The sequence below is a fragment of the Blastopirellula marina DSM 3645 genome (genome assembly GCF_000153105.1).
GTDB lineage: Bacteria > Planctomycetota > Planctomycetia > Pirellulales > Pirellulaceae > Blastopirellula > Blastopirellula marina.
The window spans coordinates 3,507,800-3,604,024 of sequence record NZ_CH672376.1 but is presented as its reverse complement, the minus strand read 5'-3'; the positions used below and the strand labels follow the sequence as shown (position 1 = coordinate 3,604,024).

72 protein-coding genes are annotated in these 96,225 nt (G+C 57.7%); 49 read left to right on the top strand and 23 right to left on the bottom strand.

Annotation, left to right across the window (positions count from 1 at the left end; translation table 11 throughout):
- The first annotated feature begins 457 nt into the window (after positions 1-457).
- Positions 458-4,057, top strand: a complete 3,600-nt coding sequence (locus DSM3645_RS16410) for a secretin N-terminal domain-containing protein (protein WP_002653359.1) — start codon at positions 458-460, stop codon at positions 4,055-4,057.
- Positions 4,058-5,138: 1,081 nt separating this feature from the next.
- Here the strand turns inward: DSM3645_RS16410 and DSM3645_RS31830 are convergent.
- Entirely contained in the window at positions 5,139-5,282 is a 144-nt protein-coding gene (locus DSM3645_RS31830; RefSeq protein ID WP_390072412.1) for a BON domain-containing protein, read from the bottom strand.
- 902 nt (positions 5,283-6,184) lie between these two features.
- Here DSM3645_RS31830 and DSM3645_RS16395 point away from each other — a divergent pair.
- Positions 6,185-7,993, top strand: coding sequence for a DUF3352 domain-containing protein (locus DSM3645_RS16395; protein WP_002653355.1), 1,809 nt, complete (start codon positions 6,185-6,187; stop codon positions 7,991-7,993).
- 90 nt (positions 7,994-8,083) lie between these two features.
- On the opposite strand, the gene DSM3645_RS16390 is transcribed toward DSM3645_RS16395, so the two are convergent.
- Positions 8,084-9,202 carry a Gfo/Idh/MocA family protein gene (locus DSM3645_RS16390; RefSeq protein ID WP_002653354.1) on the bottom strand — a complete coding sequence of 373 codons (1,119 nt, stop codon included), beginning with the start codon at positions 9,200-9,202 and terminating at the stop codon, positions 8,084-8,086.
- A gap of 227 nt (positions 9,203-9,429) precedes the next feature.
- On the opposite strand from DSM3645_RS16390, the gene DSM3645_RS16385 reads away from it, so the two are divergent.
- The 8 genes from DSM3645_RS16385 to DSM3645_RS16350 all read left to right on the top strand — a co-directional run bounded on the left by DSM3645_RS16385 (position 9,430) and on the right by DSM3645_RS16350 (position 17,786).
- Entirely contained in the window at positions 9,430-9,819 is a 390-nt protein-coding gene (locus DSM3645_RS16385) for a response regulator transcription factor (RefSeq protein WP_002653353.1), read from the top strand.
- A 622-nt stretch (positions 9,820-10,441) separates the two neighbouring features.
- Positions 10,442-12,484 carry a PrkA family serine protein kinase gene (locus DSM3645_RS16380; RefSeq protein WP_040351899.1) on the top strand — a complete coding sequence of 681 codons (2,043 nt, stop codon included), beginning with the start codon at positions 10,442-10,444 and terminating at the stop codon, positions 12,482-12,484.
- Positions 12,485-12,806: 322 nt separating this feature from the next.
- Positions 12,807-13,910, top strand: coding sequence for a DUF444 family protein (locus tag DSM3645_RS16375; protein ID WP_040352703.1), 1,104 nt, complete (start codon positions 12,807-12,809; stop codon positions 13,908-13,910).
- Between the two features lie 26 nt (positions 13,911-13,936).
- Positions 13,937-14,134: a hypothetical protein gene (locus DSM3645_RS16370; RefSeq protein ID WP_002653349.1), complete on the top strand. Its 198-nt coding sequence runs from the start codon at positions 13,937-13,939 to the stop codon at positions 14,132-14,134.
- A 135-nt stretch (positions 14,135-14,269) separates the two neighbouring features.
- Positions 14,270-15,811 (top strand): SpoVR family protein, encoded by a 1,542-nt coding sequence (locus tag DSM3645_RS16365; protein WP_002653348.1) that lies wholly within the window; start codon positions 14,270-14,272, stop codon positions 15,809-15,811.
- A gap of 34 nt (positions 15,812-15,845) precedes the next feature.
- Positions 15,846-16,304 (top strand): hypothetical protein, encoded by a 459-nt coding sequence (locus DSM3645_RS16360; RefSeq protein WP_002653347.1) that lies wholly within the window; start codon positions 15,846-15,848, stop codon positions 16,302-16,304.
- A gap of 119 nt (positions 16,305-16,423) precedes the next feature.
- A complete protein-coding gene (gene hemQ, locus DSM3645_RS16355; protein ID WP_002653346.1) occupies positions 16,424-17,269 on the top strand; it encodes a hydrogen peroxide-dependent heme synthase in 846 nt (281 codons plus the stop codon).
- Between the two features lie 25 nt (positions 17,270-17,294).
- On the top strand, positions 17,295-17,786 hold the full coding sequence (locus tag DSM3645_RS16350) for a hypothetical protein (protein ID WP_002653345.1): 492 nt from the start codon (positions 17,295-17,297) through the stop codon (positions 17,784-17,786).
- A 223-nt stretch (positions 17,787-18,009) separates the two neighbouring features.
- On the opposite strand, the gene DSM3645_RS28495 is transcribed toward DSM3645_RS16350, so the two are convergent.
- Positions 18,010-18,909 (bottom strand): YdjY domain-containing protein, encoded by a 900-nt coding sequence (locus DSM3645_RS28495; RefSeq protein ID WP_002653344.1) that lies wholly within the window; start codon positions 18,907-18,909, stop codon positions 18,010-18,012.
- 130 nt (positions 18,910-19,039) lie between these two features.
- Here DSM3645_RS28495 and DSM3645_RS16340 point away from each other — a divergent pair, with 130 nt between their 5' ends.
- Genes DSM3645_RS16340 through DSM3645_RS16330 form a run of 3 tightly spaced genes read left to right on the top strand, consistent with a single transcriptional unit; the run spans position 19,040 to position 21,880 of the window.
- Positions 19,040-20,860, top strand: coding sequence for a hypothetical protein (locus DSM3645_RS16340; protein ID WP_002653343.1), 1,821 nt, complete (start codon positions 19,040-19,042; stop codon positions 20,858-20,860).
- A complete protein-coding gene (locus DSM3645_RS16335; RefSeq protein WP_237564833.1) occupies positions 20,838-21,581 on the top strand; it encodes a YggS family pyridoxal phosphate-dependent enzyme in 744 nt (247 codons plus the stop codon). Before DSM3645_RS16340 ends, DSM3645_RS16335 begins: the two co-directional genes overlap by 23 nt.
- Entirely contained in the window at positions 21,578-21,880 is a 303-nt protein-coding gene (locus DSM3645_RS16330) for a DUF167 domain-containing protein (RefSeq protein ID WP_002653341.1), read from the top strand. The genes DSM3645_RS16335 and DSM3645_RS16330 overlap by 4 nt, the downstream gene beginning before the upstream one ends.
- Before the next feature lie 70 nt (positions 21,881-21,950).
- Here DSM3645_RS16330 and DSM3645_RS16325 read toward each other — a convergent pair whose 3' ends face one another.
- The 5 genes from DSM3645_RS16325 to dnaG form a co-directional block, all read right to left on the bottom strand.
- The gene (locus tag DSM3645_RS16325; protein WP_002653340.1) at positions 21,951-22,610 is read right to left on the bottom strand and encodes a hypothetical protein; all 660 of its coding nucleotides are present in this window, start codon (positions 22,608-22,610) and stop codon (positions 21,951-21,953) included.
- 242 nt (positions 22,611-22,852) lie between these two features.
- A complete protein-coding gene (greA, locus tag DSM3645_RS16320; RefSeq protein ID WP_040352701.1) occupies positions 22,853-23,335 on the bottom strand; it encodes a transcription elongation factor GreA in 483 nt (160 codons plus the stop codon).
- A 215-nt stretch (positions 23,336-23,550) separates the two neighbouring features.
- Complete coding sequence (locus DSM3645_RS16315; protein WP_002653338.1) at positions 23,551-24,264, bottom strand: zinc ribbon domain-containing protein; 714 nt, start codon at positions 24,262-24,264, stop codon at positions 23,551-23,553.
- A gap of 149 nt (positions 24,265-24,413) precedes the next feature.
- Positions 24,414-26,087 (bottom strand): sigma-70 family RNA polymerase sigma factor, encoded by a 1,674-nt coding sequence (locus DSM3645_RS16310; protein ID WP_040352700.1) that lies wholly within the window; start codon positions 26,085-26,087, stop codon positions 24,414-24,416.
- Between the two features lie 93 nt (positions 26,088-26,180).
- Positions 26,181-28,016, bottom strand: coding sequence for a DNA primase (gene dnaG, locus DSM3645_RS16305; RefSeq protein ID WP_131282632.1), 1,836 nt, complete (start codon positions 28,014-28,016; stop codon positions 26,181-26,183).
- Between the two features lie 283 nt (positions 28,017-28,299).
- Between dnaG and aat the strand changes: the two genes are divergently transcribed.
- Complete coding sequence (gene aat / locus DSM3645_RS16300) at positions 28,300-29,007, top strand: leucyl/phenylalanyl-tRNA--protein transferase (protein ID WP_002653335.1); 708 nt, start codon at positions 28,300-28,302, stop codon at positions 29,005-29,007.
- Between the two features lie 588 nt (positions 29,008-29,595).
- On the opposite strand, the gene DSM3645_RS16295 is transcribed toward aat, so the two are convergent.
- Complete coding sequence (locus tag DSM3645_RS16295; protein WP_040351898.1) at positions 29,596-30,039, bottom strand: hypothetical protein; 444 nt, start codon at positions 30,037-30,039, stop codon at positions 29,596-29,598.
- Between the two features lie 313 nt (positions 30,040-30,352).
- Here DSM3645_RS16295 and DSM3645_RS16290 point away from each other — a divergent pair, with 313 nt between their 5' ends.
- Entirely contained in the window at positions 30,353-34,465 is a 4,113-nt protein-coding gene (locus tag DSM3645_RS16290; RefSeq protein ID WP_002653333.1) for a WD40 repeat domain-containing protein, read from the top strand.
- A 264-nt stretch (positions 34,466-34,729) separates the two neighbouring features.
- On the opposite strand, the gene DSM3645_RS16285 is transcribed toward DSM3645_RS16290, so the two are convergent.
- Positions 34,730-35,944, bottom strand: coding sequence for a CinA family nicotinamide mononucleotide deamidase-related protein (locus DSM3645_RS16285; RefSeq protein ID WP_002653332.1), 1,215 nt, complete (start codon positions 35,942-35,944; stop codon positions 34,730-34,732).
- Positions 35,945-36,192: 248 nt separating this feature from the next.
- Here DSM3645_RS16285 and DSM3645_RS16280 point away from each other — a divergent pair, with 248 nt between their 5' ends.
- Positions 36,193-37,023, top strand: coding sequence for a YkgJ family cysteine cluster protein (locus DSM3645_RS16280; protein WP_002653331.1), 831 nt, complete (start codon positions 36,193-36,195; stop codon positions 37,021-37,023).
- Positions 37,024-37,027: 4 nt separating this feature from the next.
- Here DSM3645_RS16280 and DSM3645_RS16275 read toward each other — a convergent pair whose 3' ends face one another.
- Positions 37,028-37,939, bottom strand: coding sequence for a hydroxypyruvate isomerase family protein (locus DSM3645_RS16275; protein WP_040351897.1), 912 nt, complete (start codon positions 37,937-37,939; stop codon positions 37,028-37,030).
- A gap of 169 nt (positions 37,940-38,108) precedes the next feature.
- Here DSM3645_RS16275 and murB point away from each other — a divergent pair, with 169 nt between their 5' ends.
- The 5 genes from murB to DSM3645_RS16250 all read left to right on the top strand — a co-directional run bounded on the left by murB (position 38,109) and on the right by DSM3645_RS16250 (position 43,395).
- Positions 38,109-38,987 (top strand): UDP-N-acetylmuramate dehydrogenase, encoded by an 879-nt coding sequence (gene murB / locus DSM3645_RS16270; protein ID WP_002653328.1) that lies wholly within the window; start codon positions 38,109-38,111, stop codon positions 38,985-38,987.
- 218 nt (positions 38,988-39,205) lie between these two features.
- Positions 39,206-40,102 carry a hypothetical protein gene (locus DSM3645_RS16265; RefSeq protein ID WP_002653327.1) on the top strand — a complete coding sequence of 299 codons (897 nt, stop codon included), beginning with the start codon at positions 39,206-39,208 and terminating at the stop codon, positions 40,100-40,102.
- A 592-nt stretch (positions 40,103-40,694) separates the two neighbouring features.
- Complete coding sequence (locus tag DSM3645_RS16260; protein WP_002653326.1) at positions 40,695-41,762, top strand: GntR family transcriptional regulator; 1,068 nt, start codon at positions 40,695-40,697, stop codon at positions 41,760-41,762.
- A gap of 70 nt (positions 41,763-41,832) precedes the next feature.
- Positions 41,833-42,840, top strand: coding sequence for a DUF1559 domain-containing protein (locus tag DSM3645_RS16255; RefSeq protein ID WP_002653325.1), 1,008 nt, complete (start codon positions 41,833-41,835; stop codon positions 42,838-42,840).
- 123 nt (positions 42,841-42,963) lie between these two features.
- Complete coding sequence (locus tag DSM3645_RS16250) at positions 42,964-43,395, top strand: hypothetical protein (protein WP_002653324.1); 432 nt, start codon at positions 42,964-42,966, stop codon at positions 43,393-43,395.
- Between the two features lie 58 nt (positions 43,396-43,453).
- Here DSM3645_RS16250 and DSM3645_RS16245 read toward each other — a convergent pair whose 3' ends face one another.
- The 5 genes from DSM3645_RS16245 to DSM3645_RS16225 form a co-directional block, all read right to left on the bottom strand.
- Entirely contained in the window at positions 43,454-44,917 is a 1,464-nt protein-coding gene (locus tag DSM3645_RS16245) for a DUF7133 domain-containing protein (RefSeq protein ID WP_040351895.1), read from the bottom strand.
- A 32-nt stretch (positions 44,918-44,949) separates the two neighbouring features.
- Entirely contained in the window at positions 44,950-47,673 is a 2,724-nt protein-coding gene (locus tag DSM3645_RS16240; RefSeq protein ID WP_040351894.1) for a c-type cytochrome, read from the bottom strand.
- Between the two features lie 117 nt (positions 47,674-47,790).
- A complete protein-coding gene (locus DSM3645_RS16235; protein WP_002653321.1) occupies positions 47,791-49,926 on the bottom strand; it encodes an ATP-binding protein in 2,136 nt (711 codons plus the stop codon).
- A gap of 21 nt (positions 49,927-49,947) precedes the next feature.
- Entirely contained in the window at positions 49,948-51,393 is a 1,446-nt protein-coding gene (locus DSM3645_RS16230) for a sigma-54-dependent transcriptional regulator (protein WP_131282630.1), read from the bottom strand.
- A 285-nt stretch (positions 51,394-51,678) separates the two neighbouring features.
- Positions 51,679-53,250, bottom strand: a complete 1,572-nt coding sequence (locus DSM3645_RS16225) for an alginate export family protein (protein WP_002653319.1) — start codon at positions 53,248-53,250, stop codon at positions 51,679-51,681.
- Positions 53,251-53,878: 628 nt separating this feature from the next.
- Here DSM3645_RS16225 and DSM3645_RS16215 point away from each other — a divergent pair.
- The 8 genes from DSM3645_RS16215 (at position 53,879) to DSM3645_RS16180 (ending at position 64,922) form a co-directional block, all read left to right on the top strand.
- The gene (locus DSM3645_RS16215) at positions 53,879-55,252 is read left to right on the top strand and encodes an IS4 family transposase (RefSeq protein WP_002651881.1); all 1,374 of its coding nucleotides are present in this window, start codon (positions 53,879-53,881) and stop codon (positions 55,250-55,252) included.
- 36 nt (positions 55,253-55,288) lie between these two features.
- Positions 55,289-56,782: a CmpA/NrtA family ABC transporter substrate-binding protein gene (locus tag DSM3645_RS16210; protein WP_237564832.1), complete on the top strand. Its 1,494-nt coding sequence runs from the start codon at positions 55,289-55,291 to the stop codon at positions 56,780-56,782.
- A gap of 63 nt (positions 56,783-56,845) precedes the next feature.
- On the top strand, positions 56,846-58,405 hold the full coding sequence (locus tag DSM3645_RS16205; protein WP_002653316.1) for an ABC transporter permease: 1,560 nt from the start codon (positions 56,846-56,848) through the stop codon (positions 58,403-58,405).
- Positions 58,402-59,286 carry an ABC transporter ATP-binding protein gene (locus tag DSM3645_RS29875; protein WP_002653315.1) on the top strand — a complete coding sequence of 295 codons (885 nt, stop codon included), beginning with the start codon at positions 58,402-58,404 and terminating at the stop codon, positions 59,284-59,286. Before DSM3645_RS16205 ends, DSM3645_RS29875 begins: the two co-directional genes overlap by 4 nt.
- A 21-nt stretch (positions 59,287-59,307) precedes the next feature.
- Positions 59,308-60,204, top strand: coding sequence for an ABC transporter ATP-binding protein (locus DSM3645_RS29870; RefSeq protein WP_002653314.1), 897 nt, complete (start codon positions 59,308-59,310; stop codon positions 60,202-60,204).
- Positions 60,205-60,236: 32 nt separating this feature from the next.
- Positions 60,237-61,061, top strand: a complete 825-nt coding sequence (locus DSM3645_RS16190) for a hypothetical protein (protein WP_002653313.1) — start codon at positions 60,237-60,239, stop codon at positions 61,059-61,061.
- Positions 61,062-61,071: 10 nt separating this feature from the next.
- Positions 61,072-62,682, top strand: a complete 1,611-nt coding sequence (locus tag DSM3645_RS16185) for a DmsC/YnfH family molybdoenzyme membrane anchor subunit (protein ID WP_002653312.1) — start codon at positions 61,072-61,074, stop codon at positions 62,680-62,682.
- A gap of 47 nt (positions 62,683-62,729) precedes the next feature.
- Positions 62,730-64,922: a molybdopterin oxidoreductase family protein gene (locus DSM3645_RS16180; RefSeq protein WP_002653311.1), complete on the top strand. Its 2,193-nt coding sequence runs from the start codon at positions 62,730-62,732 to the stop codon at positions 64,920-64,922.
- Positions 64,923-64,948: 26 nt separating this feature from the next.
- Here the strand turns inward: DSM3645_RS16180 and DSM3645_RS16175 are convergent, their stop codons facing one another.
- Positions 64,949-66,325 carry a hypothetical protein gene (locus DSM3645_RS16175; RefSeq protein ID WP_002653310.1) on the bottom strand — a complete coding sequence of 459 codons (1,377 nt, stop codon included), beginning with the start codon at positions 66,323-66,325 and terminating at the stop codon, positions 64,949-64,951.
- Between the two features lie 292 nt (positions 66,326-66,617).
- Entirely contained in the window at positions 66,618-67,841 is a 1,224-nt protein-coding gene (locus tag DSM3645_RS16170) for a DUF6666 family protein (RefSeq protein ID WP_131282628.1), read from the bottom strand.
- Positions 67,842-68,145: 304 nt separating this feature from the next.
- Between DSM3645_RS16170 and DSM3645_RS16165 the strand changes: the two genes are divergently transcribed.
- A complete protein-coding gene (locus tag DSM3645_RS16165; RefSeq protein WP_040351892.1) occupies positions 68,146-68,754 on the top strand; it encodes a hypothetical protein in 609 nt (202 codons plus the stop codon).
- A gap of 58 nt (positions 68,755-68,812) precedes the next feature.
- On the opposite strand, the gene DSM3645_RS16160 is transcribed toward DSM3645_RS16165, so the two are convergent.
- Positions 68,813-69,955: a trans-sulfuration enzyme family protein gene (locus DSM3645_RS16160; protein ID WP_002653307.1), complete on the bottom strand. Its 1,143-nt coding sequence runs from the start codon at positions 69,953-69,955 to the stop codon at positions 68,813-68,815.
- 242 nt (positions 69,956-70,197) lie between these two features.
- On the bottom strand, positions 70,198-71,406 hold the full coding sequence (locus tag DSM3645_RS16155; protein ID WP_002653306.1) for a trans-sulfuration enzyme family protein: 1,209 nt from the start codon (positions 71,404-71,406) through the stop codon (positions 70,198-70,200).
- 314 nt (positions 71,407-71,720) lie between these two features.
- Between DSM3645_RS16155 and DSM3645_RS30675 the strand changes: the two genes are divergently transcribed.
- The 4 genes from DSM3645_RS30675 (at position 71,721) to DSM3645_RS28480 (ending at position 78,745) form a co-directional block, all read left to right on the top strand.
- Positions 71,721-72,872, top strand: coding sequence for a hypothetical protein (locus DSM3645_RS30675; protein ID WP_002653305.1), 1,152 nt, complete (start codon positions 71,721-71,723; stop codon positions 72,870-72,872).
- A 154-nt stretch (positions 72,873-73,026) separates the two neighbouring features.
- Complete coding sequence (locus DSM3645_RS30670; protein WP_161603359.1) at positions 73,027-73,641, top strand: glycine zipper domain-containing protein; 615 nt, start codon at positions 73,027-73,029, stop codon at positions 73,639-73,641.
- A gap of 90 nt (positions 73,642-73,731) precedes the next feature.
- Complete coding sequence (locus DSM3645_RS28485) at positions 73,732-77,007, top strand: DUF7133 domain-containing protein (RefSeq protein ID WP_002653303.1); 3,276 nt, start codon at positions 73,732-73,734, stop codon at positions 77,005-77,007.
- Between the two features lie 16 nt (positions 77,008-77,023).
- Positions 77,024-78,745 (top strand): PQQ-binding-like beta-propeller repeat protein, encoded by a 1,722-nt coding sequence (locus DSM3645_RS28480; RefSeq protein WP_002653302.1) that lies wholly within the window; start codon positions 77,024-77,026, stop codon positions 78,743-78,745.
- A 238-nt stretch (positions 78,746-78,983) separates the two neighbouring features.
- Here the strand turns inward: DSM3645_RS28480 and DSM3645_RS16130 are convergent, their stop codons facing one another.
- Positions 78,984-80,120 carry a hypothetical protein gene (locus tag DSM3645_RS16130; protein WP_002653301.1) on the bottom strand — a complete coding sequence of 379 codons (1,137 nt, stop codon included), beginning with the start codon at positions 80,118-80,120 and terminating at the stop codon, positions 78,984-78,986.
- A gap of 165 nt (positions 80,121-80,285) precedes the next feature.
- Between DSM3645_RS16130 and DSM3645_RS16125 the strand changes: the two genes are divergently transcribed.
- The 10 genes from DSM3645_RS16125 (at position 80,286) to DSM3645_RS16080 (ending at position 90,004) form a co-directional block, all read left to right on the top strand.
- Positions 80,286-81,071 carry an SDR family NAD(P)-dependent oxidoreductase gene (locus tag DSM3645_RS16125; protein ID WP_002653300.1) on the top strand — a complete coding sequence of 262 codons (786 nt, stop codon included), beginning with the start codon at positions 80,286-80,288 and terminating at the stop codon, positions 81,069-81,071.
- The gene (locus tag DSM3645_RS16120) at positions 81,068-82,474 is read left to right on the top strand and encodes a DUF6513 domain-containing protein (protein ID WP_002653299.1); all 1,407 of its coding nucleotides are present in this window, start codon (positions 81,068-81,070) and stop codon (positions 82,472-82,474) included. Before DSM3645_RS16125 ends, DSM3645_RS16120 begins: the two co-directional genes overlap by 4 nt.
- Positions 82,471-83,880: an aminodeoxychorismate synthase component I gene (pabB, locus tag DSM3645_RS16115; protein WP_002653298.1), complete on the top strand. Its 1,410-nt coding sequence runs from the start codon at positions 82,471-82,473 to the stop codon at positions 83,878-83,880. Before DSM3645_RS16120 ends, pabB begins: the two co-directional genes overlap by 4 nt.
- The gene (locus DSM3645_RS16110; RefSeq protein ID WP_002653297.1) at positions 83,877-84,539 is read left to right on the top strand and encodes an anthranilate synthase component II; all 663 of its coding nucleotides are present in this window, start codon (positions 83,877-83,879) and stop codon (positions 84,537-84,539) included. The genes pabB and DSM3645_RS16110 overlap by 4 nt, the downstream gene beginning before the upstream one ends.
- A gap of 9 nt (positions 84,540-84,548) precedes the next feature.
- Complete coding sequence (locus tag DSM3645_RS16105) at positions 84,549-85,139, top strand: DUF447 domain-containing protein (RefSeq protein ID WP_002653296.1); 591 nt, start codon at positions 84,549-84,551, stop codon at positions 85,137-85,139.
- A gap of 76 nt (positions 85,140-85,215) precedes the next feature.
- Positions 85,216-86,214: a hypothetical protein gene (locus tag DSM3645_RS28475; RefSeq protein WP_002653295.1), complete on the top strand. Its 999-nt coding sequence runs from the start codon at positions 85,216-85,218 to the stop codon at positions 86,212-86,214.
- Between the two features lie 169 nt (positions 86,215-86,383).
- Complete coding sequence (locus tag DSM3645_RS16095) at positions 86,384-87,097, top strand: pyridoxine 5'-phosphate synthase (RefSeq protein ID WP_002653294.1); 714 nt, start codon at positions 86,384-86,386, stop codon at positions 87,095-87,097.
- A gap of 250 nt (positions 87,098-87,347) precedes the next feature.
- A complete protein-coding gene (gene dapA, locus DSM3645_RS16090; RefSeq protein ID WP_002653293.1) occupies positions 87,348-88,235 on the top strand; it encodes a 4-hydroxy-tetrahydrodipicolinate synthase in 888 nt (295 codons plus the stop codon).
- A gap of 183 nt (positions 88,236-88,418) precedes the next feature.
- Positions 88,419-89,537 carry a glycosyltransferase family 4 protein gene (locus DSM3645_RS16085; RefSeq protein WP_002653292.1) on the top strand — a complete coding sequence of 373 codons (1,119 nt, stop codon included), beginning with the start codon at positions 88,419-88,421 and terminating at the stop codon, positions 89,535-89,537.
- A gap of 125 nt (positions 89,538-89,662) precedes the next feature.
- Complete coding sequence (locus DSM3645_RS16080; RefSeq protein WP_002653291.1) at positions 89,663-90,004, top strand: hypothetical protein; 342 nt, start codon at positions 89,663-89,665, stop codon at positions 90,002-90,004.
- A 113-nt stretch (positions 90,005-90,117) separates the two neighbouring features.
- Here the strand turns inward: DSM3645_RS16080 and mgtE are convergent, their stop codons facing one another.
- A complete protein-coding gene (gene mgtE / locus DSM3645_RS16075) occupies positions 90,118-91,470 on the bottom strand; it encodes a magnesium transporter (protein ID WP_002653290.1) in 1,353 nt (450 codons plus the stop codon).
- Positions 91,471-91,740: 270 nt separating this feature from the next.
- Between mgtE and rnc the strand changes: the two genes are divergently transcribed.
- From rnc to DSM3645_RS16060, 3 genes are all read left to right on the top strand, one after another.
- On the top strand, positions 91,741-92,472 hold the full coding sequence (rnc, locus tag DSM3645_RS16070; RefSeq protein WP_002653289.1) for a ribonuclease III: 732 nt from the start codon (positions 91,741-91,743) through the stop codon (positions 92,470-92,472).
- A gap of 202 nt (positions 92,473-92,674) precedes the next feature.
- Positions 92,675-93,646 (top strand): hypothetical protein, encoded by a 972-nt coding sequence (locus tag DSM3645_RS28470; protein ID WP_131282626.1) that lies wholly within the window; start codon positions 92,675-92,677, stop codon positions 93,644-93,646.
- Positions 93,647-93,761: 115 nt separating this feature from the next.
- Positions 93,762-94,178, top strand: coding sequence for a response regulator (locus tag DSM3645_RS16060; RefSeq protein WP_002653287.1), 417 nt, complete (start codon positions 93,762-93,764; stop codon positions 94,176-94,178).
- Positions 94,179-94,181: 3 nt separating this feature from the next.
- Here DSM3645_RS16060 and DSM3645_RS16055 read toward each other — a convergent pair whose 3' ends face one another.
- Positions 94,182-94,925, bottom strand: coding sequence for a hypothetical protein (locus tag DSM3645_RS16055; protein WP_002653286.1), 744 nt, complete (start codon positions 94,923-94,925; stop codon positions 94,182-94,184).
- A 104-nt stretch (positions 94,926-95,029) separates the two neighbouring features.
- Between DSM3645_RS16055 and DSM3645_RS16050 the strand changes: the two genes are divergently transcribed.
- Entirely contained in the window at positions 95,030-95,554 is a 525-nt protein-coding gene (locus DSM3645_RS16050; RefSeq protein WP_002653285.1) for a methylated-DNA--[protein]-cysteine S-methyltransferase, read from the top strand.
- A gap of 253 nt (positions 95,555-95,807) precedes the next feature.
- A complete protein-coding gene (locus DSM3645_RS31385) occupies positions 95,808-95,984 on the top strand; it encodes a hypothetical protein (RefSeq protein WP_237564830.1) in 177 nt (58 codons plus the stop codon).
- Positions 95,985-96,225 lie beyond the last annotated feature (241 nt).

The window sequence follows — 96,225 nt, the reverse complement described above, 5'->3', positions numbered from 1 at the left end:
CACTTCAAACAGTATGGCAAACCGCCGATTTTAGGCGCATTGTGGAGTGATGCCTCTTACCGACTTCGTCGGCCCCGATAGCGGAGCTATCGCGGCCAACCGGACGTGGTTGGGCTAAATAGGACGCCTTCAAAAACGCCCGCCACGGAACTTCTCACTGCATTTCTCCTGCGAATCGAAGTCGTCAAACGCATTTCCCTCGCTTCTGCTAGCGGACTACGACGAACAATCGATCGCCTCGGCTGACAGGAAAGGCATGCTAGCTGTTGTCGCCTTGGCTAGCACTGCTGTACCGCGACTTACCGAAGCGTTACAGCTTCTCACGGGTGGCAAGCTGTGGCGCTTTTCCGGGCAGGAATGGTTGTAGGGCTTGGTCTTCATGTTCCGATGAATCCAAGAAGTCAACGTGCGCGGTCGATTCGTCCATTGGACGTAAAATCCGAAGAAGGGTTTGCTGATGCTTTATTGCATTTTGGGACAGAGACGATCTCTCATCATCGCGCTATTCTTTGCGGCCTGGTTCGCTGGAGCAGCCGATCCCGCGCTCGCTCAGGCTCCGGCGACCGCCGGAGCACGCGAAATTCGCAGCTATTCGGTCGATCCAGAGCGACTGCAGAACCTCTTAGAGGTCTTCCGTCAGCTTTATGCGGAAGAAAAAGGAGCGACCTTCACGTCGGACGCCAAAGGGGGAGCCCTGGTCGTCGCCGCTCCGGAAGAAGTGCAATCGCAAGTCGCGGCCTTTTTAAAGCGCTCCGGCTATCTTCGCGAGGGTAACACGAATGTAGCGCCGGTCCGCGTAGCGACGCCGGTCGAGAACGCTCGCCATCAACAGACTCGCTCGCTCGGCAATGGCCAGGTCGAAGTCGAAGTGAAACTGAGTCAAGCCGATTGGCGTCAGGTCGAAAACCGCACGACGCAGTTGCTGGGGCAACGCCCGCCGGTGGCGCTGACCGCCGAAGGCGCGATTGCGACGCTGACATTGCCGACCCGGACCGATAAAAAGATCGCGATGCAGATCTACCGCAAAGACAACGTGGTCTTGTTGCGCGGCGATGAAGAGGGAGTGAAAGCCTGGTCGCAAGTCGTGCGAGCGATTGACGCGCCGCCGCGCAGTGACGAGTTTCGTACCGATCTGGTGTCGCTCCGCAACGCGAAGCGAGAAGACGTCGCCGAGGCGCTCGCTCCGCTGACCGATACCGAAAACAGCATGGCCAAACGCGAGATCTTCGAGGCGCTGAAGAAAGTCGCCGGCAAGCAACAGCTGCGCTGGAGCGGCGATATGGCGGCGATGATTTTCCAGCCCGGCGAAGCGGCCGATGGCGCCGCCGCCGATGACGCGCAACCGGCGGCCGATCAACCGGCTCCGCAAATGCAGCCCGCCGTCGAAGATCAGGTGACGCTGGGGCCGGATGATGACGCCGGCTTGATTGGGCCGGTGCAAATTGAGTTTTTGGAAGGTCTAGACGTCATCGTGGTCCGTGGGCATCGTCGCGATGTCGAGCGAATCACCCGCATCATCAACGATATCGAACGTTTGAGCGCTGAAACGCAGCCGGTGATCGAAGTTCGTGAACTGCTGCACGCCAATAGCGAAGCGGTCGCCGCGACCATTCTGCAGCTGTACGAAGATCTGCTGCAGACGCGTTATGGTCAGGTAAGCATCACGCCGCTGGGTCGTCCGAACGCGATCTTGCTGATTGGTCGCCAACAGAGCGTGGACGGGATTTTAGATCTGATTGAAAAATTGGATCAACCGGTTGGTCCGGAACGGATGCTGCGTGTTTTCCAACTCAAATACCTCTCCTCCGCCGACGCACAAACGCGAGTGACGGAGTTTTACGCCGAGCCGGTCAATCTCAACCCTCGCGTTCGCTCGACCGCCGACTATCGCAGCAATGCGTTGATCGTGCAGGCAAGCCCGCGGGACATGGCCGAAGTCGAATACTTGATTCGTCAGATCGACGTGCCGGCCGCTGAGTCGACCTTGGAGCTAAAGGTCTTTGAATTGAGAAACTCGCTCGCCGAGGATCTCGCGACCGTGCTGCAAGCGGCGATCTCCGGTACGCCGGCTGCTGGAACCGGCGGACAACAACAGGGGGGCGCCGCCGCGGCTCAAGTTCGCGCAGCGATGCTCTCGTTTATGACGCTCGATTCACGCGAAGGGCAATTGCTGAAGTCCGGAATCTTGACCGACGCTCAGATTACGGCCGATACGCGATCTAACGCGTTGGTCGTCCGCGCTCCCAAGGATAGCATGGATCTGATCGGCGCGTTGATTCAGCGGCTTGACTCTCAACCTTCGGCCGAATCGCAGATCAAAGTTTTCACCATCGTCAACGGCGACGCAACGCAGTTGGCGACCATGTTGGAAACGCTGTTCGGTTTGGATGAAGGAACGACGCAAGGACAGCAGCCGTTTGCAATCGGCGCCGGCGGCGACAACACGCTCGTCCCGATTCGCTTTTCAGTCGACTCGCGCACGAACAGCATCATCGCCTCAGGCCCTGCGTCTAGCTTGGCGGTGGTCGAAGCGATCTTGCTCCGCTTGGATCAAGATGACGTCCAGCAACGACAAATGTTGGTCGTGAGGTTGAAGAACTCGAATGCACTGCTGGTCGCAGAGTCGCTTACCGAATTGTTGCAGACCGAGAGTCAGTTGCAACAGATCGATCCGACGCTGACAAGCTCGTTTCAACAAGTTGCTCGCGAAGTGATCGTGGTTCCGGAAACTTTCAGTAACAGTTTGATCATTACTGCGACTCCCCGTTATTTCAAACAGATCGTGAAGATCGTCGAAGAACTCGACGCTCGTCCTCCGATGGTGTCGATCCAGGTATTGATCGCCGATGTCCGCTTGGGCAAGATCGAAGAACTTGGTTTTGAATTCGGTTTACAAGACTCGCTGTTGTTTGATCGCAGCACCGTTTCAAGCGGGCAGTTGGATCCCGGCTATAACTTTAACAACGCCGCGTTAGGCAATTCTTCCAGCGCTGCGAGTCTGGCCACCGCTAGTGCGGTTGGATCGCAAGGGCTTTCGGACCTAGGTCTGGGGCGAACGAATCCTGCGTTGGGTTATGGGGGCTTTGTCTTCTCAGCCGCCAGTGAATCGGTCAACGTGTTAATCCGCGCCTTGCAGCAGGACAACCGGATGGAGGTGCTCGCCAGGCCGCATGTGATGACGATGGACAATCAACCGGCGTTCATTCAGGTTGGTCAACGCGTGCCGTACATTACGGACACGCAAGTGACTAACCAAGGTACGGTCAACTCGATTACGCTGGAAAATACCGGCGTTATTTTGAACGTGATTCCGCGTATTAGCCCGGACGGAATGGTCGTGATGTACGTACAGGCCGAACGCTCAGAAGTCGGTAACGAAGCGGATGGCATCCCGATCTCGATCAATCAAAACGGCGACGTGATTCGGGCGCCGCGGATTAACACGCAAACCGCGACGACGACGGTCAGCGCACGATCTGGCCAAACGATCGTGCTGGGTGGTTTGATTCAGAAGCGAACGACTGTCGTGTCGCGCCGCGTACCGCTCTTGGGCGATATTCCGGTTGTCGGCTCGCTCTTCCGCTACGATAGCTTTGACGGCGATCGTAGCGAATTGATGATCATTTTGACCCCTACCGTGGTCGACTCGGATCAAGATGTCGAACGCGTTCGCGAGCAGGAAATGAGCCGCATGAGCTGGTGCTTGGCCGACGTTGCCGAAATTTATGGGGCGGAGGCGCTGTATGGCGTCGATCATTCGATTCCGGAAGGAGAGATTCTGGAAATTCATCCCGATAGAGATCCGGCGGCGCCGCGACAAACGCATGAAAAATTGCCCGAAGGCATCCCGGCGCCGATGACGCAGCCAACCGGATCCGGCGTCGCTCCGCCGCTGCAACAGCAGAGTTTTGAGGAGCCTGGCAATGTGAATTTCAACCAGCCGCAGCTTGCTCCGGCCACATTACAGCCTGCCAGTTTTGGGGTGGCGCCGGCCGCCTACAACAGCGCGTCGCTTCCTCGAGAACCGCGGCCTGTTCGCTTGCCTGCGGTTCGCTAAGCAGAGGATTGCACGGAGTCGGATCATCTGCATACACAACGACAGAGTGAGAAAGGGACAAGGATGTTCCAAACTTCAATACGCGTAATGGTCATCGCAGCTTTGGTGATCGTGATCGGCGGCGGCTGCAATACCATCACACGGCGGACTCCACGCCTGCCTTGGCAGGACAAGGATGAGGAGGAATACGGTCCTCCGGCGAAACTCGTGGCGATCTGGAAGGATTCGGTCATGGTCCCGCCGGGACAACGTGCGACGCGTGGATTTGGCGGCCGCGTCTACTTTTATGACGCGACCAATAAGCCAGTTCGGGTCCGCGGCACGTTTACGGTTTACGCATTTGATGATGATGTGAAGGGGAATGGGAACAAGAGCAAGCCGGATCGCAAGTACGTCTTTGAAGAGTGTGATTTGCAGTCGCACTATAGCATGTCGAAAATCGGTCACTCGTATAGTTTTTGGATCCCGTGGGATGCAGTCGGCGGCGAGCAACGCTGCGTGACGCTGGCGCCTTATTTTCAGGCGGCCGAAGGCGCTTTGGTCTCAGGCGAGCAAAGCCGGACAATGCTGTTAGGGCATGTAAAGCCGGAAGATACGTTGCCGCCGGCGGAAGCGATTCCGCAAGGCCCCGTGGCGATATCGTATGACTCCCAGCCCGCTTCGTATGCACCGTTTTCACAGCAACCGCCGCAGCAAGCGACGCCGCAGCCGCAGCCGCAGCCGCAACAGCCGCCGTTGAACCGAGAGCACCTGCGTACGACGACGATTCCGGTGCCGACGACCCTCGAACAGCGACTATTGCTGCAAAACGAAAGCGGCATGGGGCGTCCCGCGGTCCAGCCGCAACAGCCGATCGCGCCGCCGGCGCAACAGCAGCGGAGAAATTTCTACCAGCAGGGAGCATCCCAATACGTCGATCCCCAGTCGGTTCAATCGCGTGCCCCGATCAACGGTCAGGCGTATCAACCGTGGCAACGACTGGGAGCAGGGGGAATGCACTCTGGCGTGAATATTCGAAACTTCCGTCCCGACTTCCACGACGCCAACGAGTTCAGTGAGTATATGGCGACAGGCCGAAAGCCTACTGAGGAAGTAGCTGCGGCGCAACCTGCAGCTCATTTTTCACCAGCGCAACCCCAGGCTCCATCTTCACAAAACGTTCGGCAACAGTTTTCAGGTCCTCAGAATCAACCGTCCCAGTCAACGTGGCCACAGAACCTTCCATCGCAACCTTCACGTTAGGCCAAGGAAGGTTCCGTCGGAGCGAGCGGCCCACGGTCGCGGAGGGGATGGTGGGGTGAGAAAACTTGACGATCAGTCGGGTCGGAATCTGTTTTTGATCGGACCCACCGCCAAAATTTTGGCCAAATCCTTGGTTGCCAAACATCGCGCCCATGCCGCGGGCGAACTGGTTCATCGCTGAATTACTACGAGTAGAATTTGCCGATTGACCCGTCGCCGAAGCGCCAAATGGATTGATCGCGTTGTTTTGCTGCATCTGCAGAGCGGCTGAATCGACAGCGCCGGTCGAGCTTCCAGCGCCAGTTCCTGAACCGCTTGCGGCTCCGCCTGTACCGGTTGAGCCTGACGTTGTGGATTGCGGCGAAATTTGCGTGGCGTTCGAAAAGGAAGACGCACTTTGCGTGATGCCGCTTCCGGCATTGCTGTTCGTGTTGCCAAAGTTGCTAGCGGCTTGTGACAACGTCTGGGCTTGGGTGTAACCGGCCAGTGTCAGTAAGGTCGCAATCGGCAGCGCTGCTGCTAGAATGTTCCGCCGCATATCCGCTAACTCCAAAGAAAGGCCCGCGCCCTGCTATTATCTCGTAATTCGGCGGGTCTGGCAATCGAATTTTGTCTGCGAAATCGGCGACAACCGGGCAAACAGCTCTAGGCACAATATTGTCAGGCATCTTTGTTCATCGACCGGTTGATCACCGGCGCCAGCGACAATTCGCTGGGCCCCTATTTTCTTCTTCGCCGCAAAAATCGGCAACTTCGGGATAGGTTACGAAATCTCAGCGGTGAAACTTTCCGCCGCCTAGTCAAGTAATTGCTTACATACCCCTTCTCAGTGGTCCTGTTTCGCTTGTAACCCCGTTTGCTTGTCTGCAGTAAGGCGTCCAAAAAATGCGTCCATATTTTGCCCGTTCGCTTGTCATCGTCGGATTGTTGCTCTCTGGCGGCGTCCAGTTACACGCAGCTCGTCCTGCCGCGTCCGATATTTTGCCTGACAATACGGTCGTTTACGCTCGATTGTCCAACATTCCGGAAGTGAAGGAAAAGTTTGGGCAGACTTCGATCGGCAGAATGCTGAACGATCCGCAAATGCAGCCGTTTGTCGCCGGCGTGTGGCAAGCGGTGACCGAATCGGTCGCCCAAGTCGAAGACCGGGTCGGCATCAGCCTGGACGAGGTTCTCTCGATCCCCCAAGGCGAGGTCGCTTTTGCCCTGGCGCCGCAAGAAAGCGGTCCGATGGCCTTTATGCTATTGATCGACTTGGGAGACAACCCAACTGCGGCTCGCCGAGCGATGGAGACCGTCGAAGAGCTGGCGACCGGGGACGGCGCGACCCTCGACACCGCGATGTACAAGGGGACGACCATCAACATCATCCGCGGCCGTCGCGGCCCGTTGGCCTACTGCGAACAAGACGAGACCCTGCTGATTTCCAACCGGACCGAGGCGCTGGAAGATCTGATGGAAAACTGGGACGGGCTGCGGGAAAACCCCCTCTCGCAAAGCCAAAAATTCATCACCATCATGTCCAACTCCCGCGGCACCAATGACGAGCCGCCGCAATTGGTTTGGTATGTCGATCCGATCGAAACGGTTCGCACCGTCTCTGCCGGCGGCTCCGGCTCTGGCTACTTGCTGGCGTTTTTGCCGGTGTTGGGGCTCGATGGCGTCAAAGCAATCGGCGGCAGTTTTATCATGGCGACCGAAGACTTCGATTCGATCTCGCACATGCACATCATGCTCGAGCGTCCCCGCACCGGCGTGTTGGCGATGATCGCCCCCGAAAATGCCGACACCCAGCCTGAGATGTGGGTTCCGGCCGATGTGACCAGCTATATGACGGTCAACTGGGACGTTGATAAAACGTACAACGCTCTGGAGAATCTCTACGACAGCATCACCGGCGAAGGGAAGTTGGCCGAAGACATCGATCGGCGTATCAACCAACGCTTGAAGATCGATTTTAAAACCGAGCTCCTCGACAATCTGGAAGGTCGATTCACGCTGGTGCAGTGGTACGAACCGCCGGCCCGCATCAACAGTCAGGGGACCATGCTGGCGGCCAAAGTGCGTGATTCGGCCGCTGCTCGCAAAACGTTGGAAACGATCGTCACTAACTTCTTTGAAGAAAATCTAGGGCTCGACGTCCAGCGGCATGACATCGGAACGGCGACCTATTGGACGTTCATTCCCCCCGATCGTCCGCTGCCGGAAGATATGGACGACGCTCGTCGTCGTCGCATCGAGCGGGCTCGCCAGATGCGTCCTGAACCGACGTTTGGCGTCATGGGCGAATATCTCTTTGTCGCCGATCGCCCCGGCTTGCTGGATCAGGCGATTCGGACGCAAGCGACCGGAGATCGTCGGTTGGCGGATGACCTGAGTTACAAGCTGATGCTCAGCAAATTACAGCGCCAAGCAGGCGAACGAGAAATCAGCATGATCAGCTTTTACAAACCAGAGCAAGCGCTGCGGATGTGGTACGAATTGGCGGAAGCCGATTCAACCAAAGAATTCCTCGGTAGTCGTGCCGAAAAGACCCCGTTTCTCGGCAATCTCAAGCAGCAGATGGAAGCGAATCCGCTTCCCCCGTTCAGCGTCATCTCGAAATACATGGCGCCCAGCGGCGGGATCTGGATCAACGATGAAACCGGAATCCACTACATCGCCTTCCAACTGAAACGAGAGGAAGGGATTTAGGCCGCCGCTACTCGCCTTTAGAGATCAGCCGGCAGACGCTGGGCGCCACGGCCACGGCCTTGCGTGGTGCTGACGCCCAGCTACGCACTATTAAATATCGGCCGGCAGCCGCCGAATTGTGCCGGGGATAACCACTTGATGCGTCTCGGCGCTATGAATTGCGGCGAAGCAAAGCGACAAACCGAACAGATTATCGGCGGCCGAGTGGATCGGCCGCCGATTTTCTTCGATTGCACATAACAATTCTCCCATCGCGCCATGAAACCCGTCGGGGAACCAGCTGCCGATCAACTGCGGCTGAGCGATTCCACCAGCGGTGTAAAGCGTCAGCTCTTGCTCTTTTTCATTAGGGCCGATGCTGAAGATGCTTCCCTGGTCGCCGGCGATATAGGTCCGATCTTGGCGGCCATACATGGTCGCGGCGTCAAACGAGAGCGAAGCCTGAGCATGCTCGTACTCGATGGCTACTTGCGCGCCCAGCGGCGGCATTAGCGTCTGCGTTTTGGTCCGCGTCATCGACGCGAAGACGCGCACCGGCGTCTGACCATTCAGCAAACAGTTGACCATGTCAAACCAATGAATCGCATAGTCGTAAAGCAGCAAGTGTTTGATCGCGGCGAACGGCGTTCCTTCGACCCAGCGATGGTCCCAATGAACCGACATATGGAGCCCATTGATATCTCCCAGCAGACCGCGCCGAACCGCTTCACGCGAATAGCTAAAATGGGGCGCCCAACGCGCGTTTTGATTGACGGCCAGTTTGCGATCGCAACTTTCGGCCAACGCAACCAGGCGTTCGCCAACATCCAGGTCCAGCACGAACGGCTTTTGGCTCAGGACATGCTTTCCCGCTAGGAGCGCCGCTTCGATCAAGCGAGGACGAACCGCCGGATGCGTCGCGATATCGACTACCTGGATGTCGCTGCGGGCCAACAGGTCGCCGGCGTCTTGGTAGACGTCGGCGTCGGGATAATATTCGGCGCGGCGGCGCTCGGCGTTTTCGAGATTGAGATCGCAGAGCGCCAGGACGCGGTAGCCGGCCGCTCGGTAAGCCCGCAGGTGGTCCTTGGTGATTCCGCCGCAGCCGATCAGTCCGATCCCGGGGTGATACGACTGCGGATCTTGCGGGCGATAGGGAAGATCGGGCGCTGCGACGATTTCTTGGGAGTCCGCAGAAACCACCGTTTTTCGTAGTTTTTCAGGAGACACAGGGAAGCTCAACCTTGTAGTTTTTGGATTCCGCAGGATGGATGGTCAGTGGACCGGCCATCACAGGGGCGCGGTTCGTGCATATAACGATAGGGAGCGAAGGCTCAGAAGCAATTGCAGCCGAGTCTTGGGGATGTTGCAAGTGGGACGTAAATCAGGTAGTACTGGAGAATTACGCACCAGCTGCTTGCACTCGGCAACCCACCGGACGTAGGGCGATATACCGCATGAGCGAAGACACGACCAAAGAAACGAACAGGAAGCGAATTCTGTTGGTCGACGATGATAACGAAATCGTCGAGACACTCCGTTATGCACTGGAGTCGCGCGGATACGAGATCATGATTGCCCGCGATGGCAATCAAGGGCTGGCGCTGGTCGAACGAGAGGATCCCGATCTGGTGATCCTCGACATGATGATGCCCAAGCGGAGCGGATTCCTCGTCTTGGAGAAGCTTCGCCAGACGCGTCCGGTCCCGATTCGGGTCATTATGGTGACGGCCAACGAGGGAAGCCGGCACAAAGCGTACGCCGAGATGCTCGGGGTCGACGACTACATTCGGAAGCCGTTCCCGATGGATCGTTTGTTGGATAGCGTCGATCGGCTGTTGAAGTAGTCTGGGCAGAGGAGATTTAGAGCGTTTTCTCGCGCGTCGCTGACTCGATAGGGTGTCTTAAAGAGAGTCTCGGGGCCAAACTGCTCCTCAATTCTTGAGATTTCAAAAAAAATGCGCAGGCGGTTTTCGGCCTCAGAAATGTACGAAAACCATTGTGATTCAACGGCTTTCCAATTCGTTCTATTTTTCACAAAGCCGCCGGTCGTCACAATCCGCAAAAACTTTCTATTGCTACGTATCGACCATCGACCGATACTTGCAAATGAGGGTTAAACGTTATCGGACTCGTGGTGGTAAATGCGTCCGTATAACGAGGTTGTTGTTCCTCAATAGCCCTCGCTCTCTTTCGTCGCGATCTTTTTAAATCTCTGCGCGCCGCTGGGTTCATGTTTTCCTTCAGGAACGTGCATGCGCGTGCGCAAGAGAGAAAAAAGGGATGGGGGTGAGAAAGCGAGACTTGAGTGACATCCGCCTCCCTGATTCATCGCATAGGCGTCAGCGCCTGTTGACGTCGCTTCAATAAATTCTCCGCCCCAGTCGGCTCATGCGCCGATCGACGCATCTTTCGTTTCGGCGAAAGGAAGCAGCTTGGCTGCCGTGGGAGAAGGAGGGTGATTTTCGGATGGCGAAAGGATCAGACATCGTCGCTCTGCTGACAGAGCGACAAAATCTAGAACAGTTCCGTAAGAAGAACTGGCAGGGAAGCTTTCTGGAATATCTCGACCTGGTCGCGGAAAATCCATCGATCGTCCGCAACGCGTTCCAGCGTTGTTACGACATGATCTTGGGGTACGGCGTCGAGCAGTATGAAGAATCTCGCGAGATGCGGACGCACTACCGCTTCTTCGACGATCCGCTCGAAGGAGGTCGTGACGCGATCTTTGGCTTGCGAGATGCGCAGACCTCCCTGGTCAACGCACTGAAGAGCGCCGCAAACGGCTACGGAATCGAGAAACGGGTTCTCTTGCTGCACGGACCTGTCGGCAGCAGCAAGAGCACGATGGCCCGCTTGTTAAAGCGCGGCGTCGAACGCTACTCGTTGCAAGACGAAGGAGCCCTCTATTCGCTCGGTTGGGTGCTTCCCGGTGATGACAACGTTCACTGGTGCCCCATGAACGAAGAGCCGCTCCATTTGATTCCAGACGCCCAGCGAGCCGAAGTCGCCGAGCGTTTCAACGCCGACGCGCCGGCGCTGCGTTACCCGGTCAAAATCACCGGTGATTTATGCCCTTACTGCCGCTTCATGTATAACGAAGCGCTGCAGCAAAAAGGGGGCGACTGGGGAAGCGTGATCAAAGACATCCGCGTCCGGCGGATCTTGCTCAGCGAACAAGATCGCGTCGGCATCGGCACGTTCCAGCCCAAGGACGAGAAGAACCAAGACTCGACCGAACTGACCGGCGATATCAACTATCGCAAGATCGCCGAGTTTGGCACCGACAGCGACCCTCGGGCGTTTAACTTCGACGGAGAGTTTAACGTCGCGAACCGCGGCATTGTCGAATTTATCGAAGTTCTGAAGCTTGACGTCGCGTTTTTGTATGACCTGTTGGGGGCCAGCCAAGAGCACAAGGTCAAACCGAAGAAATTCGCCCAGACCGATATCGACGAGGTGATTCTCGGCCATACGAATGAGCCTGAATATCGCCGGCTGCAAAACAATGAGTTCATGGAGGCGCTGCGCGATCGGACCGTCAAGATCGACGTGCCGTACGTCACGCGGCTGACCGACGAGATCAAGATTTACGAGAAGGACTACAACAGCGAACGCGTCAAAGGCAAACACATTGCTCCGCACACGATCGAAATGGCCGCGATGTGGGCGATTTTGACCCGTTTAGAAGAGCCGAAAAACGCCAACTTGACGCTGATGCAAAAGCTGAAACTGTACGACGGCAAAAGCTTGCCCGGCTTTACCGAAGAGAACGTCAAGGAATTGAAGTCCCAGACCAAGCGGGAGGGGATGCTCGGCATTTCGCCCCGCTATGTGCAGGACAAGATCTCCAACGCGCTGGTGGCGCATCCAGACGCGACGTCGATCAATCCCTTCATGGTGATGAACCAGCTTGAAGCGGGATTGAAAAACCACTCGCTGATTACCAGCGAAGAGCAGCGAGATCACTATCGCGAACTGCTGGAAGTGGTCAAAGAAGAGTACGAGAACATCGTCAAGAACGAAGTTCAACGCGCGATCGCGGCTGACGAAGAAGCGATGCAACGGCTCTGCTCGAACTACATTGACAACGTCAAAGCGTATACGCAGCGTGAAAAGGTCAAAAACAAGTTTACCGGTCAGTACGAAGAGCCGGACGAACGCTTGATGCGGTCGATCGAAGAGAAGATCGATATTCCGGACAGTCGCAAAGACGACTTCCGCCGCGAAATCATGAACTACATCGGCGCTCTTTCGATCGACGGCAAGAGGTTCGATTACAAAACGAATGAGCGTTTGTACAAGGCTTTGCAATTAAAGCTGTTCGAGGATCAGAAGGACTCGATCAAACTGACCAGTCTCGTCTCGAACGTCATCGATCAGGATACCCAAGAGAAAATCGACGTCGTGAAAGGTCGCTTGATTCGTGACTATGGTTACGACGATGAAAGTGCGACCGACGTGTTGAACTTTGTCGCCAGCATTTTTGCTCGCGGAGATGTGAAGAACTAGAGCGGATTCCTGCTAGTTGCCCCATTTTGATTTTACCATGATAGAAAGCGCGGAAGCGGAGACGGTGAGACATGGCGTCCCCGTATCGACATCAGCCGTACGGCGTTAGCCGCGGTTTCTGACAGGAAGTCAGCGAAGACGGAAAATTGAAGACAAGAAACCGCGGCTAACGCCGTGCGGCTGATTTTGTAAGAGATGCCGGAGCGAAACGCGACTATTTGTTCCGCTTGCTGAACAAGCGATCTAGCCGCAGATCCGTGCGAAAGAATCGATGTAGTTTTGCTTCGTCAGCCGAATGGACTGGCGAGAAGGAGCTCTTAGCGTGTCGTTAAAGATCGATCGTGATGCGTCTCGTTTCAAGGAGATTGTGCGGGGACGCATTCGCAGCAACCTCCGGAAATACGTCACGCATGGCGAGATGATCGGCCGTAAGGGGAAAGATCTCGTCAGCATTCCGGTTCCGCAGCTTGACACGCCTCACTTTCGATACGGCAAAAACGAAGGAGGCGTCGGCCAAGGAGAAGGCAAGGTCGGCGATCCAGTGGGACGCGGTTCAGAAGGGGATGGAACCGGCGAAGCGGGTTCCGAACCAGGTCGTCACATGCTGGAGGTCGAAGTCTCTCTCGACGAACTGGCGGCGATGCTCGGCGACGAGCTGGAACTGCCGAAGATTCAGCCCAAGGGAGACGCCAACATTCAGCAAGAGAAGCATCGCTACGACAGCATCAGCAACAATGGGCCCGAGTCGCTACGACATTTTCGCCGCACGTTTGTCAAAGCGCTGCGTCGGCAAATCGCCTCCGGCGGGTACTCGCCAGAGGACCCGATTATCATTCCGATTCGCGAAGATACGCGGTATCGGTCGTCGTCAGTGATCCAACAACCGGAAGCCAACGCTGCGATCATTTACATGATGGATGTGTCCGGCTCAATGACCGACGAGCAAAAGCAGATTGTGCGAACCGAAGCGTTTTGGATCGATACCTGGCTGAAAAGCCAATACAACGGCGTCGAGCGTCGCTACGTGATTCATGACGCCGCAGCCAAGGAAGTAGACGAAAATACCTTTTATCACACGCGGGAAAGCGGCGGCACGCGGATCAGCACCGCCTACAAAACCGCTACCGAGATTATCGACCGCGACTTCCCGTCAAGTCAGTGGAACATCTACTGCTTCCAGTTCTCCGACGGAGACAACTGGGGCGAAGATAACCAGCGTTGCATGCGAATGCTGGAAGAGAAGTTTTTACCCATCTGCAACCTGTTTTGTTATGGCCAAGTCGAAAGCCCTTACGGCAGCGGCGAATACATTCGCTCGCTCGCCGGTCACTTCGGCCGCGGTCACGAGAACTTGATCCTTTCCGAAATCGAAGATCGCGCCGCGATTTACGATTCGATCAAGTCCTTCTTGGGGAAAGGAAAATAGTTCGGTGTTTCAACAAGGAGAAAACGATGGATGACCACTCGCAGCAGCACAAATATCAGGTAAGCGTCGGCCATGCCAGCGTTGTCGTGCAGTCCGCGTCGGCCCACGAAGCGATTCGCGCCGCCCGAGAAAAGCTGTGTCGCGACTTTCCCCGCTTGTGGGACGTGATCGCCAAGCTGGCGGACAGCCGCTTTCAAGTACTCGACCTTTGGCCCGCAACCTAATGGCGATTTCAACCTACAAATCAGCCGCGCGGCGTTAGCCGCGGTTTCTGCGGAGAAAGACAAGACTTACGCCGCCGACGGAAACAAACATCCGGCCAATTAACTGCCAGGAAATTAGAGAAAGCAGACGCAATCATGCCGATTACCAGCCGGACCTTTGCGAATCTTCCCGCGGAGTTGGTCGATGTCCAACTTCAGATGGAAGATTATGCGGCCGGGTATGGGCTCGACTTCTTCCCGACTATTTTTGAGCTGGTCAACGTGGATCAGCTGAACGCGATCGCGGCGTACGGCGGCTTTCCGACGCGCTATCCGCACTGGCGTTTTGGGATGGAGTACGAGAAACTCGCGCGCGGTTATCACTATGGACTGCAGAAGATTTACGAGCTGGTGATCAACAATGATCCCTGCTACGCCTACTTGCTCGCGAGCAACGAATTCGCCGATCACAAGCTGGTCATGGCCCACGTCTATGGACACTGCGACTTTTTCAAATGCAATTATTGGTTCAGTCAAACCAATCGCAAGATGATCGACAACATGGCGAATCACGGCAATCGGATTCGCCGCTACATGGATCGATTTGGGGTCGAAGAGGTCGAAAACTTCATCGACAATTGCCTGAGCATTGAGGACTTGATCGATATTCACTCGCCGTTTATTCGGCGCTACGCTCCGGACGAGCAAAACCAATTCAAGTCGCCGACCGACTCGGCGGAAGCGGATCTTCCCCAGTCGCGGCGGCTCCCGGCCAAAGGGTACATGGATTCGTTTATCAATCCGACGTCGCGCGGCGGAGAAGATCCGCTGGCGACGAGCGAAGCGAAAGCGGTCCAAGCGCCCGCCGAGCCGATGAAAGACGTGATGCTGTTTTTGCTGCAGTTTGCGCCGCTCAAACAATGGCAACTGGACGTCCTCTCGATCATTCGTGATGAAGCGTATTACTTCGCGCCGCAAGGTCAGACGAAGATCATGAACGAAGGCTGGGCCACCTATTGGCACTCGACCATCATGACCCGGCATGGGCTCAACGCGTCGGAGGTGATCAGTTACGCCGACCATACCTCCGGCACTTTGGCGACCAGTCCCACGCGGTTGAATCCCTACAAACTGGGTTTAGAACTGCTGCGTGATGTCGAAGATCGTTGGAACCGCGGCTGTTTCGGCTCGGAGTACGATGACTGCGACGACATGCGTGCGCGAGCCGAATGGGACAAACAGCTGGGGCTGGGTCGCGAGAAGATTTTCGAGGTCCGCAAGGTACATAACGACTTAACGTTTATCGACGAGTTTTTGACGCTCGAGTTTTGTCAGCAGAACAAGCTGTTTCAGTTTGGCTACAACAAGCAAGCGGACTACTACGAGATCGAAAGCCGCGCGTTTCCGCAGGTCAAACAGCAATTGCTGCAGAGCCTGACGAATATGGGACGGCCTGAGATTTATGTCAAAGACGGCAACTACAAAAATCGAAACGAACTTTATCTGCAGCATCGGTTCCAAGGAGTGGAGCTGAAGTTAAATTACGCGCATGACACGCTCAAAAACTTGTACGCGCTCTGGCGTCGACCGGTCCATATTGAGACCGCCTTGGACGAACATGTCGCGATTATCTCGTTCGATGGAACGAACCACGAAATCAAAAAAACAGAAGAGAAAGCGATCGTTCCGGCCCAGTAGCGGGACCCGCGCGATCCGCAGGAAAGAAACCATCATGAACAAATCGATTCAACAACAACTTGACGGGCACGGAACCGCGCCCCACGATCTGGAGATCCAATTACCCAACGGTCAGCTCCGTCTGAAAGAAGCGTCGGTCGAAGCGGTCGGCGTATCGACAAGCGGCGCTGAATATACGCCGAACCAACAGTGGGACGTGCGAGGAGCAGCCGGGCAGAGCTTGGCCGGCAAGATCAAAGATCGCGTCACCTATCTGCTGGAACCGCTGGAAGTGATCGAAACGGAGGCGGAGTCGGTTTTGATCCGTTCTCGGCAGCCGCACCAAGTCGAAGGCCAACGATCCTACTACGAAGGGTGGGCCAAGCCGGCTGGATTCGATCTGAAGCGTTACGCCGCCGCTCCCAAAGAAGCGCGAAAGCCAGCGCCGCTGCGCTTGACGCGCGACATCGTCGAGCGCCTGGCCAGCGATCTCGACTCCATTTCGACCGATTAACTGGCGCGCCGATTAGTCTGGGATTATTCGATCTACTTCTGAAGCGTAGTCCCATTTGCTACGATTGTGGATGTCGTCTTTCTTGACCGCATCCATTTTCTTCGTAAAGCTGTTCTCGCATGAGTCACGGACGCCCCCAGCAAACGCCTCCTCCGCCTCCTTCGATTATCCCGACCGAAGGCTGGCATTGTGCCCATTACTACTATTCGTTTGATCGCGCGCTGCTAAATGCGTTTGACGCGGAAGAAATTGGTGCCGGACGCGCCGAACTGTCGCAGATACTCAGCGGCGAAGGCGAGGGCGCTCCCGAGCGGATTCAGGTTTCGATCGTCAGCGGACACAAAGCCGATTTTGGCGTCATGCTGATGGATCCCAATCCGCTGGTCGTCGATTCGGTCCATCAATCGATCATGGCTTCGACCCTCGGGCCGGCGATTCAGCCCACTTATTCGTTCGTCTCGCTCTCCGAAGTTTCGGAATACGTTCCGTCGGTCGAGCAATATGGCGAACGGCTGATCCGTGACGGCGAAGAGGCCGGCAGCGAAACCTTTGAAGCGAAGCTCAACGCTTATCGCCAGCGCGAGCCGATGATGCGCAAGCAGCGCTTGACGCCGGAGTTTCCCCAATGGCCGGCGACCTGTTTTTATCCGATGAATAAGAAACGGAAGGTCGGAGAGAACTGGTTCACCATGCCGTTCGCCGAGCGCAACAGTCTGATGGCCGAACATGCGCAAAGCGGCATGCAGTTCGCCGGACGCGTTTCGCAGTTGATCACGGTCAGCGTCGGGCTCGACGATTGGGAATGGGGCGTGACCCTCTGGGCGCGGAATCCCGAGTACCTGAAAGAGATCGTCTATAAAATGCGATTTGACGAAGCGAGCGCTCGTTACGCCGAGTTTGGTCCGTTCTATACCAGCTACATCAGCACGGCCGCCGAAATGCTGGATCACTGTCGAATCCAATAACGTTTCTCGGTTGCAGGCAAATGCCATGGCCAAAGACAATCGGCCTCTCCGACTAGGCGACATCGCCCGACCTGAATTGGGCGCCGGAGAGGCCAATCCGTTTGCGGAGAACACGGGCCCGCCGCCTGAGGACGAGCCCAAATTTGCCGAAGGCGAAACCTATCGCGTTGGCGACTATGAAACGACGGTAGGACATCGCGGCGGCTTTTTGCTGCTCATTGGATTAGCCGCGATTTGCTCGTCGCTGGGCCTGTTGACGATGGCCTATTTCTACGTGGACGACCGAGAACTGCTGCTGTTGATGCAGCCCTTTGTGGCGCTGTTGTTTGGTCTGCCGTCGTGGTTGTTGGGACGAAACGACTTGCGAGCGATGCAACTAGGAGCGATGGAGCAGGGGGGGCAAGTGAAAACCCGCATCGCGATGGTTTGCGGAATGATCGCCACCGCAAGCGTGGCGATCCTGTTCCTCTGGTTCATTTTTGCAATGTTCGCCAGCCGATTGGGGATCAAGATCTAGAAAACGCCATTGCTGTAGGGTGGGTGAAGCAAGCACGATCGACTTCCCTACACTTATTGCGCGTCAATCGCTTGCGCAACCCACCATGAAGTGACTTCGCAATCTGGTGGGTTACGTAAACGATTCTTGTGATTCGAGAATCGCGAATCAACTCCGTTTACTTCACCCACCCTGCTTCTAGGACGCGCCAACCTTCGGGCTACGAAGAGATGTCGCAGCCTCACTACTCGGCGGCGGTGTCCTCTTTGGGCGACTCTTCCGTTGTTTCCGATTGGTCCGCCGCCGGTTTTTCCGTTTCTTGCTTCTCCGTTGCAGCCGCTGGTTTCTCCATCGGCTTCTCTTCTTCGGCCTTGGGCATCGGCATCGGCTTTTCGATCGGCTGTGGATCGGCCTCATCGATCGGCGGCTTGGCGTCAGCCGGCTTTTTGAATTTGGGGACGAAGAAAACGCGCACTTTGGTTCCTTCGGCCGGAATTCGGTCGGTGAACGCTTCGAAGTTGAGGGTTGCGTTCTCTTGGCTGCTTTCGATCGGCAAATCGAGGGTGGCCGTCATAAAATTGCTGACGCAAATCAAATCGCCCCCTTCGGCCGTATAGACTTTTTCACCGGTCCGCTCGTCGGTCCACAAGTAGCTGCCGGCGAAAACCCAGTTGGTGTCGAGAGTATCATCGGTGCCTGACTTGCGGACCCAGTCTCGGGCGTTGGCGATTTGCGTCTTGCCCTGGTCATCTTTCCACTGGACGTAGATTGCGATTTCTTCGCCGGTCGCCGGCTTGAACTCGGGCGAGAACTTCACCGGCGTCCCCTGCTTGGCGCCGATCGCGATGAGACCGGCGTGCACCATCATCGCTTTGACCGGCAGCGAGACGATCGACTCATGCTCTTTGGTCCCTTGCAGACAAGCGAACATCTCCAGCGTCCCTTTGCGGAGACAGATTTCGCCGTCGGCAATCACCATTTTTCGGCCGCGATCGAACCAAATGGGATGCTGATCCGACAATTTACGGACCTGCGATTTCTCTGGCGTCTTCTTCTCGGCCGGGGGAGCGTCGGTTTGTGCGCCAGCGACGGAAACAATGCCGCTAAATACGAGACAAATTGCCGCGATTCGGAAGGTAGGCATCACAGGACCCCATTTTCTGACGTGAGGGGGAAGGCAATCAAATATCACACTGTTAAGATAGTGCCGTTCCGCGTTTCGGTCTACGTCGAGCTATATTTCGTTTCCCGGTTCAATAGACGCAGAGAAAAGAATGATTCAGTCAACCGCATCGACGCATTCGATGGGCGCCGCCTCGGAAGATTCTGGGGCGGAGAGCAAGAAATGGGCGATCTGCGCCCCGAAATTTCGCCGCCGATGCAAACTCGACGACTGGACGAGCTGGGCGACGTATCTGTCCGAGCGGAAGTTGCCGACTCCGTTGCAAGAGCTCGTTTCGGGCAAGAAAGAATCGCCGCTCAGCTGGGCCTTTCTGCCGGATGAATCAATCGATGGTCGCACGTTCGTTTGGATTGAGCAGCTGAGCAAAGTTGCGCGCGGCAAACAGGTCAAAATTGATTGGCAGGTGACCGCCGACCAGTGGCTCTCCTTGGCCGGAAAACGGGCCAACGAACGGAATCTCGCTTTGGAGATGATCGCGTGGACGCACGCTTTGCCGCAGTTGACCGCGGCGCTCAGCGAGTCGACCTGGTGGAGCATGCTCACCCAGCTTTATCAATCGGCGCAAGACGCGCTCGCGGCGAATTTTGACGATCATCTACCGGAGCAGTTTTTAGCAGGCGAACTGCCGCTGACGTTGGCGTATCAATTTCCGGAGATCCTACCGTGCGCCGAACTGGCCAAGCTAGGAGCCGCCGTGATCAGCGACGGGATCGATAACTTGCTTGACGGCGAAGGGATGCCGACAAGTCAAAACCTTCCCAGCTTTCGCGCTTTGCTCGCTTGTTGGACGAGATCGTTCGTGCTGGGCAAAGAGATCAAAGGCGCCAAATTCCACAAAGACGCCGCCGCTCAATATTCGTGGGCCGTTCGCCAAGGGATTCGAGTCACGCGCGGCGATGGCAGTCAGCTGTTCGCCGACGGCGTTGCGAGCCGATACTCCAAGCATCTGTTTCAAACGGCGCTGGAGCTGGATGGGGATGAGGAAGATGCTCGCATCGCCGAGTTCGCTTTGCCTGGCAAAGCGAACAAAGAGAATGTCGCCGAGTGGTCTCTGTCTGAGTCCGCTTATGAATCGGAGTGGAGCCAACTAGCGATCTTGCGGACCGATTGGTCGCGTCGCTGCCCACGCTTGGCGATCGATTACGCGGGCGACGACGTGAAGATCGAGCTGGAATCGGAAGGCGAGATTCTAGCCGCCGGCCTTTGGAAGCCGCAGATCTCGTTGGATGGCCAGCAACTCGATTGTCATGACAGCTGGACGCAAGTCGGCTGGCTGACCGATGACGACGGCGATTATCTCGAGCTGGAGGTTGAGCTGACCGGCGGCCATCGCTTGCAACGCATCTTCTTTCTCGCGCGCGAAGATCAGTATCTGCTGGTCGCTGATGCGATTGTCCTGAAAGATCATGCAGGCCGGATCGACTACGAGATCGCACCGCCGTTTGTCGCCGATATTGAATCGATCGCAGCCGGCGAAACGTGCGAAATGGAAATCAAAAAAGGACGCGGTTGGGCCCGCATCTTGCCGCTTGGATTGCCGGAATGGCGCATCGACAGCAGTCGTGGTCGGTTGGAGCGCGAAAGCGATCAGATCTCGCTGCAAATGCATACGCAAGGGAAGTCGCTCTACGCGCCGCTGCTGTTCGACCTGAAGCGAAGTCGCCGCTTGCGTCCGTTTACCTGGCGGCAGTTGACCATTGCCGAAAACTTGGAGATTCAGTCGCGGGAAGTCGCGGTTGGTTTCCGTTTTCAGCTGCACCACGAAAACTGGATGCTCTATCGCTCGTTTACCGACAAGGCGAATCGGACGATCATGGGGGTCAACCTGACTTCCGAATGCATGATCGCGCGGTTTGACGGCGATGAGGGAGTCAATCGAATCTTAGAAATTGAGCACTCCGATTCCGAGTGACGCGAGACCCGGCATGCAAACGGCCCAGCGAGAGCGTTTGGCGGAAAATCTTGCGGAGGTTCGCGGCAAAATCGCGGCCGCTGCGGATCGCGCCGGTCGATCCAGCGATGATGTGCGGCTGATCGCCGTCACCAAGTATGTCGACTTGGAGACGACCGAGGCGCTCTTCGAGTTAGGGTGCTGCGATCTCGGCGAGAGTCGTCCTCAGCAGTTATGGGCACGCGCCGAGCAATTCGCCGCGCGACCCGTTCGCTGGCACATGATCGGCCATCTGCAGACCAACAAAGCGAAACGGACCGCGCCGGTTCTCTCGTGGCTACATGCCGGCGACAGTTTGCGATTGCTGAAAGCGGTGGACGCCGCCGCGACGGCTGATCGCCGCGTTCAGGCGCTGCTGGAAATCAACATCTCAGGCGACGCGGCCAAACATGGAATCGCCCCCGACGATGCGCCCCGCGTTTTGGAGGAAGCGGCGAAACTTCCGCACCTAGAAATCCGGGGGCTGATGGGCATGGCGGCTCTCGCAGGCGGCGTCGACGTCGCCCGGGCCAATTTTGCGGCGCTGCGAGAGCTACGCGATCGCTTGGCGGCGGATGCTCCCGACAATATCGAGCTGACGGAACTCTCGATGGGCATGAGCGGCGACTACCAAGCGGCGATTGAAGAAGGCGCGACGATGGTTCGCGTCGGTTCTTCGCTCTTCGAGGGAATCGAGCGGTGATCGAATTGCAAGTGCACGACGGCGGCGTCATCTTGCCGGTCCGCGCTTTGCCGGGCTCGAAAAAGAACGAAATCCGGGGAGAGCAGCAGGGAGCGCTCAAAGTTTCGGTGACCGCCGCTCCCGAAGATGGCAAAGCGAACAAGGCGATCGTCGAGCTATTGGCCAAAAAACTTGTGCTGCGGAAGTCGCAGTTAGAAATCATTGCAGGCCATACGCATCGCCAGAAACGCGTGTTGGTCGGCGATATCGTACTGGCCCAGCTGCAAGCCAAGATCGACGCGGTTCTCGCGAGCGGTTAACAAAAACAGGGCGAGCCGACATGCGACTCGCCCCGTTGAATGGCTGCGGCGACGATTTGACGTCGGGCCCCTATTTTTCGAGGGCGTCGTCAATCGCTTTCTTGAATTCCGCGACGATATCAATGTTGAATTCTTCGTCGGGGATTTCATTCTCGTCCGCGATGGTTTTCATTTCACCGACAAAGCTTTTCAGCTCTTCGTCGGTCAGCGGGCTACGCATTTCCCATTTGCCGTTCGCGTCTTTGGTCGCGATCTTCTCCATCGCCGGATCGAGTTGTTCCGAGGTGATTTTGTCTTCAAACATGCCGTGGGCGACTCGGTTCAGTTGTTTTTTCGCGTCGGCTTTCTCTTCGTCCGACAGCCCCGACTTTTTGATGTAGAGCGTCTCGACCACGATGACCGGAATAGCCGAGATCACCGGCGATTTGCTGATGTTCGTCCCAATTTGCTCGAGTTGTTCTTGTGTGATTTCGCCGCTGGCGGCGCCGTTGGCCAAGCGGTCGATCTGCTCTTTCATGCCGACCTTCTGTTCTTCGGATAGATCGGTTTCGTCAATTAATTGATGCCCGACGCCTTTGGCGAAATAGGCGAGGATGGGGCCCCGATTCATAAACAGGTAAACCCCGCCGGCACAGAAGACGGCGAAGATCAGCAGCACGGCGATCAAGCACCCGAGCAGGATCTTCGATGCTCCGCCGCCGCTTTTTTTAGGTTCGTTTCCTGTCGCCACGTTGTGTCTCCCTGAAGTCTTGGTTGTGTTGGGGCAAGAGTGCTTTGCTGTTTAATTCGCCGTGAAGGACCGAATCTTTGTCGCAATTTTCAAATCATAGCACTTTATTGGGGGCAGATTGTAGCAGGATCTGACTTCATTTTGCAGAAATAGTCGGAGAAACGTACGCCGTCCGTCGCGCATGAAAAAAGCCGTGTTCTGATCAACACGGCTTCGTGGTTGCTTGCAGCTGGACGAAATCGCTAGTCGAGGTTGTACTCGATCTTCAGGATTTTCAGCTCGTAAGTCCCCTTAGGAGCTTCGATCGGGACGACGTCGCCGACCTTGTGACCGAGCAAGCTTTGGGCCATCGGGCTGTCGATGAGGATCTTGTTGTTCATGAAATCCTCTTCGCCGTTGCCGACCAGCGTGTAGGTGTCTTCTTCATCCATATCGAGATCTTCGACCGTGATCGTCGCGAAGAAGCCGACCACCGATTGATCGATCGAAGCCGGGTCGATGATGTAGGCGCGAGACAACTTCGACTTGATCGCGTGGATCTTCGCCTGGATCATGCCCTGCGTTTCGCGTGCGCCGTGATATTCGGCGTTTTCTTTGAGGTCGCCTTCTTCGCGCGCCGTGGCGATTTTCTCGGTGATGCGCGGCATTTCGACCGACTCAAGATGGTCGAGATCCGCCTTGAGCTTGTCAAAGCCTTTTCTCGACATCGGATTACGATCTGCCATGCTCGACATTGGAACTCTCCCGCGGTTCAAAAAAAATGCGACCCTCACAAAGGATGGTCGCCGCTCGATTCAAGTTGTTACTATTATCCGCCGTTCTGCGCGAAGTGTAAAGAGAGCTTCACCTAATCGACCGGCAGGCCTGTATTTTAGCAGCAACGGAGACGCTAGGCCCTATAAATTCCCTGAGTTCCGGCTCTTTCAGCCCCAGGGACGCTTTAATCCCCAGGAGGCAAGTAGAGCATTGCTCCACAAGACGAACAATAGACAATGCGGCCCATTTTCAGGTCTTGAAACGCTTGAGGACGCATCGAGACGTAGCACTGACCGCACTCTTCGCCGTCGACAGCCGCCAACGCGTCTTCGCCGCGGGCTTTGGTCAGTCGCTGATAGTCGGCTCTCAGTTCGGCCGGAAGTCGCGGTTCGACCTCGGCGAGCTCGGCTTGGGCTTTGGCTACTTGGCCTTCCAGATCTTCACGTTCCAGATCTGCAGCCGCTTGAACCTTCTTCAACTCTTCTTCGCTGGCGGCGACATTCAGCTTTTCGCTTTCGGCATGCGCCGTCAGCTGATCAATCTTATCCAGCGCTTCGAGGACTTCATCCGCCAGTACGCTGTTGGCCATCTCCGCCGCCGCGATCTGATCCTTCAGGATCTGATACTCTTCATTCCCCTTCGCGGCGTTCATTTTACCCTGCGTAACCTCGATCTTCGCTTCACCTTCTTTGAGCTGTAGCTGTTTGCGATCGGCGGTCATCTTGGTCTTTTGAATCGCCTCTTTCGTGGTCGCCAAATTGCTTTCGATGGCGGCCAGCTTTTGGCGCGCCATCGATACTCTGGCGGGGCCACGCTTCAGACGCGTTCTCAGTTCCGAGAGCTGCTGGTGGATGCGATGGAGTCGCGCCAGCGTTTCGCCATATTCATGAGCCGACATTGACGTAAACCTCGCCCGAGTAATGAAATCATACTCCTCAATGTTAGCACTCCCCCCAAAGTCCGAATACCGGAGCGCGCAAAAAAGCCGCCTGGCGAGCCAGGCGGCCTATCGACTTGGAGGCATCCTAGTGGGGGAGTCCGCAGGCGTTAGTCGGCGGCGGCGCCGGCCAGAAAGCCCTCGAGTTGCTGGCTACGAACCGGATGTTGCAGCTTGCGAACCGCTTTGGCTTCGATCTGACGAACGCGTTCGCGGGTCACTTTGAAAATCCGCCCCACTTCTTCCAGGGTGTAGGTATAGCCGTCCCCCAGACCGTAGCGGAGCTTGATAATCTCTCGTTCGCGATAGGTCAAAGTCTTGAGGAGACCTTGAATGCGATCGCGGAGGATCTGGTTGCTGGCGCTGCGAATCGGCGTCTCTTCATGGCTGTCCTCGATGAACTCGCCAAAGCTGCTGTCTTCGCTTTCGCCAATCGGACGATCCAGACTGACCGGCTGGCGGCCGATATCCATCACGCGGCGAACTTCTTCTAGGTCGATCTCGGCGCGACGCGCGATTTCGTCCATCGTCGGTTCGCGACGCAACTCTTGCAGCAAACGCTTCTGCACGTTCCGCAGTTTCGACAAGACGTCGATCATGTGGACCGGAATGCGAATGGTTCGCGCTTGATCGGCGATGGCGCGAGTGATCGCTTGGCGAATCCACCAGGTCGCGTACGTCGAAAACTTGAAACCGCGGCGGTATTCGTACTTGTCGACGGCTCGCATCAGGCCGGTGTTGCCTTCCTGGATCAGATCCAGAAAGCTGAGCCCGCGATTCCGATATTTCTTGGCGATCGAAACGACCAACCGCAGGTTGCCGCTCGACAGTTCGCGTTTTACTTTTTCGTACTCGTCAAATTGACGTCGATAACGTTCGCAACGCTGACGCAAGCCGCGGGGACTTTCCAGCGTCAGGATCATCAGATCACGCAGCTCTTGTCGCAGGTTCGCTCGCTCATCTTTGAACGACGATTGATCGCCGATCAAGTCCATGCGATTGCGAATCTGCTCCATGCGGCTCGCAAAATCTTCCAGCTGTTTCATCACCGGCAGAACCCGACGCGTACGCAGGCTCATTTCTTCGACCAGCTGCAGACATTTCTGACGGCGGCGAATAAAGCGACGCTTGGCGGCGAGTCGGTCTTCACGCGAAGTCGATTTGCGGAGCAGCACTTTGAAGTCGCGTTGGTTTTGATCCAGCAGATGGTTCAGCGTCCGCAGGTTGTGCGGCATGCGCGCCTGGATCTGCTCCTTCGTCAGTTGCTCGGTCAGCGAGACCTTGATCGTGCGGTCAAACGGCAACTCGCCGCGATGGACCTTGGTCAAGATTTCGACGGTTGTTCGCATCGCGAAATCGCAGGCCAAGACCGAACGGCGGAATTGCTTGCGGGTAATTTCGATCTTCTTGGCGAGCGCGATTTCTTGATCACGCGTCAGCAGCGGGATCGAAGCCATCTGCGACAGATACATCCGAATCGGATCATCGTTCGCCTTGGAGATTTCTTCCGGGACAAAGGTGTCGGTCCCTTCTTCGTCGTCGATCGCTTCCCGAAATTCTTGGGCCGAAGGAGCTCGCGACGTCGGTGCGTCGTCAAAGTCGTCCTCGGGGGCGCTGGTCACCAACTCGATCCCTTTTTGCTCCAGTTCGGTCAAAAGCTTATCCAGCTTCTCCGGACTGCTCGCTTCATCGGGCAGATAGTTGTTGACTTCGTCGTAGGTGAGATAACCCTGGGTCTTGCCGCGCTCCATCAGCGCGATCAAATCCTGATCACAAAGTTCCACGTGAAAAGCCTCCTTGCCTTTCAAGTTCATCAGGTTGTATGCCGTCTAATCTGCGTGCGGGCGCCGATTAAACTAAGCAATAGTTCGACAGTTCTACCCGTCCGTGGGAGAAACGATTCCCTGTCGACTTCGTTGTCGTTCGATCATTTGCTGCAGGACATCTAACTCTTCCTGCGGTTGCAAATTCTTCTGCTCCAGAGCGGTGACGCGGTCGCGTCCCTCTCGGTCTTCATAGCGGCGTTTAAAGTCCGCGATGATCGTTTTCAGCAGCGTTTCGGGATCGATGATTTTCTTCGCCGTCGCCAGCTCGTCGAGTTCCACCAACAAGCCTTTGAGCGATTCCGATTCGATCTGCGAAAGCAACTGAGTAAATTCGACCGGCGAGCCGTCATGGCAAGCCGAAATAAATGTTTGATAAAGCTGAACAGCAGCCGCGCTGCTCATCTCGTCGACGCCGATTTCGTCGGCCGCCAAAATGGTCAAGTCAGGCTGACAAGCAAGTACTTCGAGAAAATTTCGATCGTACGGATCCAAGTCAGCAGCACGTAATCTGGTCGATTCGTCGGCTTGCTCGGGCGGTCTGACCGATGCGCTGGTCGCGCGACGAAGCGAGGAAAGTCGTTTTCGCAATTCCAGCTCGTCAACTTCAAATTTTCGGGCCAAACGAGCCAGGAATTGATGCTCTCGCAAGCGAACGTCCGAGCCGGTGTCGTCTCGCAGTCGCGGTGCTCGAGCCAATGTCGAGAGCAAGCTTTCGAGCGCTTCATTCGCTTTGTGCAAATCGCGACGGACGTCGACGCCGGCCGTGGTGATTCGCAGCTTGTGTTCGAGTGCGTCGACCGAGGTCTCCAACGCCGCGGAAAACGCGTCGACTCCGCGTTGTTGCACAAAGTCGCACGGATCAAGTTGATCAGGCAGCGTGACAATTCGCAGGTCGGCTTGTTCTGATACGAACAGCTCCAGGATTTCGTTCGTTCGTCGTTGACCAGCTTCATCGCCGTCGAGCAGCAGATAAATCCGATCGGCGTAGCGGCGAAGCAGATGAATATGACGTTCGCCCAGCGCGGTTCCCAGCACGGCGACGACGTTGCGAATCCCGGCCTGCTGCAGTGCGATCACATCGGTATAGCCTTCGACCACAATGGCCGAACGGGTCTCGGAGATCGCGTCACGCGCCAAATCGAGGGCATAGAGATTGTCGCTCTTCGAGAAGAGCTTGGTTTCGGGCGAATTGACGTACTTAGCCGCTTTGACATCGGTGTTTTGCGGCAGAATGCGGCCGCCAAAACCGATCGTACGTCCTTGGACGTCATGAATCGGGAAGATCACGCGTCCCTTGAAGCGATCGTACGGCTTGCCCGACGTGCTGCTGCGGCCGATCAGGCCGACGTTTTCGAGAACGGCGGCCGAAAACTCGGTCGAGTAGGCTTGATCGACGAGCCATTGCCATTGATCGGGAGCATATCCTAGATGGAAGCGGTTAACCGAATCTTGGGAAACGCCGCGATCATGAAAATAACGTCGAGCGGCGTCCGCATCGGGGGAATGAGCGAGGTTTTTCTGGAAAAGTCGCTCGGCCCAAGCTGCGGCCGCAAAGAGCGTCTTTTTGTCGTTGGGCGATCCCGGCTGGGTCGGCGCCGATTTCGTCAAGGAAATATTAGCGCGATCGGCCAGGAGTTCTAATGCTTCACGGAAGTCGATTCCTTCGCGACGCATCACAAAGCTGAAAATGTCTCCCCCGATTCCGCAGACCCAACAGCGCCATGATTGGCGATCTGGGTTGACCTGCAAACTGGGGCGAGTGTCGTTGTGCCAAGGGCAGAGAGCGAGATAAATGCGACCCTGACGCGTCAGCGGCATGTAACCGCCCATCACATCCGCAATATCGGATGCTTGGCGTACTACTTCGCGTGAGTCGTCCAGTGTCACTTTGAAATCCTTTCAGGGATTTGTTTGGATAAATCCCCAGGCGTCGGCTGCTTGCGGCTCGTTTTTGGCTCAGCTCCGTGCTGACCAAAAGCGACGTAAGTCGGTCGCCGTCTTCGCCTTCCATGGCGAGTGGGGGCAATTTATGCTTTTTGGCGATTCCGAGTCAAGTTCATCCCGGCTGCTGCCGACAGCTTTTTTGATATCGACTGCCGATTGCTCTTAAGTCTATTGTCCAGCACAATTTGGAAAGAACAAGACCTTCGCGGAAACCACGGAACGGAAGATGCCGCCCAAGTTTTTTCCCCCAGCTGATTCGGCCGACGAGCAAGGGCTCGTCATGATCGGCGGAGATTTATCGGCCGAGCGCCTGTTAGACGCCTATCGCCACGGGATCTTCCCCTGGCCGATGTGGGATGATTGGCTGCCGATGACCTGGTTCTCCCTCGATCCCCGCGCGATCATCGAGTTGAACGACCTGCACGTTTCGCGACGTTTGGCCCGTACGCTGCGCAGCGGTCAATTTACGGCGACTTGCGATCAGGCGTTCCCGGACGTGATGCGGGGATGCGCGCGGCGCCGCAAAGGAGGGGACGGCACTTGGATTACTCCGCATTTGTTTAAGGCCTTCTGCAATCTGCATGAAGAGGGGCACGCCCATAGCGTCGAAGTCTGGCAAGGCGAAGAACTCGCCGGCGGCATCTACGGCGTCGCGGTCGGCGGCGCCTTCGCCGGCGAGTCGATGTTTCATAATGTCACCGACGCGTCGAAGGTAGCGCTAGCGACCCTGGTCGCTCATCTGAATGTACGCGGCTATCGCTTGTTTGATATTCAACAATGGACCCCGCACACCGGCAGCATGGGCGCTTGCGAGATCCCGCGTCACATCTACCTAAAACGACTCGCCGACGCCGTCCGCTACCCCGTCACCTTTGGCGCAGAACTAGCGGTCGAAGTGGCCGACGTACCGCAGCTGTTGGCTGATCTTGAATAACCTTCTCCGGTAGGGCGGACCCTACGGCGAGATCTGCATCTCGACCGGACCGCAACGCTACTTTTTTTTCGATGGACAGGACTGCAGCGGGTTTTTTTGAATCCCGCGAACACTAGCCAGAGGCGCGAGCCGATGGATTGCGTCTAGCTACTTCTATCCGCGTCGGAATCGCCGACCCCCACTCCATCCGCTCGCGCCTCTGGCTAATGTTTCATTCGACCTACGGACTGTGAGACTTCGTGAATAGTTTCTCAATGTGGACTGAGGCTGCAGTGCTTTTTTTTTCGGAGTGGACGACCGGACCGGACCGCATCCGATTTTTTTTGGAGTTGGACTGCGGGAATACCTAGCGCCACGAAATCGCTTCCTTTGCGCGCAATGTAAAGGTTAGGTCGCCGCGCGTCGGTGATTCGGATGCGGATCCCTCACCTGCAATCGACCCGAACTCCGTGCGCTTTGTCCAGCGACAATCTTTGAAGTGGACCCCAGGTGATTGAACAACGCGGCAAGGAAGATCCCGTCGAATTCTATCCGTGATAGGACGCGGACTTCCTTATCGATGCGACCCATGCGCTCCGGCTCTTGAGTTTAGCACATCAGCATGACGTAGAGAAAGCCTGTGATTCCGCTCAGTCGCTTCCCGACTTCCGGAAAGCTTCCGGCCGTCGCTCCGCAAAGTAAGCAAGAAGCGGCAATGATCGGAAATACGTGGTCAAGACTCAGTAGTCCGCCAAGCACGATCACGACGCATGCAATCGTAGCGAGCAACGAACCGAAAGCACAGCCGATCAACGTGCCCGCGATCCTGGCCAAGCTCCCATGCAGGATCGGCTCCGACCTGCATTCAATCCATCGATCCAAGCTGGACATGAAATCGATCGCCGCAAGGAAGGAGCCTACGAACGAGATCACTAGGATGAACACGATCCCAATGTGGGAGAAGAGTGCTAAGGCAATCGCGACGCTCGCGACAAATCGGAGCGTGTCAAACAGGGAGATTTGCCAAGGCTTGGAAGGTTCTGTGATATTCAAGTCGTTCTCAGCCGTGTGGCGCTGTCTTACTTGTCCCGTCGCGCTCTTGGTCCTACAGCATCGGCGTTATCTAATTTGGCGGATATGTCCGCTCATCCCAGCAATCCTGCGCCATGAATATTACGGGGAAAGATTGGTTTTCAACGTGGTGCAAATTTGTCAAGTTTCCGCAGAATCTTGATGATAAACTTGGATCATCGCTACCGGTTCGAGCGTCTATCTTTGCATCCGATCGTACCACGGCTGTGGATCGGTCCCAAGCGTTATTCCGATCTCGTATTCTCGTCCGCAATTTCGTAATGGTATTCTCGCGATGATCTTCTTTGTTTGCCGGCGCTCGACACGCTGGTTTGCCGTCGGATGTTTCCTGTTGGCCAGCAGCGCCTCCATCGCGCTTCGCGCCCAAGGGCAAGCGGAAGAGACGCCCCAGCCGGAGATCTTCACACGCGAATATCCTGACGTGAAGGAGTTTAATACTCCGAGCTATCGGCCCATTCGAGTTTATCCGATGGACGAGGTCGCCAAGCTGGCTCCTTGGAACCCGCTCACCACTGGCAAGTCGGATGAGCAACTAGTCGATGAGATCGAGCGTCTGCGTGCAAGCGATCTGCAACCGAAGTTCGTGCATGTTCGCACCGCTCCCTTGAATCGGGCGGCGATCGTCGCCGCCGACGTATCGGCCGATGGCAAGACGCTGCTCACCTACGATGCGGAGCAGCGCCTGACGACTTGGAGCCTTCCGGATGGCGAACAACTCGTCGAGTTCGCGCTCGACAAGGCCTCGGAGCAAGCGGCCATTGCGATTTCGTCGGACGGCTTGCAAGTCCTGTTTGGCGATGCGTCGTCCCAGCTCTTGTTGTTCGATGCGAAGACGGGCCGGCTTGAATTCACGCACGATCAGCTGGAGTTTCCGATTGCGGCGGCGGCGTTCTCACTGGGCGGGGCCCGCATTGCCGCAACCGATGTGAAAGGACATACCTACATCGCAGAGCCGAAGGCCGCAGGAGAGGTCCAAAAGGAAAAGAACATTGCGGATCTTCGTCCGCAGATTGATGTCGCGGTCGGCGACAGCGGCGCGTACGCGTCGGCCATCGCTAGCCCGACCAGCGTGCTGTTTTCAACCAAGATCGGTATCTCCGGCGGCAACATCTCGCATAGTCCCTATCCGATCGCAGGGACGGCCGCCAACAATCGGCAAGTGTTGTTGGTCGACAATCAGAAGATCACGTTGGCTTACAAACACCCCGAGAATTACAAGTTTACGGGTACCGATGAACCCAGCTTCTTGGCGTGCTACAGTGCGCGTTTCGATTTACAAAGCCAAACCGCGTGGATCACGACCGAAGGTGGAATCGACGTTCGCGTCGTGAACTACTTGCCGTTGTTCGACCTGGTTCGCTATCCCCAGATCGATCAGAAGATCGATCAAGTGCTGACCGCCCCGGACGATAACTTGCTCGTCCTGATCACGAAAGAAGGCCAGGCCGATCTATGGCGTCTCGAAGGCAATCAGGCGGCGATCGACGCCGAGTTGATCCGCAACCTTCACGCGCTGCTCGAAGAAAACCGCTTTGCGGCCCTCGAGCTGTTGGCCAAGCGTTGGTCGCAACTACCGTTCGATCTCTACGATAAAGAACAGCAGACGCTGTATTACTTTCTGCTGGATGTGGTTCGCAATTACAAAACGAATCACTGGCAGGATCGAACGAAAAGCAACACGTATAAAAAGTTTGTCGTTGCGAACCCCGACTGTGAGTTCTTTCGGATCGTCCTCACTATGGACGCGATCGAAATGGCTTGGGATTGCCGCGGTCGCGGCTTTGCTGCCGGCGTCGACGAGAAGGAATTGAAGTATTTCAAAATGAACCTGGAGCAAGCGGCCAATATGTTGATGCCGCTGTTCCAACGCGCCGAACCCCCTTGTCCCGAGGCCTACGCGCAGGCGATGGAGCTATCGAAGGTCGAACAGTGGAGCGACGACGCAACAGCTTACCTTTATTCCGAAGCTCAGCGAAACGCGCCGACTTACTCTCGGATTTGGGGAGAAGCGGCCGTTGGACTGATGCCGCGATGGGGCGGCGCTCCAGATTCGTCCGCCAAAATGGCGAAAGATATCGCCGACGTCGTCGGCGGGGACGACGGGGACATTCTGTATGCGAACATCGCGCGTTGCGTTCGCAACTATCACGGTTGGGAAGGAACCTTCGAGTCACTTCAGTTCTCGCAGCCGCGCGTCATGCAAGGCTACGCCAAAATGGCGCTGCGCGATTCGACCCGTCAGAACATGAATTTGAGTCAGGCGTTGATGCTGGCGCGCGAGCTGAACGACCGTCAAACGGCGAGACAGCTTGCGGAACATTTCGATTCGATCGGCGCCGTTCCCGCGCTTCATCTTTGGCCGGGGGGGCTGCCAGAGTTCGAAGAAGTCATGACGTGGACCTTGAAGCAACCCTACCAACTAGCGAGGATCGAACCGAAACTTCCCTCGGCGACGGCACAAGACTTGGCCCCGACTGACTGGGAACTGGCCAAGGTCGAAGAGCTGGACGCGATCGCTCGCGGAACCAATCACGCGACGTTTACCAAAGGGACCTCGTTTTCTGTCGGAAATCGACGTCCCTGGAAGATGGAGCTGGCGTCCGACGCGACGCGAGCCGTGACGATCGACCAGAGCGGCGACCTGCAAGTTTGGAACGTCGCGTCGGGCGAACAACTTTTGCAGCTTACCGGCGACGACGCGCCAGGCAAGGGAGCCGTCGCGCTCTCGCATGACGGCAAATCAATGGTGGTCGGCAGCGTCAAAGGAACCGTCGAACTGCGCGACGCCGATACCGGCAAAGTGCTCTATCAAGCGACCGGCTTCGAAGCGCCGATGGTCGATGCCGGCATGTCGACCGATGGCAAGCATTTTTATACCGTCGATGAAAAAGCTGGAGTGCACATCTTTTCTAAAGGGAACAAGAACTCTTGGGCGCCCCAGCTGCTCAATCCGAAAAACGAACGGCTGCTCGAACCGGTGGCGGTCGCGATCGATCTTCATGGCTCTTATCTGCAAGCGCGGCGGTATAAAGATCGGGTTGAAGTCATGGTGATTGTCCCCAATGCAAAAGGGGTTACCGCCAAGCCGGCGACGATCCGCACCAGCGGCCCCACGCAAGTCGTTTCTGGACGATATCGCTATGCCGTGGTCACGGGGGACAACATCGTCAAGATTGTCATCACCAGCTTTAAGGATGCAAGTTTTGAGGCCTTTTCGCAGCGAATGTTGCAGGACGTTCGCCGCGCCAAATTCTCGATCGACGGTCGTCAACTTTGGTGCAGCACCGACCGCTGTATCGATATTCGTGATTGGGATGGGGGCCAGCATGAAGGCCCGGTGAAACTGCCGGCCGAGATCAGCTCTGGAGAAGGGATTCGTCTGGCCCCGGATGCGGGCGCCTTTGTGAACTTCGATAGCAAGGGAACGGCGACCGTTTGGACGCTGGAAGGGAATCCTCTTTCGCGCGAATACCTGCTCGCGGCGGAGCTGATCAAGCTCATGAACGAAGGACGCTACGATACGCTCGAACTGTTGGCCGATCATTGGGCCGACGATAATACGCCGGCGTTGGATGCGATCGATGATAATCTTTACTCGTCGCTAATCATGCGTTTGAACCTGGTTGCCGTTCGTACCGGCGGCGCCGCCGGGCAAGAACAAAAGCTGCGTGAGTATCTGCAGGTTTATCCCGATTCGAAGCTGATGCGGCTGGCCTTGTTTGAGCTGAAGTACGACTTGGCCCGTCAGGCGCGCGGCGACAAGCCCAACGCCGCAACGCCGGGCGCTTTGCTGAGTGATTACCGAAAACGGCTGGAAGAATGCAAAGAGATTCTTACTCCTTTGATCCAACGCAAGGATACGCCGCCGGAAGCGTATGCTGCGGCGATTCGCCTGGGACGTGAGTCGGGCTGGGACCGCTCGAAGATGAAGTTCTTGCTTGATCGAGGGATGGAAGCGGCCCCTGCTTATGGGCGAATCTATGCCGAAACCACGATGGCGCTGCTTCCCGAATTTGGCGGCAGTGAGGGAGTCGCCCAGCAGTACGCCAAGTCGGTCGCCGATCGGATCGGCGGAAAACAAGGAGACGCCGCTTACTTCCAGATCGCGCTCTGCCTTTCCAAAACCGAAGGCTGGCCCGCGGTGTTGAAAGAGCTGAACTTCTCGCGCGAACGTCTCCTCAGCGGTCTGGTCGAGATCGCTCAGGAGCATCCCCGCCGACACCTGATTCGGACCGGAATGCAACTCGCTCAAGAAGGAGGCGACCAAGCAGCAGGCGCCGCCATCGCGAAAATTATTCAAGACCAAGCGTTTGTGCCTGACGACTTTCAATGGCCCAAAGGGGCGAATTCATTCGACAAGGCCATGCAGTGGGCGACGGGGCAATAGAGCGGCGAGGGCCGACCCTCCTGGTCAAAAAGTAGCCGTTGCAGTCGCTGGTTGCAAACGCAAACCGGCCAGTTTTGGACGGACAGGCCGGAGCGCTAATGAGGATTGGATCTCGATCGAGCAGGTCTTTTACGGACGCTGCCAAGAGAAGTCGAGCCGATTCCGCCGGGTATCGAAGAACGTGATCCTAGTGGCGGTCACGTTCACGAGAAAGGAAAGATCGATCAAACCCACTGGAAATTGCTAAGCCAATGTCCGGCTGCCCTAGATCGTTTTCGCCAACAACCGCAAACGCAATAGATCGAGCGCCTGTTTCGCCGCTCGGGGGCGATGGATCTCAGGGTGCCCTAAGGTTTGCGAGGACTCGCTGATCACGCCGGCCTGGTCAGCGACGGCGAAGCTATAGGCGCCGGCCTGGTTGATGGGGCCGATCGCCAGGCCGTAATCGGCATGAAATTCGGCGCGGATTTTTTCGGCGGCGCGTTCGATTAGCGTGACAGGATCGTCGGTCGCTTCACTCACGTATTGGGTAACGCCGGCGAACGTCGGCGCGATTCGTCCGCCGACAAAATATTCGTTGGCGGGCGAGGACTCAGAAAGAGAAAACGCGATCATGCCGGCGGTCGCCGACTCGAAGCACGCGACCGATTGATGCGCCTCGGCCAGCAAGCGACCGACCGCGTCTTGGAGCTCGTCGCCGGTTTCGCCAAAGACGAGCGGACCGAGGGTCGTGCGGATCTCGTCGAGCGTCGGTTGGGCTTTCGCCAAACATTCGGCGTCATCTTTGCCGTGAGTGGTCACCCGCAGCGTGATCGTCGCTTGGTGGACGGTGATGCCAACTTGCGGATCTCGTCCGCGGCGAATCATGTCAGGCAGCATCGCTTCTAAGCGACTTTCGCCGACGCCAAAGCATTTGAGTTCAAAATGGCGAATCAAGTTTTCCGGCAGACCCGACTCGCCGGCGATCGATGCTTTGACCGTCTGTAGCCACATCTCCTTTAGCTCGATCGGCACGCCGGGCAATGCGAACAGCTGCACGCTGCGTCCGTTGCGCTGGATCGTGAGGTAAATCCCCGGCGCGGTGCCGTTGGGATTGGGGATCACGATGCTGCCGGTGGGGAAGAGGGCCTGAACGCGGTTTTTTTCAGGCATGGGGAAACCGCGTGACGCGAATCGCTGCTCGATATGCGCAAGACTCTCGGGATCGAGCTGCAGCTCTAATCCAAACGCCGCCGCGATCGCTTCGCGCGTTAGATCGTCGGCCGTCGGGCCGAGTCCTCCGCTGACCAAAATGATCTCGGCTCGGTCAGCGGCAATTTGCAGGCAGCGGACCAGCGGCTCTAGATCGTCGGCGGCGGTCGTGTGAAAGCTGACCGGAATTCCCAGGTCCCCCAGTTCCTGGCTGAGCCACTGCGAATTGGTGTCCAGACGTTGGCCGCTGGTAAGTTCGTCGCCGATCGCCACGATTTCTGCATGCATGGGGAAGTTTCCGGAAGGTCCTGGAAGTTGGGGTAGTCAAAGTTTCCGCCAGCTCGCCATTCCTGACAAGCCGAAGGAACGGCCTGACCGGCAAACTTTTGCAAAGCGCTACTGCGTGCAGCGAGAATTGCAAATCAGACGCTTCGACCCTCTATTTTATTGCGCGCGATCACGCGACCGGCCGAAGTTTACCAGTAGCGATCATGAACGGCAGCTTCGTTTTTTCTCCCCCCGCCCAAGCGACTGGTATGAGTTCCCTGATTCAAGAGATTCAGTCTGGAGGCGACGCACGCCGCGCATTTGAAGCGGCGGTTGCGCGTGTCAAGGGCGAACTTCCTCAGCTGATCACTAGTCTAAAGCAGGGAGAATCGCTCGACGTCATTGATACGCTGCGCGGCGTGCAGCCCGATCCGCTGACCGAGAATCTGACGGCGCCGCTACGCGCCTGTCGTCAAGGTTGCTCGGCCTGCTGTTTTACGGTCGCGATCGACGTCACTGGGCTCGAAGCGATCGCGGCGGCGGAATATATTTTGCAGTGTCTGTCGCCAGAGCAAGTCGCCGCAATACGTGAGCGCCTGCAAAAGTTAACGCTGCGGCGTGCGATGATGACGCGCGAAGAAACGAAAACCAAGCGTCTAGGGTGCGGGCTCCTTGGCGCGGACGGCGCTTGTATGGTTTACCCGGCGCGACCGTTGGTTTGCGCTGGAGTTCATTCTTTCGATCAGGATGCCTGCGAAACGGCGGCGGAGTCGATCGCAGCCGAGCAAGTGGATGGACAGATCCCGATTGATCGAGCGGCGAAAGCGGCGACGATGGGAGTCTCCGGCGCATTGCAGCGCGCCTTGGTCGACCAAGGTCTCGACGGCAATCTGTACGAACTGAATTCGGCCGTGCTGTGCGCGCTTAACGAACCCAACGCGTGGAGTCGTTACCTGGCGAAAGAAGACATTTTTGCGTCGGCGATGTGCACCGAGGCGCACTCTTGGCCGCGAAACGCACGCACCGACGCGCCGCACGGCGGCGCTGTCGCGAAGCCGAATTTCTTAAAGCGAGCACGCCAGCGGTCCCGCCGGCGATAACGTCTTAGACATCGCAAAGTTGCACGGCCGCTTCCAGCGAAGCGATCATGTCTTTGTTTTTCGGAATGAATTCTTGGCCGACGTATCCGGTGTAACCGGTTGCGACGATCGCTTTCATGATGGCTGGATAATTCAGCTCTTGCTGGTCATCCAGCTCATTGCGGCCGGGGACGCCTGCGGTGTGGTAGTGGCCGATGTAATCTTGGTACTGGCCGATCCGCGTAATCACGTCCCCTTCCATGATCTGCGTATGGTAGATGTCGAACAAGATTTTCAGCCGCGGCGATCCGACGGCGTCGCACACGTCGACCGCCCATTCGATCGTATCGCACTGATAGCCGGGATGCCCTTTCATGTGGACATCCACGCGGGTGTTGAGCGGTTCGATGCAAATGTTGACTCCCCGCTTTTCGGCCAAGCCCATGATCGTCTTGAGCCCGGCGACCATGTTGCGTTTCCCTTCTTCATCGGTCAACTCGCCGCGCATCCCGCTAAAGGTGATGACGGCCGGAAACTGGGCGTCGGCGGTCGCGTTGATGGCCGAGGTCATTTTCTCGCGGCAGAAGTCATGGTTGGCGACATCGTTCCAACCTTTTACAAATCCGTGCGAGCTGGTTAATGCACAGACGAGACCATGCTTTTTCAAAATCGGAAAATCGGCCGGCTGCACCAATTCGATCGACTTCATCCCCAAGCGAACCGCGTGCGGCGCCAACTCTGCGAGCGTCATCGGGCTAAAGCACCACGGCACGATCGACTGATTGATTCGGCCATTTTTTACACCGACGGTCGATTTCTCCTCGTCGGCCCGGACCTTACCACCCACCGAAGATGCGGCGGCGCCGACGACGGCCGCGGCTAGCAAAGATCGGCGAGAATAGCGGGATTGCGGATCGTCACTGGAGGGGGAATTCATGGGCGATGTCCGTTGGTGGGTTTGGAATTGGTTCTAATTAGCGTAAACCGATGCTTCGCGCGGTGCAATTGCTGGGCGTCAGCGACATTGTCAACGACGCCGCGGACCGGTTTAATGGACCGCTGGAAAGATGATGGCGGAGCGCTAGCAAGCTAAGGAACGACTTCACATGGATTTTTGCCAAGGATTTGAGCATTTTGTACGCACGCAAGAGCCGCTGGCCTCGTATGCTTGGCTGCGAATCGGCGGAGCGGCGGAATACTTTGCCGAACCCAACAACGTTACGGAACTTGCCGCGCTGCTAAAGCGTTGCCGCGAGCAGGACAAGCCGGTCCGTTTGCTCGGCGGCGGATCGAACCTGTTGATCCGTGACGAGGCGATCTCAGGCGTCGTCGTCCGTTTGAGCCATCCTTCGTTTACCAACATCGAAGTCAACGGCGCCGTCGTGCAATGCGGCGGAGGCGCCCGACTGGCCAACGTGGTCTCGACGACGGTCGGTCTTGGCCTGGCCGGACTAGAATCGCTGGTCGGCATCCCCGGCACTATCGGCGGCGCATTGCGGGGAAATGCAGGCAACAACGGCGAAGACATCGGACGCTGGGCGACCAGCGTCGACGTCATGACCACGGAAGGGGAAGTTCGAAAATGCGGCGCCGGCGAGCTCCGGTTTTCGTATCGCGAGAGCAATTTAGACGAATTTGTGATCCTGGGCGCCGCGCTGAAGCTCGAAAATGGGGACGCCGCCGAGTTGACCCGGCGCATGCAAAAGCAGTGGATCGTCAAACGAGCCGCCGAGCCGCTGCCGGAGCAGAACATCTCCATCCTCTTTCGGAATCCGGCCGACGTCAGCGCTGCTAGCTTGATCGAACAGGCGGGACTTCGCGACGCTTCGGTCGGCGCGGTGCGGCTGTCAGATCGTAACGCCAACTTTGTGGTTGCGGCTGCTGGCGCCAAAGCGACGGATGTGCTGCAGCTGATGGAATTGGTCCGCAGCCGCGTGCATGAAGTCTTTGGAATTGAGCTGAAAAACGGCGTCACGATTTGGTAATGCCAGACTGCCGGTTGGCGATCGTATCCGAACGATCGCCAACTTGGCGCTGATCTGCTGTAAGGGGAACGCATCCTCCGTTAGATTCTCGTCTGGATGATCTAATGTTCGTGAGATCGGAAGGCCGATCACAAGACTAAGGTTCGATTGGTGGGCGCGTCTGCGCCGACGGGAACTGAAGGGCCAGTCTTTTCTCTACCAGCAGGGAGCAACGAGGGGTGAATCGTCCATCGCGAAACGCCGCGCCTACGCGACTGGGTCTTGCCGATCCGCTAGGGCGCCAGCTTTGGATTTGCGCCTTGATGGTGATCCTCTTCATTGGGGGCGCCTACGCGCTGTCTCGGTCGATTAAGTCGCAGACCGATGACAAGGTCTACTTGGTTACGAAAGAGCGGATTTCGTTTTCGGCGCCGCCAAAGTGGATCGCCGAAGGGGTGCTGCAGCAAATCGCTGACGTCCTGTTTGTGGATGACAAGCCGTTTGACGTCCGTGACCGCGATCTGACCCAACGAATCGCTGCAGCGGTGGAAGCGGCCGAAAACCCTTGGGTCCAATCGGTCGAGCGTGTCGTCAAGTATTACCCGACCAAAGTTCTGGTCGATATCCAATACCGGCGACCGGTGGCGATGGTCGAAGTCAAAATGAAAATCGATGACGCCGATTGGGGTTTAATCCCGGTTGACAGCCAAGGGGTGATTTTGCCTGGCCGCGGCAACGGATTTCTCGAAGCGAATCGCAAAAGCTTCCCGCGCATTAATCTCGGCGGCGTCGCTCCGGATGGAACCAAGAAGCCCGGCAACGAGTGGGGAGACGTTCGCATCACCGAAGCGGCCCGCATTGCTGACTCGCTGGGCAGCGTCTGGTCGCGGTTGAATTTTCATCGAATTGTCGCTGCTGCTTCCGAGGATGGTCACAATCTCTATGAGCTGCATACCACCGACGGTGCGCATCTGATGTGGGGCAGCGCCCCCGGCGTCGAACGAGCGCACGAGAACAGCGCCGCGCAAAAAATCGGGATGCTGTTGGCCCTGCAAGAATCGCAAATCGCGGCCGGTGTGGTCGATCTACGTACGCCGGCTGAGCTAACGTCAACCGCAGCGCCGGCAGCTCGCTAGTCGCCTCTTTGTCGCCGTCGGTTTAGGTTCGCGACTGAAACCTGAAAGCGGCCGGAGCGATCGTTCGGGGCATCGACGCAACTTCCGACTCAAGCAGCCAAGTCCAACGTCGGGCGCTTTCTCTCACGCGACACAAGAGCTGTTCCCCGCTGGGACCATCCGCTTATGGTCCCAAGTTCGGCTGCCATCGAATCCCAATTGACTGCCGGGGCCAAGCGAGATCGACGCCGACGTCTGATCTGAGCTCGATCCGAGGCAGCCGAACCGGGATCTCCACGTGCGTGCGCACCTCTCGTTCGCACGGTATCGAGCGTTTCGGCAAGCCGTGAGAGCGGCGAGGCCCGAGGCCATGGAGGACAATCCAAGAGCTGCGACAAGGAGCCCTGGAAGCCAGAATTTCTTATCGAAAAGCGCGTTCGATCTCATCATCTCGTTCGCATCCGATAAAGGCGAATTGAGGGCTAATGGAGCTTCATATGAAGTAAAGACCTCTCTAACGTGGTCGAAATGTAGTTTCGGTAACAACGGAAATAATTTCAGCGTCTTTAGAAATAAATATTGCAATTTCTAAAAATAGGATTAATTTACTCATATGGACGGTACGAAAATCCCCCGCGTAATTCAGTTGTCTGAGCAGATCCTGGCCGATATTTCCGGTCGAGGATTGGAGCCCGGCGACCCTTATTTGGGTACGGCCGACGCTGCTCGGATGCTAGGGGTGAGCGCCGCAGCGGCGACGCGGGCGATGCAGCTGTTAGTGCAACGGAATGTTCTCAATCGCCGTCAGAAACGGGGTACGTTTGTCGCGGAAGGTCTCCATGCCAAGACGAACCGAGCCATCGATCGGGTTCACTTGGTGGTAAATAAGTCATATCTCTCGACGGAAGGTCTGATGGCCGATGGGGTCATCGTTGGTATTCGCAGCGTGCTGCCGGACGCGGAAATTGAATTCAATCACCTTCCCAGCAGCGACGACTTGGACTGGGTGAATGAATTGATCGCGAAGTCGGCCGGTTCGCGGCAGGCGGAAGGTTTTATCCTGGCTCGGTCTTCATTGACCTCCCAGCGCTTGTTCGAAGCAAGCGGATTTCCCACAGTAATTTTCGGTTCCCGTTTTCCTTCCATTCATCTGTTGCCTTCGGTGGATCGTGACCACGTTCAGACCGGAAAGTTGCTCATCACTTCGTTGTACGAAGCAGGGGTGCGCAAAATGGGCGTCTTGATGCGGAGCCAAGTGTTGCCTGGGGATCATTCCTTTATGGATTCCATCTGGAACACGGCCTCCGAGTTGGGAATGCACCCTAACGATTTGACGATACGCTTCCTGCCGGCCGACGAACTGGCGATTCAGCATGCGACGCATGAGTTGGCTCACACGCATCAGGCGACTGGTTTAGTCTGCCGATCACAGCCCATCGCCGAAGCGGCTGCGAAATCGCTGCGGCAATCCAAAAGCGCCAGCATTCGAAATATTCCGATCGTGCTGTCCGACGTCTACAGTCGAAATCAGGCCAAGTTGCCTTGGGCGTCCATTCGGGCGGTCGATTCTTCGGAATCGATCGGCTCACAACTCGCTGAACTACTCGTGGAGCAAGCCCAAGGTCCTATTCCTGAAACGGTCATTCGTCTATCGGTCAAACTATGCGAGCCCACCGCCTAGCGGTCGCATGCAACTGCCTAATTTCCATTCCTATTCGATCATCAATCTAATCTGTTATTGAGGCGATGTTATGAAAAAGCCAAGTGGATTTACGCTGGTGGAACTCTTAGTGGTGATTGCGATTATCGGCGTCTTGATCGCGTTGCTCTTGCCAGCGGTGCAACAAGCGCGGGAAGCGGCGCGGCGGATGCAATGCACGAACAATCTGAAGCAAATTGGTCTCGGGTTGCACAACTATCACGATACATTTTTGGTTTTTCCCTATGGGGGAACGCTTCCTACCACGGTGAACTGGGGAGATGGCCCAAGTACCGGCGCGTCGGTCTACAACTGGCGCGGATTTCTGCTCCCCTTCATCGAACAGAGCGCGATCTACGATCAGATGAAGACGGAGATGGGAACGAGCGGCGTATTTATCGCTGGGTCAGGAAGTAGTGCGTGGGCGACGAAAGCGGAAGGTTTGTCGGCCGTTACGACAACCATCTCTGGTTTTCAGTGCCCTAGCGATCCAGGCGGATCTCTGACTTCGACAACTAGTCCCTGGACCAATACGCCCAAGTACACCGGTCCGATGTCCAGTTATTTTGGCTGTGCAGGGCCAGCGGCGACCGGCTCGACGACGACCGCCACGAGCCCCTGTGCTCTGACCACCGGTTGTACGATTGTGGGCGCTTCGAACGACCATAACGGCGCTAGTGGGAAAACATCCCCCGGAATGTTTGTGATGCGAGCCAGCGCCATCCGGTTTCGGGATGTAACGGACGGAACCTCTAATACTCTCGCCGTTGGGGAGCAACGCACCACTGCGAAGAACGGAAATATCTGGCAGTTGGGGCACTGGATGGAAGGCTTCTCGCTAGGATCGACCATCAAAGGCATCAACAGCGACACGCGAACCGCGGCGTACGGCGCGTCGCTCGCAAGCTACTACGACCGCAGCTTTAGCAGTCTGCATCCCGGCGGCGCCTTGTTCTTATCGGCGGACGGGTCTTGCCGCTTTCTCGGTGAGACGATCAATATCATCACGTTCAACCGGTTAGGCACCAAAGGGGGCGGCGAAACGCTTGGCGAGTATTAACAAGCGGGCCCTGATGGCGATGGTTACAAGTTGAACCTGCCGATGTAGGCAGGTTCAGAAGGGTTTCTGGTTCTTCATCCCGCAGCTGTGGCCCGGGACTTTTATTACATAACAGGTTCTCTCATGTGGTATCCACCAAGTTTCTTGGCGATTATTTTGGCGGCATCGTTGTTGTCGGGCTGTTCGGGGAATGCTGGACCTAAGCAGGTTCCCGTATCCGGCGCCGTCGAGTACAACGGCCAACCGGTGACCACCGGCACCATTGGGTTTTCTCCCGTCGAAACCACCCAAGGCAAAGCGGTGAGCGCAAACTTAGTCGATGGCCGTTACGAGACCGCTCCTGATCAGGGGTTGGAAGTCGGACGATATAAGGTCGTGGTTGTCGCCATGGAGGCGATACCCGAGGGAGTTGATCCTGCGAGCGTTTCCTCATCAACCCCGAAGGGGGCGCAAATCATTCCAACCAAGTATTCGCATGCGGAAACGTCGGACCTGGAGATTGATATCACAGAGTCGGACTCGCAGGTTGAAAAGGACTTTAAGCTGACCGACTAACGGGGATCGCGGAGCCTCGTTCCGTGTAGGTCAGGCCAAGACCTGACCTACATCTTGGTTACTTCTTCGGGATCTGATTCAGCGTGTAGTAGGCGACGTCGTGCCACAGTTTTTCGCCTGTGGCGCTGCGCACGCCGGGCGAGTGCAACTCGTGGACGTGACCCTTCTGCAAGCCGTCAATGGTAAGCCGCACCGTTTTGTCGTTGATCTTTTCGATTCGCGTGATCTTGGGTTCAGTGTGATCGACTTCGGGGCTGCCGTAGCTCGATTGGTAAATGTAGGTGTAGGTGGTCAGCTGGTACGAGTCGGGCGACATGGCCGACTTTGCGTCGTAGGCCATGGTGAACTCCAGCTCAAAGCCGTCGGGCTGGGCGCGCATCTCTTCGATTTCAAATGGAGTCTCGCCAGTCCACTCGATCCGTTCCAACGAATACGGGGCGCTGCCGCGCGAACCCCAACCGCGGTTGGTGCCGCCCACAAACAGACTGCCAGAGTCGCTCATCAACAGCGGCAGCGTGCCGGAGGCGATTCCCTCGAGAAACGGAAAACAAACGCCTTGGTAGCGTCCGTTTATCTTTTCCATAAAGACGCGCATCACGGTGCTGTGAGACTGATCGCCGACCAGCATCTGATCGGCGAACGGCCCGAACTTGCCGCCAGAGCGATCCAACTCAACTCCGCTGGCCGACTTGCCCATCTTGTCGTAAGGAAAGAGGACCGCGGCGGGGAGATACTCGGGGATTTTCTCCGCTTCAAGATGAAAGCGGCTGCCGCTCTCGGGCGCCTTCGGCTCGGGCCCCATGTTGGGCGCGAGATCATACCAACGATTGCCGCCGGGATGCCCCATAAACTTGCCAGCCTCTAGGTGTTTTAGGCCGCAGGTTCCATTCCAGGGACCTTGATTGTCGGTGTAGAAAACATCGCCGTGGGCGTTGATGCCGATGCCGCCGGGACTGCGAATGCCGCTCACCGTCGGGATCACTTCGCCATCGGCCGAAATTCGGAAGCACCAGCCGCGGAAGGGGACCTGGCTCGAGAAGGATCCGGTCAAGCAGAGCGGCGCCCAAATGTAACCATCTTTGTCGAACTTCGATCCGAACGCGTATTCGTGATAGTCGCCGTTGATTTCCCACGGCACGGCGACCGTCTCAAACAGATCGGCGCGACCATCCCCATCTTCATCTTTCAAGCGAGAGATCTCGCATCGCTGCGTCGCGTAAAGCCAGCCATCGCGCGCGGCGATTCCGAGCACTTCGTGCAGTCCGCTGGCGAACGGCTCAAATTCGGACTCTTTCGCCGGATCGGCCGAGAAGGGATGGGTCACCCGATAAATGTCGCCGCGCCGCGTCGATACCGCGAGTTCGCCATTAGGCAGAAAGTCCAGTCCGCCGGCTTCCAGCACGATATCTTCGGGGATCTCGAAGGTCGTGGTCCGGTAGTATTTGCTCTGCTCGGTCGACTGGGCGATCGCAACGCTGGCGCACAGGCAAACTGTCAACAGTGTGAGAATAATGCGGTGCATAAAAATATAACTCGTGGTGGGATTGCCGGTGACTACCAAGCGTACGTTTGACGAATGGTCGCTTCGCCATTCTGGAAACGGATCGGAATCAGCAAATCCTGTTTGTTGGAGCGAATAATAACGTCGCCAGGCGACAGTTGAATCGTCAGCGTTTTGTTGATCTTGTAGCGACCATCGCCCAGGTCTTGAATCTCGCCGGTGGCGGCGCGGTAATAGAGCGGGCTTTTCGGCTTGCCGACAAAGCGGATCGTGCGCGTTATGGTCGGAAAGTCGCCGTTTTTAGTCGCTTCGTAGAAGTCGCTCACATCGACGCCGTCGTAGTGATAGCGGAACGTAGGGCGACGCGTTTCGTCCAAGCGATAACCTTTGAATTGAATCCCCTGCGGTTTGGCGTCTCCCTGGGGCCAATCGTCCGTTTCTGACGCAAGCGCGAAAAAGTCGGGTCCGCTGGCGAACTTATAGATGTTGTCCCCCAGCGGCGGCTCAAACCCTTGACCGCGGCCGCTCCAATGTCGCGAAGCGTCCATGAACGCGCCTTGCCAGATCATGGCCAGACGCATTTCGTTCGCGTCGATCGCTAGGTTGCCATGTTCGGCGTAACCGACGCCGATAGCGCGAGGGCCGGCGCCTTCGATAAAATTGCGATACATGATCGCGTCGCCGTAAGAGGCCAATTCGATCACCTGACCGCCGACGCCAAACGGCTTGGCGGCGCTGGTTCCGTCTGCGAGAAATCGCCAGATCGCTTCGATTTGTTGCTCGGTATTCCCGTCCAAAATCTTCTTCATCACCGATTGCCCATTCGGCCATGCAGTCGGCATCCGCGTACCAGGACGATAGCCAGGCGGGTTAACGACGTAGCGATGGAACCAGGTGTGATCGAGACGCTTGGTCATCAGCGTCATGTCGATCCCTTGAACGCCGGAGGCTTTGACGCCGTCGAACGTATGGCACTTGATGCAGCCGAAGACTTTGTCCCCCACCATGTGCCGTCCGATCGCTTTGACGTGCGCCGGCGTATCGTCGATGGCGACTTCCATCGCGGGAAGCGAATCGAGCTGCTCGAATGGATCCTTCAGTTTTCCAACGTTCCGGCCTCCAAACTTTGGCATCCGGGTCGTCATGTAGGGACGATCTTTGGCGCCGTCATTCAGGATATGAGCGAGCCAATCCGCTTTTAGTTTCCCCCCCACTCCATTTAGATGCGGAGGAATGCGCCCCTCATCGCCCATCTCTTGCTGGGTGGTCGCAAAGAAGGGATTACGGGCCGCTTCGACGCCGCCGATGTCGTCACGCGCATGACACGCGTAGCAGTTCATCTGCGTCATCGTCCGCTGGATCGTCAGCGCTGGCGACGTTGCTTCGCTCGGCAGTTTCTGGAGCGCCGTGCGGATCGCCGATTTCTGCTGAGTGGTCAGGTGGTAGTCCGCGGATTTTGGAGAGGGTGTTTCGGCCAGACAACCGCCTGTCAGATTCAAATCCGAGAGCTGCTTGGCCGTGAAAGTCGGCGGCGGCAGGTTTTTCTCATCGATCGCATGACAATTGGCGCAACCGGCTTTGGCGAACCATTGTTTTCCTTGTTCAATCAAAGCGGGATCGGCCACAAAGGGGGGGGCTTCGGCCGCTTGGGCGTCAGCACCTTCCAGGGATAGTTCCGCAAAGACTTCACGACGCGAGATTTTCGGACCGCGATATTCGACCGTCAGCGAGGTCTGTCCCCCGCCGTCAAAATATTGAACCTCGATCGGGTGCTTGCCGGTCGACAGTCGCACTTTGCCGTTGCGGGTCGATTCGGGGTGGATTCCGTCATTGAGCACTACTTCCTGGCCGTCGATCAACAGACGACTTCCATCGTCCGAGGTTAGATAGAACTCGTATTCTCCGTCGCGCGGCGCTGCAAACAAGCCTTCGAATTGAATCGCGTAGTGGTTCTGACGAGCGGCGACGGAGAGCGAAAAGCCGTCGACTTCGCCCGATCGCTTTGGTTCTAGTTTTGCAAAGTCCGGCAGTGTCTTGAGGTTGGTTTCGTAGTACTTGTACCGCAGGTTCGACGGAAAAGAGGGATCGAGATCGGGCAACAAAAATTGGGCGATCGCCGTCGCGTCTTCGCCGCTTAGATTCAAACTAGGCATGCGCCCCGAATGACGAACTTGAAGCGGGTCTTGTAAAAACGAAGCCAGCGAACCGACGGAGTATTTTTTCGCGAGATCCCCCAGCGGCTTGGAGGTCGCGATGGATTCTCCTTGGCCGGGATCTGGATTGTGACAACCGACGCAACCCACCTGTTGAAAGAGCGCCTTGCCGGGGGCGATCAACGCTTCCCGCCGCCGCGTCTCGCGAAAGCTGCCGGTCGACGCCAGAAAGTGGGTCAGTGACTCAATCGCTTGAGCGCGCTCCGCTGCAGAGAGATCACGCAGCGGCTGCGGCATCGTCGTGCCGGGCTTGGCGCCGTGTACGTTCGACAGATATTCAGCAAGGTAATCAGAGCGAACGCGTGCTCCGACTTCGGAAAGATCTGGCGCCGTTTTGCTGGAAAGGGCGACGACCGTCTGGGGATCCGCTTGGTGGCAAGCGACGCAGTTCAGCTCGCTCACGAGTAGTCTTCCCCCGTCGAAGTCGCCTGTGGGGGCCGCGGCGTAAAAGCGTTCGTAGGCGGGAATCACCGGCGAAGATGGTTGTTCGGCGCGAATGATTTCGGCGGACCAAGCCGACAGCAGAATCAAGAGGGACAGGGAGCAGGTATTACTGCGAAACATAGGCGGTCACAACTCGTCGAAGGAAGGCAAGCGCGAAGAGGCAGGAGGAAGGATGTCGCCTATTTCATCCAGCTTGCGCCGGCTTGTCAACTATTTGCCCACGATCGGCCTCAAAAACTAGCGGCTCTCAGCGAGTTGGGCGCTCAAGTCTTGTTGCAGCTGCGCGATAGAGATCTCTAAGTCGTGGAGAATCTCCGCGGTGCGATCGTTAGAGAGTACAAGATCTTCGCGATCTAACTGCGCGAGTAAGCTGGATGTTTCGCGGCGATCAAAGTAGACCAGCATTCCTCTTAGGCGATGCGCCAAGAAGACGACGCGGCGCTGATCTTGGTCTTGATAGGCTTGCCGAAGTTCGTTCATCGACGCCGGAGAGTGCTCTAGAAATAGCGAAATCAGCTTCATTCGCAGACCTTCGGTAATCTCGATCGGCGTATGTTTCGAAGCGGGCGCTTGGGCGAGACAAACTCGCAGTTCGTCAAATCCGATCGGCTTGGTAAGAAACTTGTTGACGCCGGCCTTGATCGCCGAGGTCTTGTACGACGTGACCGCATGCGCCGTGACCGCGACGAGCCACAAGTTGTCGACGTCAAACTTTTGGCGAATTTGACGAGCCACATCGAGTCCGGAGATGTCGGGCAGTTCGAGATCCAAGAGGACCACGTCATACGCAGAGATTTGCAATGCGTGCAGCGCTGAACGCCCATCGCTGGCGAAGTCGGCGACCAGACCCAGCTTGTCGAGCATCTCCTGCAGGACAAGTTGGTTCGCTTCGATGTCTTCCACCACCAAGATTTTGAGATTGAGATCCGGGTTCGCCATCCGCACGGCCGGAACGTTGGCCGAAATCGCATCACTTCGATGGAAGCGAAGCTGCAAGCAAAACTCGCTGCCGACGCCGACTTCGCTGTGGACGGTCAGGCGTCCTCCGAGCTCGCCTGCTAGGCGTTTGGAAATATGCAAACCTAGTCCCACGCCGCGTTGTGAATTCGAAGAATTGCCGAGCTGAGAAAACGCGTCGAAAATTCGTTCCAGTTGATCTTCTGGAATGCCTGGCCCTGAATCCCGGACGGCGATGTTGACAGAGAGGGAAGTTTCGTCCTCCGCCGACGTAGTCGCTTCGACCGCGATAAACCCGTCGTCGACAAACTTTAAAGCGTTCTGGATCAGATTGGTCAAGATCTGGCGCGTACGCAGTTCGTCGCCGAGCACGATCACCTCTAGAGCAGGATCGATTTGGATCGGAAACTTGATTCCCTGCTGTTGCGCCTGCAACGCAAACATTTCCTGCGTTCTGCGGATGAGCGACGCCAGGTGAAACGGCTCGGCGGTAACCGGTTTGCGAGCGTCAATTTCAAGCCGGCTGACATCCAACAAATCGTTGAGCAATGACATCAACGAGCGCGCCGAATCGTTGACGACGATCGCTTGACGTCGCTGTCGTTCATCTTGAATCGATTCGGTCAGCGATTGCGACAATCCCAGGATCGCGTTCATCGGCGTGCGAATTTCGTGACTCATCTTGGCGAGAAAGTCGGTCTTCACGCGATTCGCTTCTTCCGCTTTTACTTTCGCGGTTTGCAGTTGCTCGGTCATCTGCGATTGCGTGTCGAGGTTGCGGCGTATTTCTCCGACCGCCGGCCGGAAAATGAACAAACCTTCGAGCAGCAAGACGAAGAGCGTTAAACCGAGCAGCAGCGACTCAATCCGTCGCAGTCGAGCGACGCGCAGCGAAGCTTCTTCGTCATACTGAAAGACGATCCGATCCATGCCGTGAAGATACGGCTGCTCGCGCTGCATGATGTTGGCGACGGCCTGCGCGACGATTTGTTCGTCGTCAGGCGATTCTAAGAGCCGCCGCGCCGAGGTCTGGATTTCGCGAAAATCTTGCTCGATCGCGGCGAACATCGTTAGCACTGTCGAGCTGTTGGCGGCGCCGATGGCTTGCGCCGCGTCACGGTCGAGCAACTGTTGATGCGACTCTTTCCAAAGGTCCAGACTTTCCCGCAATTGTTGCAACGCTTCGGTTTGCTGATCAGGTTGGTCGCGCAGCACCAACGCCGATTTGGCGATTCGCTGACTCAGCATCCGTTGTCGACCGGCGATATTGACAAGGGTCGAGTCCCCTTGCTGACGATCAATGGATTGCTGGACGAGAACTTGGCCAGAGATCGAAAGGAGCGCGACGATGCTCAGGGCCGCGATATAGAGCGTGGTCAAGCGGCGCGTCGAAGCGGAGAAGGGGGGCGTAGGCATGCAGGCAACGGGGTATTGTCATCAGGCCGTCGCGAGAAACTGTTCGATCTCGAGGCCTAGATAGTTGATTTTCTTTCGCAAACTTGTCCGGGTGATCCCTAATAAACGAGCTGCGTGCGCTTGGTTTCCTCCGGTCTGCCGGAGGATCAGCGAGATGAGATGGCGCTCCATCTCAATCACGGCCTCCGAATATATATCATTCGACTTGCTGGAGATTCGTTCGTCAACAAAATGTTCCCAGTTCGTATCGAGCGCTTCGCCGTGCGTGCGATCGACGCCGTGTTCACGCAGCGCTTTGCGCAAATAGTCTCCGGCGATAACCGCGCCTTGGGATTCGATCATGGCTCTTCTCAATACGCTCCGTAGTTCGGCGACATTGCCGGGCCAACTATATTCGGTGAGCAGCCGCAACGCTTCGTCGGACGTACGCACCGCGCCCATATTGGTGATTCGTTCGACGCGGCTGAACTGACCCACAAAATGATCGACCAGCAACCGGAGATCGTCCTCGCGTTCGCGGAGCGGGGGCAACTTGATGATAAACCCGCTCAGCAAGTAATAGAGGTCGGGTCTCAAGCGACCTTCGGCGACCAGTTCTTCGGCGTCGTAACTGGTGGTAAAGAAGATCGTGACGTCGCTCTGGATCGTTTCGTCTCCACCGAGTCGCTCGAACCGCTTCTCATTCAGGTAGCGGAGCAACTTGCTTTGCAGCGCGTGCGGGATAGCGGCGATCTCTTCCAGCAGGATGGTTCCTTTCGAGCATTGCTCAAACTTACCGATCCGTCGGCTCAGCACGCCGGGCATCGCATTCGGCTCGTGTCCCAGCAGTTCGCTCTCGAGCCAATGCGCGGTGAAGTCAATGCACGAGATTTTATGGAACGGGCGATCGGGACGTTGTCCATGTTGATAAACGGCCCGTGCGACCAGCTCTTTGCCGGTTCCGTTTTCGCCTTGCAGCAAGACCGGAACATCGTGAGCTGCGGCCCGACCGATCGCTTTGTAGACCGATTGCATCGCCGAACAAGCGCCGACCAGACGATCCCCACCTTCGGCGATTTCGCTTTGGGAAGGTAACTGCACCGGCATCAACATCAGATGCCGGCTCTCGATCGCTTCGAGCGTTTTTTCGGCGATTGTTTCTGGGGCAAACGGCTTGGTCAGAAAATCAAAAGCGCCAAGCTTCATCGCTTCGATGGCGAGATCGCTCGAGGAGCGCGCCGTCGCGAATAGAATCGGCAGACGCGAATCGATCGCCTGAATCTTTTCGATCAATTCAATTCCAGAGCAATCGGGCAGCACCTGATCGAGCAAGACGACATCGGGTCGCCGCTTCTCGAGCAACTGCAGGCCGGTAGCGCCGCAATCGGCCGAATGAAATTCGATGGCGAAACCGCTGAGGGCTTCCTGAACGATGATGGCGACGCCAGGATCATCGTCGATCACTAGCATTCGCATGGGACGTCGCACTCCGTCAGCTCCGCTCAAGAGATTTCAAACCGGTCTCCGTCGAGACGACCTATTTGAATTGCTTCTGTTGCAAGTCGCGTGCCGATCAGGTGATTGTTGTTTAATCACCGGGAATCCCCCTGATATTTCGCGTTTTGCGAGCCAACGGAAGATGACGTCGAATCGACAAGAAGCCCGTTTTTGCCCAAGTTTCAGGCAATCTGTGCGACAAAAGGAAGACGCCCAGCGGTTCTTGGAGAAGAACCCTGGGCGTTGATCCGCTGTGAATGAAGATGAATTTTGGGTTTAGAATCGCAGGGAGTACTGGGCCCAAAAGAAGTCGGCGTCACCCTTGTAAGGGAAGTCGGGGTTCGCGGCGTTCTCGAAGAACGAGCCGGTAAAAAAGTGGCTATATCCCAGCACCAGGTCGGAGTGAGCCGAGATCGAGTAGGACGCCATCAGGTCGAGTTCTTGGCCAAGATATTTGGATCCGCCGGTGAAGGGATTCGTCGGATTGGTCCCCAGCGGAGTCATGACGACGCTGTAGGCGGCGTCTTCATCATTTTGTCGATTGAAGATGTGCCACCAAGCGAGCAGCTTCAGTTTCGGGTCGGGCGCGGCGGTCAGCAGGAAGTTGATGTCCGTAATATTACGACGACCAAAGATGTCCATGAAGCCCAAGTATTTGTGCGCGAGCGGGAACAGATGATCGTAACCGTTGCCGATGGTCGAGTCGCCGGAAGCCCAGTCGTAGTAGGTCCAGATCGTCGGTTTCCAGCAGATGTCCGAGAACTCATGTCCCAGACCTAATGTGTAGAAGCCGGCGCTATGATCGTTGTCGGTGAACGTACCAAACTGCACGGCCGCTTCCGCTTCGTAAAGTAGTCCGCCTCGTTTGCCTTTGAGACGCGAACCCAACGTCTGATAGTTGAACGGTCGCGCCGTGTTCTCGTAGGCGAGCCAATAAAGATCGAGCGTCTGGTCCTTCTTGCCCTTATAAGTGGAATAGATCCCGTAGAACGCCTGATCGTAGTTGGGCGTGTCAAAGGTGTCTCGCGTCGGGAAAATCGGGCGAACGCCGAACGCGTCGACATCCCAGTCCGATCCGCGGTAGAAGGCTTTCACCCCTTCAAAGGTGCGGCGCGTGTTCGCCCAGTCAAGCGGCGAAACGGTGCGCTGCGCCCCATACAGCAGTTCCTGTCGACCGTAACGAGCCCAGTATTCGCCTTCGCAAGTTTCTAGGAACTTGATGTCGGCGAAGCAGTTTTGCAGATTCCAATAGTTTTCTTCGATCGGACGCGGCGCGAAGTCTTCAAATTCACTGGTCGCATGCAGCATTTCGGCATAAACGCGCGCCCAGTCGTTGATTTGGTAGTTTCCGTAAACCCGCAATCGTTGCAGCAAAAAGTTGTCGTCGCGACCGGTGGGACCGAGTCCACGGAAGTTGTTTTCGTTATGGTAGCGCGCTCGGTATTCGCCGCCGAGATCAAAGACGCCGCAATCTCCGACGCAGATGCGCTTCATGTTTTCGCCGAGATGCCAATCGTCGTAGCAAGGGTCGCACAGGTACGAAAAGTTATTCTCGTAGTAGACCCCTTTGTACGCGCCGGCAACTTGGGCGGCTAACTCTTTCTTTTTCTTGGCGTCGCAGACGATCGCATCGCCGGCGGCTGCCTCGAGGTAGTCCATCGATTCCATCGACTCCATCGCGTCGGCGGCGACTGCTTCCGTCGCGGCGCCTTCTAGATGGACGCTCGTCAAATCAGACGGCGAGACGAAGGAGTAGGGCTCTTCCGCCTGCAGGCCGCTTCCCCAAAACAGGAGTCCAGCGACGGCTGCGTTTTGCAGCCAAAACCGAGTTTGTGAGTCGATGAACATGAAAATGACCTGATTCGCAAGGAAACGACGGGGCGGCCATGCCAATTGGCCGTCTATGGCAAGGTTCGGAAATGTCAACGGTGAAAATTGATGGAAATCTTTGCGGACCTCGAAGTTTGCCTAGCGTGACGTAAACGCCGACAGCAGTGAGCGCCCTGTGATCAGGGGTGGCCAGGGAATGCGCTATTTTCTCCTAGCAGATTGCAACCCGGGAGTGCACGGCATGCCGGGTATGAACGCAATTCGGGCAACACCGCGCCTGTTGCGAGGGGAGTGGGGAACCTGTCACAAGCATCCGTATGGATTGGGTTTACGTCATTTGCCAATCGTGCTTTGGCCTGACGGCACGCCGCTTGCGATAGAGCTATCGGCAATGAAATCGACCCAATGTCGAACCTTTAGTGCGCGAGCTGCTAAAGGTCGAGCTTTCAGCGCCGAAGTCACCCCGGGATCGAATGGCACGAGCTTAAAGCCTCCGCCCCAGCATGCGGTAATCGGCGGAAGTTGCTGTCGCAAGATCTTGCGACAGCAAGTGGTCATCACTGCAATTTAAGCAAGATGATTGAAAAAGACGGCGGAGCTTCGCTGAATTGGTGGTGTAACAATCGCCGTTTCAGGAGGCCCCGCCGTGTCCGATCATTTTAACGCTTCGCCGCAGGATGTACAAAGCAAGTTCCGTGACGTTTCAAACTTATCCAGCGAGCTCTTGCTCCCCAGCGGCGTTGTCGCCGCGATCTGTCACGAAATCGGCTTCTCGTTTCGCGAGCGCATTTATTCGCCGATGATCGTCGTTTGGATGTTCGTGATGCAGACGCTATCCGCCGATCATAGTTGTCAGCAAGTCGTGACGCGGCTCAACGCCTGGCGCATGGCGCAGGGGTTGTCGCGCTGCAGCGGCGATACGACTTCATACTGCCAAGCGCGGCGACGTTTGCCGATTGCGTTGTTCCAACGGCTGCTCGCTTGGACGGCGCGAAAGTGCGACGAAGCGGGCCTCGGCGATTGGCGATTCCAGGGGCGCGAAGTAATCATCGTCGACGGTACGACCGTCACGATGGCCGACACGCGAGCGAATCAAACCGCCTTTCCGCAAATTGAAAACCAGAAGCCTGGGTGCGGCTTTCCCTTGGCGCGGATCGTGCAAGTTTTTTCACTGGCGACAGGAGCGGCGACGATGTTTGCGATGGGGCGTTACGCAGGGAAAGAGACGGGCGAGACGTCGCTCTTACGAACGCTCTTGTCGCAGTTTCACTCGGGAGAAATCGTGCTCGCCGATCGGTACTACGCCAGTTTCTGGTTGCTCGCTTTATCGGATCTGCGCGGGATCGACATCGTGGCTCGCGCGCATCATCGTCGCAAAATCGACTTTCGTCGAGGACTGCGACAAGGCGACTGTGATCAGATCGTGGGCTATGCCAAGCCGCAGCGTCCGACGTGGATGACGACGGACGAATACGACCAATATCCATCGTCGATTCTCGTTCGTCACTTGCGATATGAAGTGACGCAGCGAGGCTTTCGTACGCGTCGAATCACGTTGGCGACGACGCTGTTGCAAGGCGACGTTTATCCGGCGGAAGATCTGGCCGATTTGTATCGTCGCCGCTGGCAAGCGGAACTGCATATCCGCAGTTTGAAAATCCAGATGCAGATGGATCACCTCCGTTGCAAGAGTCCAGCGATGGTTCGCAAAGAACTGCACTGCCACATGATCGGCTACAACCTGGTGCGTGCCGCGATGCTGGCGACGGCGCTGAAGTTCCAGTTGCCCCCTTGGCGTCTGAGCTTCAACGGCGCGCTGCAAGCCGTCGAAGAATTCGCCGCCGCGCTCCGCTGGAATCCCAAACAGCGAGACCCTCAGTGGAGCAACCTCCTGCAAACGATCCGCCAGCTCGAAGTCGGCAACCGTCCCGACCGCAACGAACCGCGAGAACTCAAGCGACGGCCTAAGGAATACAAGCTAATGCAAACGCCCCGAAACCGTTATGCTACAGCCGCTTAGAATTAATCTCGTGCCATTCACCCCGGGATCTTTTCCATGCGACGTCATCGAATCTCTCCTTTCGCAGCCATGTTTTGGTTGGTCTGCGCCGGCTTTGCAATTTGCGGTTGCGGCCAACAGCGAAGCGGCCCCAGTTTGCAGGATCTCGATATTGACGCTTTAGCGGCCGAAGCGACCGCCGCGATGAAGGTCTTAGGGAAAGAGCAGCCGGGGGCGGTGAGTGCGGCCAAAAGTGATCGTCCTTCCTCGTTGCGGCTCGAAAAGACAAAGCTGAAGTTCGGCTTCATTAAGCTGACTGACTGTGCTCCGCTGGTCATCGCCAAAGAACAAGGATTCTTTGCAGACGAAGGATTGCAGGTCGAGATCGAGGCGCAACCGAATTGGAAAACGCTGCTGGAACGGGTCATCAGCGGCGAGCTGGATGGCGCCCATATGTTGTCGGGGCAGCCGATCGCATCGACGATCGGAATTAACGGCGAAGCGCACGTCATCACTGCGTTTACGATGGATCAGAACGGCAACGCGATCACTGTCTCCAATTCGATCTGGGAGGAGATGCAGAAAGCCGACCCGGCTCTACAGTCGTCGCAACCGAAACATCCGATCTCCGCCGACGCGCTGCGATCGGTCGTCGCCGATCGCAAAGCCTCTGGCGATCTGTTGAAGATGGGGATGGTCTTTCCCGTCTCGACGCACAACTATGAGCTTCGCTACTGGTTGGCCGCCGCCGGAATTCATCCCGGGATGTACACGTCGGCCGATACGACCGGCGTGACCGATGCGGAAGTGTTGCTGTCGGTGACGCCGCCGCCGATGATGCCCCAAGTGATGGAAGTCGGCACGATCCAAGGCTATTGCGTCGGCGAACCATGGAATCAGCAAGCGGTCGTCAAAGGGATCGGCGTCCCGGTCGTCACCAACTATGACATCTGGAAGAACAATCCTGAAAAGGTGTTCGGCGTTACGAAAGCCTGGAACGACGAAAACCGCAACACGCATGTCGCGGTGGTGAAGGCGCTGATCCAAGCCGGAAAATGGTTGGACGAAGTCGACGCCGCGGGCAAGTTTGTCAATCGCGAATCGGCGGTGCAGTTGTTGTCGAAAGCCAACTATGTCGGCGCCGATGTCGATGTGATTCGCAATTCGATGACCGGCTATTTCTACTTTCAGAAATCGGACAAGCGAGAATTGCCGGATTTCAATGTCTTCTTCAAGTCGCACGCGACCTACCCCTGGTATAGCGACGGCGTCTGGTTCCTGACGCAAATGCGTCGCTGGGGACAGATCACCGAGCCGAAGTCCGCCGAGTGGTACGGCGAGACCGCCAAAAAGATCTACCGGCCTGACATCTATCGGGAAGCGGCCGAGCGGCTGATCAGCGAAGGAAAGCTGGATCGCTCCGAAGTGCCTGGGTCTGACACCGACGGCTACAAGCCGCCGACGGCGGAGTTTATCGACGGAATCACGTTCGACGGTCACGATCCGATCACCTATCTCAACGCGCACAAGATCGGCAACAAGGACGAATAGTTCGCAGCGTCAGGCAGTCGTCAAGATGATTTTGACCCCACGATTACCCCTCAAGAACTCGCGATGAAATATAAAATCATTCGTTTGCTGGATGTCGCCGGCATGAACTGCTTCGAGCCGGTCGTTCGGCTCTGTTACGGCGAAGAGCCGCGGCAGCAAGTGCGGAAGATCGGCCTCTTTATTGTCGCGCCGGTCGTCGTCTTCGCCCTGTTTATCGGCGCCTGGGCGGCGATCGCGCCGTTCATCAAAACCAAAGCCGGCAGTTTGCCGTCGCCGGTCGATGTCGCCGGTTCGTTGGTCGATGTCTATGAGTTTCACTGGCGCGAGTACGCCAAAAAAGCGGACTTCGCCCGCACCGGCGACGATCGCGATACGACGCTCGCCCTGGTCACGCAGCAGCTGGCCGACGCTACCGAGCGCAAAGCCGTGGTCGAAGCGGAACTCGCGGAGCTGACGGCGACGCTTGACGCAGAAACGGCCGCGACGCTAAAGAAGTACGAAGAAGCGATTGAAAATCAAACGCTCGTTTACCATGCATCGCAATTCGAACGTGAACAAGAGCTTCACAAGCTGGGGGACAAGTTAGAGGTCTCCCAAGACGAACCGCGTGAGCAATACGTCGCGTCCGTGCGTGAGCATCAAACCTTGTCGGCCCGCGAGTCGACCCATCTAAAAGAACTGCGCTCGGACCTGGCGGCGATCCGCAAATCGACGACGCCGCAATTTGCGGCGCTGCTGCGCGAAAAGAACGATCTGGATCAAGAGACGCAATTTCTCGACAAGCGAGCGTCGTTACTGAGTGACGGCAATCGACGCAGCAATGTGGCGAGTGCGGCGCTGACGCTCAAAAATGCGGACGCCGCGTTGGCCGCGGCCGCGCCCGGTCAGCGCTACGACGCGACCCTCGACTATTTGGGCGCCGAAGAGCGCGTGCTGTCGAGCGCCGGCGCGATTTACGCCAAACCGCCCACTTTTTTTGATCAGGTCTTCACCAGCATCGAATGCGTCTTTGTCGGCTTTCTCTTCGCGACCGCGATCGCGATTCCGATCGGGGTCCTTTGCGGCTTGAACAAAGTAATCATGGCCTCCCTCTCGCCGCTCATCTCGCTCTTTAAACCGGTTTCGCCCATCGTTTGGTTGCCGATTGTCTTTATCGTCGTCGGCGGGTTTATCGAACGTCCGGACGAAGCCTGGGTCAAACCGGCGTTTTTGAGTTCGGCGATCACGGTCGCCCTCTGCTCGCTCTGGCCCACGCTGGTCAACACCGCGCTGGGAGTTGCGTCGATTGACAAGGACCATTTGAACGTGGCTCGCGTGTTACGTCTGAGCATGTGGGATCGTTTGACCAAAATCGTGATCCCTTCGGCGTTGCCGCTGATCTTTACGGGGCTCCGGATTTCGTTGGGGGTCGGCTGGATGGTGTTGATCGCCGCCGAGTTGCTCTCGTCGAGTCCCGGTTTAGGCAAATTTGTCTGGGACATGTTTAACAACGGCTCGTCCGACACGTTCTCACAGATGCTGCTTACGGTGTTTGTCGTCGGCGTTGTCGGTTTGTTGTTGGACCGCATCATGATCGTGTTCCAGCGGTTGGTCAGTTTTGATGGAGGCGCAACAGCCCTATGATCCGCAATGCCAACATTCCCGGCGACGATGAAAATCGGCCGCCGGTTCTGGAACTGCAAGATGTCACCGTCTCTTTTGGGATGGGAGCGGAAGCCTATGTCGTACTGGACGAGGCCTGTCTAAAGGTCGAGGAAAACGAGTTCGTCGTCGTGATCGGCTATTCCGGCAGCGGCAAGTCGACTTTGATTTCGACCTTGGCCGGACTGACCACGCCGACGCGCGGAGCCGCGCTCTACCGGGGAGAACCGATGCCGGCGCCGGGCCCTGACCGCGGAATTGTATTTCAAAACTACTCGCTGTTGCCGTGGCTGACCGTGGTCGGCAATATCGATCTGGCCGTTAAGCGATTGCGGCGCGATCTGACCGGGACCGCGCGACGCGATTACGTGCAAAAGTATATCGACATGGTCAGTTTGTCGGGGTCCGAAAAGAAGTACCCGAGTGAACTATCAGGCGGCATGCGACAGCGGCTCTCGCTCGCTCGCACCCTCTCAATGCAGCCAGAAGTGTTGTTGCTGGACGAACCGCTGAGCGCACTCGATGCGTTGACCCGGAGCGTTCTGCAGGACGAGATCATCCGACTGTGGGAAGAAGACCGCCGGACCGTCGTGATGGTCACCAACGACGTGGACGAAGCGGTGTTGATGGCCGATCGAATCGTTCCGTTGACGCCGGGCCCCGGCGCCAAGTTGGGACGCGAATTTGACGTGACGCTGCCGCGGCCGCGAGACCGGACCACGCTGAATTTTGATCCCGATTACAAACATCTGCGCAACGAAGCGACACGGTACATGTTGCAACTAAGCGCCGATAAAAAAACGCGAACCGAAACGCGGCGGTTTACGCTGCCGGATCTTGAGCCAGCCAATTTTGGCGCCTAATCCCTCAGCAAGGAAATTGTAATGTCCACCGGTGGCGAACAACGCTACGTCGAGCTGTTTCGGCTCTCGAAGGCCTATCCCAATCCGTATGGCGATCGCGTCACGGTCGTCGACGGCTTTAACCTGATTATGAAGCGGGGAGAAGTCGTCAGTCTGATCGGGCACTCTGGATGCGGAAAGTCGACGGTCCTGACCATGGTGGCCGGGCTCAACTCGATCAGCGAGGGAAGCGTCGTGCTGTCGGGCAAAGAGGTTACGTCCGCCGGTCCCGATCGCGCGGTCGTGTTTCAATCACCGTGCTTGTTGCCTTGGATGACGGCGATTCAAAACGTGCGACTCGGCGTTGATCGGGTTTTCGCCCATGGGACGCGTCAGCAGCGCAAGGAAATCTGCGAGTACTATCTCGATGCGGTCGGGCTGGCCGACTCAATGGACAAGTACCCGCGCGAGTTGTCTGGCGGCATGCAGCAGCGCGTCGGCATCGCGCGGGCGATCGCGCTGAAGCCCAAGATGCTGTTGTTGGATGAGCCGTTTGGACGACTGGACTCGCTGACCCGCATGGAGCTGCAGGACGTCATTTTGAAGATTCTCGATCGCGAGAAGATTACGACGATGCTAGTGACGCATGACGTGGACGAAGCGATCTATATGGCCGATCGAATCTGCATGATGACGACCGGCCCGATGGCGCGCGTGGGCCAAATCTTAGACATGCCGTTCGAGCGTCCGCGGCGCCGAGAGGAAGTGCTGGAAGATCCGCTCTACTACGACTTGCGCGGTTGTCTGGTTTCGTTCTTGGAAGAACAAGACCGTCGCAAACATCGCCCAGCCCCTGTCCCTAAAATCGCCGAATCTGATGCAGCGAAGTCTGCTGACGCGTCGGATCAAGCCGACGCGCTGGCGCACGCTGAAGCGTAACCAACCGACCGAACCAACAGGGAATTGTCCCCATGCAAACCGATACCATGAGCATGCTGCAAGCGATCCGCGTTTCCGCCGTGGATGACGCCGAGCCGGCTGGCTGGACGATCGACGCGACCGGCGATTGGTCGGTTCGCCCAGATCAGAACGCCAGCGCCGGGTTTCAGCAAGAGCGCGGCGTGTGGCTCGAAGTTATCGGCGACCAGGTCTATTTGGCCTTTCCCGCCGCGACCAACGAATCGCTGCGCGGCGTCGTGGAAATGCTGTTTCAGTTGCCCGAAGATGCGATCGGCGCCTTTGAAGTGTGGAAACGGGACGATCGCGACGAATTGAGTTTAGCTCAGGGGATTTATCGCAATCTCGACTACATCGAGCGCATCACCCCGTATGTCCGCTTCCCGCGGCGCTCGGGCTTGCCGGGCGAAGTTTGGGAAAACCGTTTGGCCGCCTGCGTCAATAATTTGGGAGCCTCTCCCAATTTCATGCGATCGGCCGGCGCCCGCTCGGCGGGGCTCGACTTTGGCCTGGGGCTTCCTTTCCTAAAGTCAGAATTTGAGCTGTCGAGCGTGCTGCTGATGCTGGGATCTTATCAGGCGCCCCTCTTCTCAGCGGTCGAAGTCTGGCTGCTGGATAGCGAAGGGACCGGACTCGAGCTGAAACATCGGATCGCGATGGAAGGAGCGGACGAGATTCCCTCCACGCTCCGGTTAAGTGAAGGGCTCGTCGGCTACGTGGCCGCCGCCAGATTCCCCAAACTAATGTTGGTCGGCGAGGGCTCGTCGCAAGCATGGCAAGTCGCCTTCCCGCAGTTTGTCGGCAATCGCTTAGCCTCGGTCGTTTGCGTGACGCTGTAAAGGAATATTGATGGCGAGCGTAATCCAAAAACAGCAGCCGGTGCTCACGGACGGCTTTGACCTGATCCAGTCGTTGCTCGCTGAGCAACAAGATCTGACGGCGGTCGAACGTTTTTCGCAACGGCACGCCGACGCTACCACCCCGTTGATGGCGCCCCTTTATCGAGAACTGTTGCCCGCCGCTGCGCCGAGTGCGGGAGAGCAATACGCCTTCGAGGTCGACCTTGACGCTTGCTCGGGCTGCAAAGCTTGCGTCGTCGCTTGTCACAATCGAAACGGCCTGGATGAAGACGAGACCTGGCGCAGCGTCGGACTACTTCAAGCGGAGGATGAGTGCGCCACGCTGCAGCATGTGACGACTGCATGTCATCACTGCGCCGACCCCGGCTGTCTGAAGGGGTGTCCCGTCAAAGCGTATGACAAGGATCCTGTGACCGGCATCGTGGTCCACCTGGATGACCAGTGCATCGGCTGCAAGTATTGCACGATGATGTGCCCTTACGACGTGCCGCAGTATAGCGAAGCGAAAGGGATTGTGCGGAAGTGCGACATGTGCCGGCAGCGGCTCGATGTCGGCGAAGCGCCGGCTTGCGTGCAGGCATGTCCCAATCAGGCGATCCGCATTACGCTGGTCCGGCAAGAAGACGCACGGGCGGCCGGAGAGCGAGGAGAGTTTCTCGACGGCGCCGCTCACCCAGCGACGACCGCTCCGACAACGCAATTTGTCGGCACAGCGCGCACGCTGAAGTTAGCTTCTGGCGATCAGTTTTCACTTCGACTCAACCATGGTCATCTGCCGCTGGTCGTGCTGCTGGTCTTTACTCAGTTGTCGGTCGGCGCGGCGCTGGCCGGTTGCTTGCTGCCGGCGCAGAGGTTGGGCCTGTTCTTACTCGCGACGATTTCCTGCATGCTGGGACTCGCCGCATCGGGACTCCATCTCGGGCGTCCCTTTTATGGCTATCGCGTTTTTCTAGGCTTGAGGACCTCTTGGCTTAGTCGAGAAGCGGTCATCTTTGGCAAATACTTTCCGTTGATCGCGTTGGCCACGGCCTCGCTTTGGTTTCAGCAATACCTGACGTTCGGCGCGATCGCAGCTTGGCTCGGCGTCGTTGTCGGTCTGGTGGGAGTCTTTTGCAGCATCATGATTTATGTTGCGACGCGACGACCAGTCTGGGGACCTGTCTGGACCGGGGGACGCTTCGGCGGAACGGTTCTGCTGTTAGGCGCCGCCGCGGCGATGGCGGCGGTAAGCGGCGGGCGCGACTATGTGATTCCGATTGCTTTGTTACTGATCATGCTTTCCGCCGTGCGTGGATATTTGGAAATACGCTTCGCCGCGAAAGCCGACGCAGATTTCGCCAATCCATTTACTCGAACGCGGGAACTGCTTCTGGACAAGTTGCACCTGCCGACCCAGGTCCGCAATGGACTTTGGGCGATTGGAGGGGGCGTCTTGCCGGTTGCTTGGATCTTTGCGAGCCCCAGCGGGGCTTCTCAGGCGATTGCGGTCACCAGCTTCCTGTTGTTAACGGCGGCGGAACTGATCGATCGCTATCTTTACTTTACTTCAGAATCGACCCCCAGCATGCCGGGCGTCGCTCGTGCGGGAGACCATGGATGAGCACGATACCCCGGGAAGAACCGAAAGCAAAACTCTCTCCGTTAAAGATGGTGGGAGATATCATTCTGGCGCGTGACGGTCATTTGACGCGGCAGCTGTTGCTGGAGCCGGCGAAGTTTGGACTCGGCAAGACGCGCCAATCCGAATCTCCGGATGCGACGACCACATCGGTATGCGGATTTTGCTCGACCGGTTGCGGTCTCGAAATTCACCTGAAAGAGGGGCGCTCCGTCAACTTAACTCCGTCGACGGATTGGCCCGTGAATCTAGGGATGGCCTGTCCCAAAGGCTGGGAAGCGCTCAACGTTTTGCAGTCGTCCGATCGAGCGACGCGCCCGCTTCGCCGCGGCGCGTCGGGAGAACTGGAGCCGACCAGCTGGGACGAGGCGCTCCACTATTTTTGCCAACAGATGAAAGGAGTGCAGTCGCGACACGGAAATGACGCGGTCGCCTTCTTAAGCACAGGCCAGATCGCGACCGAAGAGATGGCGTTTCTGGGGTCTCTCGCCAAGTTTGGCATGGGGATGCAGCACGGTGATGGGAATACGCGGCAATGTATGGCGACCGCGGCGACCGCTTACAAAGAATCGTTTGGCTTTGACGCGCCCCCGTTTTCGTACGCCGACTTTGAAGAGTCGGACACGCTGATCTTTGTCGGCTCCAACATTTGCATCGCACATCCGATCCTGTGGGAGCGAGTGCTGCGCAACCGACATCAGCCTGAGATCATTGCGATTGATCCGCGGCTGACCGAAACGGCGCAAGCGGCGACTTCGCATCTGAAGATCCAGCCCAAGTCCGATTTGACGCTGCTGTACGCCGTCGCGAATTATCTGATTCAAAAGGATTGGATCGATCGCGAGTTTATCGCCGCTCATACGAATGACTTTGAGCCGTTCGCGCAGCATGTCCAGTCCTACACGATCGAGCGGGCCATGGAACTGACCGGGCTCTCTGAGCAAGCGATTGTCGAACTGGCCGAGAAGATCCATCGCGGCCAACGGGTCTCGTTTTGGTGGACGATGGGAGTCAACCAAAGCCATGAAGGGGTGCGCACCGCTCAGGCGATCATCAACTTGGCGCTGATGACCGGCAACATTGGACGCCCGGGGACCGGCGCCAATTCCATCACGGGCCAGTGCAACGCGATGGGGTCGCGCCTCTTCAGCAACACGACCAATCTGCTAGGGGGACATAGCTTCACCAACGAAGCCGATCGGCAAAAAGTGGCCGGTATCCTGGAGATCCCCATCGAGCGAATCCCGACCGAAAACAGCTGGGCCTATGACCAGATCATCGAGGGAATCCGCCAAGAGAAGATCAAAGGGCTGTGGGTAATCGCGACCAATCCGGCTCACTCCTGGATCCATCAAAACGACCTGCAGGAGATCTTTCAGAAGCTCGACTTTCTGGTCGTTCAAGACATGTACTCGAATACCGAGACGGCCCAATTGGCCGATCTTGTGTTGCCGGCGGCCGCTTGGGGAGAGAAAGAAGGGACATTCATCAACTCCGAGCGACGATATGGCCTGCACAAGAAGGTCTCGCCGGCTCCGGGAGAAGCGCTGGCCGACTTTCAGATCTTTCGCGCGGTCGCCGACTACTGGGGCTGCGGCGAGATGTTCTCGAAGTGGACCGAACCGGAGCGCGTCTTCGAGACGATGCAGCAACTCTCTGAGGGGCAACCGTGCGACATTAGCGGTATCGCCGGTTACGCAGAGCTCGATGATCGACGCGGCGTCCAGTGGCCTTGTGCGACCGGCGAAACCGATCGCTCGGTGGAACGTCGGCTCTTTGAAACTGGTCGGTTCTACCACGCCGATGAGAAGGCGAAATTCATCTTTGAAGATTCTCGCCGGCCCGGCGAAACGGCCGACGACGAGTTTCCCTTCGTCTTATTGACCGGCCGCGGCGCCGCCGCCCAGTGGCACACGCAAACGCGCACGGCAAAGAGCAGCGTGCTGCGGAAACTTTATCCCAACGTGCTGCAAGTCGATCTGCATCCGGCCGATGCGAAGGCGCTGGGGATCGCGCCGCACGAGTTGATCCACGTCGAGTCGCGCCGCGGAATTGTGCAGGCACACGCGAATCTCACCGCCGCTGTCGGGCGAGGGCAAGTCTTTATGCCGATGCACTGGGATACGGTCAATCAGCTGACGTTTGCTGAATTTGACCCCTACTCGCGGCAACCATCCTATAAAAATGCCGCCGTGCGATTACGCCGGCGGCAGGATGTTTAATCAGAACTGGCAGGTCTGACGCTCGATTAGTTCGCAGCTGGGCGGCGACCGCCTCCGCGACGTCGTCGACCACCGCCACCGCCGCCGCTGCGGCGATCCGAATGTTGCGGCGCCGTTTTGTGACGCTCGATGTTCAATTCGACAATTGCCGTGACGGCATCCAACCAGGACGGGATGTTGCGATGCCGACGCATGTCTTGATCGTCATCATCATCGTCGTCATAGACGTCGCTGATCGACGTGTCGTCGTCATCCTCATCGTCGGGGAAGTCAACGTCGGTCAGCTCGCGTTTGGCCGAGACTTCGGGAGTCTTGCGAGCTTCCCCTTCGTCCGCTTTGCGTGAGCGACGTCGCCGACGACGACGGCGAGGGGCGCCGGTCGATTCGGAATCATCGTCCGAGTCCGAACTCTTCTTCGCGGTGGGCTCCAACTCGGCGGCGACTTCGGTCGATTCGGTCGAAGTTTCTTCTTCGGCGCCTTCTTCCGCAGTTGTCGTTTCCGAACGTGAGTCACGGCGACGTCCGCGGCGGCGACGACGGCGGCGAGGACGGGGCGAGCCCGATTCGTCGGTCGCTTCTTCCGTCCCGGTTTCGTCGTCCGACGCAGCTTCTTCTTTCGGCGCGCGTTTGCGAGCGACAACTTCGCGCGGTGCGTCATCGTTGTCATCTTCGTGATCGTCGCGATCATAGTTGGACGTATCTGGCTCGTCCTTCATGTCGTCGATCAGATCATATTCGCCGGTATCAAAGAAGATCTCGTCGCCCGGCAGCAAGTTACGCGGAGCGTCCGAGTTCGATTCGCTCGATTTCTTCGTGGTGGAATCAATCTGAATGAAGAGGCTCGCGGCCCGCTTTTCGGTTTCGGGCGAATCAGGTCGCTCCTCAAACATCGTACGAGCCGTCGACTCGGCTCGACTGGGGACCGCTTTCTCGGTCAGTTCTTTTTCGACAACGCTCGGTTTCGGCTCTGGCTTTTTGGCCACCGGCTTGGCGGCCGGCGGTTTCGGCGTCGACGGTTTCGCAGGCGCCGGCGTCTCGACCGGAGCAGCTTTGCCAAACAAACGCTCGACCGGCAATCCCAGCGACTGCGCCAATCCGGCCCAATGTCGCTTGGTCGGCGGAGCGATCGCGACCGGCTCTTCAGCTTCGGCGGTCTCTTCGGGCGCTTCTGCTTCGATCGCCGGCTCTTCTACCGGAGAAGCAATTTCTGCGACCGGTTCCGGAGTCTCGACGATTTCAGGCGCTTCGCAAGATTCTTGTTTTTCTGCGGCTGGCTCGACATGATCCTGCAATTCTTCGACTTCCGGAGTTTCACTCGACGGCTCGTCGTTCAGATTTTCAGCAGGTGCGGCGCCAAGAGCGGCAGCCAGCGACGCCCAGTGGCTCTTTTTGGGTTGATTCATAAACCTATTGGCAGCAGTAAGTTAGTTTCGTGTGCAGCTCGACGCAATCGAACTTGGCGACTGCGGAGCAGGCCGATTCTCTACGATGAGCTTCGGCGATTCACCCGGTCTACGTGCAACTTAGTCTGGTAAACGCGCAAGTATATCGGCGCCAGCTTGTTTTGTGAAGTCATGATACCCAGCAGAGTTACGTTCACCGGGGGCGCTGGGGAAATAAATGGAGCAAGCCGCCGCAGTTCCAGGCATGGCCTGGTCAGCGGCGGCTTGACTCCTCCCCTCGAAATGACTTTTTTTATTGGCGACGCAGGATAAAGTCGCCGTTGTTCGCCACGTTCATGAGCGGGCGATAGTAGCTGGTGCTGCCCGAGGCCGAGCCGCAGCGGGGGTACCAAACCAGGTTGATCCCGATATTCCAGGCTTCTTCTTGATTTTGCGTCCGCCCATCTTGCTGATCCGGCAGCAGGAAGGTGAATCCGGTATCCAGGGCCAAGCATTTGGTCAGCGGCAGGTGGAAGTCAGCGCCCAGCAGGCCCTGGCTGTCGCCGGTCCAACCGCCGAGGATACGCATCGATTTGCCGCAATCATCCAACCGACGACGCCAGAAGAAGGTGTACAGATTCGTCGCTGCGATGGTTTCGTCGATCTGCATCGTATTGGCGCCGGGCACCGAAACAGTGGTGCTGCCGGTCCCTTCCGAATCGCTGGCCGAAAACTGAAAGCCGAGTTCGTTGCACTTCGGGAAAACCCAGCTTAGCTGGCCGCGAACTTGGCTCACTTCGACGTCATAGTACCACTGATCTTTTAGGTGATCGAAGACCAGGCCGCCTTGCCAGCCCCAGTCGACGCGGCGAAATAGCCCGACGGTGAAGAAGGTTTGTTCGCGGGTCGAATCGGTAAAGCTCGCTTCGTACAGATTGGCGTTCGAGCCGGACATGCCGACCTGAAATCCCAAGCCCGATTTCGGGAGAAAGCCGATCGGCATCCCCCAATTGAAACCGTAGAGATAGCCAAAGCTGCCATCCATGCCGCGGTTCAGACCATTTTTGAAGCCTTGGGCGCCGGCGTGCAGCGAGAAATCATCCCAGTTCAAGCGAAAGCAAAGCGGAATGCACATCATCATGCAGTCGTTGCATTGGCCGCAGTCTCCGCAGCTGGAACCGCAAGATTCCGTTCCGCAGCTTTCGCAGCCGGGGCCATGTTGGTGGCCAGCGTGCATCGCAGGTTCCATCATCATGGGTTCTTCGCCCATGTACTCAACGCCGGGTTCGATCATTTCTACCGTCGCCTGTTCATCCAGGACCGAGTAGTCAACCTTTTCGACCGCTGCGTTGGTTTCGATTTGCGTTGCGATGCGACTCGCTTTGGCGGCGCGTTGCCGCGCTTGATAGATTCGGTCCGACGACGGCGAAAACAGCCGCGTGAGCGGATCTTGATGTTCTTGGCCGTAGCCAATCGACGTCAGCATGCTGGCAAATACCAGGACAGCAGCTAGCGCCATACGAATAGAAAGGGTCATCCTCGATTTCCTTCATTCCGGGGGGACGGAGGGAGCGGTGAAATCTTCCGCTTCCATCGATGTAATCGTCACGATCGGACTTCGACCTGAAGGAGAAGTCGTCTTAATCGGAAAAGTTTTTGCAGATTGCCATGAGCACCGACCGGGAGGTTTGGGGTGACTTGGTGAAGTGTCGCGGTTGTTCGGGAAGTTCTGTTTTTTTGCATCGCATCGATTCGATGAAGTATTCCGGCGATCGATATTCGCCGGGATCGTTAATAGACCGCCTCGCCGGGCGGGCGAATCAGTGAAGGAAGAAAGAACAATGGTCAAAAACTTGGTTTGTGGAGCGATGGTCGCTTGCCTGCTAGCGGTTAATGTCGCGTCGGCTCAAGATTGCGGTTGCTCCGCTCCCGCTCCCTCGTCGTGCGGCTGCAACGCCTGCCGATCGACCTGTTGCGATCCTTGTTGCAACCCGCTGGGGACCGCGTTGAAGAACATCGGCAGCGGCATCAAAACGGGTTTGTGCCACATCAAGGGTGGCGTAGAACGGCTGTTATGCCCAATTCGCTACAACCCTTGCTGCAACAGTTGCACTAGCTGTTCCAGCTGCGGCGGCGGTTGCGACTCGTGCGGCGCTGGCGTTCCGTCGGCGATGCATTATGGGTCGCCGGTGATTGAAGCGTCGCCGATGTGGGAAGGGGGCGGTATTCCGACTCCGCCGACCCCGCAGGTCGACGAACCGACTTCGGTTCGGCCCGAACCGGCTCGCTTCCAACCTCCAGGAAGCTGGAAATCGGCCCAAGCGGGCGCAGCCGCGCCGGCGAAGTCCAAGCTGTACTACAGCAAAGTGATCGCCGACCAACGGCCGGTGTCGCGCGTCAGCCACACCACCAACGGCGCTTCCTACTACGCGGCGCCCAGGTCGAAGTAGTCTGACGGACTTGAGAACTGAATGACCCAGAAAACGCCTCGCAATGCGAGGCGTTTTTTTATGCGCCCAGCGCCTGATCCAAGTCGTCGCGCAGATCTTCAAACGCTTCCAGCCCAATCGAGAGTCGGATCAGTTCGTCCCGGATTCCATGTGCCAGGCGCGCGTCTCGATCGTAGCTCGCGTGCGACATCGACGCCGGCTGCTCGATCAGCGACTCGACCGCGCCCAGGCTGACCGCTAGTTGAAAGAGCCGGGTCGACTCGGCGACCTTTTTGGTCGCGGCGAAATCTCCGTTGACCTCAAAGCTAAGCATCGCGCCAAAACCGCCGTCCATCTGACGAGCCGCGATCTCGTGTCCTGGGTGATTTGGCAGACCGGGGTACAGCACGCGCGACACGCGGGGATCGGCGTCCAAAAACTCGGCGATCTTTTGCGCGGTGCGGCATTGTTCCCGCACGCGCAGCTCCAACGTCTTCAGACCACGGCTAACCAGAAATGACTCGAACGGTCCCAGCACCGCGCCTGTCGCATTTTGCACAAAGTACAGTCGGTCGTAGAGCGATTTGTCGTTGACGACCAGCGCTCCGCCCAATACGTCGCTATGTCCGCCCAAATATTTGGTGGCCGAATGCATGACGATGTCGGCGCCCAACTCCAAAGGACGAGTCAACACCGGCGTCGCGAACGTGCTGTCGACTCCTAGCAGCAAATGATGCCGCTTGGCGATCTCGGCGCAGGCGGCGATGTCGCTGATCGACATTTGCGGATTGCCGGGACTTTCGATCCACAGCATCTTGGTCTGCGGCGTAATCGCCGCTTCGAGCGCTCCCAGATCGCTCGACGGAGCCAGCGTGGTCGTCACTCCCGATCGATTGCAGATCTTATGAAGCAAACGATAGGCGCCGCCGTAAATGTCAGAGCCGGCGACGACATGGTCGCCTGATTCCAGCAGCATCATTGCGCCATGGATCGCCGCCATGCCGGATGCATAGGCCAGAGCGCCGGTTCCCGCTTCCAATGCGGCGAGGGTCGTCTCGAGGTTTTTACGCGTCGGATTGCCGCTGCGCGAATAGTCGAACTCGCCCCATTCTCCGGCGCCCGGCTGCACGTAAGTGCTAGCGACATGAATCGGCGGCACGACGGCGCCGGTTTGCGGATCGCGAGCATTGCCGACATGGATCGCTTTGGTGCGGAACTGCATTTGTCTTCACTTTCTGCAAAACGAGTTGCCAATGCATAGCCCTAACCGTAGGGTGGGTGGAGAAAGCCGAATCCTGGCGCCCAATTTCAAACGATTCGCCCGGCTTGCGCAACCCACCAGCGCCTGCTCGACCAGCAGGACATGGTGGGTTGCGCGAGCCGGTCATGTCGGTTGAAAGTGGCCAAATCCAATGCGGCTTGCTCCACCCACCCTACTCGGCGGGGAGGTGATCTATCCAACTTCTAAATCGAATCAAGCGCTTGTTTCAGGTCGGCGATCAAGTCTTCGGCGTCTTCGATGCCGCAGGCCATCCGGATCATGTTGTCATAAATGCCGAATTTGGCCCGTTCTTCCGGCGCGAGTTGGTAGTAGCTCATCACCAGCGGTTGCTCGATCAGCGATTCAACGCCGCCCAAGCTGGGGGCGATGCGGGGGATCTTTACGGCGTCGATCACGTCGGCCGTTTTCCGCCAATCGGCGTCTTTAACCAAGAAGGTAATCAGGCCGCCGAAGCCGCGCATCGTCTGTTTCGCGATGTCAAAATACTTGTGGGACGGCAAGCCGGGATAATAAACCTTCTCGACCTTCGGGTGAGACTCGAGGAATTCGGCGATCGCTTGACCATTCTGGTTGTGGCGCTCCATCCGCAAGCTGAAGGTTTTCAAACCGCGCAACAACAAGTAAATATTGTGCGGAGAATTGATCCCCCCCATGATGCCGCGCAGCTTGCGAACCGACTCTAGCTGCGCTTTGGAGCCGATGATGACGCCGGCCAACAGATCATTATGACCGGCCAGATATTTGGTCGCGGAGTGCAGCACATAGTCGACGCCATATTCCAACGGGCGAACGTTGTACGGGGTCGCCAGCGTCGCGTCGATCAGCGTTTCGACCCCATGCTTTTTGCCGATCGCGGCGAACTTTTCGAGATCGACGACGCTGAGGTGGGGGTTCGTGGGGGACTCGCTGACCAACATTTTGGTGTTTTTGTTGATCGCTTTTTCCATCGCGTCGTAGTCGCACGCTTTAACCTGGCGCGTGACGACGCCGAATCGCGCGAGATGCTTGGAGCAAAACTCGCGGCTGCGATGATAACATTCGTCAAAGAAGATTACTTCGTCGCCGGCGTTCAGCTTGGCCATCAACAAGCCGACGATCGCCGCCATGCCGCTGGAATACAGCACGGCGTCTTCGCCCCCTTCCAGGGCCGCTAGTTTCTTTTCGGCGATTTTCTCGCCGGGATTGCCGTAGCGGCCATATTCTTCGCGCTCTTCGTTTTCTTCGATATAGCGAATGACCGACGCGGTGTCGGTAAACGTATAGGTCGAAGCGCAGAAAATCGGATCGGTGATCGCGCTTTCCGGCTTTTGACGCGCTTCGCCGGCTTGGACGGAAGAGGTCGAGAAACCAAGGTCAGAAACGTCGAGCGGGACGCGGTTCGGGTCGTTCATTTTGGCGGCTTAAAAATGGCCGCACAATCGCACACCAAGGGGGAAACCTCAGTAGCGCAAAGAAGGCGGCTTTTGAAAAAATACATTGGCCGCAGCAGAAACGACTGTTTCTTCAGCTCGTCATCACGAACTTTTCGTTGACGAGGGCACTTTAGCAGTAAAGCTGCAAGCGGCCACAAATCCCTAGAAGACATCACTTTACTTGCCGGCCCGGTCGGCGGCAAGCGGGGCGTCAGCAAGGTTTTTCATTAGACGTTTCCCCTACTTCGCGTCTAAAATGAGGTTCGCAGTCCCTTCCTTTCCCCTGGCGCCGCATGATGACCTATTCTCGACTTCTGCTTTTCGCCGTCGTTTTGGCCTGCGGCGCGGCGTCACCGGGCTATGCCGAAGAAACCGAATCGATTGACGAATTGGTCATCGGACTCGGCGCCGACGACTTTCAGACCCGCAAAAGATCGGCGGAAAGCCTCTTAGAGCGGGGGATGGAGGCCCATGCGGCGCTGGTGGTCGCGTCGACCGCGCCTGATCCCACCGTAAAAATGCAGGCGATCAATCTGCTGGATGGCATCGTCGCCAAAGATCGGCGTGATCGGATCAACGCGTTTCGCAGCTCCAGTGACGCGCTTTCGCTCCCTTGTTGGCCGCAGTTTCGGGAGATCGTCGGCGATGACGCCGTCTCGCGGCGAATTTTTGCTCGCATGTCCGAAAGCGAATGGGAGTTGTTGGATCTAGCGAAAAACAGTCCAAACGAAATTGACTATGCGGTTTATCGCCGCGCTTTGGAGCTGCGACTCCGACTTTACAATTCGCAATCTCCCCCCAGCATGGCGAGCGTCGCCGCACTGTTGTTGCTGACCAGTAGTCCCAATTTTGAAGTCACTGCGCCCGCTTTTGCTGAACTGCAATATTCACTCTCCTCGCGGCCGATCACGCAGGCGCTCAACAACCCCGACGAGGCGGAAGTCGTCCGCAAGCTTTTCAACCGCTGGATCCGCAACTCGGTGGATAGCCCTTATTTGACGATGCAGCATCGTTTTTCGGTGCTATTGCTCTCGATTCGCGAAGATCTTCAGGCCGGCGTCCTACTCGCGCGCTCGATGGTCGAGGATCCCGGTCCTTCTACGCAAGCTGTGCCAAACAACCTGCATTTGGCTTACTCGATTCTGGCGATCGCCAAATTGGGTTCGACCGAAGATATCCCATTTCTCGAGCAACTGTTCGACAATGACAGTGACATTGTTCCGGTCAATCAACGCGAGCCCTTCGAAAGCCAGGTCCGCGACGTCGCTTTGGCGGCGGCAATTCATCTCAGCGGCCGTAATCCCCGCGAGTTTAGCTTCGACCGGATCACGACCGACGCCAACTATCTCTACAGCTATCGCACGATCGGCTTCGCGACCGACGTCGAACGCTCCGCCGCGTTTGAAAAATGGCGCAAGTTCTCGCCCAATCCGCCCGGCAGCTAGCGTTGCTGCCAAAGTCGGCTTGCCCTGCTTCAAAAGTCAGCTTGACCCATATAACCGCCGCTGCCATGATTCCGCATCGCTCGGATGCTCTATCGGTGCTATGGCGCCGATAATGAGGGAAACGGAAGTACGAGCGCCGTCGGAGATGGAACGGATGACCAAAGATTTGCTGAAATTCTCGCTTGCCGCGTTGATCGTCACGGCGATCGGCTGTCGCTCTCCTTACGCACAAGATCGCTTGGCCGCCGCAGGCGGACTTACCGGCGCCGTCGCCGGCGCCGCGATTGGCAACGCGACAGGCAACACGGCGGCTGGCGCATTGATCGGCGCGGGAGTCGGCGCCGTCGCCGGTTCGGCGGTTGGGTCGAGTATCGATGAGACGGATGCCCGCAATCAGGCGATCTTCCAAGAGCGACTAGGGCGGCAATTGGCCGGGGCAACCACGTTTCAAGACGTCGCCGCGATGAGCCAGGCCGGATTGGGCGATCAAGTGATTATCTCGCACATCAACCGCCACGGCGTTGCGACTTCTCCGACCCCGCAAGACTTGATCCAACTGAAGAGCGCCGGAGTCAGCGATCCGGTGCTGGCGGCCTTACAAAATCCGCCTCCGTTGGTGCAGCCGGTGCGCTATGTTGATAGTCGCCCCGTTATTATCCAAGAGAGCTACTACGATCCTTGGTGCGCGCCCCCTTATTATCGATACCGACATCCGCGCCACCATCACCATCCGCCGCACGTTTCGTGGTCGGTCGGAGTGCATCACTAAGACATAACGGCATTTGAGCGACAGCGGTCTGGCGTTTAGGATAGGGAGCAGCTTCCCACCTACCCAGCCCACCTGATTGGTTCTGACGTTATGCCCCGCTTTTATTTGCTCTTGCTGACGGTCGCCGTCCAGACATCGCTGGCCGCGCCAGGATTTTCCGCCGAAGAAGCCGCTGGGATCTCGGTCCCGGCCGGGTTCCGCGCGACGCTCTTCGCCGATGACGACTTGGCGCACGACATCTACTCAATGACGCTCGACGCCGAAGGGCGCGTCGTCGTCGCAGGCGCCGGCTACGTCAAAACCTTGCACGATGACGACGGCGACGGAACCGCCGATCGGGCGACGCTCTTTTCCGACGTTCCTCGCAGCGGCGCCCACGGCATGGCGTTTCGCGGCGGCGATCTCTACTGCAGCGGCGACTTTGGTCTGCTCAAACTGACGGACGCCGATGGAGATGGCCGCGCCGACGGCGCCGCCGAAACTTTGGAGCAATCGCGACATCCCGAGCATGGAACCAACGGCGTGGTTTTTGGCGCCGATGGTTGGGTCTATGTGATCTGCGGAAACGACGCGAACATCTTTGAGCGTCACGTCACCACGTCGCACTCGCCGATCGAACATCCCAAAACCGGCGCGATCATTCGCATTCATCCAGAGACGCACCAATCGGAAGTCGTGGCGCACGGTTTCCGCAACCCGTACGACTTCGCCTTCGACGCCGCCGGCCGCATGTTGACGGTCGACGCCGATGGCGAACGCGACCAACATCTGCCGTGGTACGCGCCTAATCGCTTGTTTGACATCGGCGTAGCGCAGCATCATGGCTGGGTCTTGCATGGTTGGCAGCGCAGTTGGAATCGACCGCCGACCTATTTCGACAGCCGTGCCCGGCTGGTCGACATCGGCCGCGGATCGCCGACCGGCGTCGAAACCTACCGCCATACGGCCTTCCCTGACAAATACCGCCACGGCGTTTTCAGCTGCTGCTGGACGCTGGGGAAGATCTACTTCTTTCCCTGCACCTCCGATGGCGGCGGACTATCGGCGAGTCAAGAAACCTTCCTTGAAACCACCGGCGCCGCTGGTCTCGCGCCGGTCGACATCGCCGTCGGTAAAGAGGGGGAAATGTATTTAGCGATCGGTGGCCGCGGCACGCGCGGCGGCATTTTTAAGATTGAATATGTCGGCCAGTCGAACGCCGAATCCCAGCTAGGCGGCGTGGATCTGGTGCTCCAGGCGCCGCAACCGCAAGCCGCTTGGTCGTACGCCAAGTGGGCGCCGCTGGCGATGCAAATTGGTCGTGAGTTTTTCATCTCCGTGAGCCAAAACCCGCAGCATTCTACGGCCGAGCGCGTGCGCGCGATCGAAATTGTGACCGAACTCTTCGGCGGTTTGAAGGATGGACCGGAGGTCGATCGGCTGCTCAGTACGAAGGAAGAAGCGACTCTCTCGCAGGCAATCGTCGCGCGGGCGATTTGGAGTTTGGCGTGCCGCCGCGACGCCGTATGTCCTGCGCAGTTTTATCCGTTAACCCACCACGCGTCGCCGATGGTGCGTCGCGCAGCTTGGGAAGCGATCGCTTCGGCCGCACAGTACGACACAGACGTGCAAAACTGCAACTGGCAGTCATTGAGCGATGAAGATCGCAATGTGCGGAGCGCGGCGCTCGTCGCGTTCGATCGAATCTTAGAAAAATCGCCGGATAGGAAGGTCGACGTCGGACATTCGATCGCGGCGATCTGGTCGCAGACGGCGGCGCACAATGCAAGTTCCGAGGTAATCGTCGGCGTGATTCATCAAGCGGTGGATCGACTAGAAACAGCGACCCATCTGTATGAGCAGCAAGACGCAATTCGCGTCGTGCAAATCGCCCTGGGCGATATTACCGCCGAGCGAGTCGATCCCGACGTTTACGCTGGCTACTCGCCGGGCCGTCCGCGCACGGCGCCGCTGACGATGTGGGATCAATTGGCCAGCAAGTTGGATCCGATCTTCCCCGTGGACGAGCCGACGGTCGATACCGAGATCGCGCGGACGCTGGCGATGATCGAGCAGCCGGCGCCTAACTTTGTCGAGCAGGTCGCCCAGTTTTGGACCGACCAGTCGACGGTCGAGGAAGATGAGCACTACCTCATTTGCCTGTCGCGAATCCCCGGAGAGCGATCGACGGAAGTGATCGCCGCCGAGGCCGCCGCCTACCTGCAACTGCACGCCAAAATTGCTGACCAGGGACTGACGATCAGCCAAAACTGGTCGCTGCGCATGGGAGAAGCGTTTGCGGCCGAGTTGAAGCAGGCGCCGCAACTGGCCGACGCGATGCTTGCGAGTGAAGATTTCGGCATGCTTGAGCATGCGCTCTTCGCCTCTTACTTCAGCGCCGCACAGCAAGCGACTGCCGTGACCAAGATTCTGGAAGAAAACGACGTCGACGCGATCGAAGACAGCTGGCCAGACGAGATGATGCCGCTGGTGGATTCGTTGCCGGAAGCGGAACGTCTGGACGTGCTGCGAGCGCGCTGGGACGACTTCAATATGCGCCATGCGGTGCTCGCGAGATTGGGCGAATCGCTGCAGAACGAAGACCGCCAACGCTTCGTCGATTCGCTGCTGTCGGCCAGTCCCGGGTCGGTGCTGCTAGCGGCCGAGATCTTACAGAAGATGCCGACCGACGCCGTTGCGGATGGGGATCTGTTGGTCGCGATGAAGTCGCTGCGTGCGGCCTGCATGCCGGGACAACAGGCCGAGCAAAGCCAAGCGATCGCCAAGTTGCTGCAGGTTTGGACCAAAGCGCCGGTCGCGACGCCCGCCCAGCAGGGCGCTGTTGCGACCGAAACGTACCAACCTTGGTTTGAATGGTTCGCCGCCGCGTATCCGACGCTCAACAAAGAGTTGTTCGCCTACGCCGCCGACGAAGCGAGTTGGAAAAGTCGTTTGACGGATGTCGCCTGGGATACCGGGGACGTGAAACGGGGAGAAGCGATCTTCGCCGCCCGCGCTTGCAAGCAGTGTCACGCAACGAATAGCGCGCTGGGACCGAACCTTGACAATATCACGGGCCGATTTCGCCAGTACGACCTGTTTATGGCGATCGTCGACCCCAATCGAGACGTCTCACCGCTGTTCCATACGACGCAGCTGATGACCCGCTCGGGGAAAAGTTTTGTTGGCAAGATCATTTACGAATCGCCGGCCGGCACGCTGATTCAGACCGGTCCCGGCGTCACTGAGCGGATTTTGGAAGACGAAATCGTCCTGCGGCGCCCCAGCACGCAATCGATGATGCCGGTCGGGCTGTTGAACGGCGTCGACGATCAGGGGTTGGCCGATTTGTACTCCTACCTACAATCATTGCGTGACAAAAAATGATTTTGGGGAGCAGCGCATGACCGAGCCGGTCGATTCCAGTCCTACCAACGAGACCTCGACCAGCCAAGATCGGTCGCCGCGCATCTTTCCGCCGCTCCGCACTTGGCTATTTTCCGGCATTTTTGTGCTGCTGGCGCTATTTGGCCAGTCGGCGATCGAGCTGGGAGATGGCCCGCTGGCCAGCGTTCGCGACATCGCTCCGCTGCTGTTTGACGGCGCGGTGGGCAATGTGATGACGCTGATCGGCGTCTTTTTCGCATTTTTCATCCCGGTGATTTGGTTCACCCTGTTCAGCGGCTGGAGTATTGCGGTTCGCCTGCTCCCGATCGCATGCGTTCTGTCGGCGCCGGCGATCTTTTTTTGCTTTTTTCGCATCGTCCATGTTGATGGCGAAATGAAGCCGATATTCGCCTATCGCTTTGCCCAAAGCGCCGATCAGCAACTGGACGCGCTGGACGGCGGCGGCGCCGCCGAGGGAGACAGCACTCAATCGACCGAGCATGACTTCCCGCAGTTTTTGGGGCCCGATCGCAATCTGAAGTTGGCCGGGCCCAACCTGGCGAGCGACTGGAATACGAGCCCGCCGCAGGAAGTTTGGCGGCGGCCGATCGGGGCCGGCTGGTCGGGCTTTGTCGTCGTTGGGGATCTCGCGTATACGATGGAGCAGCGCGGCCCGAGCGAGTATGTCTCGTGCTATCGCGTCGCCGATGGCGAGCCGGTTTGGAATTTCAAACATGAAGCGCGTCACGAAACCGTCTTGGGTTACGTGGGGCCGCGTTCGACGCCGCTGGTGCATGACGGCAAAGTTTACGCGGTCGGCGCAACCGGCGCTTTGGTTGGTTTAGACGCGGCCACCGGCGACGTCGTTTGGCGGCATGATTTGTTGGACGAGTTTGACACGACGCAGGCTCAGTTTGATGGAATGGTCGCGTGGGGCCGCGCGAGTTCGCCGCTTCTGTACGAGGGGAAAGACCGCGCACTAATTATCTTGCCGGCAGGCGGTCCCACGCGCAAAGAATCGACCACGCTGGTCGCGTACGACGCCCAGACCGGCGAGCAAGTTTGGACCGGGGGTCAGCAGCCGATGAGCTACGCATCCCCCAGCTTGTTCCAGCTTGGGGGCGAAACGCAAATCATGTCGGTCAACGAAAGCACCGTCAGCGGTCACAATCCTGAAACCGGAAAGCAACTCTGGATCACCGATTGGGCCGGCGACTCGTCTGGCGCCGCAACTTGCTCGCAGCCGGTGGATCTGGGCGACGGGAGAATTCTGGTCAGCAAAGGGTACGGCCAAGGCGCGCGGGTTTTTGCGATCGAAAAGCAAGCGGACGGCCAATACGCAGTGCAAGACGTCTGGTCCGATGGTCGCTTACTGAAGACCAAGTTCACTAACGTCGCGGCGAAAGATGGTTTTATCTATGGCCTAAACGACGGCATCCTGGAATGTGTCACGGCCGCCGATGGCGAGCGTACCTGGCGCCAACGCGGCTTCGGACATGGTCAACTGTTGCTGGTTGGCGACCACCTGCTGGTCATGACCGAAGAGGGCGAGTTGGTGCTGGCCGCCGCGAACCCCGCCGCGTACGAAGAAGCAGGACGCATCCAGGCGCTGGAGAGTGAGGTCTCGCCCAATTGGAACAATCTTTGCCTGACCGGCGATCTGCTATTGGTCCGCAACGCCGAGCAAGCCGCCTGCTATCGGCTGAAGACGAGCGAGAAAAGCGACAACGATAAGTAGCGATGCGCCCTTTCGAACCGATTGGACACTAGCCCGCAGCGCCAGCGAGGGAATCCGCTTGGCGAAGCCAACACGGATTGAAGTAGCGAACCGCGTTCCCTCGCTGGCGCAACGGGCTAGTGTTACGGTGTTCGACTCGATTCCGACCCTCTCCGCTTCTCATCCGCCGCTTTGCCGTGTTCAAATCTTCTCTTCGATCAATTAGCGCTATCGAAAACCGCGCGCGGCGCTTGGCGATTTAAAACTCCTGCGCCAGTAGCCAGTCTTCGATCATGATGTGTTGGATCATCGGGGCTCGCAGCAGGGCCGCTCGTTCCGGCAGCAGCGATTTTAGCCAGGGCCGATTGACGAATGTCGACAGCGTGCGCGAACCGAGACTGCCGCGCGTTTGAATCTGCACGTTGTCGGCCAAGCGGTGATAAGTAGCCGGAATGATGTTGGGGCCAGGGCCGATGTGAACGATCGTCTCGGCGCCGCAGCGCAACGTTTCGTAGACGACCGCCCAGAGCAGTTGCGGCTGGTCGACCCAGCGATAAATTGTATCGCGCAGATTGATCTCGTCGTAACTGCGCTTGCCGGTCACCATCGACAGGACCGGCGGCTGCGGGACCGTCACGCCGCTGTTCATCTTGGCCATAAACATCGCCGCACGCGTGTTGATGCTCTTGCGCCACACGAGCGGCGTGTGCATCGGGGGCCAGCGATGTTCGTTGATCTTGAAAAAGACGCGAGCCGGAATCCGGGCCGCCAGTTTTTGTCGAAAACGTTCGAGCGACGTTCCTTCGCCGATAATCAGCACCGAGTTCGGCGAGAGGACCGCCGACACGCCCACCAGTTCGTCCCCTTCCTGATTCGTTTCGATGCAGCACTGCTGCACGATTTTCAGCGGCAACTCTTGCTTGCGACAAAAGACGACCGCCAATTGGCAACTGTCGGCCAAGCTGGCCGTGTCGTCGGCCAGGGAGATGGGAATGCCGACCGCATCTTCGATCGACAACGAGCCTGACGCGCAAAGTGCGACAATTTCGCCCAGACTATAGCCAAAATAGCACTGCGATTTTTCGAGCTCCACATGAAACAGCTCGCGGAGGATGTCGAGCTGCGCCATTTCGGCGGCGATGATCAATGCCACCGCGTCGACATAGGCCGATAAGTCGGGCTCGATACGAGATTCGACGCGCCGCACCAAATTGACCTCGCGGCCGACAGTCCGGCTGGCGATTTCACCGCACTCGATCAAGCGGCGCCGAACGATCGGCCCATACTGCGCGTGCGCCAGCAACTCAGGCGTGCGACCGAGGTTTTCAAAATTGTATCCGCGAAATGCGAAACAGGTGCTGCTGAGCCGATTGAACGGGGGAGGGGAGTTGGGCATGCGGCCAGTGCTGGTTGTCGGGAAAGCGGCGGCGTATCAGAATGAGATGGCTGCCGCGTCGTAACATCGACTCGACGGGGAAACGCCCACCTCGGTAGCAAGCATACTATACCGTCGACCTTGTGGTTGGCGCCCCCGACCTCCTTGATTTCGCACCGGAGCCGTATGCCCGATTTGACCGGAAAAATCGCCGTCGTGACCGGCTCGTCCAGCGGAATTGGCCGAGCGATTGCGCTTCGTCTGGCTGCCAGCGGCGCCAAAGTCGTCGTGCATGCCGGGCGAAATCAGGCCGGGGCCGACTCGGTTTGTGACGAGATTCTCCGATTGGGGGGAGAGTCACAGGCGTTGGTTTGTGATTTCCGAGATCGAGATGCGCGGCTACGGTTTGTCGCCGCCGCATGGGAGATTTGGGGCGGAGTTGACTATTGGGTCAACAATGCCGGCGCCGACGTGCTGACCGGCGCCAATCGAGAGCTGACATTTTCGGAAAAACTGCAGCTTCTTTGGCAGGTCGATGTCGAAGCGACGATCGAGCTGTCGCGCGAAATCGGCCGCCGGCTGAGAGATTCGCAGCGCGACGCCGCGGCGATTGTAAACATCGGCTGGGATCAATCCGAACGCGGCATGGAAGGAGACAGCGGAGAGATGTTTGCGACGACCAAGTCCGCGATCACCGCGTTCAGCCGCAGTCTGGCGCGCACGCTCGCGCCGCAGGTCCGCGTCAACGTGGTTGCGCCTGGTTGGATCAAAACGTCCTGGGGCGAAACGGCGAGCGAAATTTGGAGCCAGCGCGCGATCGCCGAGTCGCTGCTGCAGCGCTGGGGAACGCCGGCCGACATCGCCGCGGCGGTCGAGTTTCTCGTTTCGCCCGACAGCGCGTTTATCACCGGACATGTCTTGCCGGTCAACGGCGGCCTGAATCATGCGCACCTCCAACAGCGGACCGAATGATGTCGACGCCGCAAATTCACTTTGTCACGGGGCGCTTGGCCGAGCCGGCGCTGCGGGCGATTTTGGCCGATCTTGCGCCGCGGATCGGTTTTCAATACACGGTGCAGACGATGAACATCACCGTCGCCGCGCTAATGACGGCCGATTGGGTCGCCGCGCGGATCGATGTGCCGATCGGCGCGACTCTGGTGATGGTGACCGGATATTGCCTGGGAGATCTCGCCGTAATCGCCGCTCAGACCGGCGTGCCTGTTGAGCGGGGCCCGAAAGATTTGCGGCTGCTGCCGGCTTACTTTGGCGAAAGCAATCGCGGCGACGACTACGGCGGCTATGACATTCAAATCGTCGCCGAGATCAATCACGCCGCCAGTTTTTCGCTCGACGATCTGCGCGCCGAAGGACTTCGACTGGCGCGTGACGGGGCCGATCTGATCGATGTCGGGTGCGATCCCGGCGCTACTTGGACCGGCGTCGCGGAAGCGGTGAAAACCTTGCGCGACGCGGGACTGCGCGTCTCGATCGATAGTCTGAACCCGCAGGAGATCTCCGCCGCGGTCGCCGCCGGCGCCGAGTTGGTGTTGTCGGTGAACTCCAGCAACGTGGCGCAGGCGGCCGATTGGGGCTGTGAAGTGGTGGTTATTCCGGACGATCCCAAAACGTTGGCTGGGATGGACGCGACGATCGCGCAGCTGCAAACGTCCGGCGTACCGTTTCGGATTGATCCCATCCTAGAGCCGATCTCGTTCGGATTTGCCGAGAGTTTGGCTCGCTATGTCGAAGTTCGCCGCCGCTATCCAGACGCCGAACTATTCATGGGAATCGGCAATCTGACCGAACTGACCGATGTCGACTCGGCCGGCGTCAACACGTTGCTGTTGGGCGTTTGTCAGGAACTGGGGGTTCGCGGCGTGCTAACGACCCAGGTGATCAACTGGGCCCGCAGCAGCGTCCGAGAATGCGATCTGGCGCGGCGTTTGATGCATTACGCGGTGACCAATCAGGTGTTGCCCAAACGGATCGAGCCGCAGTTGATCACGCTGCGGGATGATCGCGTCGTTTATGAAACGGCCGACGATTTAGCGCTGCTCGCGGCGACGATCAAAGATAACAACTATCGAGTCTTCGCCGACGGAGAAGATTTGCATTTGATCAGTCGCGACCTCCATCTGGTCGCGAGCGATCCGTTTCAATTGTTCGCGCAACTGCTAGAAACCGCGCCGACCAATGTCGATGCGTCGCACGCGTTCTATCTGGGCTTCGAGCTTTGCAAGGCGCTGACGGCGAACCAACTCAGCAAACAATACCGCCAAGATGAATCGCTCGACTGGGGCTATCTGACCCAGGCCGAGAAAATGCATCGTCTGACGCGCGGTAAAAACGTGGCGCGGGAGGAGCAGTCTTGAACGAGCCGGCGCCGGTGATCGTACCGCTCCCCAATTTTGAGATCGTCGCGGCGTGGGAAAAACTGCGCGCCGCGCCCCGCTGCTTGTTTCTTGATAGTGCGCTGCAACATGTGCGCCTGGGACGCTACAGCTTTCTGACCGCCGATCCTTGGCGTTGGATCGAAGGGAAGCCGGGAGAGACGCATCGCCTGGACGAGATTCGTGCGCTGCTTGGCCAGTTCAAAGTGCCGACGATCACCGGCTTGCCGCCGTTTCAAGGAGGCGCCGCCGGACTGTTCGGCTATGAGTTTGGCGCCGCGTTGGAAGGGATCGCGCCGGCTCTGCACGATGAGTTTGCGCTGCCGCAATTGGCGATCGGGTTCTACGACGTGGTCATCGGCGTCGATCACGTCAGCGGCGACGCGTGGCTAATTTCGCAAGGATTTCCTGAGACCGACCCGACCCAACGTCAGAGACGTGCGCAACAGCGAGCCGATCAGTTCCTCGGTTGGCTTGCGAAAGAGATGCCGGAGCAACCGCTCACGAAACGATGCGCAGCGCTGCCCCAGTCGCAATTAGCGCCGCAGTTCGCTACGCCATACGCAGAGATCACCAGCAGCTTTTCGCAAGCGGCGTATTTGGCTGCGGTCGAGCGCTCGGTCGAATACATCCGGGCCGGCGACATCTTTCAGGTCAATCTCTCGCAGCGATTATTGCATCGCGCGACAACCGACGCCGCGACGCTCTATCGCAGTTTGCGAACCTGTAACTCGGCGCCGTTCGCGTCGTACTTTGACATGGACGGGGTGACGCTGTTAAGCGCTTCGCCTGAGCGTTTCGTCCAGGTGCGCGGTCGCAAAGTCGAGACGCGACCGATCAAAGGAACCCGCTTGCGGAGCGGTCGCCCTGAGTGGGATATGTACTCTGGCGGCGAGTTGCTGGAGAGCGAAAAGGATCGCGCCGAAAATATGATGATTGTCGATCTGATGCGTAACGATTTGTCGCGCGTTTGCACCGACGAGAGCGTCGCCGTCACCGAGTTGTGCGTGTTGGAACAATACGCGACGGTGCAGCATTTGGTCTCGACGATTGTCGGAAAACTGCGAGAGGGGGTCGACCCAATCGACCTGTTGCCGGCGGCGTTTCCCGGCGGATCGATTACCGGCGCTCCGAAGATTCGCGCCATGCAGATCATCGCCGAGTTAGAGTCGACCGTGCGCGGCGCCTATTGCGGTTCGTTAGGGTACATTGGTTTGGATGGGGCGATCGATTTGAACATTTTGATCCGCACCGTCACGGCGGCCGGCGGTTGGTGGCAATTTCCGGTCGGCGGCGGACTGGTCGCGCAAAGCGATCCCCAACGCGAATACGAAGAAACCTGGCACAAAGCGGCCGGCATCCTGCGAGCGATCGCCGCACTTTCATGATCCTAGTCATCGACAACTACGATAGCTTCGTCAACAATCTGGCCCGGTATTTTCGCCTGTGGGGTCAAGAGACGGTGGTGGTCCGGAACGATGCGATCGATTTTGCGCAGATTCGTCACCTAAAACCGCAAGCGATCGTCTTGTCGCCTGGCCCGTGTACGCCGCAGGAAGCGGGGATCTCGGTCGAAGTCGTTGGCGAGTTTCTAGAAACCGTGCCGATCCTGGGCGTTTGTCTGGGGCATCAAGCAATCGCCGCGGCCTTGGGGGGGAAGATCGTTCGTTCCGCCGAGCCGATGCATGGGCGATCCTCGATCATTCGGCACGATCAAGATCCGCTGTTCGCCGGCATGCCGGACTCGATCCGGGTAGGACGTTATCACTCGCTCACGGTCGAGCCAAAATCGCTCCCCACGTCGCTCCGCACCATCGCCGCGGCCGAAGATCGCTCGATCATGGCGATTCGGCACCTCACGCGACCCGTTTACGGCTTGCAGTTTCATCCCGAGTCGATTCTGACCGAGCAAGGGTTTGCAATCATCGGCAATTTTTTGCAAAGCGCCGGCATCGCCGTCCAGCTGAAAAACGCCGCGACGGCGGATCAAACCGTCAGCACGTCCACGCCGATTCTCTCGCCTACCAACGTCCCTTTTTACTATTGAGATCGATCGATGGAACGTTTGGTGCTTGAAGGGCTGGTCACGACCATCGGCGGCGATGGTCAGGTGAACGTTGCGCCGATGGGACCGTTGGTCGATCGTCAATTTCGCAGCTTCGTGCTGCGGCCATTTCAAACATCGCGCACCTTTGAAAACCTGCGCCGTGGATCGCCGCTTGTCGTGCATGTGACCGACGATGTCGAGTTGTTGGCGGCCGCCGCCATCGGCGCGGCGACCGATGCGCTGATCGGCCCTACGACCCGCTGCTCGCAAACCGGCGGCGTGATCCTGCAGAACGCGTGTCGTTGGTATGCGCTGCAAGTGAAGCAGCTGGACGATGCGGCCGAGCGGGCCACGATCGAGTGCGACGTGGTCGCCGCCGGGCGCAAGCGGGACTTTTTTGGTCTGAACCGAGCGCTGCATGCCGTGGTCGAAGCGGCGATTCTAGCGACACGCGTCGACTTTCTCCCCCTTGCTGAGATCCAAGCCGATCTGCAGCGCCTGCAGCCGCTCGTGCAAAAAACAGGAGGCGCCGCCGAACAACGAGCGTTTCAGCAGATTTGCGACTATGTCGCCGCCGCCCAATCGCGAACCGGCGACTAACAGGTTTTTCTGAACGCCCCAGAAGCGTTACACTACAAGCATCTCCAATCCCCCACATCCCCACCCCGATCGAACATTGCTCGAAATCCGCACGCCAAGTCGACTTCACTTCGGACTATTGTCGTTTGGCAATCCGTCTGTCGCGGCGTACGGCGGATGCGGCGTGATGATCCAGCAGCCGGCGCTTCATCTGACCGTTGATCCAGCCGAACATTTTTCTGCACAAGGCGTCGCGGCGACTCGTATTCGGGAATTCGCCGAACGCTGGAGTCGCGCTCGTCAGCGACCGCTGCCGGCGGTGACGATTCGGACCAAGCACACGCCGCGGCAACACGTGGGGCTGGGTCTGGGGACGCAGTTGGGGTTGGGAGTCGCGACCCTGTTGAACTGCGCAAGTCAGATCGGGCCGGAATCAATTGAGTCGCTCGCCGCTGCGGTCGGTCGCGGCGCTCGCTCGGCGGTCGGCTGTTATGGATTTCGCCAAGGAGGTTTCATCGCCGAACGCGGCGTCGAAACGCCGGGGCGACTTTCGCCGCTGCAGTCGCGTACAAATTTTCCGGCCGACTGGATCTTTCTGCTCGTCTTTCAGGCGAAACGCAGCGGCATCTCGGGCAATGCTGAGACCACCGCGTTTCGCCAACTGCCGCCGGTGCCGCTTGATGTCACGAACCAACTGAAGCGAATACTCTATGACGAGATGACGCCGGCGCTGCAAGCGGCCGATTACGATCACTTTTCGGACGGTCTGTTTCGCTATGGGGAACTCGCCGGCAACTGTTTCGTAAAAGTGCAGGGGGGCGCCTATCTCAATCAGCTCAGCCAACGCACCGTCGACGCGCTGCAACAGTTTGGGGTGCGCGGCGTCGGCCAAAGTTCGTGGGGGCCGACCATCTTCGGCTTGTGTTGCAACCGCCAACAGGCCGAAGCGGCCCGCGATTATCTGCACGAAACGCTCCCCGGGGAAGCGCTGGAAATGGAGATCACCGCCGCCGACAATCGCGGCGCTCGCCTGATCGCCGATACGGATTGCGATTGGCATAACGCCGTACAGAACTTCAGCGCAACGCTGGGATAGCGAAAAAGGGGCGCAGACCTGACCCCATTTTTCGCTCTTGCCGCGATTCTCTCGTCCTGAACCTGATCGTCGTCGCTGATGTCCTGCTGGCGCGAACGCCGCTGCGGCGTAAAATCAACGGCTCCAATCACTCACCCATTTCTCTGCGATACTTCGAGGATATCCCCCCATGCCCAATTTGGGAGTCAATATTGACCACGTCGCGACCGTGCGCCAGGCCCGCCAGACGAACGAGCCTGATCCGGTTTGGGCGGCCGCTTTGGCCGAGATGGGCGGCGCCGACTGCATCACGCTGCATCTGCGCGAGGATCGACGGCATATCCAGGACCGCGATCTGCGAATCATCCGCGAAACGGCCAAAGTGAAAGTCAATCTTGAGCTGGCCACCGCCGAAGAAGTGCTGAAGATCGCTTGTGAAGTGAAGCCCGACCAAGTCACCTTGGTCCCGGAAAAGCGGGAAGAAGTAACGACCGAAGGGGGGCTCGATCTGCTGCGCCAGCCCGAGAAGGTGAAAGCGGCGATCGAGCGACTGCAAGACGCCGGCATCGCCGTCAGTCTATTTCTCGATCCCGAACCGGCCCAATTGCTGATGGCGAAAAAGCTGGGCGCGACGGCGGTGGAACTGCATACGGGGCAATTTGCCCTCACTCGTGGGGACGCCCAGCTGGCTGAAATCGAAAAATTGACCCAAGCGGGCCAACAAATTTGCGAACTGGGATTGGAATTGCTGGCCGGTCACGGTTTGACCTATTCCAACGTGCTGCCGATTGCGGCTATTCCAAAGATGAGCGAGCTAAACATTGGCCACAGCATTATCGCCCGATCGATCATGGTGGGCCTGCAGCAAGCGGTTCGCGATATGAAACAATTGATCGCCGGGTAGGAAGCAAGAAAAGAATGGAACACGGAGATCACAGAAAGACACGGCAGGAAAATGCCCCTTAGATCGAGTGCAGCAACCGCCAAACGCCGGCCTGGCGATTTCGCCGTAGACTACTGGAGACAATCCGTGGCCGCCGTGTTCCATTCTTCTTCGCAGGGCCGAAACACTCCCCCCGGTTGTCGAATTGGCCGGCTTGCACCATATTTGTAGCACGTTTTTTTCTGGTTCCCGTCGGTATCGGTGATGAGTTATGTCGCGAAAAGGTTCTGAATTTGCTGGCGTTTGGGTCGCCATTGTCACTCCGTTCAAGGACGGCAATGTCGACTATGAATGCTTGAAACAGCAAGTCGATTTTCAAATCGCGGCAGGCGTCACCGGACTTTGTCCGGTCGGCACTACCGGCGAATCTCCGACCCTCTCGCACGCCGAGCACGAGCGGGTGATCAGCTCGGTCATCGAAACCGCCGCGGGTCGCGTGAAGGTGATGCCAGGCACCGGGTCCAACAGCACGTCCGAGGCGCTGCGGCTGACCAAGTGGGCCGCCAAAGAAGGCGCCGACGCGGCGCTGATGGTCGCGCCCTACTACAACAAGCCGACGCAGCGCGGCTTCTACGAACATTTCAAAGCAGTCGCCGAAGCGGTCGACGTGCCGATCTGCGTTTACAATATTCCGGGTCGCGCCGGCAAGAATATTGAGCCGGAGACGATCGCCCAGTTGGGCGAGCTGGAAAACATCCAGATGGTCAAAGATGCGACCGGTTCGCTCGACCAAACGTCGCAAGTGTTGGAACGAACCAATCTGACCGTGCTGAGCGGCGACGATAGCCTGACGATCCCGATGATGTCGGTCGGCGGCGGCGGGGTGATCTCGGTCGTCGGCAACATCGTGCCGCAAGATATGATCGCGATGGTCGCCGCGATGAACGCCGGCGATCTGGCCGAGGCGCAAAAGCGACACTTCCAACTCTTTGGACTATGCCGCGAGATGCTCGGTCTCGCGACCAATCCGATTCCGATCAAAGCGGCGATGAAGATGCTGGGCCGCGATACCGGCGAACTGCGCCTGCCGATGACCCCGCTCGAACCAAGCGAAGAAGCTCAGCTACGCGCGACTTTGACCAAATACGGGTTGCTGTAATCCGACCAGTAAGACGCCACCTTGGCGCCAAGCCGAGAACCGTGACACGAGCCCGCAGCGCCAGCGAGGGAATGCGGTTAGCGATTTAGACACGGATTGAAGTAACCAACCGCTTTCCCTCGCTGGCGCCACGGGCTCGTGGCCAATCGGCTCGACAACACGTAACCACAGAACGCGACTCCAATGCCGTCGGTTCTTTATCTTTGCGAATACGCGACGCTCAACGGCGGCGAGAACTCGCTCCTCTCAATCCTGCCGCACGTGATCTCAAGCGGATGGCGACCGACGATTCTTGGCCCCTCCGGCGGCGAACTATCGACTGCAATCCGAGCCGCCGGCGCAGCGTACCAAGCGTGGGACTTGGTCGACTCGCAAGGTCGCAAACGTCCGCTCGAACCACTGCGAGCCGAACTTGCCGAACATATAGATCGCCGGCGGCCGGACGTCGTGCATGCGAATAGTCTCTCGATGAGTCGCATCCTGGGGCCGATCGCGACGCCGCCGCAGGTCGTCAAATTGGGACACTTGCGCGACATCCTTAAGCTGAATCGGCGCGTGCTGGATGACTTGAATCAGCTGCACGCGCGGATCGCAGTTTCGCAGGCGACGCGCGATTTTCATGTGGCGCAAGGTCTGACCGCAACGTCGTCCCACGTCATCTACAACGGCGTCGACAAGTCGCAGTTCTTTCCGGCGGCGGCAACCCACTTTTTGCATGCCGAGCTGGGCTTGCCGCCAGAGACCCGTCTGTTGGCGACGATTGGTCAGATCGGCATGCGAAAAGGTGTCGACGCGGCGCTGCGCGCGTTCGCCCAAGTCCGCATCGCACACCGCGATGCGCATCTGCTGATCGTGGGGGAGCGTTTCTCGCAGAAGGACGAAGCGATCCAGTACGAAGCGTCGCTGCATCAGTATGTCGCCGACAACCAACTTGCCGACGCCGTGTCGTTTCTCGAATTTCGGTCCGATGTGGCGGCGGTCCTGCGCGAGTTGACGATGTTGGTGCACGCCGCTCGGCAGGAACCGCTCGGACGCGTCTTGCTGGAAGCGGCGGCGACGGCTTTGCCGGTTGTAGCGACCGACGTGGGAGGCACGCGGGAGATCTTCTCCCACGAGTCGGCCGAAATCACGCCGGTCGACGATGTCGAGGCGCTGGCCGCCGCGATAACAAGAGTTCTGGCCAACGACGATTATCGCAGCCAACTTCGCGGGAAATCGCATCGGCGCAGTCAAAAGTTCGAACCGTCGCACTCTGCGGCGGAGATTTTGCGTCTCTATGACGACCTGTTATCACGGTCGTAGCGGTTGCGCCGAGCGGGTTGCAGTCGGCGATGATTTTTCTGAGAAAGGAGCTGCAAACTGAGCTAAAGTTTGGAAGGCCCGCTTGGGGCATTCGCCTACTCGTCTTACCGGCTGGAATGTTAGCCATGAACGTATCTTGTCGCGAACTTGCTGATCGCATCCAAAATTTGCAACCGAGCGCCGACCTCCAAGATGTCGCCAGACTTTGTCTGTTGTTGTCGAACTCGGTAAAGGACACGCAGGTTCTGGCCAGCGAAGAGTTGCTCACGACCGTCTGGAAAGAAGTGGGGCTCAAGCTCCAAGCGGCGACCGACCAGCATGCGGCGATGACCGCCGAGCTGGAAGAACTGTCCTGCTCAGATCCGCGCGGTTTTACGCCGGATCAAGTCTGGGTGTTGATTCGCGCGATCAAAGTGCAAAGCCAGATCTTGCAGTTGTACGTCGGCCAACCGGCGCTCAACGTGTAACGGTGCGATTGTAAAAAAACCGCAGACACTGCCCGTTGCGTCCGCCAGGGAACGCGTTCGGGTATGTCGTTTAAATTCAAATCGAATGCCGGGGCCATGCTCTTACGTCGTGGTCAGTCGCCCAACAACAAAATCGCGACCGACATGTAGATCACGATCCCTAGAAAGTCGATGATGCCGGCGACGAAGGGGTTGCTCATCAGCGCCGGGTCGAGATTGATGCTCTTAAATAGCAGCGGAAGGGACGAACCGACCGTCGTGCCGGCGATGACCACGGCTAACACGGTGATGGGAACGACCAGCGCCGCAAAAGCGGACGGCGCTTCTGTAAAAGCGATCCCATAGCCCAGAATGCTGAGCAAGCTGCCTAAGATCAGCCCCATCAAGATCTCGCGGCGAACGACCATGAACCAGTCGCGGGCCGTTAAATCTCCTTTGTTCAGCGCCATGATAATCAACGTCGCCGATTGATTTCCGGTATTGCCGCCGGTCGAAATCACGAGCGGAATGAAGGGGACGAGCCAGGCGAACTTGTTCAGTTCTTCCTGAAAATGGCCGAGCGCCATCGACGTGAACAAGGCGCCGATAAACAGGATGATCAGCCAGACTCCCCGTTTCCAGCTGAGAGTGATGATCGGCGTTTGCAGGTAGGAGTCTTCGAGCGGTTCGACCGCCGCCGCGCGATACGCGTCTTCTTCCGCTTCTTCCAGCACGACGTCAAGAATATCATCGTGCGTAATGATCCCGACCAGCTGCAACGTGTCGTCCACGACGGGGATCGCCAACAAGTCGTAGTCGGCCATCTTCCGCAAGACTTCTTCCTGGTCTTCGGTCACCTGGCAGTGGATCACCTCAGGCTCCATCAGTTCCGACAGCTTGCGATCCGATTTGCCCAGCGACGAAACCAGTTGCCGCGTCGAAACGACTCCATGCAGTCGATCGTTCTCGTCGACGATGTAGATGTAGTAGACCGTCTCTAGATGTTCGGCCTGCCGCGTCAGCTCTTCCAGCGCCTGACGGACCGTCAGGTCTTCGCTGAGCCGAGCGACTTCGGTGGTCATGATCGCGCCGGCGGTCCCCTCCGGATGTCCCGAGAGACGCTGGAAATCGCGTCGTTCTTCAAGCGGCAAGAGCGAGAGAATGACGGTTACCGCTTCCTCGTCGACGCCTGACAGCAAGTCGACGCGATCATCCGCCGACATGCAAGCGATCATCTCGGCGACCTCCGCCGGATCGCGAGACTCGATGATCTCGACCTGGAACGGATGCTCGAAGTAAGCGAAAATTTCGCTCTGAAGTTGGGTATCGGCATGCCGCAGGACGTTCCAAACCTCGTCGATCGTCAACGCTTCCATGAACTCGGCGGTCCGAGCCGGGTGCAGCGCAGTACAGAACTCGAGCAGCCCTTGGTGGTCGTTTTCGGCCAACATTTCGCGGAGTTCAGGTAGATAGAGTACGTTCATCATGGCGCAATTTCATCGTGGAACGGTTTCGCGGAACTACCAATCTAACTTCCCTTGTCAGGTTCGGTTACCCTCTGGGACGCCAAAAAAGAAGGGAAGATCTTCATAATGGTCAACATCAATCGCCGTTGACGCTATCATGCTGGACAACTAGACTGGCGGTGCTGATAGCATACATATCGCGTTCTCTGCGTTCCGCCCACGATTCGGGAACGAATTCGGCGTCGTGGTCGCAACGGAGGAAACGCTAAACTGGCGAACAATAGGTCCGCAATGAGCGAATCTTCCGAAGCGCCGAGCCAATTGGACGACCCCATTTCGCGATGTGAGGTCCGTATTGGTTACGAGTTTCAAGAAAAATCACTTCTAAAATCTGCTTTAACCCATGCTTCGGGCGCAAGTCACCGCCTGGAAAGCAATGAGCGGCTCGAGTTTCTCGGGGACGCCATTCTGGGGCGCGTCGTCTGCGAAGCCTTGTTTCACAGTTTTCCTCACTTTCTTGAGGGAGATCTGACCAGGATCAAATCGGTCGTCGTCAGCCGCTTGACCTGCGCCAAGCTAAGCCGCGTCTTGGGGTTGGAAGAGTTTCTTATCGTCGGCAAAGGGATGTCGTCCAGCCCTTCGGTTCCTCCCTCGCTGTTGGCGGACGTCTTTGAAGCGATCATCGCCGCGATCTATTTGGATGGCGGCCCCAAGCCGGCCGAAGATTTTGTCTTACGCAATCTAGAAGACGAAATCGAGTTAGCCGTCTCCGGCGAGGCCGGCGCCAATTTCAAGTCGGCCCTGCAGCAATACGCCCAGCGCGAGCATGGCGCTACCCCCAACTACTTGCTGCTGGACGAAAAAGGCCCAGACCATAGCAAGTGCTTTCAGGTCGCCGCCCAAGTCGCCGGTATCCGATATGTCGCCGCGTGGGGACGGAACAAAAAGGAAGCCGAGCAGCGCGCCGCCCAAAACGCACTATGCGAAATCGAAGGTCGTCCGGCCGAGCATCTGGCCGAGTAAGCCAACGGCGAACGCGTTCAAGTCAAACGCCGTCACACGAGTGTTCTGTCATGTGACGCAACACTAGCCCGCTGCGCGAGCGAGGGAATCCGCTTGGCGCTACCAACACGGATGGAAGTAGCGACCGCATTCCCTCGCTGGCGCTGCGGGCTAGTGTCGCATCGGTTCGAAATAGCCAACTTCAATGAATGAAAGCCGCGTCATGACGCGCTCTGTCGCACTCCTCTCTGGCGATCTCGACGGCGCTGTCGCCGCCGCGTTGATCCAGACGCAAGGGGTGCAAGTCTTTGGGCTGGCCTTTGCGACGCAGTTTTCGCCGGTCGCCGATGCGGCGCGCCGCTCGGCCGATCAGTTGCAGATTCCGCTGCGAGTCGTCCAGCCTTCGCCTACCGAGTACCTGCAGTTGATCGCGCGGCCGCGGTTCGGGTACGGCAAAGGCGCTAATCCGTGCGGCGACTGCCGTTTGGCGATGCTGGCCGCGGCGGTCGAATATCTCACCGAATTGGAGGCCCAGTTTGTCGTTACCGGCGAAGTGCTGGGGCAAAAGATGATGGGCCAAAAGCGATCCCATCTCGAAATGATGGAGCATCACGCCGGCATCCCTGGGCGATTGGTTCGGCCCCTCTCGGCGCAACTTCTTACGCCCACGCTGCCAGAGACAGAGGGGCTGATCGACCGCAGTCAGTTGTTGGCGATCCATGGAAGCGGCCGCCGTCAGATTCGCGCTTTGGGCCAGCGGTTTGGCCTGACCGGCAGCGAAAAAGGCGCCGCGCGCTGTCGTCTGGTCGATCCGGCGTATGGGCGGCGGTTGCGCACGGCGCTGGTCTCTCGGCTGCCGGCCGCTTGGCTGTTGCCGGGGCTGTTCGAGATCCGCCAACACCAGTGGAGCGAAGATCGCGGCCTGATCTTGCTGGGACGAAACCAAGACGAGAACGACCGACTGGGCCAACTATTTCTCGCGTTGCCGGCCGATCCCACCATCTTGTTAGCGACGCCGATCGGCTTTCATGGACCTACGGTTTTGTCCGTAGGTTTAAGCTTTGCGGAAGCCGAGCCAAAGATCGCGGGCGAATTGCGCAAAAAAGGATTCCCTGCCGAAGTGGGAGAACGACTAGCGCTATCCGATAAATCGAACGATTGGGTGATGCGGCTCGTCAGGGAGTCGCCGGTTTAGCGCATAATCGCCATTTAGGGCTGCGGAAGGGCGCAAAGTGAGGGGGAGCCCGTCAATTGCGTACTAGATTTGAGCAGTTGAATGATTTCATCTTTTCCCCCACTTGGTCGACATAATGCAGACCGATATTTCCAACACGCAATCACTCGCGGGACTCCGCATTTTGATCGCCGAAGATGACGACTTGAATCGTCAACTGTTGGAGATCATTTTGACAGGCGCCGGCGCCGAAGTGACGCAAGTTTGCGATGGGGAAGCGGCGACGGCGATCTTTCATCCCAATCGGTTTGATCTGGCGATTCTGGACCTGCGAATGCCGCGGCAAGATGGCATGACGACCTTGGCTGAAATTCGTCGGCTCGACGAGCAATTTCCGGTCGCCGCGTTGACCGCGTGCGCTCGTCGAGAAGACCGGCTCGCTTGTCAGGCGGCTGGATTCCAACTGTTTCTGACCAAGCCGATCCTTCCCGGCGACCTGGTGATCGCGCTCATCGAACTCGCGGAAACGCGAGCCGTTGATTCGGTCGCCTAACGCTTATCGCAGGGTAATCGCCTGACGTAGCGGCTCCAGAATATTCTGGATGACGTACTCGTCCATGATCCGTGCGGCGGCCGCGTGCAAGCCATCCATCGCGTCAACGTAGGTATTGCCCGGATCGAGACTGCCATAGTTGCGGAGCGTCAGGTAGACGCTTAACTGCTCTTCCGGAAATTCTCCGGTCCGTACGTGATAGGCGCTGGTTCTAGTTTCGATACTGATTCGACACTGAATGCGGCACTCGTCATCCAGCGCGATCTGAATCGACGGTTCGCAGCTGACCAGGCGGCTGTTCTCCAATCGCCCTAGCTTTTCAAACGCCGGCGACAGACCCAGCGCTTCGGCGACCAATTGGTTGTGATTGCCGCGATAGGTGAAATCAAACCCATACATCAAGTTGAGCGATTCGCAATCCAGCGGGCTGACCGACAGCAGATAGGGGGCCAGTTCTAGGATAAAACGATGTTGCTCGATCGCGTCTTCCAGGTTCTCGATGTTGACGCAGCCCGAGAGGACGCGCTTCATCTCGACCGAGGCCCAGCGATAGCTTCCCTGGTCTTTGTCCTCTTCGAGAACAAATTCAGAACGTTCGCGCGCATAGAAGTTCCGCATCAGTGGATACTTCTTGCGGATCTGTTCAAAAAAGTGGAGCACCGCATCGCGGCCGCTCGGGAGGTCCATCTCAGTATTGAGATTCATGTTGACATAGAAGTCGTCACTCAGCGATCGGTAGCCGGCCATCCGTATTTCCTTCTCGAGCGCTAGAGATTCTCGGATAAACTAGAAAGTTCGTTCATCCGCCTGAGCCTTAGTATATATCCCTGCCGTTTTAGGGAAAGTCCGACATGTACCCGCAAAACCGCCGAAGCACGATGATTGGCCCGCTTTCGCCGACGATTTTCACAATTTCCAGCGACTTGGGACCGCTCGAGATCGAGCTGCGAGGAGATGTGGTCTACCGCTTAAGCTTCTCCACGACCAAGAACCGGAGCCCGCGAACGGTTTCGCTTGCTCCTTTGCAACAAAAAATCGTCGATCTATTGCAGCAATACGCCGCCGGAGAACCTGTCGATCTTGCATCGATCGCGATCGATCTGACCGGCTTCACTCCCTTCGCGACGCGCGTTTATCAACAGTGCCGCAAAATTCCCCTCGGCACAACGCTCAGTTATGGACAGCTCGCCGCACGGGCCGGTTCGCCCGCCGCTGCTAGAGCCGTCGGCGGCGCGATGGCCCGCAATCGGATTCCCCTCTTGATCCCATGTCATCGCGTGGTCGCAAGCACCGGCAAGCTGCACGGGTTCTCAGCGCCGCAAGGATTGAAGTTGAAAGATCGCCTACTGCGGTTGGAACATGCGACGTTTACATGACCAGGAATCCGATCAGCCATCAAACCGCTTGGCCGCAGGAAATCAAATTGCATTTGCACCCCGGCGTTGGTTAACCCCGATTGGTTAAACCGATTGCAGGCGGCGCTTTTCACAACCGAGAGAGTCGCTGCGAAAATTGAAATCACCAACCAAACAGGCGAGCTCGCCACGATTTCGGTGGGAGCGGCTGCATCATTTCTGTTAGCGAACTCGGGCACTTGCGTTTTCCTGATGCAACTGCGGTAACAATCGAATGCACGTTCCGGGTCACTTGATCTTCCGCGTCAAGACGCAGCGCGTGTTCGATTGTCACTCTCGCTTCGGCAATGCCGCCGCTTCGCAGTTGAACGACGGCCAAGTCGCCAAGCAATTCAACATCGTCGGGATTGATGATTACCGCTCTCGTCGTCGCATCGAGGGCGACAGATAAGTCGCCGCTGGTCAAGCTGACGCCCCCTGTTCCTTCAACATGATCGTTTCCTCCGGCGCTAGTTCGACGGCGTCGGTGGGTTGCGCAAGCGGCGATGTTGTTCAAAATTGGTTGAGCGTAACTCGCTTGCTCCACCCACCCTACGGTCCTAGCCGGCTGTGCCCTTGGATAGGCGTATCGAAATCAGCCGCACGGCGTTAGCCGCGGTTTCTGACAGCAGCGCATTGTCGACGGAAAATTA

Coding starts and splice junctions, on each gene's coding strand:
- DSM3645_RS29870 (WP_002653314.1), top strand. CDS start 59,308: ATGTCCACCGGTGGCGAACAACGCTACGTCGAGCTGTTTCGGCTCTCG.
- DSM3645_RS16340 (WP_002653343.1), top strand. CDS start 19,040: ATGATTCAGTCAACCGCATCGACGCATTCGATGGGCGCCGCCTCGGAA.
- DSM3645_RS16280 (WP_002653331.1), top strand. CDS start 36,193: ATGAGTTCCCTGATTCAAGAGATTCAGTCTGGAGGCGACGCACGCCGC.
- DSM3645_RS16370 (WP_002653349.1), top strand. CDS start 13,937: ATGGATGACCACTCGCAGCAGCACAAATATCAGGTAAGCGTCGGCCAT.
- DSM3645_RS16350 (WP_002653345.1), top strand. CDS start 17,295: ATGGCCAAAGACAATCGGCCTCTCCGACTAGGCGACATCGCCCGACCT.
- DSM3645_RS16205 (WP_002653316.1), top strand. CDS start 56,846: ATGAAATATAAAATCATTCGTTTGCTGGATGTCGCCGGCATGAACTGC.
- DSM3645_RS16060 (WP_002653287.1), top strand. CDS start 93,762: ATGCAGACCGATATTTCCAACACGCAATCACTCGCGGGACTCCGCATT.
- DSM3645_RS16260 (WP_002653326.1), top strand. CDS start 40,695: ATGGACGGTACGAAAATCCCCCGCGTAATTCAGTTGTCTGAGCAGATC.
- DSM3645_RS16240 (WP_040351894.1), bottom strand. CDS start 47,673: ATGTTTCGCAGTAATACCTGCTCCCTGTCCCTCTTGATTCTGCTGTCG.
- DSM3645_RS16110 (WP_002653297.1), top strand. CDS start 83,877: ATGATCCTAGTCATCGACAACTACGATAGCTTCGTCAACAATCTGGCC.
- DSM3645_RS16105 (WP_002653296.1), top strand. CDS start 84,549: ATGGAACGTTTGGTGCTTGAAGGGCTGGTCACGACCATCGGCGGCGAT.
- DSM3645_RS16180 (WP_002653311.1), top strand. CDS start 62,730: ATGGTGGGAGATATCATTCTGGCGCGTGACGGTCATTTGACGCGGCAG.
- DSM3645_RS16225 (WP_002653319.1), bottom strand. CDS start 53,250: ATGTTCATCGACTCACAAACTCGGTTTTGGCTGCAAAACGCAGCCGTC.
- DSM3645_RS16365 (WP_002653348.1), top strand. CDS start 14,270: ATGCCGATTACCAGCCGGACCTTTGCGAATCTTCCCGCGGAGTTGGTC.
- DSM3645_RS29875 (WP_002653315.1), top strand. CDS start 58,402: ATGATCCGCAATGCCAACATTCCCGGCGACGATGAAAATCGGCCGCCG.
- DSM3645_RS28495 (WP_002653344.1), bottom strand. CDS start 18,909: ATGCCTACCTTCCGAATCGCGGCAATTTGTCTCGTATTTAGCGGCATT.
- DSM3645_RS16315 (WP_002653338.1), bottom strand. CDS start 24,264: ATGTCGGCTCATGAATATGGCGAAACGCTGGCGCGACTCCATCGCATC.
- DSM3645_RS16385 (WP_002653353.1), top strand. CDS start 9,430: ATGAGCGAAGACACGACCAAAGAAACGAACAGGAAGCGAATTCTGTTG.
- DSM3645_RS16055 (WP_002653286.1), bottom strand. CDS start 94,925: ATGGCCGGCTACCGATCGCTGAGTGACGACTTCTATGTCAACATGAAT.
- mgtE (WP_002653290.1), bottom strand. CDS start 91,470: ATGATGAACGTACTCTATCTACCTGAACTCCGCGAAATGTTGGCCGAA.
- DSM3645_RS16050 (WP_002653285.1), top strand. CDS start 95,030: ATGTACCCGCAAAACCGCCGAAGCACGATGATTGGCCCGCTTTCGCCG.
- DSM3645_RS16210 (WP_237564832.1), top strand. CDS start 55,289: ATGCGACGTCATCGAATCTCTCCTTTCGCAGCCATGTTTTGGTTGGTC.
- DSM3645_RS16410 (WP_002653359.1), top strand. CDS start 458: ATGCTTTATTGCATTTTGGGACAGAGACGATCTCTCATCATCGCGCTA.
- DSM3645_RS16125 (WP_002653300.1), top strand. CDS start 80,286: ATGCCCGATTTGACCGGAAAAATCGCCGTCGTGACCGGCTCGTCCAGC.
- greA (WP_040352701.1), bottom strand. CDS start 23,335: ATGGCAGATCGTAATCCGATGTCGAGAAAAGGCTTTGACAAGCTCAAG.
- DSM3645_RS16275 (WP_040351897.1), bottom strand. CDS start 37,939: ATGAATTCCCCCTCCAGTGACGATCCGCAATCCCGCTATTCTCGCCGA.
- DSM3645_RS16285 (WP_002653332.1), bottom strand. CDS start 35,944: ATGCATGCAGAAATCGTGGCGATCGGCGACGAACTTACCAGCGGCCAA.
- DSM3645_RS31830 (WP_390072412.1), bottom strand. CDS start 5,282: ATGGAAGGTTCTGTGGCCACGTTGACTGGGACGGTTGATTCTGAGGAC.
- DSM3645_RS16255 (WP_002653325.1), top strand. CDS start 41,833: ATGAAAAAGCCAAGTGGATTTACGCTGGTGGAACTCTTAGTGGTGATT.
- DSM3645_RS28485 (WP_002653303.1), top strand. CDS start 73,732: ATGCCCCGCTTTTATTTGCTCTTGCTGACGGTCGCCGTCCAGACATCG.
- DSM3645_RS16130 (WP_002653301.1), bottom strand. CDS start 80,120: ATGCCCAACTCCCCTCCCCCGTTCAATCGGCTCAGCAGCACCTGTTTC.
- dapA (WP_002653293.1), top strand. CDS start 87,348: ATGTCGCGAAAAGGTTCTGAATTTGCTGGCGTTTGGGTCGCCATTGTC.
- DSM3645_RS16290 (WP_002653333.1), top strand. CDS start 30,353: ATGATCTTCTTTGTTTGCCGGCGCTCGACACGCTGGTTTGCCGTCGGA.
- DSM3645_RS16190 (WP_002653313.1), top strand. CDS start 60,237: ATGCAAACCGATACCATGAGCATGCTGCAAGCGATCCGCGTTTCCGCC.
- DSM3645_RS16170 (WP_131282628.1), bottom strand. CDS start 67,841: ATGACCCTTTCTATTCGTATGGCGCTAGCTGCTGTCCTGGTATTTGCC.
- murB (WP_002653328.1), top strand. CDS start 38,109: ATGGATTTTTGCCAAGGATTTGAGCATTTTGTACGCACGCAAGAGCCG.
- DSM3645_RS28470 (WP_131282626.1), top strand. CDS start 92,675: ATGACGCGCTCTGTCGCACTCCTCTCTGGCGATCTCGACGGCGCTGTC.
- DSM3645_RS16380 (WP_040351899.1), top strand. CDS start 10,442: ATGGCGAAAGGATCAGACATCGTCGCTCTGCTGACAGAGCGACAAAAT.
- DSM3645_RS16250 (WP_002653324.1), top strand. CDS start 42,964: ATGTGGTATCCACCAAGTTTCTTGGCGATTATTTTGGCGGCATCGTTG.
- DSM3645_RS16360 (WP_002653347.1), top strand. CDS start 15,846: ATGAACAAATCGATTCAACAACAACTTGACGGGCACGGAACCGCGCCC.
- DSM3645_RS16175 (WP_002653310.1), bottom strand. CDS start 66,325: ATGAATCAACCCAAAAAGAGCCACTGGGCGTCGCTGGCTGCCGCTCTT.
- DSM3645_RS16155 (WP_002653306.1), bottom strand. CDS start 71,406: ATGAACGACCCGAACCGCGTCCCGCTCGACGTTTCTGACCTTGGTTTC.
- aat (WP_002653335.1), top strand. CDS start 28,300: ATGCCGCCCAAGTTTTTTCCCCCAGCTGATTCGGCCGACGAGCAAGGG.
- DSM3645_RS16120 (WP_002653299.1), top strand. CDS start 81,068: ATGATGTCGACGCCGCAAATTCACTTTGTCACGGGGCGCTTGGCCGAG.
- hemQ (WP_002653346.1), top strand. CDS start 16,424: ATGAGTCACGGACGCCCCCAGCAAACGCCTCCTCCGCCTCCTTCGATT.
- DSM3645_RS16095 (WP_002653294.1), top strand. CDS start 86,384: ATGCCCAATTTGGGAGTCAATATTGACCACGTCGCGACCGTGCGCCAG.
- rnc (WP_002653289.1), top strand. CDS start 91,741: ATGAGCGAATCTTCCGAAGCGCCGAGCCAATTGGACGACCCCATTTCG.
- DSM3645_RS16165 (WP_040351892.1), top strand. CDS start 68,146: ATGGTCAAAAACTTGGTTTGTGGAGCGATGGTCGCTTGCCTGCTAGCG.
- DSM3645_RS16235 (WP_002653321.1), bottom strand. CDS start 49,926: ATGCCTACGCCCCCCTTCTCCGCTTCGACGCGCCGCTTGACCACGCTC.
- DSM3645_RS30675 (WP_002653305.1), top strand. CDS start 71,721: ATGATGACCTATTCTCGACTTCTGCTTTTCGCCGTCGTTTTGGCCTGC.
- DSM3645_RS16080 (WP_002653291.1), top strand. CDS start 89,663: ATGAACGTATCTTGTCGCGAACTTGCTGATCGCATCCAAAATTTGCAA.
- DSM3645_RS16245 (WP_040351895.1), bottom strand. CDS start 44,917: ATGCACCGCATTATTCTCACACTGTTGACAGTTTGCCTGTGCGCCAGC.
- DSM3645_RS30670 (WP_161603359.1), top strand. CDS start 73,027: ATGACCAAAGATTTGCTGAAATTCTCGCTTGCCGCGTTGATCGTCACG.
- DSM3645_RS16160 (WP_002653307.1), bottom strand. CDS start 69,955: ATGCAGTTCCGCACCAAAGCGATCCATGTCGGCAATGCTCGCGATCCG.
- DSM3645_RS16185 (WP_002653312.1), top strand. CDS start 61,072: ATGGCGAGCGTAATCCAAAAACAGCAGCCGGTGCTCACGGACGGCTTT.
- DSM3645_RS31385 (WP_237564830.1), top strand. CDS start 95,808: ATGCACGTTCCGGGTCACTTGATCTTCCGCGTCAAGACGCAGCGCGTG.
- DSM3645_RS28480 (WP_002653302.1), top strand. CDS start 77,024: ATGACCGAGCCGGTCGATTCCAGTCCTACCAACGAGACCTCGACCAGC.
- DSM3645_RS16085 (WP_002653292.1), top strand. CDS start 88,419: ATGCCGTCGGTTCTTTATCTTTGCGAATACGCGACGCTCAACGGCGGC.
- DSM3645_RS16395 (WP_002653355.1), top strand. CDS start 6,185: ATGCGTCCATATTTTGCCCGTTCGCTTGTCATCGTCGGATTGTTGCTC.